At 69.7% G+C, this 111909-nt stretch carries 116 protein-coding genes, 1 tRNA gene and 3 pseudogenes (1 of these 120 only partly in view); 53 read left to right on the top strand and 67 right to left on the bottom strand.

Features of this window, described 5'->3' with window-relative positions; translation table 11 throughout:
- From ACLJQE_RS37315 to ACLJQE_RS37300, 4 genes are all read left to right on the top strand, one after another.
- Window positions 1-202, top strand: partial view of a class I SAM-dependent methyltransferase gene (locus tag ACLJQE_RS37315; protein ID WP_410644292.1) — the 3' end only. Its footprint begins 584 nt before the window's first position; only the last 202 of its 786 coding nucleotides appear in the window; its start codon lies beyond the left edge, outside the window; its stop codon occupies window positions 200-202.
- Window positions 199-1566: a CoA transferase gene (locus tag ACLJQE_RS37310; protein WP_410644291.1), complete on the top strand. Its 1368-nt coding sequence runs from the start codon at window positions 199-201 to the stop codon at window positions 1564-1566. Before ACLJQE_RS37315 ends, ACLJQE_RS37310 begins: the two co-directional genes overlap by 4 nt.
- Window positions 1563-3035 (top strand): class I adenylate-forming enzyme family protein, encoded by a 1473-nt coding sequence (locus ACLJQE_RS37305; protein ID WP_410644290.1) that lies wholly within the window; start codon window positions 1563-1565, stop codon window positions 3033-3035. Before ACLJQE_RS37310 ends, ACLJQE_RS37305 begins: the two co-directional genes overlap by 4 nt.
- Before the next feature lie 627 nt (window positions 3036-3662).
- The gene (locus tag ACLJQE_RS37300; protein ID WP_410644289.1) at window positions 3663-4658 is read left to right on the top strand and encodes a beta-propeller fold lactonase family protein; all 996 of its coding nucleotides are present in this window, start codon (window positions 3663-3665) and stop codon (window positions 4656-4658) included.
- A gap of 156 nt (window positions 4659-4814) precedes the next feature.
- Here the strand turns inward: ACLJQE_RS37300 and ACLJQE_RS37295 are convergent, their stop codons facing one another.
- Window positions 4815-5135 carry a hypothetical protein gene (locus ACLJQE_RS37295; protein WP_410644288.1) on the bottom strand — a complete coding sequence of 107 codons (321 nt, stop codon included), beginning with the start codon at window positions 5133-5135 and terminating at the stop codon, window positions 4815-4817.
- Between the two features lie 189 nt (window positions 5136-5324).
- Between ACLJQE_RS37295 and ACLJQE_RS37290 the strand changes: the two genes are divergently transcribed.
- Window positions 5325-5465, top strand: a complete 141-nt coding sequence (locus tag ACLJQE_RS37290) for a hypothetical protein (RefSeq protein WP_410644287.1) — start codon at window positions 5325-5327, stop codon at window positions 5463-5465.
- Window positions 5466-5632: 167 nt separating this feature from the next.
- Window positions 5633-9370 (top strand): glycoside hydrolase family 2 TIM barrel-domain containing protein, encoded by a 3738-nt coding sequence (locus tag ACLJQE_RS37285; RefSeq protein WP_410644286.1) that lies wholly within the window; start codon window positions 5633-5635, stop codon window positions 9368-9370.
- A gap of 235 nt (window positions 9371-9605) precedes the next feature.
- Here ACLJQE_RS37285 and surE read toward each other — a convergent pair whose 3' ends face one another.
- Window positions 9606-10346: a 5'/3'-nucleotidase SurE gene (surE, locus tag ACLJQE_RS37280; RefSeq protein WP_410644285.1), complete on the bottom strand. Its 741-nt coding sequence runs from the start codon at window positions 10344-10346 to the stop codon at window positions 9606-9608.
- Window positions 10334-11269 carry a PfkB family carbohydrate kinase gene (locus ACLJQE_RS37275; protein ID WP_410644283.1) on the bottom strand — a complete coding sequence of 312 codons (936 nt, stop codon included), beginning with the start codon at window positions 11267-11269 and terminating at the stop codon, window positions 10334-10336. Before ACLJQE_RS37275 ends, surE begins: the two co-directional genes overlap by 13 nt.
- 85 nt (window positions 11270-11354) lie before the next feature.
- Between ACLJQE_RS37275 and ACLJQE_RS37270 the strand changes: the two genes are divergently transcribed.
- Window positions 11355-14456, top strand: a complete 3102-nt coding sequence (locus ACLJQE_RS37270) for an NACHT domain-containing protein (RefSeq protein WP_410644281.1) — start codon at window positions 11355-11357, stop codon at window positions 14454-14456.
- A 255-nt stretch (window positions 14457-14711) separates the two neighbouring features.
- Here ACLJQE_RS37270 and ACLJQE_RS37265 read toward each other — a convergent pair whose 3' ends face one another.
- Window positions 14712-15167 (bottom strand): ricin-type beta-trefoil lectin domain protein, encoded by a 456-nt coding sequence (locus ACLJQE_RS37265; RefSeq protein ID WP_410644280.1) that lies wholly within the window; start codon window positions 15165-15167, stop codon window positions 14712-14714.
- Window positions 15168-15684: 517 nt separating this feature from the next.
- Here ACLJQE_RS37265 and ACLJQE_RS37260 point away from each other — a divergent pair.
- Window positions 15685-15961 (top strand): annotated as a pseudogene (locus tag ACLJQE_RS37260) (hypothetical protein); the annotation flags it as partial.
- A gap of 452 nt (window positions 15962-16413) precedes the next feature.
- On the opposite strand, the gene ACLJQE_RS37255 reads toward ACLJQE_RS37260, so the two are convergent.
- Complete coding sequence (locus tag ACLJQE_RS37255) at window positions 16414-16794, bottom strand: hypothetical protein (RefSeq protein WP_410644279.1); 381 nt, start codon at window positions 16792-16794, stop codon at window positions 16414-16416.
- An 82-nt stretch (window positions 16795-16876) separates the two neighbouring features.
- Here ACLJQE_RS37255 and ACLJQE_RS37250 point away from each other — a divergent pair, with 82 nt between their 5' ends.
- Both ACLJQE_RS37250 and ACLJQE_RS37245 read left to right on the top strand, forming a co-directional pair.
- Complete coding sequence (locus ACLJQE_RS37250) at window positions 16877-17371, top strand: hypothetical protein (protein ID WP_410644278.1); 495 nt, start codon at window positions 16877-16879, stop codon at window positions 17369-17371.
- Between the two features lie 79 nt (window positions 17372-17450).
- Entirely contained in the window at window positions 17451-17948 is a 498-nt protein-coding gene (locus ACLJQE_RS37245; RefSeq protein WP_410644277.1) for a hypothetical protein, read from the top strand.
- 228 nt (window positions 17949-18176) lie between these two features.
- On the opposite strand, the gene ACLJQE_RS37240 is transcribed toward ACLJQE_RS37245, so the two are convergent.
- From ACLJQE_RS37240 to ACLJQE_RS37230, 3 genes are all read right to left on the bottom strand, one after another.
- Window positions 18177-18803: a hypothetical protein gene (locus ACLJQE_RS37240; RefSeq protein WP_410644276.1), complete on the bottom strand. Its 627-nt coding sequence runs from the start codon at window positions 18801-18803 to the stop codon at window positions 18177-18179.
- 5 nt (window positions 18804-18808) lie between these two features.
- Complete coding sequence (locus tag ACLJQE_RS37235; protein ID WP_410644275.1) at window positions 18809-19345, bottom strand: hypothetical protein; 537 nt, start codon at window positions 19343-19345, stop codon at window positions 18809-18811.
- A gap of 371 nt (window positions 19346-19716) precedes the next feature.
- The gene (locus ACLJQE_RS37230) at window positions 19717-19869 is read right to left on the bottom strand and encodes a hypothetical protein (RefSeq protein WP_410644274.1); all 153 of its coding nucleotides are present in this window, start codon (window positions 19867-19869) and stop codon (window positions 19717-19719) included.
- 247 nt (window positions 19870-20116) lie between these two features.
- On the opposite strand from ACLJQE_RS37230, the gene ACLJQE_RS37225 reads away from it, so the two are divergent.
- The 8 genes from ACLJQE_RS37225 (at window position 20117) to ACLJQE_RS37190 (ending at window position 26217) form a co-directional block, all read left to right on the top strand.
- Window positions 20117-20491: a CHAT domain-containing protein gene (locus ACLJQE_RS37225; RefSeq protein WP_410644390.1), complete on the top strand. Its 375-nt coding sequence runs from the start codon at window positions 20117-20119 to the stop codon at window positions 20489-20491.
- A gap of 374 nt (window positions 20492-20865) precedes the next feature.
- Entirely contained in the window at window positions 20866-21045 is a 180-nt protein-coding gene (locus ACLJQE_RS37220; RefSeq protein ID WP_410644273.1) for a hypothetical protein, read from the top strand.
- A gap of 1308 nt (window positions 21046-22353) precedes the next feature.
- Window positions 22354-22653, top strand: a complete 300-nt coding sequence (locus ACLJQE_RS37215) for a hypothetical protein (protein ID WP_410644272.1) — start codon at window positions 22354-22356, stop codon at window positions 22651-22653.
- A gap of 101 nt (window positions 22654-22754) precedes the next feature.
- Window positions 22755-23084 (top strand): hypothetical protein, encoded by a 330-nt coding sequence (locus ACLJQE_RS37210; protein ID WP_410644271.1) that lies wholly within the window; start codon window positions 22755-22757, stop codon window positions 23082-23084.
- 200 nt (window positions 23085-23284) lie between these two features.
- On the top strand, window positions 23285-23518 hold the full coding sequence (locus ACLJQE_RS37205) for a phosphopantetheine-binding protein (RefSeq protein ID WP_410644270.1): 234 nt from the start codon (window positions 23285-23287) through the stop codon (window positions 23516-23518).
- Complete coding sequence (locus ACLJQE_RS37200) at window positions 23515-24762, top strand: beta-ketoacyl-[acyl-carrier-protein] synthase family protein (protein WP_410644269.1); 1248 nt, start codon at window positions 23515-23517, stop codon at window positions 24760-24762. Before ACLJQE_RS37205 ends, ACLJQE_RS37200 begins: the two co-directional genes overlap by 4 nt.
- Before the next feature lie 34 nt (window positions 24763-24796).
- Entirely contained in the window at window positions 24797-25729 is a 933-nt protein-coding gene (locus ACLJQE_RS37195) for an alpha/beta fold hydrolase (protein ID WP_410644268.1), read from the top strand.
- An 89-nt stretch (window positions 25730-25818) separates the two neighbouring features.
- Window positions 25819-26217 carry a hypothetical protein gene (locus ACLJQE_RS37190; protein WP_410644267.1) on the top strand — a complete coding sequence of 133 codons (399 nt, stop codon included), beginning with the start codon at window positions 25819-25821 and terminating at the stop codon, window positions 26215-26217.
- Between the two features lie 69 nt (window positions 26218-26286).
- On the opposite strand, the pseudogene ACLJQE_RS37185 reads toward ACLJQE_RS37190, so the two are convergent.
- The 4 genes and pseudogenes from ACLJQE_RS37185 to ACLJQE_RS37170 form a co-directional block, all read right to left on the bottom strand.
- Window positions 26287-27297: pseudogene (locus tag ACLJQE_RS37185) on the bottom strand (IS256 family transposase); the annotation flags it as partial.
- Entirely contained in the window at window positions 27248-27688 is a 441-nt protein-coding gene (locus ACLJQE_RS37180) for an ATP-binding protein (protein ID WP_410644266.1), read from the bottom strand. The gene ACLJQE_RS37180 and the pseudogene ACLJQE_RS37185, both read right to left, overlap by 50 nt.
- 301 nt (window positions 27689-27989) lie before the next feature.
- Window positions 27990-29207: a cytochrome P450 gene (locus ACLJQE_RS37175; protein WP_410644264.1), complete on the bottom strand. Its 1218-nt coding sequence runs from the start codon at window positions 29205-29207 to the stop codon at window positions 27990-27992.
- Window positions 29208-29314: 107 nt separating this feature from the next.
- Entirely contained in the window at window positions 29315-30739 is a 1425-nt protein-coding gene (locus tag ACLJQE_RS37170) for an MFS transporter (protein ID WP_410644263.1), read from the bottom strand.
- Between the two features lie 209 nt (window positions 30740-30948).
- On the opposite strand from ACLJQE_RS37170, the gene ACLJQE_RS37165 reads away from it, so the two are divergent.
- On the top strand, window positions 30949-31197 hold the full coding sequence (locus ACLJQE_RS37165; RefSeq protein ID WP_410644389.1) for an STAS domain-containing protein: 249 nt from the start codon (window positions 30949-30951) through the stop codon (window positions 31195-31197).
- A gap of 60 nt (window positions 31198-31257) precedes the next feature.
- Complete coding sequence (locus ACLJQE_RS37160) at window positions 31258-31632, top strand: ATP-binding protein (RefSeq protein WP_410644262.1); 375 nt, start codon at window positions 31258-31260, stop codon at window positions 31630-31632.
- Between the two features lie 25 nt (window positions 31633-31657).
- Here the strand turns inward: ACLJQE_RS37160 and ACLJQE_RS37155 are convergent, their stop codons facing one another.
- Window positions 31658-32104, bottom strand: a complete 447-nt coding sequence (locus ACLJQE_RS37155) for a sigma-70 family RNA polymerase sigma factor (RefSeq protein ID WP_410644261.1) — start codon at window positions 32102-32104, stop codon at window positions 31658-31660.
- A 64-nt stretch (window positions 32105-32168) separates the two neighbouring features.
- Complete coding sequence (locus ACLJQE_RS37150) at window positions 32169-32843, bottom strand: DUF4190 domain-containing protein (protein WP_410644260.1); 675 nt, start codon at window positions 32841-32843, stop codon at window positions 32169-32171.
- A gap of 520 nt (window positions 32844-33363) precedes the next feature.
- On the opposite strand from ACLJQE_RS37150, the gene ACLJQE_RS37145 reads away from it, so the two are divergent.
- Both ACLJQE_RS37145 and ACLJQE_RS37140 read left to right on the top strand, forming a co-directional pair.
- Window positions 33364-33915, top strand: a complete 552-nt coding sequence (locus ACLJQE_RS37145; protein ID WP_410644259.1) for a hypothetical protein — start codon at window positions 33364-33366, stop codon at window positions 33913-33915.
- A 767-nt stretch (window positions 33916-34682) separates the two neighbouring features.
- The gene (locus ACLJQE_RS37140; protein ID WP_410644257.1) at window positions 34683-35531 is read left to right on the top strand and encodes a recombinase family protein; all 849 of its coding nucleotides are present in this window, start codon (window positions 34683-34685) and stop codon (window positions 35529-35531) included.
- A 504-nt stretch (window positions 35532-36035) separates the two neighbouring features.
- Here ACLJQE_RS37140 and ACLJQE_RS37135 read toward each other — a convergent pair.
- The 5 genes from ACLJQE_RS37135 to ACLJQE_RS37115 are packed head-to-tail and all read right to left on the bottom strand — an operon-like array spanning window position 36036 to window position 40370.
- The gene (locus ACLJQE_RS37135; protein WP_410644255.1) at window positions 36036-36788 is read right to left on the bottom strand and encodes a hypothetical protein; all 753 of its coding nucleotides are present in this window, start codon (window positions 36786-36788) and stop codon (window positions 36036-36038) included.
- Between the two features lie 13 nt (window positions 36789-36801).
- Complete coding sequence (locus ACLJQE_RS37130; protein ID WP_410644254.1) at window positions 36802-37797, bottom strand: TIR domain-containing protein; 996 nt, start codon at window positions 37795-37797, stop codon at window positions 36802-36804.
- Between the two features lie 6 nt (window positions 37798-37803).
- On the bottom strand, window positions 37804-39048 hold the full coding sequence (locus ACLJQE_RS37125) for an FAD-dependent oxidoreductase (RefSeq protein WP_410644253.1): 1245 nt from the start codon (window positions 39046-39048) through the stop codon (window positions 37804-37806).
- Window positions 38969-39373 carry a signal peptidase I gene (locus ACLJQE_RS37120; RefSeq protein ID WP_410644251.1) on the bottom strand — a complete coding sequence of 135 codons (405 nt, stop codon included), beginning with the start codon at window positions 39371-39373 and terminating at the stop codon, window positions 38969-38971. The genes ACLJQE_RS37125 and ACLJQE_RS37120 overlap by 80 nt, the downstream gene beginning before the upstream one ends.
- 4 nt (window positions 39374-39377) lie before the next feature.
- Entirely contained in the window at window positions 39378-40370 is a 993-nt protein-coding gene (locus ACLJQE_RS37115; RefSeq protein ID WP_410644250.1) for a toll/interleukin-1 receptor domain-containing protein, read from the bottom strand.
- A gap of 625 nt (window positions 40371-40995) precedes the next feature.
- Between ACLJQE_RS37115 and ACLJQE_RS37110 the strand changes: the two genes are divergently transcribed.
- Genes ACLJQE_RS37110 through ACLJQE_RS37095 form a run of 4 tightly spaced genes read left to right on the top strand, consistent with a single transcriptional unit; the run spans window position 40996 to window position 43450 of the window.
- Complete coding sequence (locus ACLJQE_RS37110; protein ID WP_410644249.1) at window positions 40996-41376, top strand: TIR domain-containing protein; 381 nt, start codon at window positions 40996-40998, stop codon at window positions 41374-41376.
- 3 nt (window positions 41377-41379) lie between these two features.
- Window positions 41380-42330 (top strand): caspase domain-containing protein, encoded by a 951-nt coding sequence (locus ACLJQE_RS37105; RefSeq protein ID WP_410644248.1) that lies wholly within the window; start codon window positions 41380-41382, stop codon window positions 42328-42330.
- Window positions 42327-42803 (top strand): hypothetical protein, encoded by a 477-nt coding sequence (locus ACLJQE_RS37100; RefSeq protein ID WP_410644247.1) that lies wholly within the window; start codon window positions 42327-42329, stop codon window positions 42801-42803. The genes ACLJQE_RS37105 and ACLJQE_RS37100 overlap by 4 nt, the downstream gene beginning before the upstream one ends.
- Entirely contained in the window at window positions 42800-43450 is a 651-nt protein-coding gene (locus tag ACLJQE_RS37095) for a DUF6338 family protein (protein WP_410644246.1), read from the top strand. Before ACLJQE_RS37100 ends, ACLJQE_RS37095 begins: the two co-directional genes overlap by 4 nt.
- A gap of 440 nt (window positions 43451-43890) precedes the next feature.
- Here ACLJQE_RS37095 and ACLJQE_RS37090 read toward each other — a convergent pair whose 3' ends face one another.
- From ACLJQE_RS37090 to ACLJQE_RS37080, 3 genes are all read right to left on the bottom strand, one after another.
- Window positions 43891-44190: a hypothetical protein gene (locus tag ACLJQE_RS37090; protein WP_410644245.1), complete on the bottom strand. Its 300-nt coding sequence runs from the start codon at window positions 44188-44190 to the stop codon at window positions 43891-43893.
- Entirely contained in the window at window positions 44187-45014 is an 828-nt protein-coding gene (locus tag ACLJQE_RS37085) for a Scr1 family TA system antitoxin-like transcriptional regulator (protein ID WP_410644244.1), read from the bottom strand. The genes ACLJQE_RS37090 and ACLJQE_RS37085 overlap by 4 nt, the downstream gene beginning before the upstream one ends.
- Window positions 45015-45100: 86 nt before the next feature.
- Window positions 45101-45442, bottom strand: coding sequence for a MarR family transcriptional regulator (locus ACLJQE_RS37080; protein ID WP_410644243.1), 342 nt, complete (start codon window positions 45440-45442; stop codon window positions 45101-45103).
- A gap of 418 nt (window positions 45443-45860) precedes the next feature.
- Between ACLJQE_RS37080 and ACLJQE_RS37075 the strand changes: the two genes are divergently transcribed.
- On the top strand, window positions 45861-47342 hold the full coding sequence (locus ACLJQE_RS37075) for a helix-turn-helix transcriptional regulator (protein ID WP_410644242.1): 1482 nt from the start codon (window positions 45861-45863) through the stop codon (window positions 47340-47342).
- Here the strand turns inward: ACLJQE_RS37075 and ACLJQE_RS37070 are convergent.
- The 6 genes from ACLJQE_RS37070 to ACLJQE_RS37045 form a co-directional block, all read right to left on the bottom strand.
- Window positions 47331-47696, bottom strand: a complete 366-nt coding sequence (locus ACLJQE_RS37070) for a signal peptidase I (RefSeq protein ID WP_242547350.1) — start codon at window positions 47694-47696, stop codon at window positions 47331-47333. The genes ACLJQE_RS37075 and ACLJQE_RS37070 overlap by 12 nt on opposite strands.
- Window positions 47678-48607 (bottom strand): hypothetical protein, encoded by a 930-nt coding sequence (locus tag ACLJQE_RS37065; RefSeq protein WP_410644241.1) that lies wholly within the window; start codon window positions 48605-48607, stop codon window positions 47678-47680. Before ACLJQE_RS37065 ends, ACLJQE_RS37070 begins: the two co-directional genes overlap by 19 nt.
- Before the next feature lie 89 nt (window positions 48608-48696).
- Complete coding sequence (locus tag ACLJQE_RS37060) at window positions 48697-49086, bottom strand: hypothetical protein (RefSeq protein ID WP_410644240.1); 390 nt, start codon at window positions 49084-49086, stop codon at window positions 48697-48699.
- Window positions 49087-49234: 148 nt separating this feature from the next.
- Complete coding sequence (gene istB, locus ACLJQE_RS37055; RefSeq protein ID WP_410644239.1) at window positions 49235-50053, bottom strand: IS21-like element helper ATPase IstB; 819 nt, start codon at window positions 50051-50053, stop codon at window positions 49235-49237.
- Complete coding sequence (gene istA / locus ACLJQE_RS37050) at window positions 50050-51315, bottom strand: IS21 family transposase (RefSeq protein ID WP_410644238.1); 1266 nt, start codon at window positions 51313-51315, stop codon at window positions 50050-50052. The genes istB and istA overlap by 4 nt, the downstream gene beginning before the upstream one ends.
- A gap of 290 nt (window positions 51316-51605) precedes the next feature.
- The gene (locus ACLJQE_RS37045) at window positions 51606-51986 is read right to left on the bottom strand and encodes a helix-turn-helix domain-containing protein (RefSeq protein WP_020640049.1); all 381 of its coding nucleotides are present in this window, start codon (window positions 51984-51986) and stop codon (window positions 51606-51608) included.
- Window positions 51987-52142: 156 nt separating this feature from the next.
- Here ACLJQE_RS37045 and ACLJQE_RS37040 point away from each other — a divergent pair, with 156 nt between their 5' ends.
- The 6 genes and pseudogenes from ACLJQE_RS37040 (at window position 52143) to ACLJQE_RS37015 (ending at window position 57704) form a co-directional block, all read left to right on the top strand.
- On the top strand, window positions 52143-52331 hold the full coding sequence (locus tag ACLJQE_RS37040; RefSeq protein ID WP_084093921.1) for a helix-turn-helix domain-containing protein: 189 nt from the start codon (window positions 52143-52145) through the stop codon (window positions 52329-52331).
- Window positions 52328-52663, top strand: a complete 336-nt coding sequence (locus ACLJQE_RS37035) for a WhiB family transcriptional regulator (RefSeq protein ID WP_410644237.1) — start codon at window positions 52328-52330, stop codon at window positions 52661-52663. The genes ACLJQE_RS37040 and ACLJQE_RS37035 overlap by 4 nt, the downstream gene beginning before the upstream one ends.
- On the top strand, window positions 52660-52989 hold the full coding sequence (locus tag ACLJQE_RS37030) for a hypothetical protein (protein WP_410644236.1): 330 nt from the start codon (window positions 52660-52662) through the stop codon (window positions 52987-52989). Before ACLJQE_RS37035 ends, ACLJQE_RS37030 begins: the two co-directional genes overlap by 4 nt.
- Window positions 52986-53679, top strand: a pseudogene (locus ACLJQE_RS37025) (hypothetical protein). The gene ACLJQE_RS37030 and the pseudogene ACLJQE_RS37025 overlap by 4 nt, the downstream one beginning before the upstream one ends.
- Entirely contained in the window at window positions 53672-55795 is a 2124-nt protein-coding gene (locus ACLJQE_RS37020; protein ID WP_410644235.1) for a cell division protein FtsK, read from the top strand. Before ACLJQE_RS37025 ends, ACLJQE_RS37020 begins: the two are co-directional and overlap by 8 nt.
- Before the next feature lie 154 nt (window positions 55796-55949).
- Complete coding sequence (locus tag ACLJQE_RS37015) at window positions 55950-57704, top strand: recombinase family protein (protein ID WP_410644234.1); 1755 nt, start codon at window positions 55950-55952, stop codon at window positions 57702-57704.
- Here the strand turns inward: ACLJQE_RS37015 and ACLJQE_RS37010 are convergent.
- Window positions 57686-57769: transfer RNA gene (locus ACLJQE_RS37010), tRNA-Leu, on the bottom strand. The two genes, ACLJQE_RS37015 and ACLJQE_RS37010, sit on opposite strands and share 19 nt — an antisense overlap.
- Before the next feature lie 323 nt (window positions 57770-58092).
- Here ACLJQE_RS37010 and ACLJQE_RS37005 point away from each other — a divergent pair.
- On the top strand, window positions 58093-58863 hold the full coding sequence (locus ACLJQE_RS37005) for a cellulose binding domain-containing protein (protein WP_410644233.1): 771 nt from the start codon (window positions 58093-58095) through the stop codon (window positions 58861-58863).
- On the opposite strand, the gene ACLJQE_RS37000 is transcribed toward ACLJQE_RS37005, so the two are convergent.
- A complete protein-coding gene (locus ACLJQE_RS37000; RefSeq protein WP_410644232.1) occupies window positions 58860-59750 on the bottom strand; it encodes a LysR family transcriptional regulator in 891 nt (296 codons plus the stop codon). The genes ACLJQE_RS37005 and ACLJQE_RS37000 overlap by 4 nt on opposite strands.
- A gap of 94 nt (window positions 59751-59844) precedes the next feature.
- Here ACLJQE_RS37000 and mdlC point away from each other — a divergent pair, with 94 nt between their 5' ends.
- The 4 genes from mdlC to ACLJQE_RS36980 are packed head-to-tail and all read left to right on the top strand — an operon-like array spanning window position 59845 to window position 64261.
- A complete protein-coding gene (gene mdlC, locus ACLJQE_RS36995; RefSeq protein ID WP_410644231.1) occupies window positions 59845-61413 on the top strand; it encodes a benzoylformate decarboxylase in 1569 nt (522 codons plus the stop codon).
- Between the two features lie 2 nt (window positions 61414-61415).
- Window positions 61416-62843, top strand: coding sequence for a benzaldehyde dehydrogenase (locus ACLJQE_RS36990; protein ID WP_410644230.1), 1428 nt, complete (start codon window positions 61416-61418; stop codon window positions 62841-62843).
- 11 nt (window positions 62844-62854) lie between these two features.
- Window positions 62855-64060 (top strand): MFS transporter, encoded by a 1206-nt coding sequence (locus ACLJQE_RS36985; RefSeq protein ID WP_410644229.1) that lies wholly within the window; start codon window positions 62855-62857, stop codon window positions 64058-64060.
- Between the two features lie 30 nt (window positions 64061-64090).
- Window positions 64091-64261, top strand: a complete 171-nt coding sequence (locus tag ACLJQE_RS36980; protein WP_410644228.1) for a hypothetical protein — start codon at window positions 64091-64093, stop codon at window positions 64259-64261.
- Window positions 64262-64468: 207 nt separating this feature from the next.
- Here ACLJQE_RS36980 and ACLJQE_RS36975 read toward each other — a convergent pair whose 3' ends face one another.
- The 3 genes from ACLJQE_RS36975 to ACLJQE_RS36965 all read right to left on the bottom strand — a co-directional run bounded on the left by ACLJQE_RS36975 (window position 64469) and on the right by ACLJQE_RS36965 (window position 65595).
- The gene (locus tag ACLJQE_RS36975; RefSeq protein WP_410644227.1) at window positions 64469-64642 is read right to left on the bottom strand and encodes a hypothetical protein; all 174 of its coding nucleotides are present in this window, start codon (window positions 64640-64642) and stop codon (window positions 64469-64471) included.
- Window positions 64643-64671: 29 nt separating this feature from the next.
- A complete protein-coding gene (locus ACLJQE_RS36970; RefSeq protein WP_410644226.1) occupies window positions 64672-64908 on the bottom strand; it encodes a DUF6480 family protein in 237 nt (78 codons plus the stop codon).
- 78 nt (window positions 64909-64986) lie between these two features.
- Window positions 64987-65595 (bottom strand): HSP18 transcriptional regulator, encoded by a 609-nt coding sequence (locus ACLJQE_RS36965; protein WP_410644225.1) that lies wholly within the window; start codon window positions 65593-65595, stop codon window positions 64987-64989.
- A gap of 106 nt (window positions 65596-65701) precedes the next feature.
- Here ACLJQE_RS36965 and ACLJQE_RS36960 point away from each other — a divergent pair, with 106 nt between their 5' ends.
- The 3 genes from ACLJQE_RS36960 to ACLJQE_RS36950 all read left to right on the top strand — a co-directional run bounded on the left by ACLJQE_RS36960 (window position 65702) and on the right by ACLJQE_RS36950 (window position 66983).
- The gene (locus tag ACLJQE_RS36960) at window positions 65702-66133 is read left to right on the top strand and encodes an Hsp20/alpha crystallin family protein (RefSeq protein ID WP_410644224.1); all 432 of its coding nucleotides are present in this window, start codon (window positions 65702-65704) and stop codon (window positions 66131-66133) included.
- Window positions 66134-66205: 72 nt separating this feature from the next.
- Window positions 66206-66466, top strand: a complete 261-nt coding sequence (locus ACLJQE_RS36955) for a hypothetical protein (RefSeq protein WP_410644223.1) — start codon at window positions 66206-66208, stop codon at window positions 66464-66466.
- Between the two features lie 370 nt (window positions 66467-66836).
- Complete coding sequence (locus ACLJQE_RS36950) at window positions 66837-66983, top strand: hypothetical protein (protein WP_410644222.1); 147 nt, start codon at window positions 66837-66839, stop codon at window positions 66981-66983.
- A gap of 1 nt (window position 66984) precedes the next feature.
- On the opposite strand, the gene ACLJQE_RS36945 is transcribed toward ACLJQE_RS36950, so the two are convergent.
- Window positions 66985-67443, bottom strand: a complete 459-nt coding sequence (locus ACLJQE_RS36945; RefSeq protein WP_410644221.1) for a nitroreductase family deazaflavin-dependent oxidoreductase — start codon at window positions 67441-67443, stop codon at window positions 66985-66987.
- Window positions 67444-67780: 337 nt separating this feature from the next.
- Window positions 67781-68134, bottom strand: coding sequence for an ArsR/SmtB family transcription factor (locus tag ACLJQE_RS36940; RefSeq protein WP_410644219.1), 354 nt, complete (start codon window positions 68132-68134; stop codon window positions 67781-67783).
- A gap of 55 nt (window positions 68135-68189) precedes the next feature.
- Here ACLJQE_RS36940 and ACLJQE_RS36935 point away from each other — a divergent pair, with 55 nt between their 5' ends.
- On the top strand, window positions 68190-69176 hold the full coding sequence (locus tag ACLJQE_RS36935; protein ID WP_410644218.1) for a cation diffusion facilitator family transporter: 987 nt from the start codon (window positions 68190-68192) through the stop codon (window positions 69174-69176).
- Here the strand turns inward: ACLJQE_RS36935 and ACLJQE_RS36930 are convergent, their stop codons facing one another.
- Together ACLJQE_RS36930 and ACLJQE_RS36925 are read right to left on the bottom strand one after the other, a co-directional pair.
- The gene (locus ACLJQE_RS36930) at window positions 69177-70382 is read right to left on the bottom strand and encodes an MFS transporter (protein WP_410644217.1); all 1206 of its coding nucleotides are present in this window, start codon (window positions 70380-70382) and stop codon (window positions 69177-69179) included.
- Window positions 70379-71155 (bottom strand): DeoR/GlpR family DNA-binding transcription regulator, encoded by a 777-nt coding sequence (locus ACLJQE_RS36925; RefSeq protein WP_410644216.1) that lies wholly within the window; start codon window positions 71153-71155, stop codon window positions 70379-70381. Before ACLJQE_RS36925 ends, ACLJQE_RS36930 begins: the two co-directional genes overlap by 4 nt.
- 123 nt (window positions 71156-71278) lie before the next feature.
- Between ACLJQE_RS36925 and ACLJQE_RS36920 the strand changes: the two genes are divergently transcribed.
- A complete protein-coding gene (locus tag ACLJQE_RS36920; protein WP_410644215.1) occupies window positions 71279-71866 on the top strand; it encodes a TetR/AcrR family transcriptional regulator in 588 nt (195 codons plus the stop codon).
- Between the two features lie 148 nt (window positions 71867-72014).
- Here ACLJQE_RS36920 and ACLJQE_RS36915 read toward each other — a convergent pair whose 3' ends face one another.
- Together ACLJQE_RS36915 and ACLJQE_RS36910 are read right to left on the bottom strand one after the other, a co-directional pair.
- Complete coding sequence (locus tag ACLJQE_RS36915; protein ID WP_410644214.1) at window positions 72015-73115, bottom strand: Gfo/Idh/MocA family protein; 1101 nt, start codon at window positions 73113-73115, stop codon at window positions 72015-72017.
- The gene (locus ACLJQE_RS36910; RefSeq protein WP_410644213.1) at window positions 73112-73849 is read right to left on the bottom strand and encodes a sugar phosphate isomerase/epimerase family protein; all 738 of its coding nucleotides are present in this window, start codon (window positions 73847-73849) and stop codon (window positions 73112-73114) included. Before ACLJQE_RS36910 ends, ACLJQE_RS36915 begins: the two co-directional genes overlap by 4 nt.
- 215 nt (window positions 73850-74064) lie before the next feature.
- On the opposite strand from ACLJQE_RS36910, the gene ACLJQE_RS36905 reads away from it, so the two are divergent.
- Window positions 74065-74259, top strand: coding sequence for a hypothetical protein (locus ACLJQE_RS36905; protein ID WP_410644212.1), 195 nt, complete (start codon window positions 74065-74067; stop codon window positions 74257-74259).
- 40 nt (window positions 74260-74299) lie between these two features.
- On the opposite strand, the gene ACLJQE_RS36900 is transcribed toward ACLJQE_RS36905, so the two are convergent.
- The 9 genes from ACLJQE_RS36900 to ACLJQE_RS36860 form a co-directional block, all read right to left on the bottom strand.
- Window positions 74300-74650 carry a CU044_2847 family protein gene (locus ACLJQE_RS36900; protein WP_410644211.1) on the bottom strand — a complete coding sequence of 117 codons (351 nt, stop codon included), beginning with the start codon at window positions 74648-74650 and terminating at the stop codon, window positions 74300-74302.
- A 32-nt stretch (window positions 74651-74682) separates the two neighbouring features.
- Complete coding sequence (locus ACLJQE_RS36895) at window positions 74683-75972, bottom strand: ABC transporter substrate-binding protein (RefSeq protein ID WP_410644388.1); 1290 nt, start codon at window positions 75970-75972, stop codon at window positions 74683-74685.
- Window positions 75972-77096, bottom strand: a complete 1125-nt coding sequence (locus ACLJQE_RS36890) for a hypothetical protein (RefSeq protein WP_410644210.1) — start codon at window positions 77094-77096, stop codon at window positions 75972-75974. Before ACLJQE_RS36890 ends, ACLJQE_RS36895 begins: the two co-directional genes overlap by 1 nt.
- On the bottom strand, window positions 77093-78523 hold the full coding sequence (locus tag ACLJQE_RS36885; RefSeq protein ID WP_410644209.1) for a VWA domain-containing protein: 1431 nt from the start codon (window positions 78521-78523) through the stop codon (window positions 77093-77095). The genes ACLJQE_RS36890 and ACLJQE_RS36885 overlap by 4 nt, the downstream gene beginning before the upstream one ends.
- A gap of 4 nt (window positions 78524-78527) precedes the next feature.
- Window positions 78528-80729 (bottom strand): tetratricopeptide repeat protein, encoded by a 2202-nt coding sequence (locus ACLJQE_RS36880; protein WP_410644208.1) that lies wholly within the window; start codon window positions 80727-80729, stop codon window positions 78528-78530.
- Window positions 80726-82195, bottom strand: a complete 1470-nt coding sequence (locus ACLJQE_RS36875) for a trypsin-like peptidase domain-containing protein (RefSeq protein WP_410644207.1) — start codon at window positions 82193-82195, stop codon at window positions 80726-80728. The genes ACLJQE_RS36880 and ACLJQE_RS36875 overlap by 4 nt, the downstream gene beginning before the upstream one ends.
- A 225-nt stretch (window positions 82196-82420) precedes the next feature.
- Window positions 82421-83392 carry an ABC transporter permease gene (locus ACLJQE_RS36870; protein WP_410644206.1) on the bottom strand — a complete coding sequence of 324 codons (972 nt, stop codon included), beginning with the start codon at window positions 83390-83392 and terminating at the stop codon, window positions 82421-82423.
- Window positions 83389-84273, bottom strand: a complete 885-nt coding sequence (locus tag ACLJQE_RS36865) for an ABC transporter ATP-binding protein (protein ID WP_410644205.1) — start codon at window positions 84271-84273, stop codon at window positions 83389-83391. The genes ACLJQE_RS36870 and ACLJQE_RS36865 overlap by 4 nt, the downstream gene beginning before the upstream one ends.
- Before the next feature lie 10 nt (window positions 84274-84283).
- Complete coding sequence (locus ACLJQE_RS36860; RefSeq protein WP_410644203.1) at window positions 84284-84679, bottom strand: GntR family transcriptional regulator; 396 nt, start codon at window positions 84677-84679, stop codon at window positions 84284-84286.
- Window positions 84680-84788: 109 nt separating this feature from the next.
- Here ACLJQE_RS36860 and ACLJQE_RS36855 point away from each other — a divergent pair, with 109 nt between their 5' ends.
- The 4 genes from ACLJQE_RS36855 (at window position 84789) to ACLJQE_RS36840 (ending at window position 89122) form a co-directional block, all read left to right on the top strand.
- The gene (locus tag ACLJQE_RS36855; protein WP_410644202.1) at window positions 84789-85562 is read left to right on the top strand and encodes a cyclase family protein; all 774 of its coding nucleotides are present in this window, start codon (window positions 84789-84791) and stop codon (window positions 85560-85562) included.
- Window positions 85559-87178 carry a thiamine pyrophosphate-binding protein gene (locus ACLJQE_RS36850; RefSeq protein ID WP_410644201.1) on the top strand — a complete coding sequence of 540 codons (1620 nt, stop codon included), beginning with the start codon at window positions 85559-85561 and terminating at the stop codon, window positions 87176-87178. Before ACLJQE_RS36855 ends, ACLJQE_RS36850 begins: the two co-directional genes overlap by 4 nt.
- 91 nt (window positions 87179-87269) lie before the next feature.
- Window positions 87270-88253: a hypothetical protein gene (locus ACLJQE_RS36845; RefSeq protein ID WP_410644199.1), complete on the top strand. Its 984-nt coding sequence runs from the start codon at window positions 87270-87272 to the stop codon at window positions 88251-88253.
- Window positions 88254-88408: 155 nt separating this feature from the next.
- Window positions 88409-89122 (top strand): FadR/GntR family transcriptional regulator, encoded by a 714-nt coding sequence (locus ACLJQE_RS36840; protein ID WP_410644198.1) that lies wholly within the window; start codon window positions 88409-88411, stop codon window positions 89120-89122.
- A 46-nt stretch (window positions 89123-89168) separates the two neighbouring features.
- On the opposite strand, the gene ACLJQE_RS36835 is transcribed toward ACLJQE_RS36840, so the two are convergent.
- The 6 genes from ACLJQE_RS36835 to ACLJQE_RS36810 form a co-directional block, all read right to left on the bottom strand.
- A complete protein-coding gene (locus ACLJQE_RS36835; RefSeq protein WP_410644197.1) occupies window positions 89169-91421 on the bottom strand; it encodes an alpha-L-fucosidase in 2253 nt (750 codons plus the stop codon).
- Between the two features lie 25 nt (window positions 91422-91446).
- Window positions 91447-91806 (bottom strand): aldo/keto reductase, encoded by a 360-nt coding sequence (locus ACLJQE_RS36830; protein WP_410644196.1) that lies wholly within the window; start codon window positions 91804-91806, stop codon window positions 91447-91449.
- A 109-nt stretch (window positions 91807-91915) separates the two neighbouring features.
- Window positions 91916-92935 (bottom strand): ABC transporter permease, encoded by a 1020-nt coding sequence (locus tag ACLJQE_RS36825; protein WP_410644195.1) that lies wholly within the window; start codon window positions 92933-92935, stop codon window positions 91916-91918.
- On the bottom strand, window positions 92928-94427 hold the full coding sequence (locus ACLJQE_RS36820) for a sugar ABC transporter ATP-binding protein (protein ID WP_410644194.1): 1500 nt from the start codon (window positions 94425-94427) through the stop codon (window positions 92928-92930). The genes ACLJQE_RS36825 and ACLJQE_RS36820 overlap by 8 nt, the downstream gene beginning before the upstream one ends.
- 23 nt (window positions 94428-94450) lie before the next feature.
- Window positions 94451-95515, bottom strand: coding sequence for a sugar ABC transporter substrate-binding protein (locus ACLJQE_RS36815; protein ID WP_410644193.1), 1065 nt, complete (start codon window positions 95513-95515; stop codon window positions 94451-94453).
- A 95-nt stretch (window positions 95516-95610) separates the two neighbouring features.
- The gene (locus ACLJQE_RS36810) at window positions 95611-96933 is read right to left on the bottom strand and encodes an enolase C-terminal domain-like protein (RefSeq protein WP_410644191.1); all 1323 of its coding nucleotides are present in this window, start codon (window positions 96931-96933) and stop codon (window positions 95611-95613) included.
- 181 nt (window positions 96934-97114) lie between these two features.
- On the opposite strand from ACLJQE_RS36810, the gene ACLJQE_RS36805 reads away from it, so the two are divergent.
- A complete protein-coding gene (locus ACLJQE_RS36805; RefSeq protein ID WP_410644190.1) occupies window positions 97115-97963 on the top strand; it encodes an amidohydrolase family protein in 849 nt (282 codons plus the stop codon).
- A gap of 146 nt (window positions 97964-98109) precedes the next feature.
- Here the strand turns inward: ACLJQE_RS36805 and ACLJQE_RS36800 are convergent, their stop codons facing one another.
- Entirely contained in the window at window positions 98110-99081 is a 972-nt protein-coding gene (locus ACLJQE_RS36800) for a helix-turn-helix transcriptional regulator (RefSeq protein ID WP_410644387.1), read from the bottom strand.
- 113 nt (window positions 99082-99194) lie between these two features.
- Between ACLJQE_RS36800 and ACLJQE_RS36795 the strand changes: the two genes are divergently transcribed.
- Window positions 99195-99656 (top strand): VOC family protein, encoded by a 462-nt coding sequence (locus ACLJQE_RS36795; protein WP_410644189.1) that lies wholly within the window; start codon window positions 99195-99197, stop codon window positions 99654-99656.
- 9 nt (window positions 99657-99665) lie between these two features.
- Here ACLJQE_RS36795 and ACLJQE_RS36790 read toward each other — a convergent pair whose 3' ends face one another.
- The 8 genes from ACLJQE_RS36790 to ACLJQE_RS36755 all read right to left on the bottom strand — a co-directional run bounded on the left by ACLJQE_RS36790 (window position 99666) and on the right by ACLJQE_RS36755 (window position 107019).
- The gene (locus ACLJQE_RS36790) at window positions 99666-100607 is read right to left on the bottom strand and encodes a GlxA family transcriptional regulator (protein ID WP_410644188.1); all 942 of its coding nucleotides are present in this window, start codon (window positions 100605-100607) and stop codon (window positions 99666-99668) included.
- A gap of 65 nt (window positions 100608-100672) precedes the next feature.
- Entirely contained in the window at window positions 100673-100831 is a 159-nt protein-coding gene (locus tag ACLJQE_RS36785; protein ID WP_410644187.1) for a hypothetical protein, read from the bottom strand.
- Between the two features lie 62 nt (window positions 100832-100893).
- Window positions 100894-101280 (bottom strand): hypothetical protein, encoded by a 387-nt coding sequence (locus tag ACLJQE_RS36780; RefSeq protein ID WP_410644186.1) that lies wholly within the window; start codon window positions 101278-101280, stop codon window positions 100894-100896.
- 145 nt (window positions 101281-101425) lie between these two features.
- A complete protein-coding gene (locus ACLJQE_RS36775) occupies window positions 101426-102118 on the bottom strand; it encodes a glycoside hydrolase family 12 protein (RefSeq protein WP_410644185.1) in 693 nt (230 codons plus the stop codon).
- 167 nt (window positions 102119-102285) lie between these two features.
- Window positions 102286-104004 (bottom strand): amylo-alpha-1,6-glucosidase, encoded by a 1719-nt coding sequence (locus ACLJQE_RS36770; protein ID WP_410644184.1) that lies wholly within the window; start codon window positions 104002-104004, stop codon window positions 102286-102288.
- A 26-nt stretch (window positions 104005-104030) separates the two neighbouring features.
- Window positions 104031-104840: a carbohydrate ABC transporter permease gene (locus ACLJQE_RS36765; RefSeq protein WP_410644183.1), complete on the bottom strand. Its 810-nt coding sequence runs from the start codon at window positions 104838-104840 to the stop codon at window positions 104031-104033.
- Window positions 104837-105781: a carbohydrate ABC transporter permease gene (locus ACLJQE_RS36760; protein ID WP_410644182.1), complete on the bottom strand. Its 945-nt coding sequence runs from the start codon at window positions 105779-105781 to the stop codon at window positions 104837-104839. The genes ACLJQE_RS36765 and ACLJQE_RS36760 overlap by 4 nt, the downstream gene beginning before the upstream one ends.
- Window positions 105782-105789: 8 nt before the next feature.
- Window positions 105790-107019 carry an extracellular solute-binding protein gene (locus ACLJQE_RS36755; protein ID WP_410644180.1) on the bottom strand — a complete coding sequence of 410 codons (1230 nt, stop codon included), beginning with the start codon at window positions 107017-107019 and terminating at the stop codon, window positions 105790-105792.
- A gap of 165 nt (window positions 107020-107184) precedes the next feature.
- On the opposite strand from ACLJQE_RS36755, the gene ACLJQE_RS36750 reads away from it, so the two are divergent.
- Entirely contained in the window at window positions 107185-108201 is a 1017-nt protein-coding gene (locus ACLJQE_RS36750) for a LacI family DNA-binding transcriptional regulator (protein ID WP_410644179.1), read from the top strand.
- Window positions 108202-108282: 81 nt separating this feature from the next.
- Here the strand turns inward: ACLJQE_RS36750 and ACLJQE_RS36745 are convergent, their stop codons facing one another.
- The 3 genes from ACLJQE_RS36745 to ACLJQE_RS36735 all read right to left on the bottom strand — a co-directional run bounded on the left by ACLJQE_RS36745 (window position 108283) and on the right by ACLJQE_RS36735 (window position 110319).
- Complete coding sequence (locus ACLJQE_RS36745; protein WP_410644178.1) at window positions 108283-109521, bottom strand: GDSL-type esterase/lipase family protein; 1239 nt, start codon at window positions 109519-109521, stop codon at window positions 108283-108285.
- 139 nt (window positions 109522-109660) lie between these two features.
- Window positions 109661-109873 (bottom strand): hypothetical protein, encoded by a 213-nt coding sequence (locus tag ACLJQE_RS36740; RefSeq protein ID WP_410644177.1) that lies wholly within the window; start codon window positions 109871-109873, stop codon window positions 109661-109663.
- A 53-nt stretch (window positions 109874-109926) separates the two neighbouring features.
- Window positions 109927-110319, bottom strand: a complete 393-nt coding sequence (locus tag ACLJQE_RS36735) for a winged helix-turn-helix transcriptional regulator (RefSeq protein ID WP_410644386.1) — start codon at window positions 110317-110319, stop codon at window positions 109927-109929.
- Window positions 110320-110462: 143 nt separating this feature from the next.
- Here ACLJQE_RS36735 and ACLJQE_RS36730 point away from each other — a divergent pair, with 143 nt between their 5' ends.
- A complete protein-coding gene (locus ACLJQE_RS36730) occupies window positions 110463-111329 on the top strand; it encodes an SDR family oxidoreductase (RefSeq protein ID WP_410644176.1) in 867 nt (288 codons plus the stop codon).
- 48 nt (window positions 111330-111377) lie between these two features.
- On the opposite strand, the gene ACLJQE_RS36725 is transcribed toward ACLJQE_RS36730, so the two are convergent.
- On the bottom strand, window positions 111378-111599 hold the full coding sequence (locus ACLJQE_RS36725; protein ID WP_410644175.1) for a hypothetical protein: 222 nt from the start codon (window positions 111597-111599) through the stop codon (window positions 111378-111380).
- A gap of 184 nt (window positions 111600-111783) precedes the next feature.
- On the opposite strand from ACLJQE_RS36725, the gene ACLJQE_RS36720 reads away from it, so the two are divergent.
- Window positions 111784-111909, top strand: a 126-nt coding sequence (locus ACLJQE_RS36720) for a manganese catalase family protein (protein WP_410644385.1), incomplete at its 3' end; no start/stop codon positions are given.

The raw sequence follows: 111909 nt of genomic DNA, 5'->3' as shown, positions 1-111909 counted from the left end.
GGCACCGGTGGTGCAACAGTGGAACGCGGACTCCCCCGGACTGCACCTGCTGGTCCACCACACCCATCACCTCCGCGACAAGCTGCTCGCCGTGGGCGCCACCGACGCCGGCCTGCAGACCGCCCGCGCCGCGATGACACACCCCGCGTTCCGCGCCACTTCCTGCGTCTTCTACACCGTCCAGGGCAAGCGCCCCACATGACCGCCATCGCCGCACCGAGCTGGAGCGGACCCGTCGACCTCCCGCTGCGCGGAGAACCCGACGTGCAGGCGGCGTGCGGGCTGATGCACGTCCACGGCCGCCGGCTCGGTCATCCCGCGCCGCTCGGGATGGACTACGCCCGCGCCGTCGCCGCCGAACTGGCCGCGATCGGGGTGCTCGCCGTCGAACTGCGGCGCACCCGCGGCGTACCGCTCGCCGGGCACACCACGTCCGTCGCGCAGGCCGCGCTGCTCGCGGTCTCGCAGTACCTGGCGGCCGCGACCGCCGACGAGCCCGACGAGTGGCATCCCGGCGCGGGGCCGCCGTTCCGGTCGTCCGAAGGCGTGGTGTTCGAGGTGGAGGCGCTGGATCCCTTTCCGTGGCAAGGATTCTGGGCCGAACTGGGTGTCCCGGCCCGGGCCGTGGAACGGGGCTGGCGCCCCTTCCTGCACCGCTTCGCCACCGCCACCTGCCCGCTGCCGCCCGAGTTCGCCGCTTCCGCGGCCCGCTTCCCGCTCGCTGTCCTGGAGACCACCGCTCGACGGGTGGGCATGACCATGGTCGTCCGGTCGGAGCGGGTGCTGGACAGCCTGCCCGCCTACCGGATCTCCCCGCGCGGGAACGCCCGGCACGAGGTCCTCGCGGTCGGGGAGCTGCCGCTGTCCGGGATCGTCGTGCTGGAATCGTGCCGGCGCGTGCAGGGACCGCTGGCCGGGCACCTGCTGGGGATGCTCGGGGCGACCGTTGTGCGCATCGAACCGCCCGGCGGCGACCCGCTGCGCTGGGTCCCGCCGATGGCCGGGGACACCTCCGCCCGGTTCCTCGCCCTCAACCGGGGCAAGGCGGTGGTCGAGATCGACCTGCGCACCGGCCGGGACGAGGTGCTCGACCTCGCCGCGGCGGCGGACGTGTTCGTGCACAACTGGGCGCCGGGCAAAGCCGCGCACTGGCGGCTGCGAGCCGAGGACTTCCCGGACGGCCTGGTGTACGCGCACGCCTCCGGGTGGGGCGACGAGTTCGGTCCCGAGCCGCCGCTGGGCACCGACTTCGTCGTCCAGGCCCACGCGGGCGTGCCCGCCTCGCCCATGACCATCGTGGACGTGTTCGGCGGCGTCGTCGCCGCCCACGCCGTGGTGGACGCGCTGCTGCGCCGCGAACGGACCCGGCGCGGACAGACCGTGGCGTCGTCGCTGCTGTCCGCGGCATCCCGGCTCAACGCTCTCACCCGGCACCGTGACACGTCCCCGCCGACCGTGCCGGTGTGCATCGACCTCGCCGCACTGGGACGCGACCCGCGGTTCGCGCGAGCCCTCACCCGGGAGCAGTGCGTGCTGCCGGTCTCGCCCTGGGCGTTCTTCCGATGACGTGGGTCTCCCGCAGCGGGGTGGTGATCGCCGACCGGGTGCCGGCGGCGGCGCGGCGCGCCTGGGTCCACGCCGGCCACTGCCCCGGCCGGGACCTGCACTCGCTGCTGCGCGACCAGGTCCGCCGCCATCCCGACCGGGTCGCCGTCGTCGACGACGGCGGAAGGCTCACCTACGGCGAGCTGGACGAGCAGGTGCGGGGGCTGGCGGGCGCGCTGGCGGCCCAGCCCGGCGACATCGTCGGCGTCCGCGTGCCCAACGGCCGCGACGCGGTGGTCGCCGAGCTTGCTGTCGCCGCGTGCGGCGCCGTCGCCCTGCCGTTCACGGGTGGGCGGGCCGACGCACTGAACCTGCTCGGCCGGGCCCGCGCCGCGTCGCTGATCACCGACGACGACCTGCCGTGGCCGACCGTGTCGCCCCACACCCGGGGCGAAGGGTGGAAACCGGTCACCGTGGACCCGGAGTCCCCGGCGAGACTGCTGGTTTCGTCGGGTTCGGAAGCCGAGCCGAAGCTCGTCGCCTATTCCCACAACGCTTTCGCCGGCGGTCGCGGCAACTACCTGCGTGCCGTGCACGGCGATACCCCGGTGTGGCGGGACCTCGTGCTCGTGCCGCTGTCCTCGGCCTACGGGTCGTTCGGGGCCACCATCACCCTGTGCCGCTTCGGCGGGACACTGCTGCTGCGCCCGCGGTTCGACGCCCTGGACGCACTGCGAGCCATCGCCGAGCACCGGCCCACTCACGTGTTCGGCGTGCCGACCATGCTGCGTCGCCTCGCCGAGCACGCAGCGGACTTCGACACCTCGTCGCTGCGGGCCGTCGTGTCCAGCGGTGACGTGCTGCCGGCGGACACCCTGCGGCGGTGCCGCGAGGTGTTCGGCGTCGACGTGGTCAACGTCTACGGCTCCTCCGACGGAGTCAACTGCCACACCACCACACCCGAGCACGGGGTGGGCCGCCCCGACCCGGCCGTGACCGACATCCGGATCGTAGGCGGCGAGATCTGCGCATTGGGGCCCATGACCCCGCTCGACCACCTCGGCGGCGGACCACCCCGGCTCCCCGGCGGCTGGGTCCGCACCGGCGACCGGGGAAGCTTCGACGCCGACGGCACCCTGCACGTCCTGCGGCGCATCAAACGCGTCGTCATCCGCGGCGGCTACACCATCAGCCCCGCCGAAATCGAGTCCGCACTGACCGGCCACCCCGCCATCGCCGACGCGGCGTGCGTACCCGTGCCCGACCGCGACCTCGGGGAACGGCTGTGTGCGTGCGTCACCGTCCGCGCCGGCCACCCGGTCCCCGACCTCGCCGCGCTGACCACGTTCCTGCGCACCGACCGCGGCATCGCCCGGCCCAAGCTCCCCGAGCGCCTGCTCATCCTGGCCCGGCTCCCCCTGACCCACACCGGAAAGGTCTGCCTGCGCACGCTCGCCGACCTCGCCATCTCACACCACGGCGAACGGTGACCACTCTCGACCCGCAGGCCGGGCCCGGAGACCAAGCCCTGTCGACCTCGCCAAGCCCGTCGGCCGACGGCGAACTCCTGCGTCCGCATACACGGCAAAGGCGCCCTCGCCGCCGGCGAGACTGGCGAACGTGTGGACGGTGCCCCAGAAATCCTGAAACGCTCACTCTCATCCGGCCGTTCGCGTCGTCGCCACTGGAGCCGCGGTCGGCGGGCGAGGCCGTCGATCGGCGCGATCTTCGCCATCGACCGGCCCGACGGCACTCGTCTCCCGCTGTCGGTCCACCGGCTGGGGCTCCCCTTCGTCCGGCGGCATAGCTTCACCCCATGCAGGAAATCGGCGGAAATCGCGGCGTGCACCGTTTCCCCGACGTCGGTGACACACGGACGGGTTGAAAAGGTTTATTCAGGCCAGCAAGGCGTTCCGCTGCCTTGTTCACTCGTCAAGGCGATCATGATCTTGTTCCGGTGGCAGCTTCGCCCGACCGTCGGATAGCGTGATCACGGCCGGGAAACGGCGCGCCACAAGCGCTTCGCCGACCGGCTTCCCCGAGGGCGTCCGATCAAGAGATCCGAAGAGCCTTCATTCTCGAACAAGGCGCGGTTTCCTGCTGAACCGGAGAAAATCATGTCATTCGGCCATGACGCGGCGACGGTTCCGCACCGGCGGCGGCCGGGCACCGGGCGAGCCGGTGGAGTGCTGGCGGCCCTGCTGCTCGTCTTCGCTTCCGCCTGTCCGGACGCGCACGCCTACCCCGCGCGGGTGCAGGTGTTCGTGGCGAACAGCGGTTCCGACACCGTCACCGTGTACGACACCCGGATGCAGGAGGTGGTCGCCACCGTCCGCGTGGGCCGGTCGCCGGTGGGCGTGGGCGCGGCACCCGGCGGGGACCGCGTCTACGTCACCAACGAGCTCTCCGACACCGTTTCGGTGATCGACGCCCGCACGTATTCCACCCTGGCCACGGTTCCGGTGGGCCTGCACCCGTTCGGCGTCACGGTCGCCGGCTCGCACGCCTACGTGACGAACTTCGGGGCCGACACCGTATCCGTGATCGACACCGCGACGAACACCGTGGTACGGCAGATCCCGGTCGGCCGGTTCCCGCACAGCCCGGCCGCCAGCCCGGACGGGCGCCGGGTGTACGTGACCAACAACGGCTCGGCCTCCGTGTCGGTCATCGATGCCGGGTCGGACCAGGTCGTGGCCACGCTGCCGGTGGGTCGCTTCCCGGCCGGGATCGCGACCAGCCCGGCGGGCGACCGCGTCTACATCGCGGCGACCGGCGCGAACAGCGTCAACGCCATCAGCGCCTCCGGTCCGTCATTGATGACGACGCAGCCGGTCGGGGAGGTGCCGATGGGGGTCGCGGTGACCCCGCGCGGGCAGGTCTACGTCGCCAACGCCGGCTCCGACACGGTGTCCCTGCTGGGCCGCAACCCCCCGGTGACGATCCCGGTCCAGGACGAGCCCGAAGGCGTCGCGGCAGCCCCCGACAGCAGCTATGTCTTCGTCACGAACTCGGCTTCGGGGTCGATGTCGGTGATCGACATCGCGACGAACGCGGTCGTGGCGACCGTGCCGGTCGGCAGCGAACCGGAGGGCCTCGCCGTGACGTCGTGACCCCGGCGCCGGCCTCGGGCCCTACGGGCGGCCGGACGGTGACTCGAGCGGCGTCAGCACCGACAGGATCGTGCAGGCCGCCGCCAAACCGCGGCTTCGACGAGGCCGGGGAGGCTGCGTTCAGCTGAGATCTGCATCGCGAACCCCGCCCCTGGTTCATCGCCGCGGCGAACAGCGTGTTCGGGGCTGCGGACCGCCCGGGTCCCAAGCCGGGGAGTGCTCGCCGAGGCGCCGGTTCTGCCACACTCCGACGGTCCAGGTCGCGATCAGGCTCGCCATCGCCTCGACCGTGAACGTCGCATCGGCCTCGGTCGGGCGCAGCTGACGGAGGAAGTGGCGCACGACCTGGAGATCGTGCTGCACAACCAGTGACCGGCCGTCTTCGAACCGATTCGACGGCCTGCTCGGTTGCAGCGTAAATTTCACGTCCCGCGCCGTCTCGCCGTCGGGGAGTGGCTGCCGGATCGGCTCGGTCACGCTCGCCGATATCGAGACGGCACAAGGGATCCACGGCGATCCCGGGCTGCGGCGACGTCCGGCGGATGATCACCTGCCGCCGTCGGGCGCAAGACGTCGTTGACCTCCCGGTGACCGGGTTCGTACCATCCTGGCGAACCCATCGAGCGAATCGGATCGACGCCGACTGCTCCCGTGGAGAGGGCACCGATGTCCAGCTCACCGCACCAGGTTCCGAGGTGCCAGGCGAACCGGCCGCTCGCCCTGCTCGTCGTCCGGACGTACGTGATGTACCTGCACATCGACAACACGAACTACTCCGATCAGCGGGTCGGGGTTCCCGACCGTTGAAGAGCCCGTGCCCCAGCCGGATGTCGCGCGATCGGCCACCTCGCACCGACGACCCCGGTGCCGCTGGTGGTGCCCGCGTTGGGCGATGTCGAAGCACAGCCCGGACTGACCGGCAGCTGCGGACCTGACACCGCCATCACAGTTCCACGCACTCACGGGAGACGATGATGATCGACCCGCAGGACCAAGGACGATCCATCCGCCGGCGCACGGTTCTCGGCGGGGGGCTCGCCGCTCTGGGGGGCGTGGCTCTGCCGGGCGGGATCGCGTCGGGCGCGCCCGGCGCGGCACCCGAAGTCGCGGCGGCGTGGGTGGACCCGCCCAACGGTTACCCCGAGTGGAACAACAACATCGGGATCTTCGAGGTCAACTCGGAGCCGCCGCACGCGACCTCCGTGCCGTACGCCGACCTCCAGCAAGCGCTGGACGCCGACCGCACCACGTCGCCGTACCGGCTCGACCTCACCGGGACGTGGCGGTTCAAGCACGTCGCCAAGCCCGCCGACCGTGACCTGAACTTCCACCGCACCGACGTCGACGACACCGCCTGGCCGACCATCCCGGTGCCCGCCAACTGGCAGCAGCACGGCTACGACTTCCCGATCTACACCAACATCACCTACCCCTGGTGGGGCGCCAACGGGCAGAACGAGAACGCCCAGCCGCCGTTCGCGCCGACGCGGTTCAACCCGGTCGGCCAGTACCGCCGGCGGTTCGACCTCCCGGCTGCCTGGCAGGGGCGGCGGGTCCACCTGCACTTCGAGGGCGTCAAGTCCGGGTTCTACCTGTGGGTCAACGGAACGAAGGTCGGGTACCGCGAGGGCTCGTACACGCCGGCCGAGTTCGACGTCACCGACCACGTCCGGGCCGGCTCCAACCTGGTCGCGGTCGAGGTCTACCGGTTCCCGGACGGGGACTGGATGGAGGACCAGGACATGATCCGGCTGTCCGGGATCTTCCGGCCGGTCTTCCTGTACTCGATGCCCGCGGTGCACCTGCGCGACTTCACGCTCACCACCCCGTTGCGGGACAACTACACCAACGCCGACCTGGCGGTGAAGGTCGCGGTGCGCAACCGCGGCGCGCAGCAGTCGGGGACGTACTCGGTGGAGGTCCAGCTCTACGACGCCAACCGGCAGGCCGTCTGGCCGTCGCCCCTGCGGGTACCGGTGAACGTGGGCGCGGTGCCGGTCGGGCAGGACGCGACGGCGCAGGGTTCCCAGGCCGTCCAGCGCCCGAAGCTCTGGTCGGCCGAGCACCCGAACCTCTACACCGCCGTGCTGCAACTGCGCGACCCGTCCGGCGCGGTCACCCAGACCGCGTCGGCACGGGTCGGCTTCCGCGAGTTCACGCTCTCGGGCGGCCTGATGCGGATCAACGGTCAGCCCGTGTCGTTGCGCGGCACCAACCGGCACGAGACGAACCCCGACCGCGGGCAGGCGTTGACCCGCGATGACATGGTCGCCGACATGAAGCTGATGAAGCGGCTCAACATCAACGCCGTCCGGACCTCGCACTACCCCAACAACGCGGTGTGGTACGACCTCGCCGACGAGTACGGCATCTACGTCATGGACGAGGCCAACCTGGAGACCCACGGCGTGCTGAACAACTACCCCGCCTCCAACCCCGCCTGGACCGCGGCCGTCGTGGACCGGGCCGTCCAGATGGTGCACCGCGACAAGAACCACCCGTCGGTCGTCATCTGGTCGCTCGGCAACGAGGCGGGCGGCGGCAGCAACTTCGTGACGATGCGCAACGCTATCCGCTCGGCCGACCCGACCCGGATCATCCAGTACGAGGGCGACAACCGGCGCGAGGTCAGCGACATCCGGTCCCGGATGTACGAGAGCCCGTCCACGGTCGAGGGCCGCGCCAGGGACACCTCCGACACCCGCCCGTACGTGATGATCGAGTACTCGCACTCGATGGGCAACTCCACCGGCAACTTCAAGGAGTACTGGGACATCGTCCGGCGCTATCCGGTCCTGCAAGGCGGGTACATCTGGGACTTCGTCGACCAGGGCCTGCGCCGGCCGATCCCGTCGGGCGGCGGCGGGACCTACCTCGCGTACGGCGGCGACTGGGGCGACAACCCCAACGACGCCAACGGCTGTGCCGACGGCATCGTCACCGCGGACCGGCGGCCGGCCGGCAAGGCGGCCGAGGTCAAGCGGGTCTACCAGGCGATCACCGTCTCGGCGGGCGCGGACGTCACCAGCGGGGTCGTCAAGATCACCAACGAGAACCTGTTCACCAACGTCAACGAGTTCACCGGCCGGTGGGCGCTGGTCGCCGACGGCACAGCCGTCCAAAGTGGAGCGCTCACCGCCGCGCAGCTCGACATCGCGCCGTTGACGAGCAAGACCGTGCAGCTGCCCGTGCAGCGGCCGACCGCCCCGGCGCCGGGGGAGGAGCACTTCCTCGAACTGTCGTTCACCCTTACGACCACCACGGCCTGGGCCGACGCGGGGTACGAGGTGGCGCGGCAACAGCTCCCGGTGAACTTCTCCAGCCCGCCCGTCGTGCCGACGCCGGTGGCGGACGTGCCGGCGTTGACGGTCACCGAGGCCAGTGACCGCGTCACCGTCGCGGGCACGGACTTCACCGTCGTCTTCGCCAAGGCGACCGGCACGATCAGCTCGTTCGACGCGATGGGCGTGCGGCTGGTCAACTCCGGCCCGGTGCCGAACTTCTGGCGCGCGCCCACGGACAACGACCGGGGCAACGGCCAGCCCAGCCGCAACGGCACCTGGCGGCGTGCCGGCCTGGACCGGACCGTGACCGGGTTCTCCGTCAGCAAGCCGTCGGACCGCGCCGTCCGGATCGCGGTCACCGGCACCCTGCCGACCAGCACCACGTCGACGTACACCACGACGTACACGGTGTACGGCAACGGGGAGATCAAGGTGGACAACACCCTGCACCCCGGGGCGACCAGCCTGCCGTACATCCCGGAGGTGGGCACGATCCTGTTCCTGCCCGCGGACCTGGAGCAGATGCGCTACTACGGCCGTGGGCCGGAGGAGAACCACTGGGACCGCAACAACGGGTCCGACGTCGGTGTGTACTCCTCGACCGTCTCGGGGCAGTGGACCGGTTACGTCCGGCCGCAGGAGAACGGCAACAAGACCGACGTGCGGTGGGTGGCGTTGGTCAACGGCAGCGGCCGTGGCCTGCTCGCGTTCGGCGAACCGCTGCTGGAGGTGAACGCGTCGCACTTCACCCCGGAGGACCTGTCGACCGGTGCCCGGCACGACTACCAGTTGACGCGGCGGCCGGACGTCGTGCTGCGGCTCAACCACCGCCAGATGGGCGTCGGCGGCAACGACAGCTGGGGCGCGCACACTCTGGACCAGTACAAGCTGTTCGCCAACCGGGACTACTCCTACACCTACCGGCTGCGGCCCCTGCCGAATGTCGGCCAGGCCCTGGCGCTGTCCCGGCGACCGGTGGAGACGGCGGGCGGCGGCAGCGGTCCGCAGACCGGCGTGTACTACCGGCTGGTGGCCCAGCACAGCGGCAAGGCCGCGGACATCAACGGCGCGTCCACCGCGGCCGGCGCGCTGCTGATCCAGTGGTCGGTGTCCAGCGGGCTCAACCAGCAGTTCGACTTCGTCGACTCGGGTGGCGGCTACTACCGGATTCGGGCGCGGCACAGCGGCCTGGTGTTGCAGGTCGCGAGTTCGAGCACCGGCGCCGACATCAGCCAGCAACCCGATTCCAACGCCGCGAGCCAGCAGTGGCGCGTGGCGGACCAGGGCGGCGGCACGGTGAGCCTGGTCAACCGCCAGAGCGGCCTGGCGATGGACGTGTTCACCGCGTCGACCGCCGACGGCGGCCGCATCTCGCAGTGGACCCCGGGTGGCGGTGCCAACCAGCGCTTCGCCCTCCAGCGCGTGTGAGCCGGTAGTCCGGGTGCGGACCGACCTGGTGCAGGTACCGAGGTACCTGCGCCGGCCCTCCTGGACGGCGACCGCTACATCCGTACCACCGTCAGTGTCATCCCCACCGTCGACAATCCCAGCCTGCTCCACTGGCTCCGCCGCGAAGCAATTGCTACCCGCTGAGCCGGTTCACAACCTCGCCCCGCCCCGTTGGCACTGCGGACTTGACCGTCCACGCCGACATCAGGACGAGTCACAGCACCAGGTCGGCGTCTTCGGTCACCGACCGCAGCGCGGTCACCGTCGGGTGGCCTTCGGCCAGCAACTGGGCGTCGCTGCCCGGTGGCAGGTCGCCTTCGGCCACCACGGCCGTGAGGTTGAACGCGCCGTCGCCGTCGTTTTGGATGTGACTGCGCACCGAGCCGAACTCGGCGAGACCGGCCCGCTTCACTGCGCCCACCTCGGCGCGATCCGGGACGTTCAGGTTCAGGACCGTGCCGGCCGGCAACTCGGCGAGCCGATCGAGCAGGGTGTCGGCGACCGCCACCGCGGTGTCCCAATGGGGTTCCGAACGCGGATCCAGTCCCACGTCGAGGGACACGGCCAGCGCACGGGCACCGTTGAGCGACGCCGTCAGCGCCGCACCGACGGTGCCCGAATGCAGGACCGCGTGGCCGACGTTCGCTCCGTGGTTCACCCCGGACAGCACGACGTCCGGTGGCTCGCCGAACGCTCCCTGCGCCGCGGCGAGCGCGATCAGGCCGGGGTGGGCGGCGACGGCGTGCGCGGGCACCTCCGGCAGGCCGGGCAGATCCCGCCGCTCGACCGCGACCCGGCCGCCGTCACCGACGGCGGACAGGCCCGCGCTGGTACCGCTGGCCTCCGCCGCCGGTGCGGCGACCACCACCGTCCAGCCGTGCGCGACGGCGCCCCGCGCCAGCGCCAGCAGGCCCGGCGACCCGATCCCGTCGTCATTGGTGATCAGTGTTCGCATCCGCCGTCCTCCCAGCTCTTCAGACGCACCCGCCCGGCGAGTTCGCGTACCGCGTCGCCGCTGCCCGACCCGAGGCCGTGCCGGGTCACGTTGACCGCTCCCGCCGCGGCCCCGAGCTTCAGCGCGTCCTCCAGCGACTCGCCCTGCGCCAGCGCCACCGCCAGGCCGGCCGTCATGGAGTCACCGCCACCACGACTGTCGACCGCCGTCAGATCAGGCGACTCCACCAGCCACAGCTCGTCCTCGACGAGAGCCAGCGTCTCCGCGGCTGCCCGCGACACCACAACGGCACGGGCTCCGAACGACGCCACCTTGCGGCACCCGGCGGCCAGATCGGGCAACCCGTCCGACTCCGCGAGCCCGTCGGCCACCATTTCCTCGTGGCTGATCTTGACCACCTCCGGACCGCCCGCCAACGCCCGCTCAAGCCGCTCCCCGGACAGGTCCACCACAACCCGGCCGCCTTGGGCACCGAGGTCGCGGGTGAGCCGCTCGTACACCGAATGGGGTACCGGGACGTCGTCCTCGGCCGGGCCACTGAGGACGGTGACATCCGCGCGGAGCGCCGCCACGAGGGTCAGCTCGTAGAGGTCGTCCAGCTCGTGCCGGGACAACGCGTCCGCCGGCATCCGCACCACCTCGTCACGATGCCCCTGCCGCCGGTCGTGCACGTAGGCGCCGTTGCGCGCGGCGACCTCGCGGGCCTCGACGCCGACCCCGATCAGATGCCGCAGCACCTGTCCGGTTTCACCACCGAGCGCGCAGCACAACACCGCCTGCGCGCCCAGCGAGTCGATCATCCGCGACTGCCACACCCCTTGCCCGCCCGCGTGCACGTGGATGTCGGGCACGCCATCCAGCTCTTCCACCGTCACCGTCAACTGCGGAGACGGCGCGAACACGGCCACTCGTCCTTCGGTCATAGAGACCTTCTACCCGTTTTGCCCGGTTCCAAGACCCGCTCGGCCTGCCCAGGTTCGATACACTGATCTCGTCGGTCAGGTCATCTTGGGGGGTGTCACCGTCGATCCGCTGTCGTCGGCCTTGATCGGCGCTCTCGGGGCCACCTTTTCCGCACTCCACCAGTGGGCTGTCGAACGCGGCGCCGACCGGCTCGGCGAACAACGCAAGCTTCGTGCCCTGGGCGACCCGAAACGCCAGCTGCTGGCCGCCGAAGAGGACCTGGCCGACCTGCGGCGGGTCGAGTTCGCCGCGCTGCCTGACGGCGACTGGCAGTCCGCGCTCGACGCGGTGGCCTCCGCTCTCGTCGCGGCCGACGTCGGCGGCCTCGTCCGCGCGGATCCCGCCGTGCTCACCGACGAGACCCGGCTGAAGGTGCGGGCCACCTCCGCCGGCAGGCGGGCGCTCTCTTCCGCGGCCCTCGGACCCGACGGGATCGAGGCGTTCGACCGGCTGCTGACCGAATGCTGCCGGCGGATCGCGCGACGCGCCCGCGCCGTCGACGAGGTGATGCACGCTGTTCAGGCCACGATGGCCGGTGAGATCACGCAACTGCGGCGTCAGGTGTCGAACCTCGCTGAGCAGCCCGACCTCCGGGCCCGTACCGCCGCGGACGCGTTCGCGCGGCACTACCAGTCCTACCTGGCCGGCTCCTACGCGACGTTCGAGCTGTTCCAGGTCGGCGCCGGCCGCGCGCCCGCCCGGCACTCGTTCACCGAGTTCTACTCCGTGCCCTCGGTGGCCCGCCGTTCGCCCTCCCCCACCGACCCCGCCCTGACCGGCACCGGCACCGACGCGGCACACGCACTGGCCACCGACCGGCACGTCCTGCTCGTCGGCGGTGCCGGCGCCGGGAAGACGACGCTCCTGCAGTGGCTGGCGCACACGGCCGCGACCACCGCCCTCGGCACGGGGACCGAGACGGACGACCCGTGGCGCGGCGTCGTCCCGTTCTTCGTCCTGCTACGGCAGTTCGCCGACCGGGAACTGCCGGAACCCGAAGACCTGGTCCGGGTCAGCGCACCCACGCTGGCCGGGGAGAAGCCCGCGGGCTGGGTGAGCGGGCTGTTGCGGTCCGGCCGGGCGATGGTGCTCGTCGACGGGGTGGACGAGGTGCTGCGGCCACGCCGGGAGGAGGTCCGCCGCTGGCTGGAAGGCCTGCTGCGGGGCTACCCCGAAGCCCGTTACGTCATCACCACCCGCCCCTCCGCCGTCGACGAGGACTGGCCGTCGGCCGGTGCTCCCCTCCCACGGTACGAACTGCTCCCGCTGAGCGGCCGGGGCATGCGCGAACTCGTCGCGCACTGGTACGCCGCGGCGCGGGCACTGGAGACCGACGAACTGCAGCGAAACTGGCTGGCCGGCTGCGAAGAACGGCTCGGCGAAGCACTGGCCGCCCGGCCGGACGTGCGGGGCCTGGTGTCGAGCCCGCTGCTCTGCTCGCTGCTGTGCGCGCTCTACCGCCGGGAGAACATGTACCTGCCGCAAAGCCGCAAAGACCTCCTGGACAAGGCGCTTCAGCTGCTGCTGGGCGAATGGGACACCCGCCGCGGCGTCCAGGTCGAAGACGAACTGCGGATGTCGGACAAGGAGAAGATCATCCTCCTCGAGCGGTTCGCCGCCCCGATGGTCCGCAACGCCGAACTGCTGGTGCACCGCGACGACGCCACGAAACGCTTCGGCCGCGCGATGTCCGGCCTGCGGTCCCAAGGTGTCGACCCCGAACTGGTGCTGCGGCACCTGCTGGAACGCAGCGGCGTGCTGCGGGAGAACCCAGGCGACCACCGGATCGCGTTCGTGCACCGGACTTTCCGCGACTTTTTGGCCGCCGGCGAGTTCGTCAAAGCCGGCGAGATCGGCTACGTCGTCGAGCACGCCCACGACGACGCGCTCAACGAGGTCGTGTTCATGGTCGCGGCCCAGGCACGGGCCGGCGAAGCCGGCGACCTGCTCGCCCGCCTGCTGGACCGCGCGGGCCGGCGTGGCACCCGCCGCGACCGCGAGGTCGCCGACCGGCTGATCCTGCTGGCGGCCGCGGCGCTGGGCCACGTCGACGTCATCGAACCCGAACAAGTCCGCACCGACGTCCTCGCGGCCGTGCGCGGCCTGATCCCCCCGGCCGGCTTCGACGAAGCCGAAATGCTCGCCAAGGCCGGCACGTTCGTGATCGACCTGCTGCCGGGCCCCGGGCAGATCGACGAGCTGGCCACCCGCACGGGCGAGCGCCCCGACCGGATCGCGGCGCACGTCATCCGCACGCTCGCCCTGATCGGCGGCGAGGAGTCATGGGAGAAGATCCGGCTGTTCAGCGGCACCCACCGCCGGTCGGTCATCAACGAGCTGCTGCGCGCGTGGCGGTACAACGACTACTCCGAAGAGTACGCGGCCACGTCGCTCGCCGACGTCGAGTTCGGCGACTACCTGCTGGAAGTACACCGCTGGGACGTCCTGCGGCGGCTGCACCACCTCCGCAGCCTGAAGGCAATCCAGCTGGTCGGCGACGTGCCCCTCGACGACCGCGCGCGCGGCATCCACCCGCTCCCCCGCCTGCCCGCGCTGCGCCACCTGGAACTCAAGTCCAACGACGTCGTGGGCCACCTCGACAGCCTCGTCGACTGCACGGGCCTGCAGTCGCTGTGGATCTCCGGATTCAGCAGCGCGATCACCGACCTCTCGGCACTGACCCGGATGCACGTCACGGACCTGCGGCTGCACGCCGGTTCCCTCGAAGCGATCACCGCCCTCGACACACTCGGGGGGACCCTCCTGCCCCGGCTGTCCCTGCGGCACCGGAAGCTCGCGCAGGGCTTGGACGTGCTCCCGGCAGGCCTCCGCGTCGGCGAACTGGAACTGGCGGTGCGCGCCGACCAGCGCAACCTGCGCGGCATCACCCGCCTGGCTGAAGTCGAAGCCATCACAACGGCCGGCATCCCCAGCGTCGAGGAGGTCGGCGAGCTGGCCGAGCTCCCTACCCTGCGCCGCCTGACCCTCACCACGACCGAGCCGATCGGGGACCTGGTCCGCCTACGACGCCTCGGCGCGATGCGGATCGAGCTGCGCGGCATCCCGAAAACCCAGGAGCAAGCGGCGCGCGACGCACTCCCCGAAGCCGACCTCGTCCTTCGCACCGACGACTCCCTGGAACCCTGAACCAAGCAGTATCTCTTGTCTGCACGATCACGATCCCGCGCGAGGGACCCTCACCATGCCCCCGCCACGGCCTCAACCGACCCTTCCGCACACCAGCCCTGACCGCACGACAACTCCGCTGCGACCGGATCCTCGACGAAGCCCACCACGGCATGACACCCAGTGTCGCGGCGTCCGGCACGGGGCATCAGGCACGCGACGCGTACCCGATGCCCACGACACCGTGCGGAACAGGGCTCCGATGCCCCGAGCGGGTCAGATGTTGAGGTACCAGCGCTGGTTGATGCGGTTCCAGTCGCAGGTGTGCAGGGTCAGCTGGTCGTCGTGGCCCTCGTAGGTCGCGCAGTTGCCGGTTTCTTCGTTTCGGAGCTGCTTCTGGTTGTGTTCGCCGCGGATGCTCCACCGCTGTCCCGGGTCGTCGCCGTTGCAGTCCGCGCCGATGACCCGGCCATGGTGGGCAGTAGCGCACAGGTCTGTTCCCGTGTTCTGGATGGTGCGGTTCCCCCAGAAAATCCAATGCTGGTTCTCGCTGCCGTGGAAGTCCCCAGTGATGGTGGGCTCGCCATCCCACCACGTCTGCTGCCACACCCGCTCCGTGCCGTTCGCAGTCTCGATCACGTAATCGGCCGGGTCTGCGGCGGCTGCCGGCGCGGTCAGCGCTCCGGCAGCGGTGGCGGCGAACAAGGCGGTCAACGCGGTACGCACCAACATGGTCTTCCCCTATTCATTCTGATATCGGCGCACCCAGTACAGCCCTGCCGGGCCCGCGCGAGTCCACGATGAACACCATCGAGAAGACGAACCACCCACCCTCCGGGCGAACGCCGACGGCTACCACTCCCAGTAACCCGCCTGGCCGTCCACTCCCGCGGGCCTCATCGGCACCACGACCGTCGCGGTCGAGCCGCGAGGTCTGCGCACGGCCGAGTGACCCGCTGCGCTGGACCAGCGCGATACTGCAGAAGCGCGATCGCGCGGGAGGACCGGCCGGTCCGGGCTCCCGCACGATCGCGCTCGCTACCGCGAGAGGCTGATGTCGCGGTAAGCCCACGTCGTGCCGGCGCCGTCCGGGGCCTGCAGGACGATGGTAACCCTGTTGGCACCGCCCACCACGTCGGCGGGACCGGAACGTGGATCGGCCAGTCTCCGTCACAGCGCGGAGTTGAACTCGCGTTGCCACCGGGGATGGGCAGCGCCGCGTAGGACTGTCCGAAGACATATCGGCCACATCCCGGCGGACTTCCTGAAGATCCAGGGTTTCGTGACGCTGCTGGACTCCGTGTTCGTCGGTCGCCTCGACGACGACGACGCCCAGGCGGACGCTCTCCGCCTGTTGAAGGTCCTGATGGCGTGGGGTATGAGCAGGTCGTCGCGGCACCGGGTCGTCGTCCTGGAGCCCAGCGCAGCGCGGCTGGAACGCGACGTCGAGCCCAGGCAGTTCATCTTCGGCGGCGGCGCGGGCAGGATCGAGCGCATCCGCGTGCCGGTGACGAGCCACCCGCATCCGCCGTACTGCCGGCGTCCGCTCCTCGGTGCAGAAGAGCCTCGGCTCGTGATCCGCGTCCGCGATCGTCGCGGAGCTGTGACGTCGTCGAGGTCCGGGGCAACAACACCCGAACCCGCCCCGCGTCCGCCTGGATCGATATCACTGTCCGTTGAACGGACGCACTCTCCGGCGCGCTCGGCCGGGCAGGGGCAGGGCGGCGGCCAGGTGAGCCGTAAGACGGCGGACCTCGGCGAGGATGGGTGAAATGAGGTCGGCACCAGGGCTTTTGGCAGGAGTGTGATGCACGGCCGGTACCCGCAGTTCGCGGCCTGCTGCGTTCACGCACGTAATTCATGCACAGTTCGTTTTCAACACGAATTTGAGGGCATTTATCACGATTCGACGTTCGCGCGCCGGTATTGATAACAGGGAACGGCACGAAGGCGACGTATGGGGTACGAAGAAAAAGGTTCAACGCTTGACTGCGGCTGAGACGACGAGCGCATCGAACAGCTCCGAGAAACCGATACGAGCCCGCAGTACTCGATCCCCAGGATGGCGCCATGACGCCGGAAATCCAGCCCTGAAGGGCATGCACATGCGTACCTTCCACCAAACCGGCGTCATTGCCCTGATGGCCATCACGTTTTCCGCCACTGGCGTAGCGGTGGCCACCGGGTTCGACGTGGTCGTGGTGACCGCGACGGTCGATGGCACGGCCGGCACCTGGGAACCCGGCCGATCCGCCACGCCGGCACCGACACCGACGATCGAAGCAACGACGCCGTCTGCCACACCGTCGGCGGAGCCGGTCATCCCTGCCACGACAGCCACGCCGACGAGCACGCTCACCGAGGTGACGGTCAGTCCCAGCGAACCGGCACCGACGACCCAACCCTGAGTACCGAGTCCAGTCAATCCGAGGAGAAGTTCCATGCGTATCAACAACAAGGCCAAGTCCGTCCTCGTCGTCGCCACTGTCGGCGCATTGGTGGGAGTCGGTGGTTTCGCAGTCGCCTCGTTCGTCCAGGACAGCACCACAGGCGGGGTGTCCGGTTCCGCCGAAGCGATGACCCCCGCCACCGTGACCGGTGCGCAGACCGGCACGCTGCTGCCCGGCGAGAAGGCTTACGTCACCTTGACCCTGTCCAACCCGAACGCCAACGTGAAGATCAAGCTGGTGTCCGTGACCCCCGGTGACGTCGTGATCGACACCGTCGGGAACGTCGCCGACAAGCCCTACTGCCAAGGTCAGCTCGAACTGTCCGTGGCCGGCGCGGACCCGCTGCTGCCAACGCTGGCCGTCAGCGAGGCCAACTTCCCGTACAAGCTGACCGACGCCGTGAAAATGAAGGACGACACGGACATCCGTTGCCAGGCCATGACCTTCCACACGACCTGGACCGCCCAGTTCCAGGCCGTCCGCTAGAGGCGACCGGCGACAACCACGAGGCCGGCGACCATGTGGTTGTCGCACACCATCGGTAGATTTTAGAATGGAGAAACCCATGCGCAGTAAGGGGAAGGACAATCGACTGCCGCTCATCCACGCCGCCGTAGGTGCCGTAGTGGCCGTCAGCGTCTTCTCGATCGCCGCGGTCGTCCAGTACAACATCGCGAACGGCGCGGCAGGCTCGCCCGAGTCCGTCATCCACGCCACGGTTCCCGGCACCCAAATCGGCGTTCTGCTGCCGGGTGAAACCGCGTACGTCACCCTCACCCTGACGAACCCGCACGCCAACATGAAGGCCGAAGTACAGCCCATCTCCGCCGGCGACGTCGTCATCGACACCCTCGCGAACCCCGCCGACAAGCCTTACTGCCACGACCAGATCGAACTGTCCACCGTCGGCGCGGGCCCCCACCTGCCCACCCTCGCGAAGCACGAGGCCAACCACCCGTACAAAATGATTGACGCCGTGAAGCTCAAAGCCGACACCGACGTACGCTGCCAGGGCATGACCTACCACACCACATGGTTCGTCCACTTCAAGGCCGTCCGCTGAACGTGGTGTTGTTGCCGGGTCTGTCCGCTGCTCGGCACGCCGCCATACCAGATTTGCCCCAGGAAGAAGGTCGACGCCGTGCGTTTGGTGATCAGCGACCGTGGCCGCGGCGGTCCGCCGGAGCCGGACGGCCACGGGCTGGTCGGCAGCGGCAACACCTTCGGCGTGCCGGTGATGTTGCCGCTGCCTTCCAGTGCTATTGGCACTTCACGCCAATGCTGCCGTTCGTCAGAGGCAGACGCCAATGCCGCCGGCCGCGCCATTGGCGCCGTTGACACCGTTGATGCCGTTGACGAGGGCGATGACGTCCGTGCCGCCACCGCCGGTGACGGTCCCGGAGTTACCGGCACCGCCGGCACCCAAAGTGCCGCCGGAGCCGCCGGGGCCACCCACACCGGGGAGGCAGCCGTTGCCGCCGTTTCCGCCTGCGCCGCCGTTACCACCCTTGCCACCGGTCACGGTGAGGGTGTCGTCGCCGAGCCCGCCGTTGACGGTCCCGTTGTTACCGACACCGCCTGCGCCGCCCGCACCACCGGCTCCTCCGGCGCCACCGGGCTGACCGAGGCCGTTGCCGTTGCCGCCCTTGCCGCCAGTCCCGGCGTTGCCACCGGCCCCGCCGGTGACTTTGATCGTGTCAACGCCGCCACCGCCGGTGACGGTGCCGGAGCTACCGAGACCCCCGGCACCGCCGACGCCGCCTTTACCGCCTGTGCCGCCGCCGTGCCCCGCGCCGGAGTTCCCGCCGTTACCGCCTGCGGCACCGAGGCCGCCCAGGACGGTGATGTTGTTCGTGTCGGCATCGCCGGTGATGCTCCCGGAGCTACCGATCCCACCGACGGCACCTGCACCACCCACGCCGCCTACGCCACCCGTACCGGCGGAGGGGCCACTGTTGCCGCCGTTACCGCCGGTTTGCCAAGGCCACCGGCGCCGCCGGTGACGGTGATGGTGTCATTACCGGCACCGCCGTGGATGGCTCCCGCGCTGGCGATACCGCCGGCGCCGCCGGCGCCCCCGACACCACCTGCGCCACCTGCGCCACCGAGGACTCCGCTGCCGCCTCCTCCGCCGAGACCGCCCGCGCCGCCTGCGCCACCGATGACGGTGATGCCGTCCACGCCGTCACCGCCGTCGATGATCCCGGCGGTGGTGACGCCGATACCGCCGACGCCACCGGCCGCGCCGGCGAAACCGGCCGGGTGTGTGCTGGTGCCGTTGGCGCCGGCACCGCCCGCGGTACCGGTGGAACCTGCGGTGCCGGTAACGCGAATGGTGTCGTTGCCACCGACGGCGAGGACGCTGCCGGCAACGGGGGCGCCGGTGATGGTGATGGTGATGCTGTCGTTGAAAGCGGTGCCGGTGAGAGTTTGACCGCTGGGAATGCCGGCGGTGCACACGATGTTGTCCCCGGACCCGTTGGGGGTTCGGGTGCACCCGACCGGATCAGCGTTGGCTGTGCCAGGGGCCAGCAAAGTCACCCCTGTCGCGAGACCCAAACCGGTCAGGCCCCGACAGACCCGTCCGGCCGTGGTGATACGTGCTGTCGGCCTCATGATCAATCTCCACTCGTGGGGTGGATCCGAACTGTTGCCACGGTTCCGAGTGGGTTGATGACCGGGGTCCGGGACCACTACCCGGGCCACAGCGTTCACCCCCTCAGTCCGGTTGGCAAGACGATGGGTGGCCAGTCACCCCCATGCGAGCGGGTTTCCTTGAATGGAGTGAATACGGGGTTGGGCTGCCCAGACTTCGGTTGACACCGGGGCCTTCATCGTCGCTCGAGGAACTTGGCGGCGGGAGGTTGAACATGGCGCGCATCCAGCCTGAAGAACAAGTGCGAATCGTCGAGTACGGTCATCACCACGGCCTGCCGTACACATTCGCCGGCACCTGGAGTCGCCGCGAGGACGCTCAACGCCACGCCGACTCCTTAGCAGCTGACGCGCACCGTGCCGGCCGACGCGAACGATACGAAGTCGTATCAGCTGTCGACAGGACAGTATCTGGCGTGACCGAGCTGACCGATCTGTCGTCGGGTCGGCAGGCCTACCTGCTGCGGCGCTGCCGCAACGGGTACGGCGCCACCCGTGAGGACGTCGTCCTGATGATTCGGGCCTCCGCTCGGTGCCCATGCCCGGTACCCACGGCCGAACCAGGCCAGGCGCACCCTGCCCTGGCGCTGCCACGGCACGCACGGCGTCACCCTGCTCGACTCGTCGCTACGCCTCGGCGCAGCCGGTCTGTCCATCCTCGACATCGCCGCCCGGCATTCACTCGCCCACGTCGACATGCTGTTCCTCGCTTCCTGCGAGACGGGGCGCCGCCTCGACGCCCACCACGAGCGCGAGGCGCTGTCGTTCTCCAACGCCGCCCTTGTCTCGGGTTGCAGGCACGTGGTTGCGCCCATCCTGCCGGTCGACGACCTGCTATCCGCGGTCGTCGTGGCCGACTTCTGCCAGCGCCTGCCCGAGACCGACGCGCTGACCGCCTACCAACAGACCGTGGCCGCATTGTGGGGCGTCCGGCGAGCCGAGCTGGCCTAACGCGTCCACGCGATGTGGACCCGCCTGTCCACATCGCCGGTGGCCGATCAGCTGCCGTGGCCGAAGCGGGTCGCCGCCCGGGTGTTCGACGAGGCCGTAGCGCGCGCGTTGGCACCGGCGGCCCGGTTGCCCGTGTTCTGTGTGTCCAGCAGGCGTGTCTGACCATGTCGCGCGGAGAGGCCCCTGCACGGGGGGCCGGAGGCGGGGCAACTGATCCTCCGGGCTCAAGAGCCGGGCGCCCCGGCCTCCCTCGCACATGCCGTGGAGGTGCTCGAGGAAGCTCTCGCGGCGACGGCACGTGACGACCACGAGCGCAGGTCTGCCCACCTCGCCAACCTGGCGCCGCCCACCAGGTTCGATTCCAGCTCACGGGCGTGCCCGATGACCTTCGGCGGGCAATCAACCTGAGCAGACAGGCGGTCGCCGAGTGCCCGGCCGGCAATCCCGCGAAACCGATGATGCTGGCGCATCTGGCCGAATCGCTGGGCGTACGGTCCGACGACGACGGGGCGCCGGGCACCACCGGCGGTACCGAGGTTTGGATCGGGCCCTGACGCTCGATTCCTCGACCAGGAGCCGAAGCATCCAGCCGAGCCGAGCGCGACGCCGCCGGACTCCGACCGCGCGGCGGTCGACCGGGTGGCCGACTACCTGGCCGACGCCCCGCGGTTGGCCCTCCCGCCGGAGGGATACGGGCGAATCGTCATCGAGCCGCTGGGCATCGTCGCCGAGGTCGCTGAGATCCTCCGGCCGAAGCAGACCACACCAAAGGTGGCACAACGGCCGGTACTGCCCTGCGACACGGACGCCGACTCCGACTTCCCCGCATGGGACACGTTGGTCGGCCGACATGCGTCACACTCCGCGAGGCGTCGTCGCACACGCCAGCCGACCGACGGGGCATCTCCTCGTTCACAGCCCTCGACCATCGCGGAGTACGACAAGGCTCTACGCCGCGACCGCGACAGTCCCGCAGCTCAACCGAGCACCAAAACCCCAAGAAGACCCACCGGCTGAAACCAAGATACTCACGAGGCCTTTGCTGCACGTCGTCTCGGCCACGGTGGATGAGGCAGGGCATACGGGTGGGCTGGAGCAGGACCGGCCCGCGGGACGTACCTGTCCGGGCCCTCCGGCGTTCGGCGTTCGGCGTTCGGCGACAGTCATGCCCGAACTCTGCGCCCGCACGCCCTGGTTGCTGAAGGGGCCTCGGTCCACGGGGAGCGGGTCTCCCGGTCCTTTTGTGCGTCAGGTGACTCGTCGACGCCACCACCGGCCGAGGAGAGCGCAGAGCCTCCCCTCGGCCGGGGTGGCTGTGCCCGGGCGTCGAGCGTTCAGAAACCGGCCCGGAAACACCGCTGTGACTCCGGCAACGCGGTAGAATCGAGCGGACAGCGCCGGAGCGCCCAGTCCCTGCCCTCGCGACGATCGACCGCCAACGACGACCGCATCTGTCCACCGGCCGCGCTCGTCATCACAGCGGCGAGAATCAGCAGCGGTCGGCAGAGTCAGGAGCCCGATCGTGAGGCGCATAACACTCGATCTTCGTCGTCTCCGCCGCCCACCTGCGAAACCCCCTCCGCCGGAACCCCCGATACGCCGATACCGACCACTGACCGTAGCCTTCGTCGAGCTACTAGACGGGCTGCAGGACAACGGAGCGGCGATCCAGCGGTTTTCGCTCGAGCATCTACCAGGTCCTGCTCGCGGTGAACGCGGTGCCCAAGATCGCCATCGCCCCGATCCTGCTGGTGTGGTTCGGTTTCGGCCAGGGCCGAAGGATAAAGTCCACGCCGCACGAGCTCGTCGAGCTGCTCCGCTCGTGAGGTTCCTCTCGTCGTCAGGAGTTCTTCAGGCTGCGGTTGCTCCACGCCTTGCCGCAGATCTTCGTCGGGCTCAAGGTGGCGATCTGGCTCGCGGTCATCGGCGCGGTGATCGCGGAGTTCGTCGGCGCCGACGCGGGGCTCGGTTTCGTCATCGTACCTCGAGCGGAAGCTGCTGCCGTGGGCCGAAGAGCACCGATGATCCCGGTTTTGACCTGGCCGGGTGGTCCGGCCGATCGTAGACTCCTGCCTGATCGGAAGCCGGGGAAGCCTTGGTGCCACGACCGGGTTAACGACACCGCGCTCGGCGGCCCGCGAGGCTCACACGATGGGTTCTGAAGTGGTGGGCCGGACCGGTACCCCAGTATTTTCTGCTCGCGCGCGGCGGAACACCGTCGCAGTCGCCCTGTCAAGCTTTCCGGATCCAAGGAGTCTCCCGCATGCTGAAGAAGTTCTTCGTCGTGACCAGTGCGCTCGGTGCCAGTGCATTCTTGGCCGGTGGCGTCGCCGCCGCCGACACCTGGGACGGTTACGGGTACGAAGGCGGTTCCGACTCCACCAGTCAGTTCAGCCTGGTCAACCTCGAAAACACCGACGCGCTGCACGACGTCGGCGGCACGGTCGGGCTCTGCGAGAACGACGTCAACGTCCTGCTCGTTCAGGTGCCGCTCCACGACGTCGCGAACGGCGTCGGCGTGGGCAACGGCGAGTCGCCGGACAGCTGCGCGGGCACTGGCGTGTCCGACGGCGGCACCGGCACCGGCAACTGAGCGACGCGCGTCGAGCCCACCCGGCGGAGCGGCTTCGGCCAGCGATTTCAGCCCGACCAGGCATTCACTCCATCGAGCTAAGTAGCGCCCATTTGTCACGCGGGCGGATATAACTATCGGTCGCGGGGTAACTGCCGATGTGCCGTGTCGCGACCGCAGCAATGTGGTTCGCGCGAATGTGAATGGGAGTCCAGAGCAGCGTGACCGCTGAAAAAGAAATCGCCACCCTCCTGACCCGGAACTTCGGCGTGGAACCGGTCGACGTCCGGCCCGAGGCCTCGCTGCGTGAGCTCGGCATGGATTCTCTCGCCCTGGAAGAATTGCGCGTGCTGCTCGAGGAACGCCTGCGCATCGACCTCGAAGACATCCAGCTGACCACCCGTGAAACCGTGGGGCAGCTGACCACGGTGGTCGACGAGAAGACCGCGGCGTGACGGCACGCTCCCGCAGCAGGCTCACCGCGGCGGTGACCGGCCTGGGGCTGGTCACCGCCGCGGGCATCGGAGCCGATGCCGCGTGGCACGGGGTGACCCGGTCCGGTGCTGTGCGGGGCGTCCGGCACCGCGCCGAACTGCACGGGCTGTCGTGCGACTTCATGTACACCATCGACGACCTCGACGCGGAAAGCCGGCTGGGGGTGCCGGCCATGCGGATGATGGACCGGTTTTCCCAGCTCGCGGTGATCGCGGCCCGAGAAGCGGTGGCGGACGCGGGGCTCGACACCGCCGTGTGGGACACCGACCGGGTCGCGGTGGTCATCGGCTCGGCCCACGGCGGGCTTCCGTTCTACGACGAGCAGAGCACCGTCCTCGCGGCAAAGGGAGCGCGCCGGGTTTCGCCGAAACTGGCGCCGATGACCACGGTGAACAGCGCAGCCAGCAGCGTCTGCATGGACCTCGGCGCCCGGGGACCGAGCCTGAGCGTCTCGACGGCTTGTTCCTCGGGCACGGTCGCGATCGGCACCGCTCTGCAGCTGCTGCGCTCCGGGGCGTGCGACATCGCCATCGCCGGCGGCGCCGAATCGGTGTGTTCCCGGCTGCTGATCTCCAGTGCCTGCCAGATGCGGGCGGTGTCCACGCGCCGCGACGATCCGTCGACGGCGTGCCGCCCGTTCGACGCCGACCGCGACGGGTTCGTCGTCGGCGAGGGCGCCGGCCTCGTCGTCCTCGAGCGAGCCGAGCACGCGGCGGCGCGGGGCGCGCGGGTCCGGGCCGGCATCGCGGGCTACGGCGCCTCCAGCGACGCCTACGCGGCGGTGGCGCCGGATCCCGAAGGCGCCGGAATCGAGCGGGCGCTGCGTACGGCCCTGGCGGACGCGGACGTGGCGCCGGCCGACGTCGGCCACGTCAACGCCCACGGAACCTCCACCGTGATGAACGACCTCATCGAAGCCAGGATGCTGCACCGGGTTCTCGGCGAAGTTCCCCTGGTGACCTCGACCAAGGCCATGACCGGGCACGCGCTCGGCGCGGCCGGCGGGATCGAGGCCGCGTTGACCGTCCTGGCGCTGGAAAAGCAGCTGGTGCCGCCCACCGGCAACTTCCGAACCCGCGACATCCGGATCCCGATCGACGTCGTCGCCAAGGAAGCGCGGCCCGCGGCGTTCGAGTGCGCTGTGAAGACGTCGATGGGCTTCGGTGGCCACAACGCCGCGTTGGTCCTCACGAAGAGCAACTGATCCCCCGGCGGTTGCTGGAAGCAGAAAGCAGAGCATGTACGAGGAAGTTGTCCGTGCGCTGGCGGTCGACGGGACGCGGTTCAGCTACCGGCTGCTGCGGCAGCCCGCTCCGCGGACCGAGCCGGTGGTCGTGCTCGGCGGCGGGTTCCAGGGCAGTTACGGCTGGCCCCACATGGAGGACCGGATCACGCCGCTGACGGACCTGGTGACCGCGGATCTGCCCGGGATGGGGACTTCGGACCCGCTGCCGGCGGGGTCGGAGACCACGTTCATGGGCCAGGCGATCGACCGGATCATCGACGACCTCGTCGTACCGCGGGTCAACCTGTTCGGTTATTCCTACGGCGCGGAACTCGCTTTCGGTTGCGCTCAGCGCAACCCGGACCGGATCGCGCGGCTGGTCCTCGGCGGCGTGGTCTCGCACACCAGTCCCGCGCAGCAGGCCTCGTTGCGCGAAGCGGCCGATCACCTCGCCGTCGGCGACGCCGAAGCGTTCGCCACGGTGGCCGCGCGGATGCAATTGTGCCTCGACCCCAGCCGCCACATCCCCCGGCGGTCCCTGGTGTACCGGTACGTCAAGCGGTCGATGCTGCACGTCGCCGGACACGTGCCCAACGTGATGGAGTACCTGCGCCGGTCCCTGATCAGCGGTCCGGCCTTCGACGGCGGCCTGTCCGGGGTGCCGGCGCTGGTGTTCACCGGCGAGCACGACTCGATCACCTCCCCGGACCGGCAGCGGGAGTTCGCGGCCACGATCGCGGGCAGCCGGTTCGTCAGCATCAGGGATTCCGATCATTGGGTGGTCCTGGAGCGCGCGGCCGACGTCGCGGACCTGGCCGTCCGCTTCTTCACCGACCAGCCGGTGGAACCGGCGTCCTATGTGGCCGACCACGGGGCGAGGACGGGCTCCGGGCACGGCAGCGAACACGACACCGATCCGGCCCGCCGCGTCGGCCCGGGAAACTAGGGGGCAGCTCCCGGGCCGACTCATGCACTACCGGCCACAGCCGGGCTCGGCAGCCAGGGATACACGGCCCGGTCCGCCAGGGCCTTCCGGTGGAGGAGTACGAGGCCGTCGTCCGCTACGCCGTCACCGCCCACCTCCCGGCCGACGCCGCCGAAGCCGACGTCCGACGAGTCCGGGACACCGCCCGCGGCCGCGCGCACGCCCTCGCCGCGAGCTTCGCTGCCTACACCGAGCACAATCACTTCCACCGAGTCCGCCTGCACCACCCAGCTCAAGCCCTCGGAACCCGGCGCCTCGACCGCGGCGACCTGCTGTCCGTGCCAGAGCTGGCCGCGCTCGCCCACCTACCGGTCGACGCCGAGATTCCCGGCATCGAGCGCGCCGGCGCCAAAGCCGTCGCGCCGCCACCGGGCATCGCCGTCCCTGGCCCCGAAGTCAAACGCACCTACTACCGCCAGCACGGCGCACCGCCCCTCTGCGGCCAGTAGCGAACATCCCTCACCCTGGGGGTCCGTCGGGTCTGTCAAGAAGTTGGTGTAACTGATCTTGCTGGGCTCTTACTTCCCGGTTGTGTGCAGGCGTCCGGGGAAGGCGAGTTCGAAGGCGTTGAGGGGTGCTTTCCAGCGGGCGACCCATCGTTTGCGTCCGGTGCCGGTGGGGTCGAGGCTCATCAGGGCCAGGTAGACGCACTTGAGCGCGGCGGCCTCGGTGGGGAAGTGGCCACGGGCCTTGACCGCCCGCCGGATCCGCGCGTTGATCGACTCGATCGCGTTCGTGGCGCATACCGTGCGGATTTCGTTGTCGAACTGCAGGAACGGTACGAACTCCGCCCACGCGTTCTCCCACAGCTTGATAATCGCCGGGTAGCGTTGCTCCCACTTCTCGCCGAACGCGGCCAGCGCGGCGGACTCCGACGGGGCGGTGTAGATCGGCTTGAGGTCCTTGGCGATCGTCGCCCAGTCCCGCTTGGAGGCGTAGCGGAAACTGTTGTGCAGCAGGTGTACCACGCAGGTCTGGGTGACCGCCTGCGGTCACACAGTTTCGGTGGCCTCGGGCAGGCTCTTGAGCCCGTCGCAGACCACGATGCACACGTCGGCCGCGCCACGGTTCTTGATCTCTGAGAGGACCCGGAGCCAGTACTTGGCTCCCTCGACGTCGCCGTGCTCGCCGGCCCACAGGCCGAGGATGTCGCGGGTGCCCTCCACGGTGACGCCGAGCGCGACGTAGATCGGCCGGTTCGCGACGTTGCCCTCGCGGATCTTGACGTTCACGCAGTCGATGAACACCACCGGATACACCGCGTCGAGCGGCCGGTTCTGCCATTCCGCCATGCCGTCCATCACGCGGTCGGTGATGATGGTGATGGTCTGCTTGGACACCTGGGCGTCACACACCTCGGCCAAGTGCGCGGCGATCTCCCCATGGGTGAGTCCTCTGGCGGACAACGAGATCACCAAATCACCCAGCCCGGTCAGCCGGCGCTGGCCCTTGCGCACCAGCTGCGGAGTGAACGTGCCCTCACGATCCCGCGGAGTCGCGATCTCGACCGGGCCGGGTTCGGTCAGCACCGCCAACAGGCCGCCCTCGCCGGTCAGCTGCAGGCCCTCCGCCCGCGCCCGCTCGCCAGCTGCGCAACCAGCTGATCATCCACCACATCCGGGCTCGACGGTTGAATCGCCTGGTTACAGGGCGTATACAGAGATTGTGGCGGGGGAAAGCGGGGCGGGTGCACTGCCGGAGGTCACGGCGTGCCCCGGACTCGTGACGGGCGGCGGCCAGGGTCATGGACCCGACGACGCCCGCGGGATAGGCATGGGCGACGACGTTGCTCATCGCCTCGTACACGGTGAGCCGTAGATCCTCGACCAGGTCGGCGGCCAGCCCGCAGCCGGCGGCCCACGCAGCGACGATGTCACGCAGCGTCGTCGCCTGTCTCGCCTCCGCCTCCGCCTCCTGCATCAACCCAGCGTGGTTGTCAGGTTCCGATGCCACCGTGGCCTCAGGGCGAGCACGGCCTCGTCCTGAGGGAGGTGACCCGTGCGGTCACCGACGGCACCCTCGCGCCGACCGACCTGACCGCCTGACCAGGCTCAAATCCAGCCTCCGTAGTCCCACAGCGTGGATTCCGGCGGTTTGGTCGGAGGACGACGATGCCGTCTCGTCGCGTTGGTCGAACACCTTTGGCGAGCTGAGCACGCATTGCCCAGAGCTGACGCAGGCTTCTTGGTCGGCGGTGATCCTCGTCCACTTTCCTTCCGTTTCACCAGGTGACGGGTAGCTCTCGCACTGTGTAGAAGACCGCGTTCTCGTTGAATGCCAGCTCTTCCAGTGGTGTGGCCAGCGCCAGGGTCGGTATGCGCCGGTAGAGGGTGCTGTAGACGACCTGCAGCTCTACGCGGGCCAGTGGGGCGCCCAGGCAAAGGTGCCTGCCGTAGCCGAAGGCGACATGGTGGCGGGCCTTGCGGCGGACATCGACCGAATCGGGGTCTGGGAAGGCTGAGGAGTCCCGGTTGGCGGTGCTCTTCACTGCGATGATGCCCTCGCCGGCGCGGATGAGCTGGCCGCCGATCTCCAGGTCCTCCCGTGCGACACGGCGAGCTTCGGTGTGGGTGATGGACAGGTAGCGGAGGAGTTCCTCCACCGCGTTGGCCACCAGCGCGGGGTCGTCGCTGTCTCGGACCGCGCGGAGCTGGTCCGGGTGCGCCAGGAGCGTGACCGTGCCCAGGGTGATCATGCTGGCGGTGGTGTCATGTCCGGCTACCAGGAGGAGCTGGCCCAGCACGGCGATCTCGCGTGGAGTCATCGCGCCGGTCCGGAACTGTTCGACGGCCAGCGTGCTGAGCAGGTCCTCGCCGGGTTTGGTGTTCTTCTTGACCACCAGCTCTTCCAGGTAGGCGTTCAGTTCCTCGCTGGCGGCCATGGCCTGTTCGGGATCGGGTTCGTCCATGACGAGTGTGCGGGCCACCCCTTGGAAGAAGTCGCGGTCGGCGTAGGGCACGCCGAGCAGTTCGCAGATCACCTGCGAGGGAACCGGCAACGCGAAGGCCTCCACCAGGTCCACCGGTTTCGGGCCGGCGAGCATTTCGTCGATGAGGTTGTCGACGATCTGTTGGATTCGGGGTCGCAAGGTCTCCATTTTCTTGATCGTGAACTCTGAGGTCAGTAACCGTCGCTGAGTGGTGTGTTCCGGCGGGTCCATCTGCATCAGCGTCGTCATCCTCGTATCGCGTGCCTTGCTCACCGCGTTGGTGTGTGGAAAACCGGGTTGCGTGGGATCGACGCTGATCCGTGGATCGGCCAGCAGCGCGCGCAGGTCCTCGTAGCGGGTGACCAGCCATGGCGTGCTGCCATCCCACAACCTCACCGGCGAAACTGGCGCCTGTTCGGCTCGCCGGGTCAACTCTGGCGCCGGGTCGAATGGGCAACCCGCCGCGCGAGCCATCGGAAATTGCGACATCGCTGTCCTGTCGTCGGTCATGGAACCTCCTCGTGTCGAACGTTCATTTCTTGTCTGTGTTGGTCACGAGCCGCGAGTCTGAGGGGCATTCGGCAAGTGCACCGACGACGCGTTCTCGGCGGAGCCGGTCACGGGTGACCGTTGGCGGTGAGCTCGACGTCGGCCTCGTTCGGGCGTCGCGTGTGGTGGCTGGCCAGCCGTGCGGTGAAGATCCCGAAGGCGGAGATGATGGCGAACCCGATCAGGAGGTAGCGCGCGGAGGTGACCATCGACGGTGCGCCCAGGTTGACCAGAAGACCGGCGACTGCTGCGCCGAAGGCGGTGGCCATCGTCAATACGGTCGCGATCGCGGCGGCGGCTTGCTGCCCCTCTTCGGGGTCGGTGGTGCTGGACATGGCGGCGACCGACAGATGCGGCATGGCGATGCCGATTCCCGCGCCACCGAGGAGAAGCACGGGCAGCCAGGCGATGATGACAAGCGGTGATGCGTTCTGGTGTTGCAACAGAGCGAGCACGGCGAACCCAGCGGCCAGGACGGCTGGGCCTGCGATGCGAAGCCGCCGGATGGTCCGCTCCTGGCGTGCTGAGGAGCTGACGATCTGGCTTGCCGCCCAGCCGAATGACAGCGCCGCGGCGAAGAATCCTGCCGCCACGGGAGGCAGCCCACCCAAGTGCTGGCTGAACAACGGCAGGAACGTCTCCACCGCGACACCTGACGCGAGGAACATGATGGTCAGATAGACCCACCGCAACGCCGAGCCGGGCCGGTACGTCGACCTCGGGAGGACCCGTACCTTCGCCCGCTTCTCCGTCACCAGGAACGCCGTCACCAAGGCGAGGCCCAGGGCGATGAACGCTGCCATTGCTGCCGTGTTCGGGAGAATCCCGGCGACGCTCACCGCACCCACGGCTCCAACGACCAACGCCAACGAGACGGCCGGCACCGGGATCGCTCGCCCATCCCGTTCGCTTCGTGGGAGTGCTCGGGGTACGACCGTTGCCATCACGACCGCGGCAGCAGCCAGCACGACGAACGCCAGCCGCCACGACCCGAACTGTGCGAACAGTCCACCAAGAGCCGGGCCCACGAAGTTACCGACACCGAACATCGCGGAGATCAAGGCGCTCCCGCGTGCCCACAGGTGGGGCGGCAGCGCCGAATGGATCACGGCAAACCCCAGGCCGGTCAACAAACCAGCGCCCAACCCCTGCACCCCACGACCGACGAGGAGCACGGACATCGCCGGACTCACCGCACAGACCACCGAACCTGCGGCGAAGACACCGAACCCGATCAGGTAGGAGCCGACATTGCCGTGCCGGGAAAGCGTCCGGCTCACGAACATCGTCGCGACCACCTGGGCGACCAGGAACGCCGTCATGTTCCACGCGTACAGCAGCTCGCCGCCGATATCGCTGACCGCCGTCGGCAACAGACTCGCGGCCACGTAGATGTTGACCGCTCCGACGAGTACACCGCCTGCCAACACGACGGCGGTACTCAGATGAGCACCAAGCTCCCGCCACGAGCCGACACCCTGACCGTTGTCCACGCGCTTTCTCCTCACTACCGAGTGTTCTGCGCGCATCATGCCGGGGCGGGAACCCCCGGTAATCGGACAAAACGGACGTGAGTTACCTCACATTTTCGGGCTGAGTTTGGCAACTTCTCCCCAAAGGCCGCAGACGCGGCAGTCGTCATGATCACCATCACCGCCCAACATTTGGACACACTGCTGGCGATCGACACGCGAGCAGTCCAATCCACCAGGCGCTCGCCCGGCGTCCCCGAGTCCTCGTGATCGGCCTGACCGCGGTGACGTTCCTCGACTCGACCGGGCTGTCCGTGCTGCTCCAAGCCCATGCCGCCGGAGGCCAGGACACCACCGTGAGGGTCGCCACAACCGGCGAAGGCCTGGCTCAACGCGCGATCGCCCTGACCGGGCTGGACCAGCTGCCGCCCGTGTTCACCGGCTGCGCGGCCGCACTCGCCGCGGACCGCCCGCGATGACCTGCACTGCCGGCAATCTGCCGACGGCACCTCCACCGCACGGGATCTGCAGCATCAAGCGTGTCTGCCGAGCCGGCTCAGCTGGCGCCGCTTCGCGACCAGCTCGCCGTGTGGGCCGCCGGCACTGGCCTGTCCGCGGGACGTGTCCAGGACCTGTTGCTGGGCGTGCACGAGGCGATGGCCAACGTCGTCGTCCACGCCTATGCCGACCGCGGCGGCACCTTCGGCCTGCATGGCCGCCGGACCGGCGACTCGGTGACCGTCACCGTCAGCGATCACGGTCACTGGAATCCGGTTGCGCGTTCCAGCTTGTGGGGCGGACGAGGCCTGCCGCTGATCCACGCCTTGGCTGACCGAGCCACGATCGAGACAAGCGCCGCCGGCACCACCACCGTCACCATGACGTGGACATGCGAGAGCCTGCGACCGCGTTAACGGCCGATGGCGCCGGGTGGGTGGGTCAGTCGGTGGTGATGTGCTGGCGGAGCTGTTCGAGGGTCCTGGCCAGCAGCCGGGAAATCTGCATCTGGGACACCCCGATCCGTTCGGCGATCTGGCTTTGGGAGAGGTCGTCGAAGAACCGCATCCTGATGATGGCCCGCTCGCGGGGCGGCACCTTGGCCATCGCGGCCTGCAGCGCGATGCGGTTGTCGAAACTGGCGAACCCGGAGTCGTCGACGACGAGCCGGTCGGCGATCGTGGCCGTGCCTTCGGCGCCGCGGGCGGGGGCGTCGATCGAGGTCGCCCGGTAGGCCTGTGCGGCGAGCAGCCCCTCGCGGACGAGTTCGACGTCCATGTCCAGGTGGGTGGCGAGTTCGCTCGGAGTGGGCGCGCGCCCGAGGTCGTGGGCCAGGGTGTCGCCGGCCTGCCCGAGCTTCAGCTCCCCGCTGTGATGTATGTCGGTCATCATCTGCTCGACGAATTCCTGTGCCGAGCGCTGGTCGACCGCACAGCGGCGTGCAACTCGAGGTTCAGGGCTGGTAGGTGCAGATGGCGCCGATGCTGTTGTGCTGTTCGACGACAACCTTGCCGTCGACAGTGATCTTGCAAGTGTTGTCCTTGCTGCCCATCTTGAACTCGACCGGGGTGGCACTGACCGAAGTGAACACGAGGTCGTCCATCGTCAGGGTCTGGCTCCAGGTCTTGCCCTTCTCCAGGACCTCCTGAGAGTTCGCGGTGAACCCGCTGCCCCACTGCAGATTGGACTTCGCAGCCGTCGTGACCTCCAAGACGACGGTGTGCTTGGCCGCCGCGGCCGCGGTCGGGGCTGCCGCGGCGGGCTGGGACCCGGCGTCCGCGACGGCAGCAGGCGCGGCCTCCGTCGGCAGGCCGTTCGCGGCGTCGTTGACCGCCTTGCCGAAGGCCGCCGTCCAGAGCACGCAGATGACCAGCCCGATCGCCGACAGCACGACGGCAGCAATGGCCAGTCCCTTGTTGCTCGCCTGGCCCCGGTTGGCCCGCAACGTCCCGACGATGCCGAAGATCAGCCCGAGAATCACCAGCGGCCATGCGATGACACCGATGATCGGGATGAACGCGAAGATCAGACCGACCAGGCCAAGCACGAACCCGGCGGTGCCGAGGCCGTTCTTGTACTGGTTCGAAACCGGCATCGACGGCGACGGCGGCATGGGGGCGTAAGACACGGGGCTGCCTCTTTCAGTCCAGCGGCGACGCAACCGAACGCGTCACGCTCTGCGCCATCCGTCGCCTCCCGGGCCGCGTGTGTAACAGGACCCGAAGGCCGCTTCAGGTCACGGAACGGACTCAAGGGACGCCATTCACGATCATTTCCGCTGGTGGCCCCGGTAAGCGACTGACTCACCACCGTTACCTAGCGTAAGAAATTGAAACTTCAAGTTCACTCGTTCGGAGCAAGTGGAGACATGGAACGACGTCACCCAGAGCTGAGTTGCGACATGAGCGCTGGCCGACTGGCGGCGAGCCTGCGAGACGACGACCTACCCTCACCTCCTGGGCTGCGGAAAACGCGGGGCGCTGAGAGCGCCGTGGGCTATCCGCCGCGCCCGTCTGAAGCAGGCCGTCAAAGAGATCCATGCATGGGGCTGACGACAGTCCAGCCGCTTGACTGGTCCGCTTGTAACAGTGCGTCACCGTCGCGCGATCAGTACCCCGCGACCGATCAACTCGACGAAGGACGAACCAATGAAGAAGGCGGCAGTGACGGTAACGATCGCGGTTGCTGCTGTCGTACTCACTTCGTGCGAGGAGCGGGAAGTCGACGCAAAGGTCAAGGCCGCAGGGTTGACCGTCAGTGAATATCCGTACGCGCACCTGTTCGTAAAGGCTGCCTGCGATACCTTTCCCTCCCTGAGCAAGGCGACGGATGGCGGCGTGGATCCGAGTGAATGGCTCGACGGAAACGCGACCAGTGACGCCAACGGCGCACGCGTCTACCAAATCGGGATTCCCATCCTCTGCCCCACGTTCACCAAGGACATCGACGCGGCCCTCACGGGCCTCGCGACGAAGTCGAACGGCACCTACGAAGTCGGTCGAGGCCCCGGAAAGATCGCACCTGGCAAGTGGAAAGCAGCCCGGACCGCCAGCGACTGCTACTGGGAACGCACCAGCGCGGCAGGCGACATCATCGACAATAAGTTCGCGACCCATGCGACCACCTTGATCGTCACTGTCGGACGAGGCGACGGCAGCGTCACATTCCAAGGCTGCCCCAAGATGCAGTTCGTCAAGTAATCGGCCCCAGTCTTGCAGCTGTGGAGCGCGTCGGCCAGTGGACGCCGGCAAATTCGAGACCGGGCTCAGTGATCACCTCGCGACGAAATCGGCCCGTCGGCATCCCTCGATGACGACTGGCTCTGCACCGGCGACGTCGTAGTCATCTTCCCACGGCAGCTTTCAGACTGAGGACCGCAGCCTGGACCCGTCAGAGCTCATAAGTGGATCTCCTGCATCGAGCCGCATAGGGCGTTATACAGGCCTAGATCACGCGTTGACTGCGCTGATCGGATGAACCGCTCAGAACGCGCCGTCATGACCCCACGGCAGCGACATCCGTCCAGCGTGACACCACCCCACCCGCCCTCGCCTCACGTAGCCGCACCACCTGCCGGCACGGCCGACCTGCTGGCGCAGTGGATGAACGGCAAGAAGCCGACAACCACCACTGCCCGCCCCGACCACGGCAGTGGCTTGCGGTTCGCGTTCTACGGCCGTACGTCGACCACCCGTCATCAAGATCGCGTGTCGCCCCAGGGCTGGCAGCGCGATATGGCCGATGAGTTGGTCGGGGGCCACGGCCAGGTCGTCGCCGCCTACTTCGACGCCGGCACCTCACGCCGCGTCCCATGGCGCCAGCGACCGCAGGCTGCCCGGCTCATAACCGAGACCTCAAGCCCAGAATCCGTGATCGATGCGATCGTGGTCGGCGAATACGAACGTGCCTTCACCGGCACCCAGTTCACGACCCTCTACACCTGGTGCACCCGGCACGGCGTCCAGCTGTGGCTGCCCGAGACAGGAGGCCCGTCGATCTCGGCAACCGCGATCACCGGGCACTGCTGTCGCTGCTGGCGACCCAATCACAGCGCGAGGCACTCCGAGCCCGGCACCGGGTCTTGGCGGCAATGCATAACCAGGCCACTCAGCAAGGCCGCTACCTCGGCGGACGACCACCCTACGGCTATCAGCTCGTCGACGCCGGCCCGCACCCCAACCCCGCCGACGCCCGCTGGGGCCGACGGCTCCAGCGCCTCGCCCCCGATCCTCGAACCGCGCCACACGTCGCCTGGATGTTCCGGCAACGTCTGGCCGGGCACAGCGTCGCCAGTATCGCCCGGCACCTGAACGAGCGTGGTGTCCCCTGCCCGTCCAGCGTCGACCCGGACCGCAACCGCCACCGGACCCGCGGGGCCTGGACCCTGCGCACCGTCGCCGTGATCCTGGCGAACCCGCGCTACACCGGCCGCCAGATCTGGAATCGCCGAGCCAGCGGCACCGACAGCCCAGCCGCAACGCCTGCGCTGTCGGCGAAGGCCGCCCATCCAGCGCTCATCACGGAGCAGGATTTCGTCGCCGCGCAGCAGATCCGGGCGGCCCGACCAGCCCACGACGGCAGGACTCGCCGGTTCGCTTTGGCCGGTTTGATCCGCTGCCGTGTCTGTGACCGGCGGCTGGATTCGCACTGGAACCACGGGCGTCCGGCCTATCGCTGCCGCCACGGCTACACCAGTACCCAGTGCACGGGCCAGCCCCGGCCGAGGACGCTGTACATCCGCGAGGACCATCTCGTCGAGGAGATCAGCATCCGGCTCGGAGATGAAGGCCACGACGGCCACGCCACCGGAGCTTGATCGGCCACGACACAGACGTGTGGCAGCGGCACTGCGCGACTCAGGAAAGATCATCGTCTACGACAGCGTCGGATGGCGACTAGAGGAGATCGATTCGAGCTGAGCTACGATCGCCCCAGCTTCAAGATCGCGTTTCGCGATCCGTGGGGTAATACTGTGTCCGAGGACGATCTTGCTCGATAGAAACAACCCTTAGTCTCTAAGAAATCTTCAATCGAGCGACTTGCGAATCAGAGAAGACGGCTTGTCGCAGCCGCGACCCCGACCGGCCGACGCAATCCCACCAGCTAATCACAACGTCTTGCCTTGTCAGTCAAGCTAGAGTTCGAGACGGTTCAGCTTACGGGAACACGGTCACCAGACGAGCTCAACCGAGGATCGCGCAGCAGTCAGTCGGAAATCTCTTCCAGGCGCGGCCACGGGAAGCGACGCACGAAACCACTGTTACTCGATAACCTCCGTAAGAAGAAGGTACCAGCCGCCTCGCACACATGAACCGCTATTCTATCTAAACAAGGCTATCACGTTGAGCACCACTGCGGGCCCCATTACCCTTCGATCTCTTTCGAAAGCAGAATTTGTACCCGTTTTACGTGACATAGCACGACGCTGCTGACGTGACATATGCCCTTCCCCTGGCAGCTCTATAATATTATAGAACTCACCTTTACGAATCATTTGTGATACCCTACCGAAGACAGTCAGGTTTCCATTCAGGTCAGCAAAGCGTTCTGCGATAATATCCTTCCGCAAAGGAAGAACGAGCAGGTCAGTCAGCCCCTGAACTTGCATGGTAACGTTTATGCGATTACCAATAGCCTCACTTGCTTCGCTCACCGCCTCCATATTCTTGAGATCCTCCTCCTTTACAGCCGTGACGCCAAGCGAATTTAGCCTTCGCCCCAATTCAAGAAACTCCTTACTTATGGTCATGGCCGCAACGGATTGCGCTATAACAATTTTACCTGAAAGTTGACAGAACACCCCTTCTGCCAACCTTGACGGTTCACGCAGATCGGTAATCAGCACTTCATCCGGATCATCTGAAACGTACTGCACCAACCGAGCAAATCTCGACGGACCTGTTTGCTCCAATTTACGTCGGCGACGATCGGAATAATTCGACGAGTCATCATATGCGTCCGCCGCGTAAGGATTAGGCCCACCGCTAATCTCAGTCTCTCGATCTTCAGAGTTATAGACACCATCTTCCACAGAGGAGAGAAAGCTGCTTACGGTGTCGGACTCCAGATACACGAAGTCGCGGAATCTACTCACTCTCAGCCTCAATTCTAGTTTCTACCCTTGCGGACAAACCATTGTACTTACCGACCATACTTGCCGAGACTTGAATAGCCCGCCCAACATCGCCGCGCGACAACCAGTCAGTACCAGAATTATCTACATTCAGGCCTGCGACATGAAGCCGCCCCGCGAATGTGTGGCGACTAGGAGCACTTCCATCAAATCGCACTACAAGCCGTCCTGAAATGTCACTAAAGGGCTTGACTAGACCCATTTCAACAAAAACTGTGCGTTCGCGTCCAATGGCGTCCGCTATGCCAGCCTCATATATTACGTTTGGTCGTGGTTGTCCTCTAAATTCACGTTCATCAGGACCATCGTCTTCCCGTATCAAATCACTCCGCAGTGCGACTACGTCATCAGGGGTTAGAAGCACCACGGCTACGGCTGCCATACGAAGGCCGGCTTCGACTACATCTCCCACATAAGGATTCGGCAGGCCCACTCTTACTACAGCATGTTCCCATTCGATAATGCGCAAAGACAATGAACGCAAGAAATCCTTTACGGCGTTCGACGCTTCCGAGTCACGTCCGTAAATTAGAAATACCGAATCCGCATTTTCGGAAGACTCTACAATCTGTCCACCCGAAGAGGAAGCCGCGGACGGCGCGACCAAAAAAGTGCCTTCTCCAGGCGGGCCGGTAATAAACTGATCTGTCACGTCCACGCCCCGGGCCGCGGCTCGCCACTCAATCGATACCCCACTGATAACCGCAACGTTTGAACTGCGGCTCTCTCGCTTCGCCTCCACGATAAGCTCAGCAGATGGCCGGTCCGATTTTGAAATACGGACACGTTCGATTTGATCCGGCTTGTAATGCCGTCCATTGAGCATGACGCCAGCAGTAGATCTGTAGCCGGCAAGGAAGTTTTTTTCGAGATCGTCGAGCGTCAAATCGAGCTTAACCTCGTCACGGCGATTATCACTTACAGTGACGCGAATATGGTAGTAGTCCACGCTTACCTACTCTACAGGAGAATCCCATGGCCGGAAGAATCTACCCCTGTGATCATCAAAACAGTTGAGCACCTTTTGCACTAGTAAGTCACATGCGTGAGGTGCAGCAGTCAATTTGCCGGGCAAAATGCAAAAAACGCGACCACCAAACTCCAGCACCTCCGCATCGAGTGATCTTCTCGTTTCATCGCGGAATATGTCGACCTTTATACAAGCAAAGCTGGAATAGCTCTCAAGCTCGCCCACCTTAGATGGTAAGCAACGCGCTGCCGCCTCAAGAACACTGCACGCTCTACTCCGATCCACAGTCGCGTTAAGGTCTACTACAGGGTAGCTGTCCTCATTCAGCCCTATAACTCCCGTTTCGCCGTGATTTATTATAGTACACTCATTTGGGTCCAACCAGAAGAAGTTCTGACTAAAAAGACTTCTTCCATACAATATGTGGCTTTTCCAGAATCGGACGTTTACGGTAAAATCAAGGCCGCCAAGGAGGTCTCCAGTCCAGGGACCCGCCGCCACCACAGTGACGGATGGTTCGACTTCCATCTCTACGCCATTCACGACCAACCTGGAAGCCTCGCCGTTTTTTAGACGAACGTCGCAATCAAGAATTGTGCGCACCTGCAGGCGGTTGCACTCCGCAGATAAAAAACGAAACAAGATTCGAGAGTCGATTGCCGCATCTCGAACCAAATAAGCTCGGTAAATCAAGGTATGATCGAGAAGCGGTAGCCTGCTTCGGAAATCCGAAACGCTCACTCTTTTAAATGGAATAGAGAACTCCAGCCAACGATCTTCTGCCTCGGCCGCTCTGTTCTCTTCACGCACAAGCGCAATCGCCGGCTCACTTCCTACCGCTTCCGGGATCAGCGTTTTTATCTGCAAAAACCCTAGCGCACATCCTTTAGCTACGCCGTGGGCGCGCCGCCTGTCGGGGATTGAGTTGGCATGGTACGTTCCAGCATGCAGCCATCCTTCATTTCTTGTCGAAGAAGCCGGCGCAAGCCTTGGCCCTTTTTCGGCCAATAGAACGTCGAATCCAAGTCGAGCCAGCTTGACGGCGGCCATAAGCCCCGAGATACCTGCGCCCACTACGAGTATGTCTGGCCTTAAAACGTCCACGAGACCTCTCACTGGGCTCCAGCCAACGAAGATGCATTTATCGATCTTATAGATCCGATGGCCAACGCACGGTAATGACGACCGAATCCTCCAAAGCTTCCCAATTATGCGCCACCGAGGGTCCATAAACGACATAGTCGCCTTGACGTGTCAGAACTATTTTATCTGGTTCTTCGCCGGGAAACTCGAACGAGAATTTGCCTGAAACAAGAATCGCTAAGCTGGTACTGCCCGATCCCGGACTCAACTGTACTCTACGATCTCCCGAACTGTGACTGCTCCACTTCACTTCAACCTTCCGGGTTTTACGTAACCCGGCAGCACACTCCAGAAAGGATCCGACGAACCAACCCCGAACCGGGGAATCAATGAAGAAATCGGCATTCCCTGTCGAAATACGTTCGCCATCAAAAGGAAAGGTGTCCGCAATCAAGTCAGCGGCCTGCGTCATAACTTCACACCCCAGTCCCTTCGATTCTCTTAAGGGTGAAGATCGGATCCCTCTCCGAAACTATTCTTTCGTACACTTTCTTAAGTGATTTGAGTAAGCTCGCTTCAACATCTTCTCCTTCTCCTAAGATCAGCGCCCGTCGGTCGTCAAAACCCAGACTTGCTCCCACCTCAAGAATCCCACACTCGCCATCGGCTCCCCGAAATGCGGTAAACGCAAACAGCGGAGAGTTTGGCAGAGTGTAGAGTTCGAAAGAACCCTCAGATTCACGTTCGATCGGCTCCATAAGCCGGAACTTCTCCACAGATGCCCGCAGATCCAAAAACGAATAGTCGCTTGGGATCATCCAAGACGGCGGGTCAAGATTCTCGTCCACTAGCGCCATTCGCACACGGAGGCTTTTTCGAGAGCAAGCGTTCCTTATTCCTTGGAACTCGCGCGACCAACCTTCAAGACTACGACCCACCACCAACAGTTCGGATCCCTCGACAGCCAAGGACAAAATGTTACTGACGGTGTACTTCTGGGAGAGTTGTACGCGTCCTGACACAAGGTTGCGCAGTCCAAATCGCCGCAGTGTGCCTATGTTTGCGGTGTTATCTGAAATCTCTTGAGTAATCCGAGAAGCGAGGCGGTCCCACTGACGGCTTAGTGGGTCAACAAAGTCGAGCCGATCTACAGCATCAAGCCCCGCGGGCAATACCAAACCCGGTTCGTAAACCACGGGTATCACAGGGACCCCCTCACCCATGGCATAAGCCCACTCGAATGTGACCTCATGAGATATCACCGAGCGACTGGTCAAAACTACGATCAGTATAAATGAGCTATCCAAAGCCTTTCGAACCTTGGACCTCCAATAGTCCCCTGTTTGAATTTCAGCAGTGTCCATAAAACATGAAATATTTCGTTCACTTAGACGATCTTTCAATGCACGGGCTATATCCTCGTCAGACCGCGCGTAGCTAACAAAAACTTGTTTTCCTTCGTCGGCCATCACAGCCTCGCCGACCATGAATAGCGCTCACATCTCATTCCACTTCACTCCGCCCTCAAACTGTCGAATTGACGTTGGCCAATCCTTCTTGAGCTTACAAGTCGACCGAGTGATCTTCCCGGTTACAGAGTCATGTAAAACGTTACCAACATGATACCAACGAAGGTCAGGCATTGCCAGGCCGCAGTTCATGATCAGCCCCCTCTAAGTTGAGACGGCCGTGTTGAAATTTCGTTACGATCGACAGGCTGCTTGGCGCCGGAGGCTCCGCGCACAAGTGCCTCACAAGCAGGTACTTGGGACGTGAGGGCGCACGCGTGCCCTCAACAACCAACTGCGCCGGCGGTCAGTCCTCGACTAGACGGTTCGCTGAGCTGGGATTACTTCCCCAAGTTGCGAGACCTGTCGATGATCGGAGGCTGTCGGATGCCCGCGCCAGAGTGCGACTGAACAGCGCAAACTCGCGTTCGCTCTGGTCGCATTCCACGGCTTCACGCCTCAGCGAGGTGACGAAATCACACCGACCGAGCGAGGGTCCGCAAGTTTGTTGGTGTCCTAAGGTACCGTATCTCGCCATTGGAGTGGCGCGGGACGCGTCGAGGGGAATGCACGAGAGGGGTTCGCGATGGCGGATCAGAAGACGGTGTTCATCGCCTTCGCCAAGGAGGACGAGGCAAGCCGGAACCTGTTCAACGGGCAGCGGCTGCTGGTGCGCTCGCCCTACGAGTACACAGACATGTCGGTGAAAGAACCCTACAAGAGCGAGTGGAAGACCAAGGTCCGAACCCGAATCCTCCGCTCGGACGGGGTGATCGCGCTAATCAGCTCAAGCACGCCGAAGGCTGACGGGCAGCTTTGGGAAATTCGGTGCGCGCGTGAGGAGGGCAAGCCGCTGCTAGGCATCTGGCTTGAAAAGGACTACCGGGTCAAGCCGACGGAGATGGGATCCGCGCGGTGCACCGCGTGGACGTGGGACAGCGTCGCCGCGTTCATCGACGGGCTGTAGACCGTGCGGCGCGCTCTGTTGGTCGGGATCGACCACTACGATCACCAGCGGCTGCTGGCCGGTTGCGTCAACGACGCGACGGCGCTGCAGCCGCTGCTGGCCCGCAACGAAGACTCCACCAAGAACCTCGACTGCCGGCTGCTGACCGGGACGGTGACCCGCAACGACCTGATGAGCGGCGTGCGGGAACTGTTATCCGGTGGCGCGGACTTCGCGCTGCTGTACTTCGCCGGCCACGGCACCCCCGTCGACGGCGACGTCGCCCTGGTCACCAGCGACGGCCAGGGTGAGACGCCCGGGGTCCTGTTCGCCGAGGTGCTGACGATCGCCCGGAAGTCGCAGGTCAAAGAGATCGTAGTGATCCTGGACTGCTGCTTCTCCGGCGGAGCCGGAACCGTCGCCGCCTTAACCGAGGCGGCAGTGCTGCGCAGCGGGATGTCCATCCTGACCGCCAGCCGCGGTGACCAGTATTCCGCCGAGGCCGGCGGGCGCGGCCTATTCTCCACCCACCTCGAGGGCGCACTCGACGGCGGCGCCGCGGACGTGCTGGGCCACGTCACCGTCGCAGGCCTCTACGCCTACGTCTCGGAATGCTTCGGCGCCTGGGACCAGCGCCCCACGTTCAAGGCCAACGTCGACCGACTACACGACCTACGACAGTGCGCCCCCTCGGTGCCCCTGCCCACGCTGCACAACCTGCTGGAGTGGTTCCCCGACCCGGGGCACCACTACCAGCTGGACCCCAGCTACGAGCCGGACAAGTCGCAGTCCGGACTGGACCCGCACCCCGACCACGAGGAGATCTTCGACCAGTTGCAGAAATGCCGGGCGAACAAGCTGGTCGAGCCGGTGGATCATCAACACATGTACTTCGCGGCGATGGACAGTGGCAGCTGTCGACTGACCCCACTCGGGCAGCACTACTGGCAGATGGCCAAACGAGGCACCCTATGACGACGATCGGGATCAGCGGACACCAGAACCTGCCCGACATCGCCCGACGCCACGCCGAACGCGACATCCGCACGCTGCTCGCGCAGCAAAACGGGCCGGTGACCGGGTTGTCCAGTCTCGCCGCCGGCGCGGACCACCTGTTCGCCGGGCTGCTGCTCGCGGCCGGGCACCGGTTGCACGCGGTGATCCCGTGCCGCGGCTACGCCGACACCTTTAACCCCGCCGACCTCACGGTCTACCAGAAACTGCGGGGCGCGGCCGCCGAAGTCACCGAGCTGGCCTTCGCCGAGCCCAGCGAGGCGGCCTTCGACGCCGCCGGCAAGTACGTGGTCGAGCACTGCAACCTCCTGGTCGCAGTATGGGACGGGCAGCCCGCCCACGGCCTCGGCGGCACCGGCGACGCAGTCGCCCACGCCCGCGAACTTGGCCGCGACGTGCTGATCTCCTGGCCCGAAGGGGTACGGCGGACGTGATCGCCACCTTCCAGGGACTGCTGGTGGCCGTGCTGGCGCTGCTGCCCGGCGCCGCCTACACCTTCGCGCTGGAACGAGTCACCACCGGCTACGGCGTTAGCTTCTCCGATCGCCTCGTGCGATTCCTGGCTGCCTCCGCCGTAATGCACGCGATCCTGGCCGCCGGCGAGTACTGGGTCTACCGCTACCTGATCGCCGAGCACCGGCTGGTCAACGGCACCGCCAACCTCTGGCTGCTGCAGGGCCTGGCCGTTGGCTACGTGCTTACACCCATCTTGGTGGGCAGCGTCGTAGGCCGGGGTCACAAGAAGCACAAGAAGTGGGCGATCCTGCTGGTCGGAGCCGCCCCCGAGCCCCGGGCGTGGGACTACCTGTGGCGCCACACCGCCCGGGCGATCGTCCGAATCAAGATGAAGTCCGGCGGCTGGTTGGCCGGCTATTACGGCCTTACCGCCGACGGCCGCCGCTCCTACGCTTCTGGCCATCCCGAGGAAGGTGATCTCTACCTCGCCGCTGGCCTGACCATCGAACCCGATAACGGAAACCTCGTTCTGGACGAGAACAACCAGACCGTCCCGCTACCTGACGCCCGCGGGCTGCTGGTGCGCTGGACCGAGATCGAGTACATCGACATCAAGGAGTTCTGATGAGTGACCAACCCACCCGCCAAGGAGAGATCCACCGCACCGTGGCTTCCCCCGGAATCGAAAGCGGAACCGAAAACCGCGGCGGCTACCCTGCGCCCAACACCCCGTTCGAAATGCCCACGATGACGCCGAATACCGCTCCCCCGGGCGAAGCAGACGCCCAACCGCAGCCCACGACCACGGCGGCGAATGACGATTAACCGCGAGCCAGGTGCCGGACCTGCAGCCGACGATCCGTCGGAAACGATCAATCCGTTTCCGACCGGAAGTCCGCGCGGATAGGTTCCGTATTGAGGCGAGCGCGGCGGACACGTTGGCGACATGTACAGCCGCGTATGCGGCTGGGCGCCAACATCTGCTAGACCATCAAAGTCTCGCCTGGCTTGCAATCCGTCACGCCGTCACACTGGCTGTGACGGCTCAAAATGAGGATCTACCTGCTAATACTTCGCTGAGGAAGGCTGCGACAGGTCCGCGGCGGCGCCCGTCACGTCCGTCCCAAGCCTACGGGGGATCCCTAGCTCACGCCGATAGATGGCGTCGCAGCGTTCGCACTGCCGGGGAATCCCGCGCCGTCGCCGCTCGTCGTCGGACAGCCGGAACATCGCAGGTCCCGAAGCTTCGCAGAGCATCGTGATGATTTGCCCGGGTGCGGGAAGCTTCGTCAGACGGATCCGATGCCACTCACCGTTGATCACCGGCTGGATCATGAGTGGGTCGATGTAGATCACCGCAGTCATCCCGCCGCCCGAATCAGCGCAGATGCGCTCAACGCGGACGTGCTCGCCGACTCGTCGAATGCGCGCCGCAGTAGGGTCCTTGCCGTGTCGTGGTAGCGGCTCAGCAACTTGCGGTCGGTCAGGTAGGTGTTGCAGTGGTGATGCCTGAGCACCACCACGATCGGATCGGAGCGATCTTCGAAGAGCGTGAAGGCGCCGATCGACTTCAGCGCGGTCTCCGTTGGCGGCACGATTCGGACAGTTACGTGCTGGAGCTGCGCCGCCGCGCGAATGTGCTCGATCTGCTCGTTACGCAGGTCGTCCATGCCGTGTAGTGCCTGGTCACCGACAAGGAACAGGTAGCGCCGGTCCCCTCGATCCAGTGCCTGCTGGCGGACTTGGCGGCTCAGCTGCTCCATGTCCCTGCGGTCGTCCTCTACCACGGCCTTGTCGAGCACCCGTTCGGCATACGCCCGTGTCTGGAGTAGCTCGGGGATGCCCGACGGCGCCCACTCCACGACGCGGCTGGAGAGCTGTTCGTACGTCCACAGCAGGTGCCCTAGCTGCGCGTCAGACGAGTCGATCAGGTTCGCGTCGCCGGCGTGTGTGGCGAGCGCCATCACCCGGTCGTACTCAGCCGACTCGACCCGGAGATATCCGAGGATCCAGGCCACGGCCGTCGCGGGCGCGACTCTGACGCCCAGCTCCCACGCCGAGAGAGTCGCGGGGCGAACACCGATCTTGCCGGCCAGCCTCCGCAAGCCGATTCGGCGGCGCTCGCGGGCTTCTCGCAAACTGCTGCTGACAGCAACAGTCGCGGGCGAACATATGACCGGCTTGGGCATCTTCAGATCCTTGCTGAGGGCTGTTCGCAGCAGGTGCGTGCACGTGAGCTGCGGTTTAGAACGGTCTGGTTAGCGATGGCCAGCTGTCACGGCGGGCTTTCGCCGGGGAGTGCAGTTCGGACTTCCGCGACCAGGGCGCCAGCTGTTGCCGCGACCGTCTTCAGGGCGCCGATGTGTTCCAGCAGCCGCTTCAAGCCCAAAGGGGTCAGTCGGAGTTCGCGGGGTTCGGCACGGCATTGGAGGTAGCCGGCCGCGCGCAAGAACTCGATGTGCAGGTCGAGGTCGGGCGTGGGAAGCTCCAAAGCCTGCTGAACTGCGAGTTGCGAACGCCAGCTGGTGTCGGCCAGCAGGCAGGCAATGAACAGGCGTACCGGCTGCAGCAACAGCGCGTCGAGGTCCGTACGCGAAGAGGGCGAGACCGGCGTCATCGTCGCCTCACCGCGACGCGCGCGGAGGCGTTCACGAGTTCACGACACGTCGGACATGAACGGTCGGCCGGTGCCAGGCAGGACTGAATCAGCACTTCGTGGCCGCAGAGAGAGTGGTACCGGCCTTGTTGGAGGCGGATGCCGCGCAGGAACTCACCGTCCGTGACCGCGTGCGTCAGGCCGTCGAGCACGCACCGGTACCAGCTGATGTAGAGAGCTGAGTGCAGCGACCTGCAGCTAGTGCCTGTCACGTCCCCTCCCTTCGACCTCGCGACTGATGAAATCAGTCAAACGGGAGTCAGATTCGACGACCAGAGCAGCGATGCGGCAGTTGTGTGGCGTGTACGTCGCACTAGCCCGTCTGAGCTGCAGTTACTGCTGCTACATTGATCTGGTCAAGCAGGATTGGAGGTCGGTCATGCCCATAGGGCGACGTCGCGATGGGCTGATCTCAGCTCGTAAGGTCGCCGGCTTCACCCAAGAGGGTCTGGCGGACGTGCTGCACGTCGACCGTTCGACCGTTGCTCGCTGGGAGGCGGGCGACTACGTGCCACTCCCCTACCTCTGGCCGAAGCTGGCGAGCGTCCTCGGCCGTTCACGAGAGGAATTGCAGGCCCTGGTCGGCCCGAGCGCTGTCACGCGAGAGTTCAGCCCGGACGACTCGTTCGAGCCGGTGTTCACGTGGCTCGATCGGCACGCCGGGTGGCCGCTGGGGCGAGCCCGTGAACAGGTACACGCGAGCGCAGCTACGTCAACTCGGGACCGGCCGAATCCGCCGCGAAGCGTCATCGCGGAGGCCCTGGCTGGCTACTACGCGCCGCCGACCAGCGATCACCGGCCATACGCCGCACGCTGCAGTCGAGTGGAGGTGACCACCAGCGTCCTTACGCGGCCAGCGTGGCTGGATCTTGCCTGTTCGCTGTCGCCCGCGGGCGACCAGACCGCCTTCGAGGGTGGCGGCACGCCGCCACCGGCGGTGGTCGACGAGCGAGCTGCGGTGCAGCGTCTCGCGGACGCAACAGCGTCCGGCATCCGGATCGCCGACGTTCCCCTGTACCGGCTGCTCGAGGTCGACCCGCAGCCCGGAGCACTGCGAGCGAAGGTCGGGATTGCGTCGTTCGTCGAGTACGCACTTGGCCTCGACCTGCTGGAACGTGAATTGATCGAGTACTTGGCGAGTGGCCGTACCGCGCGTCCGGGACACATGCCGCTCCGCGACCGCCAGCTGCCCGACGTGTCCGCGGTGCTCGACCTGCCCGGCCGCCTCTGCGCGGGTGGCGTCCTGGCATTGACTGCGATCGCACGGCCGGCGGACCCGTTCCGCGGTGATGCCGACTTCGTGCTGCTGGTTCAGAAGAGGTCCGCGCAGGTCGTGAACACGGCCAACCGCCTCTCGGTGATCCCGAAGAGCTTCCATGGGCCGCTCGCGGACCTGCGAGCGGACGCCCGGATCGGCGTCACCCTGCGTCGAGAGCTTGAGGAGGAGCTGTTCGGCAGGACGGACGTCGACCGGTCCGCCGGAGATCTCAGGGTCGCCGATCCCATGCACCCGACCAGGCTGTCCGCTCCGATGCGGTGGCTGACCGAGCAGTCCGGCCGGCTGCGGATGGAGTGCACCGGGTTCGGGCTCAACCTGGTCAGCGGGAACTACGAGTTCGCCAGCCTGGTCGTGGTCGAGGATGAGAACTTCTGGCCGCGGTTCGGGGGCCGCGTTGAGGCGAACTGGGAGGCTGCTGGCCTCCAGCAGTATTCGACGCTCGACGGCGACTTGGTCACCGAGCTGATCGGTGACGAAAACTGGAGCAACGAAGGACTGTTCGCGTTTCTCCAGGGGTTACGTCGGCTCGCCGAGATTGGCGGTGATCGGGTGAAGATTCCCGCCGTCGAATTAGGTTGCTGAGGGCCAGCGGACTGTCAACACCACCGAATCCGCCAGCGCTTCCCAAGAATGGTCAATGCCCGGTCCCCACATCACGTAGTCGCCCTGGCGCGTCATAATCTTGCCGCCGCCGGTGACCTCTACTCGGAACTCGCCGGAGACCAGCATCACCAGCGTGGTTCGCTGGTCGTCGGACGTCCACTCGGGACGCTTGTCGCCCGCAGGGTGGTTGGCCCACTTTACTTCGACGTCCTTGGATGCTCGGACACCCTGCGACGGGTCGATGAAGTGGCCGACCAACCAGCCGCGAGTGTCGGCCGCGTCCTCGTTGGCGTTGCCGGCGGTCCAACCGTCGCTCACTGGCCTATCTCCCATTCGATCGCGGGCAGTTTCACGCGCTCTCCGCCGATTTCCGCAAGGCGTCGAAGCCCTTGCGTCATGGCGAACAGTCCTTCGTTGCTCCACGCTACATCACCCAACAACTCAGTGACGAGTTCCGCGTCAGTAGTCGAATACTGACGAAGAGTCGCGGATTCCCAGTTTGCTTCGACCACTCCGCCGTAGCGTGTCCAGAATTCTTCGTCGTCGATGACGATCAGACTAGCGAACTCGTAGTTTCCGCTCACGAGGTTCAGGCCGAACCCGGTGCACTCCATCCGTAGGCGACCGGGCTCGGCGAGGAGCCAGCGCATCGGCTCCGTGAGCCTGGTCGGGTGCATCGGGTCCGCGGTCAGTGTGTCGGCGACCGTGTTGTCGGCGTCTGGCCGGCCGAACAGCTCCTCTTCCATCTCTCGTCGCAGGGTGGCACCGATCTGGGTTTCTCGTCGGACGTCGGTGAGTGGCTGGTGGAAGCCCTTCGGGATGACGGCGAGTCGGCGCGTGGCGTTGAGTACGTGGCCGGAGCGTTCCTGGACCAAGAGCACGTAGTCCGCTTCGCCGCGGTACGAGTCGGCCGGCCGAGCGATGGCCGTCAAGGCGAGGGCTCCACCTGCGCAGAGTCGGCCGCCGACGTCCAGGACGGCGCCGACGTCCGGGAGGTAGCGATCACGAAGGGGCAGCGACGTCGTGTCGCCGGCCGCGAGCGCGTCGAGCAGCTCGCCTTCGAGCAGGTCCATCGTCAGGGCGTAGTGGACGAAGTGGTCCACGCCGAATGTGCCGCCGAGGTGGCGTTCACGGATGTCCGTGCTCAGCAGCCGATAGAGCGGCGCGTTCATGAGCCGCGTGTTCATGGCCACCGTCTCGGCCAGCCGGTTGACCGCTGCACTCGTCGCGTGCTCGTCGAGCACTTCTCGCGGGTCTGGCCGGGCGCTCGCGATCGTGAGCCCGTCGCGCGGCGGACGTAGCTCGCACGCCAGATCGAGCCAATCAGCGCAGGTCAGGATGCTGGTGTTACGGCCTGCTTCCCGCAGCTTCCGGCATACAAGCCGTGGTCACCGTGACGTCGACCGTAGTACTCGGCGAGTGCGTCGGTCACGGCGCGCTGATCGACCCACGCGCGGCGAGTGGCCCGGGCGTACGCCTCCTGCGCGTCGACGCGCGCGGCCTGCTCGGCGACGGCGCGGCGTGCGGCGCCAGGGCTCCGGTAGGCGTGCTGGTCGAGCCATTCGAGGGCCGCGCCGATGTGGGGGTCAGCGGCCAGTCGTCGATCGGCCTCCTTCGTGTCCGGCCTGGTGTGGACGGCCGGCCCGTCGCCGGACAGCTCGGCGAAGCGGGCTCGCTCGGCGTCCGACGTTCGCTCATACGCGGTGTCGAGGACCTGTTGCATCTCTGACTGCGGGCGAAGGTCCGGCTTCTGGTGCCAGGACGCGACCGTACGTGCGCCGATTCCGAGTTTCTCGGCGAATTGTCAACGCTTCGGGAACTTTGACCCGGGGTGGTCTCTGGAAAATTGACCCCCTGCGCGGTGTTGTTGTCTAGTTCTGGTCGGTGTTTTGCTGCTGGTCGCGGAGCAGGTTGCGGCGTTGGCGGGTCCGGTAGGAGTCGCCGGTGAGGGTGAGGACCTCGGCGTGGTGGACCAGACGGTCGATCATGGCCGCGGCGACAACGTCGTCGGAGAAGGTCTCTCCCCAGCGCCCGAACGGCAAGTTCGAGGTCACCATCACCGAGCCCTGCTCGTAGCGGGAGGCGATGAGCTGGAAGAACAGATTCGCCGCGTCCTGGTCAAACGGGATGTAGCCGACTTCGTCGATGATGATCAGCTTGTAGCGGCGGATCTTCTTGAGCTCGGCCTCGAGCCGGTTGCCGTGGTGGGCGGCGGTGAGCCGGGCGATCCAGTTGCTGGCGGTGTCGAACAGCACCGAGTAGCCGGCCTGGGTGGCTTTGACCCCGAGCCCGATCGCGAGGTGGGTTTTGCCGATGCCGGGCGGGCCAAGCAGGATCACGTTCTCGGCCTTGGCGACGAACATGCCGGTCGACAGGTGCGCCAAGACATCGCGGCGCAGCGAGGGCAGGTGGTCGAGGTTGAAGTCCTCCAAGGTCTTGACCGCCGGGAAGTGGGCGGTGCGGATCCGCATCACGGTGCCCTTGGACTCGCGGTCGGCGACCTGACGCTGCAGCAGCGCGGCGAGATATTCCTCGTGCGACCAGTTCTCCTCCCGGGCTTGACCGGCCAGTTGTTCCCAGAACGCCCCAATCGTCGGGGTCTTCAGCGCCCGGGTGAGGTAGGCGATCTGAGACGGCAGCCCATCCTTCGTCCCTGCTGCCGACGGTTTGGGCTTGGCGGTAGTGCTCACGTGTTGCTCGCTTTCGTTGGTGGTGCAGTGAAATCGACGCCGAACAGCGCGTCGTAGTCCGGCAGCGCCCGCATCGCGACGACGTGTCCGTCGGCGTGACGACGGGTCTCGCCGGAGGCCTCGCGGCGCAGGCGTTCGGCCGCGACGTTCTTCCGCAGCAAGGCTGCAGCCTGCCGGTGGGCCGGGTCGGTGACCACGACCTGCTTGGCCCAGCAGCGGTCATGCCGGGCGACGACCTGCCCGTCGCAGAACACCTTCACCTCGCCCGGCGAAGCGGTGACGTCAACGAACCGGCCGATCATCCGCGGGTCGACGGAGTAGTCGACGGTGTCGACCCGCACGTAGTAGTCCCGGCCGAGCCGGACCCGGCTGTTCAGCCCGATCGGCGGAGCAACCGGCGGCAGCGGCAGCATCGCCTGGTAGTCGGTCTCCAGCAGCTCCACCGGGCGGCCCTGGATCGACCGGACGGTCCGGTTGTTCGCCTGGGCCAGCCACTCGTCGAGCTGGGCGTTGAAGTCCGCCGGGCTGGTGAAGACCCGGCCGGGCAGGAATGAGGTCTCCAGGAACTGATTGTTCCGCTCGACCATGCCCTTGAACTCCGGGTCCCGCGGCGGGGCGAGCACGATCTTCGTGGCCAGGGTGCCGGCGAACGCCGCGGCCGGGACGCTGACCCGACCGGTCCCGCCGATCGCGGACTCCCGGTCCCAGACCAGCCGCTTCGTGACCCGGCCGATCCCGTTGACCAGCTGCCACATCCCCGACAGGATGTCGCCGGCCTGCCGCGACGGGATCATCGTCGCGGCCAGGAACCGCGAGAAACACAGCGTCATCACCAGCACCGGCAGCACCCTTTCCTGGCCCGCGGCGACCGGGATCCGTGGCTCGGGGAACCACAGGTCGCACTGAGCGATCTGGCCGGGCTCGTAGACCACCCGGTCGACCGGGTCGATCCCGGCATACTCCGGGCGCAACGCGGCCAGCTTCTTCTTCAACGGCGACATCGAGTGCGGCCACCCGATCTTCTGCGCGATCACCGGTCCCGGCATCCGCGGCCACTCCGCAAGCAGCGCCCGGATCTGCGGCTCGAACGCATCCGCCACCGACCCCCGCGAAGCCCGCTCATACTTCGGCGGGCCCTCGGACCTCAACGCCGCCCGGACCGTGTTCCGCGAGATCCCCAGCCGCCGGACGATCTCCTTGATCGGCACGCCCTCAGCCCGATGCAACCGGCGGATCTCCGCCCAGTCCTCCACGTTCAGCACCCTCCTACCTCAGAGGGGGTCAACTTTCGGAAGACTCCTGGGGGTCAGTTTTCACGAAGCGACGACACGAATTTCTCATTGCTCAGCCGCAACGCGGATTGCAGCGCTGACGCTGACCGTCCGGTCCAGCCGCCCACTCCGCTCATTGCCGCCCCAAAGCGCTCTTGTGCAGCGGATATGCAGTGGTTGCGCACTGCTTCTGCACTGGTTGTGCATGGGATCGGACGTCGTTTCGGCCTTGAATTCTAGGTATGGAAATCACCTGGTTCACCAGCCCGAATCGCCCTCTGCTAACGCTTCGGCTTCACGTGCTCGACCACCGTCGCGAGGCTCGTTTGGACGTCCTCCAGCCGGTCGGTGATCTCGGCCAGGCGCTGTTCGAGCGCGTCCAGGCGGGACCACAGCTCGTGGCCGTCGTCGGCTGGCTCGTCCGGGTGCGGCGGTGTGCGGTTTTGCAGCACGGCCAACAGGTGCTGCGGGTGCCAGCCCAGCGTCGTCGACAGCGCTTCGAGCGTGCGCGCGCTCCGGCGGCGCTCGACCGTGTGGTGCTGGAGCTCGCGCACGATCGCCTGCGACACGTGCGATCGCTCGGCCAGCTCGCGTTGTCGCCAGCCGAGTTCGTTCACGCGCATGTTGATGGCCTTGGCGACTGCCGCCCAGTCCTCCGTCACGTATTCCTCCGCGCTCCGCCTCAGCGCCGAGATTAGCGGTTCTTTAAGCCTTCACCACGTCGCTTAGCACTTCGTCGGCGGCGCGTCGGACAAACGCACCCTTCGAAGAGCTGAAATCAACAACATAGTCTTGAAATCATCAGATTGGTCTTTCTCATGAACTCGCACATCACCTTTCACACCATTCGAGAAGCGGCCTGGCTGCTCGGCGTGTCCCGCGCTGCGGTCAGCCGCGCGATCCGGACGCGCGAGCTGCGCGCCACCCGGTGCCGTTCCGGGCTCCGTGTGTCGTCGACCGAGCTGGCCCGTCTGCTCGGGTCGCGTCAGGCCGGAGGTGCCGCATGAGCGCCGACGACCTGCAGTTGATCGGGATCGCCTGGCGGCTGGACCGGCTGCGCTGGGTTCCGAACGAGGTCCTGACCGACCTCGTGACCAGCGAGGGAGTCTGCATGTGGCCTCCGCCGGACGACGGGCCACCCGACGCGAGCAGTGACGGAGAGCTGGCCGCGCGGCTGTGCGGCGGGTGCCCTGTCAAGGACGAGTGCCTGGAACTGGAGTTGCGGACAGCCGGCCTCGACACGGTCGGCGTCTGGGGCGGGATGACCGACGACGATCGGCGCGCACTGCACCCCGTCTGGCTGCGGCGTGGCGAACGGACCGATCGGGGTGCTCGATGAACGGACTCACCGTGACGCCCACGCAGATCCTCGCCGGTATCGGCGTACTGCTCGTGCTGTTCTGGGTCTGGCGGGCCGGTTCCCGCCGGGCCAAGGCCGCTGCGGAAGCTGCTCGGAGCGGGGCGCGGTTCGTGTCGCTGGCCGGGCGGGTGCTGTTCAACGCCGGCCTGATCATCGCTGTTCAGTGGGTCGTGATCACCCATCCGGGTAGCCCGTGGCTGCTGTTCGCGGTGCTCGGGCTACCAGCGCTGTTCGCGTCCTACGCGCTGACCCGGGCCATGACAGTGACCACCGTCGACACATCGAAGCGGGGTGGTCGGCGATGAACCGGGCGCAACGACTCGCGCAGGGACGCGGCCGAAGCCGCGGAGGTGCGCGCCTACCAGACCGATCCGGACGTCGTCGCGCTGCGGATCGAGCGCGTGCGGCGGCAGGTCGACTGGATGTGCTGGTCCGGGATCGTCCTCGGGCTGGCGTTCACGATGACCAACGTCCAGGGCTTCGCCTCTGCTGGCACGCGGCCGGGGTCGCTGCCGTGGCTGGCCGCGTGGGTGCTGGACCCGACCGTCTCCCTCGTTCTTCTGGCGATCTTGCGGGCCGAGCAGGTGACCGCGCGGTACCAGGTTCGGACGGGTGTTTGGGTGCGGCGGGCGAAGTGGTTCACGCTCGCGGCCACGTACGTCATGAACACCTGGACGTCGTTCGCCGCCGGGGAGGCTGCGGCGATCGTGCTGCACTCGGTGCCGCCGCTGGTCGTGTTCGTCGCCGTCGAGGCGATCACCGACCTGCGGGACAAGCTCACCGATGCCGTGCTGGTCGCGGCTGAACGGCGGCCCGTTCAGCAGGAAACCGGCGGGCGACGGGTGCTGTTCGCCGATTACCTCGCTATCGCTCGGGAGAGCTGGACACCGGACGTCGAGATCACACCGGCCTGGGTGCGGCGGGCTACCGGCTGCTCGCGAGGTCTGTCGCCCCGGCTGGCCCGGGCCCTTCGGTCGGAGGTGGGCAATGGCTGACGCGTTGCCGGTCAAGGCCGATCCCGTGTTCGACGGCGAGTTGGTCGACGACACCTTGCCTCAGCCGCGTCGGCGGGAGCCGAAGACCAACCGCTTCGTTCGGTGGTGGCGGCACTCGCCGCGGGTGCCGTTGTGGCTGAAGAGCAAGCCGCAGGCCGTCCAAGCGGGCAAAGACGCCGTCGCCGGGCTGGTGAAGTCGCCGTGGCGGTACATCGGCGCGGTTGTTCGCGGGCTGGTCGTCGGGGTGCGGTGGTGGCGTGGGTGGGTCACCGTCCGGGACTACCGAACGGCGGCCGAAGAGTCGGAAAAGCTGGCCGACAAGTTCACGGAGATCCGGGCGCTCACGCTGTTCCGCTGGAAGGTGACCGGCGCCGTCTTGGTCGCCGCCCCCGTGGCAGTGGCCATCGTTGACCTCGTTTACGGCACCGATCCTCTGTGGATTGGCGGGGCCGCTGCCTCCGTGGCGCTCGCGATTCTCGGGCACAAGAAGGACGGCAGTCCCGGCCGCAAGCCGGCGCTCGCCGGGCCGCGGACGCTGACCTGGACGATGGACCCGCAGGTCCTGGTGGACGCGTTCCGGGACGCGAAGCTGATCGGCAAGGACGAGGCGTTGCGGCTGGTCGAACGAGCGACGCGTATCGGCGACGGCTGGGCGGTCACCGTAGACCTTCCGGCTACCCGCAAGGCGGCCGACGTTGTGAAGAACCGGGATGCACTCGCGTCGGCGCTTGCCGTCGATGAGGTCCAGCTGATCGTCGAACGGGTGCGCGGGAACGGTGGGCACGCCGGGCGGGTGTCGATGTGGGTGGCTGATGAGGATCCGTATGCCTCGCCGCCGTTGCGGACTCCGCTGCTCGGCGTGGCGCAGTGGGATGCGTGGCGGCCGATCCCGTTTGGGCGGGATGCGCGGGACCGACGGATTGACCTTCCGCTGGTGTGGACGTCCCTGCTGGTCGGTGCCATCCCCAGGCAGGGCAAGACCTTCGCCACGCGTCTCGCGGCGGCCGGACTCATCCTCGACGCCTGGGTGCGGCTGTACGTGGCCGACTTCAAGGCAGGGAAGGACTGGGACGCGGCCGGCCTGGTGGCGCACCGGTTCATGTCCGGCGACGAATCCGAACACGTTCTGGCGCTTGTGGACTGGCTGATTGAGCTGGTCGGCGAAGTTCAGACGCGGTTCCGGCGGATGCGCGACCTGGACGACCTCACGTGTCCGGAATCGAAGGTCACGCCGGAGATGTCCCGCGACAAGGCGCTGAACATGCCGATCACCGCGATCTTCATCGATGAGGTTCAGGTTCCTCTGGAGAACCGCACGCCCGTTGACGTGCAAGGGAAGAAGCTCGCTGCTGGCGAGTACGTCGGTGAGCTGTTGACGTGGCTGGCGAAGAAGGGGCCGGCTGCCGGAATTGTGCTCGTGCTCGCCACCCAGCGGCCGGACTCGAAGACGATCCCGTCCGGGCTGCGGGCAGTTCTGGGCTCGCGGTTCGCCCTGAGAGTCATGGACTGGCGCGACTCGAACATCGTGCTTGGCGAGCAGATGAACACACGTGGGTTCGACTCCAGTCGACTGCTGCCCTCGCACAAGGGCGTGGGCATTCTGCGACCGGACGGCGACACGTCAGCCGGCACCGATGTCCTGGCCATGACGGTTCGGACGTACTACATGCCGAACGAGGACTGGCGGACCATCTGTGAGCAGGGCCGGACGCTGCGCGAGGCGGCCGGGACACTCACCGGGCACGCGGCCGGGCAGGACACCATGCCGGTGCTTGACCACGCGGCCGCCGTCAAGGCAATCGGTGCAGGTCACGCGACTGAGTCGCCCGGCGAGCTGCCCGAGGTGCTCGCGTCGCTCGTCGAGTGCCTGAGGGACGATCTCGAACCGGACGGCAGAGACTTCGTACCGACGGCCGAGTTGCTGGACGTCCTGAAGGTCGACTCGCGGACGTTCGCGCAGCAGATGTCCGAGGTGGGGTGCCGGCCGACGCGAGACCGTGTGACCGGCGAGGACGGCGAGACGCGACAGGTTCGCGGATATCGGACGGCTGAAATCAGGAGCGCGATCAGCCGGGCAGCCACTGGCGCCAGTATGGCGGACGAGGACGACCGGTGATGAGCGTCGACCGTTCCGAACGTCCGCAGATTCGGGTTATCCTACCTGCGGGATTTCCTGAGCTGACACCTGCCGTCGCGCGCGCATTGCTGGCCGTTTCTGATCGAGGTGACCGAGGTGCCGGCGCTGGACGCGCCAGCAGAGGAGGTGAACCGTGGCAGCTGAAATCATCAGCGACCCGTGGACGACTCTGGATGACATCCTGGGTCTGGAGATCGCCGACGTGGCGGACGACGGGGTCGGGGCGTTAGCGGCCTACGGTCGGTGCTCGACCGAGGACAACCAGGACCCGGAGACCTCCCGTGGTTGGCAGTTCGGGAACGCGCGGAAGTTCGTTGAGCCGCTCGGCGGGCAGATCGTGGCGGAGTTCTTCGACATCGGGCAGTCACGGTCCGTCCCGTGGGAACGGCGAACCGAGGGCGCGCGGCTGCTCGCCGAGTTGAAGAATCCGCGCCGCGGGTGGGACGCGATCGTGGTCGGCGAAGGCACGCGGTGTTGGTTCGGCAACCAGTTCTCGCTTATCGCACCGAAGTTCGCGGCGTACGGCGTGGATCTGTGGGTGCCGGAACTGGGCGGGAAGTACGACGCGCGGAACCCGTCGCACAAGATGCTGATGAGCGTGCTCGGCGGGATGAGCGAGTCTGAGCGGCAACACGTTCAGGCGCGCGTCCGGGCGGCAATGGACGCGCAGGTGATCAACGAAGGGCGTCACCAGGGCGGCCGGGCCCCCTACGGCTACGTTGTCGTCGACAGCGGTCCGCATCCGAACCCGCGGAAAGCTGCGGAAGGGTTCAAGCTGCGGGTGCTGGCGATCGACGAGACGACGGCGGACGTGGTGCGGCGAATCTTCGCCGAGTACCTGGATGGCAACGGCGATCGAGCGATCGCCAATCTGCTCAATCGTGATGGCATTCCATGCCCGTCAGCGCACCGGCGGGACCAGAACCGGCACCGGCTCGCGGACGGCTGGCAAGGCAGCTCAGTGCGGGCGATCCTCGATAACCCGCGATACACCGGCTACGCCATCTTCGGACGATGGACGAAACACGAGACGTTGCTTGACCCGGAAGACGTTGCGGCGGGCCATGTGGTGCGGTTCAAGCGCGCGACGCCGGACCGGATTGTGCGGTCACGCGAGCAGGCTCATCCGGCGATCGTCTCCGTGGAAACGTTCACTCAGGCGCAGCTTTTGCGCCGGTCGAAGTCGACAGGCGGGTTGAAGACGGCACGCAAGGCCGAGCGAGGCGCCCGAAACACCGCACGGTCATATCTGCTGCGCGGACTGATCCGATGCGGAGTCTGCGGCCGGAAGATGCAAGGAGCCACGATCCGGAAAGGCGCCTATTACCGCTGTACCTCACGAACTATGGCGCCGGGCTCGCTGAAGCTGGAAGACCACCCGAAGACGGTCAACCTGCGCGAAGGCGTGGTCGTCGAGGCGATCAACGGATGGCTTCACGAGCTGTTCCACCCGGACAACCGCGACCGGACGGCGGCTGCGCTGCTCGGGTCGGACGGCAGTCAGGCCGGCGGGGGTCCACTGGAGGCGGCGCGAAACCGGTTGGCGGACGCGGAGGCGCGGCTTCAGCGGTATCAGGCAGCGATCGCGGCCGGCGTCGAGCCCGAAGCACTCGTCGACCCGATCAACCAGGCACAGGCGGAACGAGCCGCCGCGAAAGCGCAGATCGAGAGCGTTCCGGCCGACTCGACGGTGACCCGCGCGGAGATCTACGCGAGGATTGATGGGCTCGGCGATGTCTGCGGAACGCTGGCCGACGCCACGACGGCGGGCACGAGCCGCCTGTACCGGGCCTTGAACCTGGAGCTACGCTACGAACCAAAAGAGCTGGCCGTCTATGCGACGACCAGCCCGGGTGTAGATAGTGCGTGTGTCCGAGGGGGGACTTGAACCCCCACGCCCGTTAAGGGCACTAGCACCTCAAGCTAGCGCGTCTGCCATTCCGCCACTCGGACCTGCTGAACAAACAATATACGCCCACCCCGGCGCCTCCTTCAGGGGGGTCTGGATCCGCCGCTCGACAGCCTCTGGCAAGATCGAGAAGTTTCGCCCGGTCTGCATCGATCCAGGTGGGCCGACCTCGGCTGGGCCGTCGTGCGATCTTTTGGCCTTGTGGGCGTGGATCCCGTCACCCAGCAGCGAAACGCCGCCTCGCCTATACGGTTTACAAGACCGTCTTCGCTTCCTAGGATTCGCCGGGCAAGCCAGCGCGTTCGAGCGCCCTCGCGGACCTGGAGGTTGCGGTATGGCGCGCGCCGGACGGCCGGATGATGACGAGATGTCCGTTGATGAGCTGCTTCGGGAAACCGGGGCCATGCCGCGGTCGCTGGGGGCCTACGTTCCCCTCACGCGGGCTCGGGAGGACGATACCGGTGCCGGGTACCGGGAACGGCTCGAGCAGCGGGCGCGGGAGGCCGCCGCCGGGCAGCAGCGGGCCGGGCAGCGGATTCGGTGGGTCTCCGCTCTCTGCGGGGGCGTTGTCGTCGTCGGGAGCCTTGTCATCATTGCCGTCACCTCGGAAAGTTCGCCCGGGCGGCAGGCCGGCCTGGCGGCCGATCCGCTTGCTCCCGCCACCACTCCGCGGACCGTCGCCACCAGCGCCGCGCCGAGATCCGCTCCGGTGCCCACCGTGCTCCGGCAGACCTCGACCTCCGCGACGCCCGAAACGACCGCGCCGAAGACCACGGCCACCAGCCAGACGCAGGCTCCCGCGCCGCCCGCGCCCGTGGCCTCGTGCTCCGTCCGCTACGCCGTCACCGACCAGTGGAACAACGGGTTCACCGGCGGGGTCAAGGTCACCAACACCGGCAACCAGACGCTCTCGCCGTGGACCGCCACCTGGAACTTCACCGCCGGGCAGCGGGTCACCCACAGCTGGAACGGCGACTACGCCCAGAGCGGTTCGCGGGTCGTCATGAAAGCGGTTTCCTACAACCTGACCCTCGCCCCCGGCGCGACCGTCGACATCGGCTTCAACGCCTCCTTCGACCGCGTCAACCCGGCTCCCGTCGGGTTCACCCTCAACGGTGCGCGCTGCCGGACGAACTAACCGAGCACCTCGCGCATGAACTCGACCAGCCAGTGCTGGGCCGGGCTGCGGGCGTGCGTGTGCCGCGCGTACACCGACACCTGGGCCGGCTCGACCTCGAGCGGCAGCTCGAACAGCCGGACCCGGTGCTCGGCCGCGAACACCTCCGCCACCAGCCGGGGCACCATCGCCACCAGCTCGCCGTCCTGCACCAGGTACGGCAGCGCCGCGAACCGGGTCACCTCGAGCACCACGCGGTCCAGCAGGCCGCACGCCTCCAGCGCCCGGCGGGGGCCGTCGTGGCCGGTCGGGCCGAACACCGTCACGTGCCGCTCCGCCGCCAGCCGGCCGAACGTGACACCCGAAGCCAGCCGCGGGTGGTCCAGCGCCACCATGCCCAGGTAGCCCTCGGAAAACAGCGGGATCCGGGCGACGCGCTGGGAACTGATCAGCGGGGACGCGATGAACGCGTCGATCTCGCCGCGGCCGAGCTGGTCGGCCGCGCGGTCGACGTCCAGCGGCCGGACGGTCAGCGTCACGCCGGGAGCACGCGACGGCAGCGCCGCCACCAGACGCGGCAGCAGTGAGATCTCCCCCAGGTCGGACAGGCACAGCGTGAACGCCGCCCGGGCCGTCGACGGCGAGAACGACTTCGCCCCGCTCACCGCCGTCTCGATCTCCGACAGCGCGTGGTGCAGGGGTTCGTAGAGCGCGCGGGCGGTCGTCGTGGGCACCAGGCCGCCGCCGGTGCGGCGGAACAGCTCGTCGGCGAACCGGCGCCGCAGCTTCTGCAGGCTGTAGCTGATCGTCGGCTGGGTGACGTGCAGGGACTCGGCCGTGGCCGTCACGCTGCGGGTCTCGTAGAGCAGCACGAACGTGCGCACCAGGTTCAGGTCGAAGTCCGGCATATCGATCCCATCGATGAAGCAACCAGCCAACATTTATTGGAACACAGCCGCGCAGCTCCATAGGGTCGGGCCAACTTCGAGGAGGCCCGCCCCTATGCCCACCGCCCGCCGGCTCGCCCACGAGTTCCTGGACCGCCGTGGCCTGACGACCCTCTTCGGCAACCCCGGTTCCAACGAGCTGCCGTTCCTCGCCGGGCTGCCGGAGCACTTCCGCTACGTCCTCGGCCTGCACGAAGGCGCCGTCGTCGGGATGGCCGACGGCTACGCCCAGGCGACCGGCCGCCCGGTGCTGGTCAACCTGCACGCCGCCGCCGGCTCCGGCAACGCGATGGGCGCGCTCACGAACGCCGTCTACTCGCGCTCGCCCCTGGTGCTCACCGCCGGCCAGCAGGTCCGGACGGCGATCGGGCTGGAAGCGATGCTCGCCAACGTCGACGCGACGCAGCTGATGCGGCCCCTGGTCGGCTGGGCCGGCGAGCCGAGCTGCGCCGCGGACGTCCCGCGGTCGCTCGCGCAGGCGGTGTTCGAAGCCGAGCTGCAGCGGCGCCCGAGCTACCTCTCGGTGCCCTACGACGACTGGGCCGCCGAGCTGGGCGAAAGCGCGACGCTGGACCGCGAGGTCCAGCGAGGCCTGGCGCCGAGTGAAGCCCAGCTCGACGCCCTCGCCGCGAGCGTCGCCGCGGCGAAGAACCCGGCGCTGGTGCTGGGCGGCGACATCGACGCCACCGGGCTCTTCGGCCGGGCCGTCGCCCTCGCCGAGCACCTCGGCCTGCCGACCTGGGTGGCGCCGTCGCCGCACCGGCTGCCCTTCCCCAACCGGCACCCGCTCTTCCGCGGCGTGCTGCCCGCCGGCATCGCGCCGGTGTCGGCCGCGCTGACCGGACACGACCTGGTGCTGGTGCTCGGCGCGCCGGTCTTCCGCTACCACCAGCACGTGCCCGGTGCGTACCTGCCCGCGGGCACGCGGCTGATCCAGGTGACCGACGACGTCGGCGCCGCGGCCCGCGCGCCGATGGGCGAGGCCCTGGTCGCCGATCCCGCGCCGGTGATCGAAGCGCTGCTGGCCAAGGTGCCGGGCCGAAAAGCAAGCGCGGGCTACGCGGTGAACCCGGCCCCCAAGACCGGCGGGGAAGCCCTGCACCCGGAGCAGGTGTTCGCCGCGCTGCGCGACACCCAGGCCGGCGGCACCCGCTACGTCGTCGAGTCGACGTCGACGAATGCGGCCTGGTGGCGGCAGATGGACCTGCGCCGCGAGGGCTCCTACTTCTTCCCGGCCGCCGGCGGGCTCGGCTTCGGCCTGCCCGCCGCGGTCGGCGTCGCGATGGGCAGCCCGGACCGCCCGGTCGTCGGCGTGATCGGCGACGGCTCGGCCAACTACGGCATCACGGCGTTGTGGACCGCCGCGCACTACCGCGTGCCGGTCACCTTCGTGATCCTGCGCAACGGCGTCTACGGCGCCCTGCGGTGGTTCGGCGAGCTGCTCGGGACGCCGAACGTGCCCGGCACGGAGATCCCCGGCCTGGACTTCACCGCCATCGCCGCGGGGTACGGCGTCGAAGCCACCGCTGTCACCGGCGAAGAGGACTTGCGCGCCCAGCTCAAGACGACCCCGGACGGCCCGCGGCTGATCCAGGTCGACACCGAACCGACCACACCGGAGTGATCATGACCTTGCTCGATGACGCCTTCGTCCGCGGAAGCGGCGGCACCCACGCGGTCGTCGAACCGGCCACTGGGGACGTCCTGGGCCGCGTGGGCATCGCGACGCCGTCCGACGTCGCGGAAGCCGCCGCCACCGCCGCGAAGGCCCAGCGTGACTGGGCCCGGCGCAAGCCGGCCGAACGCGCCGCGGTGCTCCGCCGCGCCGGCGACCTGTGGGAGAAGCACGCCGCCGAGGTGCAGGACTGGATCGTCCGCGAGGCCGGTTCGACGCGGCCCAAGGCCGGGATCGAGACCGAGCTGGCGGCCGGGATCTGCTTCGAGGCCGCGGCCCTGCCCACCCACCCGCTCGGCGAGGTGCTGAGCACCGGCGAACCCCGCTGGTCGCTGGCCCGGCGGGTGCCCGCGGGGGTGGTTTCGGTGATCTCGCCGTTCAACTTCCCGCTGATCCTGGCCATCCGTTCGGTCGCGCCGGCGCTCGCGCTCGGCAACGCCGTGCTGCTCAAGCCCGACCTGCGGACCGCGGTGTCCGGCGGCGTGAGCATCCTGCGCGTCTTCGAGGAGGCCGGGCTGCCCGCCGGCCTGCTGCACCTGCTGCCCGGGGACGCCGCCGTCGGCGCCGCGGTGGTCGACGCGCCCGAAGTGTCGATCGTGTCGTTCACCGGCTCGACCGCGGCCGGGCGGAAGGTCGGCGAAGCCGCCGCCCGCTCGCTCAAGCGCGTGCACCTGGAACTCGGCGGCAACAACGCGCTCGTCGTGCTGCCGGGCGCCGACGTCGCCAAGGCGGCCTCCGCCGGCGCGTTCGGATCGTTCCTCCACCAGGGCCAGATCTGCATGACCACCGGCCGCCACCTCGTCCACGAGTCCCAAGTGGACGAATACGTCGCAGCCCTCGCGGAGAAGGCGCGACGGCTTCCCGTGGGCAACCCCGCCCAGAGCGACGTCGCGCTCGGCCCGATCATCGACGACCGGCAGCTCGCGCACGTCACCGACGTCGTCGACCGGAGCGTCGCGGCCGGCGCGAAGGTACTGGCGGGCGGGAAACCCGACGCGCCGTACTACCCACCGACCGTCCTCTTCGGACTCGACGACGCGAGCCCGGCTTGGCGCGAGGAGATCTTCGGCCCGGTCGCGCCGGTGCGCGCCTACCGCGACCTCGACGAGGCCGCGCGGCTGGTCAACGACTCCGAGTACGGCCTGTCGGTCGGCATCCTCGGCGACGTCGGCACCGCGATGACGCTGGCCGAGGAGGTCCGCTCGGGCAAGGTGCACATCAACGAGCAGACCGTCGGCGACGAGCCGACCGCGCCGTTCGGCGGCGTCGGCGACTCCGGCAACGGCTCCCGCTTCGGCGGGGCGAAGGCCAACATCGAGGCCTTCACCGAGACCCAGTGGCTGACCGTCCGCGCGGACATCGCGGGCTACCCCTTCTGAGGAGCACGACCATGACGACGTCTCCCGCCCGCGGCGCGTGGACGGCGGTCCTCTGCTGGCTGACCGTCCTGCTCGAGGGCTACGACCTGGTCGCGCTCGGCGCCACCATCCCGACCCTGCTCAAGAGCGGCCACCTCGGCTTCACCGCGGCCGGCGCGACCGCGGTCGCCACGGTGTCGCTGATCGGCGTGGCCGTCGGCGCCGCCTGCCTCGGCCCGCTCACCGACCGGTTCGGCCGCCGCGTGCTGCTGATCGGCTCGGTCCTGCTGTTTTCGCTGTTCACCCTGCTGACGCCGCTCGCGCCGAACGTCGCGACGTTCGGGGTGTTCCGGTTCGTCGCCGGGCTCGGCCTCGGCGCGTGCATGCCGGTGGCGCTCACGGTGATGTCGGAGAACCTGCCCGCCCGGCGGCGCGCCAGCGCGAGCACGTTCACCATGACCGGCTACCACGTCGGCGCGGTGCTGACGTCGGTCCTCGCGCTCTACGCCAAGGAAGACTGGCACCTGCTGTTCTACGGCGGCGGGATCGCCGGCCTGCTGGCCGTGCCGCTGATGTGGTGGAAACTGCCGGAATCGGCGGCCTACCTCGCGGCGAAGGAGACAGCCGAGCGCGTGCGCCTGCGCGACCTGCTGGGCCCCCGGTTCCGGCGGATCAGCATTGCCGTGTGGGCCGGTTCGTTCATGGGGCTGCTGCTGGTCTACGGCCTCAACACCTGGCTGCCGCAGCTGATGCGGACGGCGGGCTACCCGATCTCGACGTCGATCACGCTGCTGCTGGTGCTCAACGTCGGCGCGGTGCTCGGGCTGGTCCTGGCGGGCACGATCGCCGACCGGTTCGGCATCCGCCCGATCGCCCGGATCTGGTTCGGCGCCGGAGCGGTCCTGCTGGCGGCGCTGAGCCTGAAGATCGGCAACGCACTCGTGCTCAACGCGGTCGTGCTGCTGACCGGCGTGTTCGTGTTCTCCGCGCAGGTGCTGATCTACGGCTACGTCGCGCACGCGTTCCCGGCACAGGCCCGCGGCACCGCGCTCGGGCTGACGTCGGCGGTCGGGCGGCTGGGCTCGATCCTCGGCCCGTTCGTCACCGGGGCGCTCGTCACCGCCGGGGTCGCCTATCCGTGGGGCTTCTACTTCTTCGCCGTCGTGGCCGCGCTGGGGCTGGGTGCGGTGCTGCTGCTGCGGGGCGAGGAGCGGTTGGTCCCCGTGCCCGCCGGGTAGCCGCGAAGGACCGGCACCCGAGGAGGAACGATGTCACAACCCCACGACGAGACCGGCGAAATGGACTCGAGCGGGAACCCGGTCGGCGAGCCACCCCGCGACGAGCCCGCCGGGTCCGCCGGGCCGCTGGAAGACGAAGACGCGAAGGCGCGGCCGGGTCACCCGGCCGCGCAGGACCACTTCCGCGGCGGCGACCAGTAGCGCCCCAAGGCCACATTGGGTGCGTTCAACGCACCGAAGGCCACATTGGGTGCGTCCAACGCACCGAAGGCCACATTGGGTGCGTCCAACGCACCGAAGGCCACATTGGGTGCGTCCAACGCACCGAAGGCCACATTGGGGCGCATTCGTCGGTGGGCGACCTACCCAACGGGCCTCGATCATCGAACGGCTTGCGACGTGCGGCGGCTAGACCGTGTCCTCGGGCTTGCGGCGGCCCAGCGTCGCTTCCGGGTGCTCGGTGCGGCGGTCGGAGTCGCGCAGCACCTCGCGGGCCTGGGCCTCGGGGTCCGCGCTGTCGACGGCCTGCTCTTCGGGCAGCAGCTCGGCCCGGGTTTCCGTCCGGTCAGGGGTGTTGTCCATGCTCTGCGGGTACCCGCAGAGCGACGGTCTCAGACACCCCGCAGCCAGCCGAAGGCGAGCGCGAAGATCAGCCCGGCGACCATCAGCACCAGCACGCCGGTGAGGATCAGCCACAGCACCGGCGTCGCCTTCGACGGCATCGGCTGCGGGTGCGACAACCCCGACGTCTGGGCGGAGTCGGGTGGCGTGCTGCCCGGGGGCACGCCACCCCCGGCTTCCAGGTCCGGGGTCCGGCGGGGGTCCGGATCCGGGGGCGTGGCGGTCATGGCGGCACCGTCCTTCCGTCGCTCCCGCGGCGGGTGCCCGGCACACGGCCGGGCAAACCGCCGTCGAGGACGCCGGACTCAGTCCTTCGAGCGGCGGTTGCCGGCGGCGTCGCGGCGCAACCGGTCGGTCTGGGCCGAGATCTCGCCGAGCTGCTCGGCCAGGCCGGCGTGCGCGCCGGTCAGGTGCGGCCGGGCGGCGGCCAGCGGCGGGAGCAGCGTGGCCGGATCGTCGTCGCCGAGTGCCGCGCCGAGGCGGTCCGCGCTCTCCTGCGCGGCGGGGCCGAGCCCGTCGAGCGCGCTGACCCGGCCGGCGAGCTGGCGCAGGATCGCGGAGTTGCGCCGGGCCCAGTCGGCGACGGCGCGGTCACCCGCCCGCCGGTCGCGTTCCGCGTCGACGCGTGCCTCGCCGGTCTTCTCCCCGGTGTGCGAGGGTTGCAGCCGCAGGTAGCGCCGTTCCGCGGCCTGTCGACTGGCGACACCCAGCGCGGGGGCGAGCGCGACCCAGCTGGCGCCGGCCGCCCTGGCCGCCGTGATCAGCTCCGGTTCCCAGCTCGCGAGCTCCTCCCGCAGCAGCCGGAGGCCGGACAACGCCGCCAGGACCTGGTCCTGCGCCCCCGCCCCGGCCCGGGCGGCGGCGACCACCTCCTGGATCCGGCGCAGCGCGCCGGTGGGATCGGTTCCGTCCATCACGTCATCCTTTCGACGACTCTCATCTTGTCATCGTTTTGACGACATGCTAGAACAGACCCGCGTGTTGACACCAGAGCTGTCAAGTCCCAGGAGGTGGATCCCGATGTTGATGCGCACCGATCCGTTCCGCGACCTCGACCGGTTCGCCCAGCAGGTCTTCGGCGCCGGCACCTGGTCGAAGCCGGCCGCGATGCAGATGGACGCCTACCGCGCCGGCGACGAGTTCGTGGTCTGCTTCGACCTGCCCGGCGTCGATCCCGGCGCCGTCGAACTGGACGTCGAGCGCAACGTCCTCACGGTCAAGGCCGAACGACGGCCGCTGCCGACCGGTGACGACGTCCGGATGCACGTCTCCGAACGGCGGCTCGGCGTGTTCTCCCGCCAGCTGTTCCTCGGCGACACCCTGGACACCGAGCACATCACCGCGCACTACGACGCCGGGGTGCTGACCGTCCGCATCCCGATCGTGGAAAAGGCGAAGCCGCGGCGCATCGAGGTCGGCGGCGGCGCCGACCAGAAGCAGCTCAACGCCTGACTCCCGATCGGGGCGGGGCGGGGCCGGGCACGCACCCGGCCCCGCCACCACCGCGCCGAGGAGGGGTTTGCGGTGACCGGAACCGGCACGACGCACGGGGTCATCCCCTTGCTGGAGGAACTGCTCGCCCGGATCGCGGCCGACGTGCCGGGTGCCCTCGGCGCGGCGGTGTCCGTGCACCACCGCGGCGGCCCGCTGCACGCGGCCGCCACCCACGGCCTGTCCGCGGCCTTCGTCCCGGCGCAGCTGCACCGGTTCGGCGGCCCGGTCCCCACCGCCGGGCGGACCGGCGAGCCGGTGGTGACCGCGGACGTCTACGCCGACGACCGCTGACCGTCCCTGACGCTGAGTGGCCTGCTGGACCACCACCCCGCCCTCGCCGCGGACTGGCCGCGGCTGCGCGGGGTCGCGGCCCTGCCCGCGGTGTGGGACGCCGGAGGAACGCTGGTCCTGTCGGTGTCGGTCGACCGGCCCGCCACCGAAGAGACGCTGAACGTGCTGCGGCGTCACGAGCGGCTCGCCGCGATGGCGCTGGTCGTCGCCGAGGCGGCCCGGCCGGACCGGACCGGGCAGATGCTGGACCTCCTGCAGTCGCGAGCCGTGCTGGAGGAGGCCAAGGGCATCGTCATCGCCCTGCGCCGCTGCGACCCCGGCGAAGCGTGGCACACGCTGCGGGGGGGCGAGCCAGGAGTTCAACGTCAAGGTGCGCGAACTCGCCGTCGCGCTGGTGGAACTGCTCGCCGGCGCACCGGCACCCCAGCCGGACGGCGAGCGCACGATCCACCCGGGTCCGGCCGCCCGCCACGCGGCCCGGCAAGTGCTGCGGGCGCTGGAGAAGACCGGCCACTGACTCAGGATCGCCCGACGGATCGCTCGACGCGGAAGACCGCGATGCGGTCCGCGGCCGCGGCGACGGCTTCCGGCGTCGCCCCCTCCGCCAGCCCGGTCGTCACGAACCGCTTCCCCACGCTCGGCGGGCTCGTCTCGACCAGCCGGCGCAGGACCGGCCGCCGCTCCTCCACCGGCAGCTCGGCCAGCCGCACGGCCGAGGAGCGACGGCCGCGGGTGAGCGTCACCGCGCCCGCGGCCCGCACGTTCGCCACCCAGGCCGCCTTCGGATAGGCCTGGACGATGTAGTGGTGCCCCTCGATGGGGTTGACCGCGATGGGGAACGTGCGGGGCACACCGGTGCGCCGTCCGGGCACGGTGAGCAGCTGCATCGGGCCGAAGGCGACACCGAGCCGCTGCAGGCCGACGACGATCTTGTTGCCGGTGTTGACCATCCGGCGGTAGCTCTGCGCTGTTGTCATGCCGCGACAGTACACGATTTCATATGAGAATCATATGATCTGACTCTCGTAGCTAATCGCGTTCGGGACCGGGCTTCGGCTCCGGCGGCAGCGGATCGGGCACGGGAACGCCGGGCTCGGGGAACGGCCGGTCCGGCCCGGGCTCGGGCGCGACCGGATCGGGCCGGAGTGGTTCGGGGGGCAATGGGGGTGCGGTCGACATCGGTCTACCTCCGCCACGCTGCGCCGCCCGCGATTCGGGCGGCGATCGTCTGAGGGCTACCCGGTGCGGCGGGTCGCGGAAACCCCGCCGGGACGACGCCGCCGGGCGGACTGGGAGCCGGAGCCGGTCAGCGGGTCACGGGTGGTGGGCGTGGTCGCCCGAGGGGAGGTCGCGGTCCACGTGGTCCGCGTGGTGCAGGGCCTGGGCCAGCAGGCCACGCACGTGGTTGTCCGCCGCCGAGTAGAACACGAACGTTCCTTCGCGGCGGCCCTTCACCAAGCCCGCCAGCCGCAGCTTGGCCAGGTGCTGGCTGACCGCCGTCGGGGCGGCGCCGGCCAGTTCGGCGAGGCAGGCCACCGAGGATTCGCCCTGCAGCAGGGCCCACAGCACCTTGATGCGGGTCGGGTCGGCCAGCAGGCGGAACGACTCCGCGGCCAGGTGGACCTGCTCTTCGGTGGGCATGTCGAACTCCGGCAGCGACGTGTGCATGGCGGTAACCCTACTACTTGCGTATCTGCATGTCTGCGCAGGTAGACTGCCCTCCATGACGGGACACGGGCACGGACACGGGCACCGCCACTCGCGGTGGCGGCCGCACAGCCACGACAGCGCCGACCGCGTCGATCACGCCCTGGAAACCAGCCGGCGCGGGATCCGCGCGCTCGTGTGGTCGTTCGCCCTGCTGTCGCTGACCGCCGTGGCGCAGCTGGTGCTCGTGCTGGTCACCGGCTCGGTCGCGCTGCTCGGCGACACCATCCACAACTTCGCCGACGCGCTGACCGCCGTCCCGCTCGCGGTCGCCTTCCTGCTCGGCCGCCGGGCCGCGACCCGCCGCTACACCTACGGTCTCGGCCGCGCCGAAAACCTGGCCGGCGTGGTCGTCGTGCTCGTCGTCGCGGCTTCCGCGGCGATCGCCGGCTACGAATCGGTGGCGCGGCTGCTCGACCCGCGGCCGGTTTCGCACCCGTGGGTGGTCGCGCTGGCCGGCGTGATCGGCTTCGCCGGCAACGAACTCGTGGCGCGGTACCGGATCAAGGTCGGCCGCGAGATCGGCTCGGCCGCGCTGGTCGCCGACGGGCTGCACGCCCGCACGGACGGCTTCACGTCGCTGGCGGTCGTCGCCGGCGCGGCGGGTGTCGCGTTCGGTTTCCCCGCCGCGGATCCGATCGTCGGGCTCGTGATCACCGTCGCGATCCTGTTCGTCCTGCGCGACGCGGCCAGGGAAGTCTTCCGGCGGCTGCTGGACGCCGTCGACCCGGCGTCGGTCGAGCTGGCCGAACGGACCGCCCTGGCCGTCGACGGGGTGCTCGGCGCCCGGGACCTCAGGATGCGCTGGATCGGGCACCACCTGCGGGCGGAGCTGGCGGTGACGGTGGCGGCGGACCTGACCGTCGAGGCCGCCCACACGCTGGCCCACGAGGTGGAACACCGGCTGCTGCACACGATCCCGCGCCTGACCGCGGTGGTGATCCACACCGAACCGGCCACCGGGGCGGACCGGGCGCACGACGCCGTCGCCCACCACCGCTGATCAGCCGACGGGCTGCTCCGCCGGTTCCGGCTTCGGGCTCAGCACCCCGGCGAACACCGCCGCGAGCACGCACAGCACCACCGGCACCGCGAACGTCACGTTCAGCGGCATCCACCGCGTCAGCCCGCCGATCAGCGCCGGACCGGCCAGCAGCCCCACGTACCCGAGGCCGACCACCCGCGCCATCAACGCGCCCGACGCCCGCGTGTCCAGGTTGCCAGCCGCTGTGAACAGCTGCGGGACGCCGCCGGAGAGGCCGAGGCCGAACAGGGCCCAGCCCACCAGGGACACCGGCACCCACGGGGCCGCCGCGGCCGTCGTCAGGCCCACCGCCGCCAGGATCGCCCCGTACCGGACGATCGCCGCCGGGCCCGCCCAGGCCGCGACGCGGTCGGTCAGGAAGCGGCCGGTCGTCATCGCCACCGCGAACGCGCCGTACGCCAGCGCCGCCGTCGACGCCGAGGTGCCGAGCACCTTTTCCATGTGCAGCGCGGCCCAGTCGTTCGCGACGCCCTCCGAGAGCATCAGCGCGAGCGCCAGCAGGCCGAGCAGCCAGACCGTGCGGCCCGGGGTCCGGCGGCGCACGACCGGCTCCGGCTCGGCGACGGCCCCGGCGGACGGCACCTCGGAAACCGGCGCATCGGCCGGCTCCATCAGGAACCGGGCCGACACCAGGGAAAGCAGCACGCACACCAGGCCCGTGCCGATGAGCGTCACCCCGGTGGGCACGCCCGCGCCCAGCGTGGCCGCGCCGATGACCGCGGCGATCGCGCCGCCGATCGACCACATCGCGTGGAACGCCGCCATGATCGGGCGCGGGTAGGCCCGCTCGACCACGACCGCGTGGGAGTTCATCCCGACGTCGATCGCGCCGTTGCCGAAGCCGAAGAAGATCAGCGACAGGCCGAGTGCCCACCACGAGTTCGCGAACCCGGGCGTGCACACCGCGAGGCCGAGCAGCACGCCGGCGGCCGGGACGAGCCGCCGGTGCCCGAGCCGGTCGACGAGCGGGCCGGACACCTGCATGCCGGCGAACGCGGCACCGCCGAGCACCAGCAGCAGCGCGCCGAGCGTGCTGTGCGAGATGCCCGTCGCGCGTTCGATGCTCGGGATGTGCACCACCCACATGCCCATCGCGAACCCGTTGAGGCCGAAGAACATGAAGGTCGCGAACCGGGCGGCGCGCGGGCGGGGCAGGACGGTCATCGGCTCTCCCAGGGGACGGCAACGTGCACGAGCACGCCGAGCTCGGCCAGCGCGGCACGCTGATCCCCGGGCGCACCGGGGTCGGTGATCACCACGTCGGCGCGGTCGGCGGGACAAACGCAGGCGAGCGCGGACCGGCCCCACTTCGCGCCGTCGGCGAGCACGATCACCCGCGCCGCGACGGCGAGAGCGGCCTGCTTGACCTCGGCGTCGCCCAGGTCGAAAGCCGTGAAGCCGGAGTCGACGCCGAACGCACAGGGACTCAGCACGGCGACGTCGAAGCGCAGGGCCCGCAGCGACGCCAGCGTCAGCGGGCCGACGAGGGCCTGCTCCCCCGGCCGCGGTTCGCCGCCGGGCAGCAGGAGCCGGACGCCGGGTGCCTCGGCCAGCTCGCGGGCCGCGTGCAGGGACAGCGGCATCACGGTGATCGATCGCCCACGCAGCAGCCGCGCCAGCTCCAGCGCCGTCGTGCCGCTGTCGAGGACGACCGTCTCGCCGTCGCGGATCAGCTCGGCCGCCGCGGCGGCGATGGCCCGCTTCGCCGCGATCGCGGCCGTCTCGCGGACCGCGAACGGGGGTTCGACCCCCGACGGGAACGCCGGCACCGCGCCACCGTGCACCCGGCGCAGCACGCCACGGGACGCCAGCTGGTCGAGGTCGCGGCGGACGGTCATCTCCGACGCGCCGGTCGCCTCGGCCAGCTCGGCGACGCCCACCTGGTCGGCACCGCGCAACCGCTCCACGATCACCCGTTGCCGTTCCGCGCTCTTCACGCCGTGATGCTCGCAAGCCACCCGCGCTCGCACAACCGATTTGTTCGTTCGCTCACGCTTCTTGTGCGAACTACCGTTGCGGCATGATGGGGCCGTGCACGCCGCCGAGACCACCGCGACCCCGTGACCGGGGGCTACCTGAAGGGCCGGATCCGCCGCGAAGACATCATCACGGCGGCGGCCGCGGCGTACGGCGAACTCGGCTACCACGGCTCGTCGCTGCGGGAGATCGCCAAGCGGGTCGGGATTTCGCACGCCGGCCTGCTCTATTACTTCCCCACCAAGGAAGCCCTGCTCGCCGCCGTGCTGGAACGCCGGGACGCCGAGGACTCCGAGCGCGAGCAGCTGACCGTGCCGCCCGGGCTCGCGGTCCTGCGCCACTTCGTCGCGCTCGCCGAGCACAACGTCCGCCACCCCGGGATCGTCGACCTCTACTCGCGGCTCGCCGCCGAAGCGGTCGCCCCGGACCACCCGGCGCACGAGTACTTCGTGCGCCACTACCGGGCCGCGCGCGACGGCGTGCACGAGTCCTTCGAGACCCTCGCGGCCCGCGGCGAGCTGCGGGACGGCGTCGAGCCCGCATTGGCGGCGCTGACGTTCATCGCGCTGATGGACGGCCTGCAAGTGCAGTGGCTGACCGTGCCCGGCGAGGTCGACCTGGTCGGCTCGCTGCGCTTCTACCTGCAGAACCTGCTCACCGTCCCGATCTAAAGGGTTTTCGCGTACGGGTCCCGGCCCGACCCAAGCGCCCCAAGGTGGCCTTGGTTGCGTTCAACGCACCCAAGGTGGCCTTCGGTGCGTTCAACGCACCGAAGGCCACCTTGGGGCGCACCCGTCTGTGGACAACCCCGATCCCGCACTAGAGGGTTTTCGCGTACGGATCCCAGCCCGCCGGCAGCAGCGGCGGGACGTCGACGGTGCTCGCGACCTCCACGCTCTGCCCGCGCGTCATGGATTCGTCGATGGCCAGCATCGCGTCGAGCACGTGGAAGGCCAGCTCGCCCGACGCGCGTTCCGGGACACCGGCCCGGATGGCCCGCGCCAGTTCCAGCGCGCCGGTGCCGCGCGACGCCGGGTGTCCTTGCGGCGCCAGCTCTTCCGGCTCGTCCCGGTCGAGCAGGTGCAGCCGGGTCGGCTCGTCGAACCGGTTGGGGTCCGGCAGCACGGCGGTGCCGAGGGTGCCGGTCAGCTCGGCCAGTGCGGGCCGGCTGAGGGCCGAGTCGAAGCTCAGGACCAGCTGGGCCGGCGCGCGCTCGAACTCGACGAGCGCGATGACCGTGGTCGGCACCGACACCGGGAACTCCGTGCCCGCCCGCGGCCCGGACCCGACGACGCGGGTGTCGCGCCCCCGCCCGCCGGCCCCGGTGACGCGCCGGATCGGGCCGAGCAGGTGCACCAGCGCCGTCAGGTAGTACGGGCCCATGTCGAGCAGCGGCCCGCCACCGGGCTGGAAGTAGAACTCCGGCGCCGGGTGCCACCGCTCCGGGCCCGGCACCTGGAACAGGGCCAACGCGGTCAGCGGGCGGCCGATCCGGCCCGCGTCGACGGCCTGGCGCGCGGTCTGCAACGCAGCGCCGAGCACGGTGTCGGGGGCGCTCGCCACGCGCAGGTTCAGCTCCCGTGCGCGATCGAGGAGCTTGCGGCCGGTCTGGCGGTCCAGCGCGAGGGGCTTCTCCGTCCAGACGTGCTTGCCCGCTTCGAGCGCGGCGAGCCCGACCTCGGCGTGCGCGGCCGGGACGGTCAGGTTGACGACCAGCTCGACGTCCGGGTCGGCCAGCAGTTCGGCCACCGTGCCCGCCCGCGGCACGCCGTACTCGGCCGCACGCGCCGCCGCGCGTGGCGCGTCGAGGTCGGCGACGTGCACCACGCGGACGTCCGGGAAGGCCGTGAGGTTTTCGAGGTAGGTGCCGCTGATGACGCCGGTGCCGATGATCCCGACCCCGACCGGCCCGCCGGTCACCGGTTCGCGCCGGTCAGGAAGGCGTGGCTGGCGGTGATGGCCTCGAAGAGGTCGCCGTCACAGGCGTCGAACTCGACCACGCGCAGCGCGTCCGGTGCGGCGGCCAGCACCTCGGCGACCGGCACCCGGCCCTGGCCGGCCGGGACCTGGCCGGTGGCGTCGGTGGCGAGCCCGCCGTCCTTGACGTGGATCGCCCGCACCCGGTCGCCGAGCCGCCGCAGCAGGGCGGGCGCGTCCTCGCCGCCCGCGGTGGCCCAGTAGGTGTCGACCTCGAGGGCGACGGCCGGGTCGAGCTGCTCGGCGAACACCTCGAGGGCGCTGCGGCCGTGGATCCGGGATTCCAGTTCCCACCAGTGGTTGTGGTAGCCGACGCGGATGCCGTGCCCGGCCGCGAGTTTCGCGGCGGCGTTGAGCGCCTCCGCCGTGGCCGCGATGTCGGCCGCTTCCCGCCACCGCTCGGGCGGCACCAGCGGGTCGATCACCAGACCGATGCCCAGCTCGGCGGCCGCGGCGAAGACGGCGTCCTGATCGGCGCCCAGCAGGCGCGCGTGCGCGGTCGGGGCGGTCAGGCCGTTGGCGGGCAGCCCGGCCCGCAGGGCTTCGGCGTTCTCGACGACGCCGTACGGCTCGACCTGCGTGAAGCCGATCGCGGCGAGCCGCCGCAGGGTGCCGGCGGGATCGGCCGCGAAGGCGTCGCGGACCGAATACAGCTGCACGGAAGGCACGCTCGTCACCGGCTTCTCCACTTCCCCGTGGCGGCCGTCCGCCGCGGCTCCCCAATTTCTACCACCTGGTCAAAATTGTGACCAGGGGATTCCCGGGCGGTCCACCGGACGGCCGTGCGCGGCACCGGGTGCCCCGGCTCACGCCGGACGGGGTTTTGGCAAGCGCCCGATGGGGCAGTAACGCCAAGAGCACGCAGCCAGGGCCGATCCGGGAGGTGCCGGTAGTGGACAGGGCAGGGGACGAAAGGGACACGGGAGCCGCCGTCGGGCGCCCGGGCTCCCGTCGCGACCTGACGGACCTGTCCGAAGCCGCGCGAGACCTCGACCGGCGGATCGAGCAGCACCTCGAACGGCTGCGCCGGGAACGCGCCCAGCGCGCCGCCGACATCCCCGACCAGCGGCTCCGCCCGAGCGGCTGACCGGGTCGCGAGCATTTACCACGGCGGCCGGGCCGACCGGTCACCCTTCCGGTTCCGCCGCCGGTTCTTCGCCGGGCGACGTCCCGTCGCGCAGCCACTTCAGCTTGACCTCGAACTGGCCCTGCAGCCCGGTGCGCGCGATCACCGCACCGGCCTGGGCGTCGAGCTTGACGCCGAACTTGAGCTCGACCTCGTCCGGGCCCAGGTCGCGGAACTGCGCCAGCGCGGCGGACGCGGCCGCGCGGACTTCGCCCAGCGCGTGCTCGAACGTCGTGGTCGCCTTGCGGAGCACGCCCGAGGGCGCCGCGGCGTGTTCCAGTCCCGGCTCGCCCTCGACCTCGACGACCACCGAACCGCCGCCGGCCAGCGGGAACCGCACGAACTCCTGCACCGGATCTCCTTTTCTGGTAAGGGTTTGCCGCCTCAGCACGGCAGGTCGAGCCACTGCTCCTCGCCGATGCTCCGGCGCACCCGCTCCAGCTGCCCGAGGAGGGTGGGCAGCCGCTCGGGGCGGGCCAGGTACTCCAGCACCGCCTGGTAGAACGCGCTGGCCATCGCCGAGGGCATCAGGTCCGACGCGTCGAAGCACAGGGTGGCACCGCCGGCGAGGGTCGTCGCGATCCGCCGCGTCACGTCGCTGCGGTAGACGTCCTGCCCGACGAGGCCCTGGTGCACCGAGAACGTCGTCCCGCCGGACGGCCAGATCCGCTGGCCCTCCGCCCCGGCCAGGTAGACCATGAGCCGGCGCGCGGCCGGGGTGTCGCGGAACATCCCGGCGAGGTCGGCCGAGACCTCGGACGGCCCGGCACCGCCGGCACCGGGGAACGGGAAGAACCGGAAGTCCCGGTCGGGGGCCGGGGGCCCGACCGGGCGCCGGACCGCGGTGTACCCGCCGATCGCGAACGAGCCGAGGTGCTCCAGCACGCACCCGGGCGGATCGGCGAACATCGCGCGGCCGGCGTCGGCGAACGAGGTGAGCAGCGCCGCCGTGCTGCCGCCGCGGACCGCGCCCGGCTCCAGGACCAGCGTGCCCCAGCTCCGCCACGCGTCCGCCACCGCCGGATCGGTCCACGCCAGCCGGCCGGCGGCCCAGTTGCTGTAGACCTCCGGCCCGGCGCGGTGCAGCAGGATGTCCTCCAGCCAGTCCGTGCCGGGGAACCCGGAGTTCGGCGGGGCACCCATGCCGAGGCACCACGGCCGCTGCCCGGCCGCGGCCATCCGCCGGGACACCGCCACCAGTTCGTCCCATGTGGACGGTACCGGGCCGGGGAACGACTTCGGTGTGTACCAGACGATGCTCTTCAGGTCGGCCTTCACCGCGACCGCGTACACGGCGTCGGCGCCGAGCTGCTGCAGCTTCCGCCACTGCGGGCTGTACGCCGCGGTGGTCTCGGTGCCGAGAACGCCGTCCAGGGGCTTGACGTCGCCCGAGCGCACGTAGACCGCGAGTTCCGCGGGGTTCGACAGCACCGCCACGTGGGGCGGGGTGCCTTGCTGCAGGTCCCCGCGCAGCACCTGGTTCTGCGCGCGGGTGCCCTGGTAGCTCACGGCGATCCCGGTCGCCCGGGTGAACCCGTCGAGCACCCGCAGGAACGCCTGCTGCTCGTCGCCGGTCCACGGCCCCAGCACCGTCAGCTCCTCCGTGCCGCTCCCGGCCGAACACCCGGACAGCAGCAGGACGACGGCCATCGCCAAGCCGGCGCATCGCTTCATCACGGCTCTCTCCGGCCTCTCGTCGCACGGAACCGGTATTCGTCGAGGCGGGGTTGCAGGCCGGTCACCGCCAGTACGCCGATGCCGGCGGCCAGTACCGGGATCCCGTAGCCGAGCAGCCCGTTCCAGCCCGGTTCGGTGAGCCCCGGCCCCAGCAGCGCCGCCTCGTCGACCTCCTCCGGTGGCCCGGCCGGAACGGCGGGCGGGACGGTCGTCACGGCGGCGAGCGCGGCCACCGTGTCACCGCAGGCGGCCGCGCCACCCGGACGGCACTGCGCGACCAGCACCTGGGCGAGCGTCCACTGCACCCCGGCGGCGGCGGCCGTGGTGGCGGCGGACCGCGTGTCCACGACCCGCTCCAAGGCGGCACCGCTGTGCCTCGCGTCCGACTGGAGGCCCAGCAGCAGCGCCGTTCCCGTGCCCAGCAGCACGCACGCCGCCGTGGCGGCCAGCAGCGCGGTGTTCACCGTGCGCCGGAACCGCCGGGCGAGGAACCGCTGGGTCCACGCCAGCGTGCCGAGCAGGACCACCAGCGGCAGCGCCCAGAGCAGCGTGATCGCCGGGTCCAGCCAGTTGGCGCCGAGCTGGTCGTCGAGCGCGGTCCGCTGGGCGGCTTCGAGGGTGTCGAGCCGCGCGAGGATGCCGTTCTCCGGTGCGGTCAGCAGGTCCGACGCCGACAAAAGGTTGCTCGCGGCGAGCGGGCCGCCTCCGTTCTGCCGGAAGTGGGCGTCGGCCTGGCCGATGAAGCCGTTGTAGGCCGGCAGCAGCCCTTCGATCAGCCGGAGCGTCCGGCTGCCCGCATCCCCGGCCGCGTTGTGCTCGGCGACCCGGGCGAGCTGCTGGCTGGCCAAGGCGATTTCGTCCTCGTACTGCTCGCTGGGGCCGGTCAGCGTCGCCTGGCCGCCCTGGAACGCGGCCACCGCGGCGCCGTGCGCGGCCACGATCGCCCCCTTGGCCAGCGACACTTCGAGCACCGCGGGCGCGGTCCGCTCGCGCACCTCGGCGATGCTGGCCCGCACGCCGAGGAAGGTCACCAGGGCCGTGCCCAGCACCAGCACACTGCCGGCCACCAGGCCCAGCCGCAGCCACCACAGGGTCTGCCGGGTCGTGCTGGTCGCGGTCACGAAGCCGCTCCGGCCTCGAACGGTTCACCACAGCGCCCGCACCGCTTCGCCGACGGCCGCGCCTTGTGTCCACAGTGGATACACTGGCGCGGCGCGCCGACGGCTTCGGGCGCGACGGCGACGGCGGCGGCGGGTTCCGCCGAACCGGTGTAGGTGGAGATGGTCGAACCGAGCACCAGGGAAAAGCCGTCGCGCGGGCGCACGCCGTCCTTGATCGCGACCGTGCCGTCGTCGCGCACGTCGACCAGCCGGCCCAGGCGCTTGAGGATCTCCGCGTTGCCCAGCTCGGTCGCCAGGCGGACCGCGGTGCCCCATTCGCGTGCCGCCGCCACCCGGTCGTCGCGCTCGAAGGCGTCCCAGCCCGCCCGGACCGCGCGGCCCAGCTCGGCCTGCCCGCTGACGCGGGCGACGTCGTCGTCCGGCACGCTGGAGAGCGCCAGGTCGTCGGTCAGGTAGCCGACGACGGCCCGCGGTTCGCCGACCGCCTCGCCGGCACCGGCGAAGAGGGCGACGGTGCCCAGCAAGCGGTCCTCGTACCGCGTCAGCTCGGCCGTCTCGACGTCGAGGCAGAGGTGGTACTCGCGCAGTTCGTCGCCCCACGCCCCGGTGGGCAGCTCGAACACCCGGCCTTCGGGCTGCCCCTGCGCGGTCAGGTCGACCTCGGTCGGGAAGACCTGCTTGACGAACCGCAGCCTGGTGTAGGGCATCGTGGTCAGCCGCAGCCGCAGGTCCGGTACCGTCCGGCCCATCGCCCGCTCGACCAGGCGCCGGAAGTCGCCCGCGAGTTCGGCGTCCTCCAGGACGGCGTCCGCGCTGCCGCGCAGGACGGACGCGATGCGCTGCAGGTCCCGCGGTTCCCAGTCGTCACCGATGCCCCGGGCGTCACAGGCGAACCGGCCGCGGCTGCGCTCGAGCGCGGCTTCCAGCGCACCCGTGCGGTCGGACTCGTTCTTGCCGTCGGTGAGCAGCACGGCGTGCCGGATGGCGGCCGGGGTCTTCCCGAACAGGTCACCGGCCAGGTCCAGCCACGTGCTCATCGCCGTGCCGCCCCCGGCGATCAGCGCCGACGCCGCGGCCTTCGCCTCGTGGCGGGTCCGCTCGCCGGCCACCGCCAGCGGCGGCTCGGACGGGTACACGAGCCGGGCGCGCCCGGTGCATTCGACCACCCCGAACAGCACGCCGTCCCGCAGCGACCCGATGGCCGCCCGGCAGGCGTGCCGCGCGGCCTCGATCTTCGTCGGCGGCCAGTCCATCGAGCTGGAGCAGTCCACCAGCAGCAGTTCGGCGGTCGGCGGCGGCCCGGCCGCGGGCACACCGGCATCGCCCACCCGCACGGTGAGGACGACGTCCATCCGGTCGTCGGCGGGCGCCAGGTACTTGTTCTGGCTCAGCTGAAGGGTGAACGACGGGCGGTCCCGCTCGGGCATCCGATCACCTTCTCGTCTTCGGCCGGACGGAGTTGGCGAGATCGACCAGCACGCCGTGGGCATTCCGGTCCGGCGCCCGCTCCGCAAGGCGGCGCAAGGACACCTCCAGCAGCGATCGCAGGCCGCGCTCGGTGACGGGCTCGCCGAGCAGCGCGCCGCCGTCCCAGGCTTGGCCGCCGTCGAGCCCGGGCAGGCCGGCCAGTGCGGCCTCGCGGACCAGTGCCTCCAAGCGGTCCTGGGCCTCGCGGTCGAGGTAGAGCTCGGGCAGGCGCCGCGCCGCGTCGGCGAAGCCGGCGCGGTCCGGTGGCCCGGACGGCAGGCGGCCGGCCCGGATGCGCACGGCCGCGATCCGCGCGGCGTCGTAGTGGCGGGAGATCGGCGGCACGGCGTCGAGCAGGGCGACCGCGGTGTCGCGGCCGTGGGTCCGCAGGGAGCAGCGGGCCAGGCCGAAGGCGGCGCTGACCTGGCCGTGGTCGCGGTGCCACACCGAGCGGTAGCAGCGCTCGGCCCGCTCGGTCTGCCCGCGCAGCTCGGCGCAGAACCCGAGCGCCAGCTTCGGCGCGATCTCGCCGGGCCAGCTGCGGTGCACCCGGTCGAACGCGGCCGCCGCCTGTTCGGCGTCGTCGCGGGCCAGTGCCAGCAACCCGTGGTGCCACGCCGCCCGCCAGTCGCGGGCGGCCTCGGCCCCGAGCTGCTCTTCGGCGTTCGCCAGTGCCGCGGCCGCGGCGTCCGAGTCGCCCAGCGCGACCAGCGCCCGCGTGCGGGCGAACGCGATCTCCACCGAGCGCTCGCCGAACATCGCGAGCTTGTCCAGCCAGCGGTGCGGCCCGGACGCGCCCGCGGCGGCGATGAACCCGGCCGCGGCGTCCTCGGGGGCGACCCGCGGGATCGGCAGCCGTCCTGCACCCTCGGCGGCACCGGGCAGGCCGAGGTCCAGCGGGCCGTCGGCACGTCCGCCGGCGACCCAGTGGTCCAGGCCGGGCACCGCGCCGAGGCCGTCGTCGAGCAGTTCCGCGGTGTCCTCGAACAGCGCCGACGGCACCGGCCGCGGCCGTTCGTCGCGCAGCGAAAGGATTTCCCGGCGCACCCCGTCGAGCTGTTCGGCCATTTCGGCCGCGGTGGCGAACCGCCGCTCGAACGGCGCGACGGCCCGTTCGAGCACCCGGTGCAGCGAGTCCAGGCCGCCGGCGACGCGGTCCGGGTCGGCGTCTTCGGCCGCGGCTTCGAGCAGCACCTGCAGCGTCCGGCCCACCGTGTGCAGGTCCGAGCGCACGGTCAGGCCGTGCCGGGCCAGCTCGTGCGCCGGTGCCTGGAAGCCTTCGGTGCCGACGCTCGGCCCGGTCGGGTCGCCGAGCGGGCGGGCCGCGCCGAGGTCGATGACCGTGACCCGCTTGTCGCCGTGGATCACGTTCTCCGGCTTCATGTCGCAGTAGAGCAGGCCTTCGCCGTGGAGGTAGTCCAGTGCGCCGAGGATCGCCCGGCCGTAGACGATCACGTGCTCCACCCGCGGCGGCGGCCCCTGCTGCAGGAGGTCCCGCAGCGACCGGCCGCCGACGTACTCCATCACCAGGTAGGTGTCCGGTTCGCCGTCGCCGCCGGGCGACACGTGCTCGACGAAATCGCTGATGCGCACGATGTTCGGGTGGTTGAGCCGGACCAGCACATCGCGTTCGACCCGCGCCATCGCCCGCAGCACGGCGTTGCCGCTGTTGATCACGCCCTTGAGGGCGACGTGCTGCCCGGAGAGCGCGGTGTCGGCGGCCAGGTACACCCAGCCGAGCCCGCCCCGGGCGAAGCAGCCGAGGACGTCGTAGCGGTCGCCGACTCGCTCGCCGCGTTTCAGCTTGGGCAGGAAGGAGAAGCGGTCGCCGCAGTTTTCGCAGAACCCCTCGGCGAACGCCGGTTCGCCGGCGTAGGCGCGGCCGACGGGTTCCCCGCAGTGGCCGCAGAACCGGTGCTGCTCGGGGTAGTCCGGGTCGGCGAGGACGAGCTTCTCCGGGTCCGGCACCTCGACCGCGGGCAGTGACCGGAAGTCCGCCTCGCCGCTCCAGAGCTCGACGCTGCGCCCGAGTTCACCACTGCGCCGGGTGCTCTCCGGAGCGGGCGCGGACGTGGACGGCGGCTCGGCGGGCACCCGGCGGCGGCCGCACACCTCGCAGAACCCGATCGGCCCGACCGGACGGCCGTGGCACCACGCCGTCGTCACGCGCCCTCCAGCCGGCGGCGGACCGCCCGCACGTACCGCTCGACCAGCCCGGCCGCGGCCTCCGGTTCGTCCGGCCGCGTGGCCAGCGCCGCCATGGCCGGCCGGTACAGCTCCGCCAGTTCCTCGTCCTCCATCAGGCCCGCGTCGGTCGCCTTGGCGTTGTAGCCGCGCAGCCGCCCGTGCAACTCGTCGTGCCGGGCGGCCAGCGCGTCGAGTTCGGCGGACAACCGGACCAGCTCCCACCGGGCCGCTTCCGCGACCCGTTCGGTGGCCGCCAGTGCCCGCCGCACCCGGCCCGGTTCGATCCGCTCACCCGCCGAGCGCAGCGCGGCCAGCCGCAGGCGCAGATCCGCGGAGCTGCCGGGCACCACCGCCCGCGAGCCGAGCCGGGCGACCTGTTCGCGGGCGCGGTCTTCCTCGTGCTCCACCATGTCGACCAGCAGCGCCAGCCGGTCCAGGCGCCGCGCGTTGCGCTCGTTCTCCCAGCGCCGGGCCAGGTGCACGCCGGGTGAGTCGGGCCCGGTGAACTGGACCAGCACGGTGGCTCCCTTGTCCACCAGCGGCCGCACCACCGCGGTGAGCACTTCCTCCGGTGCCCGCGCGTCTTCGACGCCGGTCACCGCCACCGCGACGTCCTCGGGGTGCGTCTGCAGCACGGTGAGCACCTCTCCGGTGCTGATCCCGGCGCTGACGTGCTCGGCCACCTCGACGGTGGTCTTGCCGGCCGCGTCCACGATCGCGACGAGCCGCTCGCCGGGGACCCGGTCCGGCCGGGATCCCCGGCGCTCGCGGCGCACCTGCGTCAGGAACCCGTCCCGCACGGCCGAGTCGCGGTCCCCGATGACGACGATCAGCGGGCCCGCCGACGGCCGCGGCGGCTCGCCCACCCACCGGGCGACGTCCGGCACGTGCCGGACGAGCACCTCGACCGGGATCAGGTAGGCGAGCCCCGCGCGTTCGTCGGTGTACTCGGTGACCACCATGCCGAGCACCGCACCGGTCGCCTTGTCGATCACGCCCGCGCCGCTGAACCCACGGCGGACGCGCTCGCCGGGCAGCGGCGAGTTGAGCTGGATCCACTCGCCGGCGGCGCCGGCCGGGCCGGCCAGCTCGGCGTTGTTGACCCAGACGCCGTAGCGGTGCGGAGCCGGGAAGCCGTAGGTGTGGACCACCCGGTCGCGCACCGCGCCGAGCCGCACCAACGGGGCGCCCGGCACGTGGGGGAAAGCTTCGGCGAGGTCCAGCAGGGCGATGTCGCCCCGGCCGTCGTCCGACGGCGGCACCCAACAGCCCGGCCGCACGGTGGCGAGCGTCTCCGGCATCCCGCCGAGGCCGACGAACCGGACCAGCACGTGCGCTCCCGAAAGCGCTTCCTCCCCCGCGGCCTGCACCACGTGCGCGCAGGTGAGCACCGTGGATTCGCCCAGCAGCATCCCGGCGCCCAGTGCCCGGCCCGACGAGTTCACCAAACACACTCGCCACGGTTCCGGGTCCCCCGCGCGCCCCTCGGCAGAACCGTTGTGCTCCCTCACCGGGTGCGACCTTACGACCCGGCACCGACACTCCGGGGCCGGTTCGCCCGCTTACCCCCGCAGATCACCCGATCGGCCGCGGAACTCCGCGTGGCCGTGGGGAAATCACGGGTTCACGGCGGTCTCCGGTGGGCGGTGCCCGATCCCGGACGGCACCGGTCAGGCGATCGTCCGCAGCCGGCGGAGGGCGAAGAACACCAGCGCCGCCGCGAGGACCACGAAGATGCCCGTCTCGATGCCCTGGAAGAGCCAGAACCGGTCCCCCGGCTGGTACTGCAGCCAGTTGACCGCGCCGGGGCCGGCCTCGCTGCCGGTGCAGCCGCCGGGCGGGCACGGGCCGATCTGGGCGTTCGGCAGCACCAGCTCCCCGGCCGCGTTGCGGACACCGACGTCCAGCACCCAGTTCCCCGACGCCGGATTCGGCGTCTGCCCGCCGGCCGGGGCGAACGTGAGGCTCTGCGCGGGCAGGTACCGCGGCCGGGCGAGGACTTCGATCGCGACGCGGACCACCGCGAACCCGGCCAGGGCGATCGCCATGGCGGGCAGGACCTTCCGCCAGTACGTCCCGGCGAAGACGCCCAGCGCCAGCGCGAACAGCGTGTACGCGATCGGGACGATCCCCTGCACGTCGAACGAGAGGTAGCTCAGCCGGCCGGTGCTCGCGCTCACCAGCGGCCGGAACCACCACGACACCCCCAGCGCGTACCCGACGGACAGCACAACGGTCATCGCTCCGACCAGGCCGAACTTGGCCACCGCCCACTGGAGGCGGCTCACCCCCTGCGTCCACACCAGACGGTGGGTGCCCTGCTCGATCTCGCGGGCGACCAGCGGCGCGCCGAAGAACACGCCGACCAGCACCGGCAGGACCACGAACAGCACGGCGATGGAGACCATGCCGCTGAACTCCTGCTGGAACTGGTGGCCGAGGCTTCCGCACCGCGAAACCGCCTCGGTCTGCGTGATCAGCGACGCGCTGCCGAGCGTGGACCGGCAGGCGCCCAGGCCGAGGCGGTCGTACTTCGCGTGCATCGCCAGGCCCGTGGGCACCATCAGCGCGCCGAGCGCGGCCAGCGCGGCCAGGGTGAACAGCGCCTGCTTGCGGTGCTGGCGCCAGATCAGCCAGATCATGCCGGCACCTCCCACGCGGACGCCGGGACGCGGGTCCCGGCTTCGGCGAGGTGCGCCAGCACCACGTCTTCCAGGGTCACTTCGTGCTCCGTCCACAGTGGATCGATCGGGCCGTCGCCGCGGCGGACCAGCAGCGTCGACTGGCGTTCGGTGTGGCTGGCGCGGACCACCTCCGCCACCCCGGCGATGGATTCGCTGCCGGCCCGCGGGCCGGTGAGCGTGCGGTGGCCGGCGAGCAGCTCGTCGACCGGGCCGGCCAGCCGGACCTGGGACCGCTGCAGGACGATCAGGTGGTCGCAGCTGCGTTCGAGGTCGGCGAGCAGGTGCGAGGACAGCAGCACAGTCGTCTCGCTCTCGGCCACCGCACCCATCAGCGTCTGCATGAACTCGCGGCGCGCCAGCGGGTCGAGGCTCGCGATGGGTTCGTCGAGCAGCAGCAGCCGCGGCCGTTTGGCCAGCGCGAGGGCCAGTGCCACCTGGGCGCGTTGCCCGCCGGACAGCTTCCCCACCGGCTTGTCCGGCGGGATGCCGAGCATGGCCAGCCGGTCGCGGGCCAGCGCGGTGTCCCAGCGGCGGCGGTTGATCTTGCCGCCCATGGTGACCAGCTCCGCCGCGGTGAAGTCGCGGTAGAGCGGGGTGTCCTGCGCGACAAACCCGATGTCCGGCAACGCGGACCGCGGCTCCCGTCCGAAGACGCGCACCTCGCCCGCGTCGGGTTTCAGCAGGCCGACGGCCAGGTGCAGCAGCGTCGTCTTCCCCGCGCCGTTGGGGCCGACCAGCGCGGCGATCCGCCCGGCAGGCACCTCCAGCGCGCAGTCGCGCAACGCCCAGGTGCGGCCGTAGCGCTTGCCCAGCGCCCTGGCTTCCACCGCCAGCTCCATTCCGGTCTCCCTACGGCAGGTCGTGCGGCACCCGGGTGCCGCGGATCGTGGTTTCGATGAGGGCGGCGATGTCGTCGGGCGACATCCCCGCGGTTTCGGCGCGCTCCAGCCAGGCCACCAGCTCCTCGCGCAGCTGCGCCTGGTGGCCGAGCGAGGGCCCGGCCAGGCTGCCGGTGACGAACGTGCCCACCCCCGGGCGGCCTTCGGCCAGCCCCTCGAGCACCAGTTCGCGGTAGGCCTTGAGCACGGTGTTCGGGTTGATCGCCAGCGCCTCGGCCACGTCCCGCACCTTCGGCAGCTGGTCGCCGGGCCGCAGCAGGCCGACGCGCAGCGCCTGCTTCACCTGGACGACGAGCTGCATGTACGTGGCGACCCGGGAACGGCCGTCGAGCACGAACTCGATCACCTGCCCACCCTCCTATTGTCCTACGACATTAAGACAACACCTCCCGGCGCACCGCTGTCAAGGAATAGGGTCTGGCTCGGACACCGCACCCCGGCACCAGGAGGCAGGCATGTCGTTGCTGGACGAACTCGGCAAGGCGATCGCGGGCGGCGCGGTCGAGATCGTCGACCTCACCGCTCCCTTGAGTTCGAGCACGCCGGTCCTGCGGCTGCCGGAGCCGTTCGCCAACACCATCCCGTTCCGGCTGGAGGAGATCAGCCGCTACGACGAGCGCGGCCCGCGGTGGTACTGGAACGACATCCACACCGGGGAGCACACCGGCACCCACCTGGACGTCCCGGTGCACTGGGTGTCCGGAAAGGACGGTCACGACGTCTCGCGGGTGCCGCTGAAGACCCTGGTGGCACCCGCGGTCGTGCTCGACTTCTCGGCGCGGGCCGCCGAGGACCCGGACTTCCTGCTCTCGATCGACGACGTCCGCGCCTGGACGGCCGAGCACGGGCCGCTGCCCGACGGCGGCTGGCTGCTCTACCGCACCGGCTGGGACGCGCGCAGCGGCGACCAGGAGGAGTTCCTCAACGCCGACGAAACCGGCTCGCACACCCCCGGCGTCTCGGCCGAGTGCGCGCGGTGGCTCGCCGAGGAAACGCCGATCACCGGGCTCGGCGTCGAGACGGTCGGCACCGACGCCGGGCAGGCGCCCGGGCTCGAGCCGATGTTCCCGTGCCACGAGCTGCTGCTGGGTGCCGGGAAGCACGGGCTCACGCAGCTGCGGAACCTGGCGACGCTGCCGCCGTCCGGAGTGCTGCTGGTCGTCTCGCCCCTGCCGATCGTCGGCGGCTCGGGCAGCCCGGCCCGCGTGCTGGCCCTGGTGGAGCGGTGAACGTCGCCGAACTCGTCGGCCGGACCCTGGCCGGCCTCGGCGCCGGCCCGGCGTTCGGCGTGGTGGGCAGCGGCAACTTCGAGGTGACCAACGCGCTGCGGGCGGGCGGCGTCCGGTTCGTCGCCGCCCGCCACGAGGGCGGCGCGGCGAGCATGGCCGACGCCTGCGCCCGGATCAGCGGGCGGGTCTCGGTGCTGTCGCTGCACCAGGGCTGCGGGCTGACCAACGCCGTCACCGGGATCACCGAGGCGGCCAAGAGCCGGACGCCGATGCTGGTGCTCACCGCCGACTCCGCGGCCGCGTCGGTGCTGTCGAACTTCCGGATCGACCAGGACGGCCTGGCCGCGGCCGTCGGTGCGGTGCCCGAACGCGTGCACTCGGCCGCGAGCGCGGTGGCCGACACCGTGCGGGCGTTCCGGACCGCGCGCCAGCAGCGCCGGACGGTGGTGCTGAACCTGCCGCTCGACGTCCAGGCCCAGCCGGCGCCGCCCCTGCCCGCACTGCCGGAGGTCCCCGGCCCCGCTCCGGTGCGCCCGGACGCGGCTTCGGTGACCGCGTTGGCGGACCTGCTGGCGGCGGCCGAGCGGCCGGTGTTCGTGGCCGGCCGCGGCGCCCGCGGCAGCCGGGATGCCCTGCGGGAGCTGGCTTCGCGGTGTGGCGCGCTGCTGGCGACGTCCGCCGTCGCGCACGGGTTGTTCCACGACGACCCGTTCGCGCTGGGCATCTCGGGCGGCTTCGCGTCCCCGGCGGCGGCCGAGCTGATCGTGGGCGCCGACCTGGTCGTCGGCTGGGGCTGCGCGCTGAACACGTGGACGACCCGCCACGGCAAGCTGCTCAGCCCGCACGCGAAGCTGGTCCAGGTCGACGTCGAGCAGGCCGCGCTCGGCGCGCACCGCCCGATCGACCTGGGCATCGTCGGCGACGTCGCGTGCACTGCCGTCGACGTGCTCGCGCTGACGCGGGAGAACCCGGGTTACCGCACCGGCGAGGTCGCGGCCCGGATCGCGGCCGGGCGCTGGAACGACGTCGAGCACGAAGACTCCTCCGGCGGCGGCCGGATCGACCCGCGGACGCTGAGCAGGCTCCTGGACGAGCTGCTGCCCGCCGAGCGGATCGTCTCGATCGACTCGGGCAACTTCATGGGCTACCCGAGCGCGTACCTGTCGGTGCCCGACGAACAGGGGTTCTGCTTCACGCAGGCGTTCCAGAGCATCGGCCTCGGCCTCGGCACGGCGATCGGGGCGGCGCTGGCCCGCCCGGACCGCCTGCCGGTCCTCGGCACCGGCGACGGCGGGTTCCACATGGCACTGTCCGAACTGGACACCGCGGTCCGCTTGGGCCTGCCGCTGGTGGTGATCGTCTACCACGACGCGGCCTACGGCGCGGAGGTCCACCACTTCGGCGACGCCGACCTGACCACGGTCCGCTTCCCCGACTCCGACCTGGCCGCGATCGCGCGCGGCTTCGGCTGCACGGGCGTCACGGTGCGCTCGGCGGAGGATCTGACGGCGGTGCGCGAGTGGCTCACGGGCCCGCGCACGGCACCGCTGGTGATCGACGCCAAGATCGCCGACGACGGCGGATCGTGGTGGCTGGCGGAGGCGTTCCGCCACTGACCCGGCCTTGACAACGGTCCCGGCCGCCCGGGATGCTGGCCGAGTTGTCTTACAGTCGTAGGACAGTGGGGGAACTATCCGAGGAGCTCTCGTGCGACTCTTCCTGGCCGCGCTCGCGGCCGCCGTGCTGCTCGCCCCGCCGGCGGACGCGGGCCAGCAGCGTCCCGAGCCGGCGGCGGCGGTGCTCGCCGCGTTCGACGACCACGCGATCGTGGCGAAGTCCAGCCCGGACGTGGGGACGTTCGTGTTCGACCTGATCCGCGACCCGCGGTTCCCGGCCCGGGTGAACGACATCGCGGTGAAGTGCGGCAACGCGCGGCTCCAGCCGTTGCTGGACGCCTACACCACCGGGGCCGAGGTTCCGGACATCAGCAGGGTGTGGCGGGAAACGACGCAGCCGAGCTGCGGGTTCTCGACGTTCTACGAGCAGCTGTTCGCCCTCGTGCGCCAGGTCAACACGACCCTGCCCGCTTCGCGCAAGATCCGCGTGCTGGCCACCGATCCCCCGGTCGACTGGAGCCGCGTCCACACACCGGCGGACCTGGAACCGTTCCTGGACCGGGACACCTCGATCGCCGCGGTGGTGAAGTCACAGGTGCTGCAGCGGAACCGCAAGGCGTTGCTGCTGTTCGGCCTGGGCCACCTGACACACGACGGCGGCAGCGGCGCGGTGGCCCGGCTGGAACGCGAGTACCCCGGGGCGGCGTACGTCATCGCGGACCACCGGGGATTCACCACGGACAACGCGCGCCTCGAGCAGCGGCTGGGCTCGTGGCCGGCCTTGGTGCCGATGAAGGGTTCCTGGCTGGGCTCGCTGGAGACGACGTACTTCCCAGTCAACCGCGACTACCCGCCGGGCACGCGTGGCTATCCGGGCGTGGATGCGTACCTCTACGAGGGCCCGGCGGATCTGCTGCTGCGCGAGCCGTTGTCGGCCCGGGCGGTCCTGGACACGGCGTACCTGGCCGAGCTCCGCCGCCGAGCCGCGGCGATCGACGCACCGCCGGACTCCATCGAGTGGCCGGAGACGTTCTTCGAGCGGGAACGTCGGTCGGGCGTCCTGCTTCGCGGCTGAGCCGGCCGGTTCCGACCGACCACGACTCAGAGCCCAAGACATCACATGTCTTACCTTTGATTCAGTCGAATTGGCCACGATCCGGGGACGCGGGCGCCTCCTTCGCGGACATACATCATATGACCGCTAAAGTGACGACGAGCACGAGGAGGGCCATGGCGAGGTCGTTGACCGACGAAGCGATCGACCGGATCCGGGAGTTCGTCCGGTCCGGCCGGTTCCCGGCGGGCTCCAAGCTGCCCGCCGAACACGAACTGGCCACCGAGCTGGGGATTTCCCGCAGCCCCACCCGGGAAGCCGTGAAGGCGCTCGAGCTGGCCAGGGTACTCGAAGTCCGCCGCGGCGACGGCACGTACGTCACCAGCCTCGCGCCGAGCCTGCTCCTGGAAGGCCTCGGCAACGCGGTGGCGCTCATGCAGGGCGGCAGCGTCCTCGAACTCACCGAGGTGCGCCGGCTCCTCGAACCGGCGGCGACCGGCCTGGCCGCCACCCGCATCACCGACGCGCAGCTCCGGGCGGTCGGCGAGCTGCTCGACGCGATGCACGAGGCGGTCGAGGACGTCGAACGCCTCACCGTGCTCGACGCCGCCTTCCACCGGGCGGTCGTCACCGCGACGGGCAACGAAACCCTCACCGCGCTGCTGGACGGGATCTCCTCGCGGACCCTGCGCGCGCGGATCTGGCGCGGCACCGTCGAACGCGGCGCGACCCACGTGACGCTGGCGCAGCACAAGGCCATCTACGACGCGCTCGCCGACCGCGACCCGGCGGTGGCCACCGCGGCCGCGCTGATGCACGTCGACACGTCCGAACGCTGGCTGCGCGCGCACCTGGCCGACGGCCGGGAGCTCGACGGCGGAGCGCCGTGACCGGAGACCGGTCACGGCGCCCGGAAATCCGCCAGGCAGAGACATCTCAACCGACGGAGAGCACCCAGCGGAGGTTGGGGCTGCCGTCGTCGGACCACACCTTGAGCGGGGAGCCCGAAGGCACGCTCCCGCCGCCGTCGAGGACCAGCCCACCGGCCCGGTTCGCGATCACGAAGACGCCGCCACCGGTGTCGGTGATCGACCACTGCTGGCTCGCGGCGCCGGTGTAGGCCGACTGCACCGGATTGCCGCCCGCCGTCGTCGCTCCGGCCCCGTCGATCACCAGGCCGTTGGTGCGATTGGTCAGCTTGACGAATCCGGCGTCGGTGTCCTCGATGCCGAACTGGAGGTTCGTGCTGTCATCCGGCGTCCAGACCTTCAACTTGCTGCCCGCCGCGACCGCTCCCCCGCCGTCGACGGCCAGTCCGCTGGTGACGTTGACGATGCGGAACCACCGGGCCGGGTCGAACGTCACGCGCATCGAAACAATCGCGGACGCCCGCACGTCCGGCGTGGCCACGAGGAACTTGCCCGGGGGGCCGGTGAAGTCGTCGGCCGGGTAGCCGAGGGCCTGGTAGCCATCCCCGGGCCAGATCGCGGAAACGAGTTTCGGCAGCACGGCCTTCAGCTGCGCCGCCGTATAGCTGCCGACGCCCAGCGCCGCGCTCGCACCGCCGTAGTTGCGATCCGCGTACACCTTCGCGCCGGTCGCCGGTCCGACGACCGGGATCTTGCCCGCGAACGTCAGCTTCAGCACGTAGGCGGGTGATTCGTACGGCTTCGCCGCCGGCAGGGTGACGTGCAGAGCACCGGCGTCCTGGGTGTATTTCAGCGCGCCGGGAGCACCGAGCAGTTCGACGCGCCGCAGGCTGCTCAGGTCGATCCGCTTGCCGGACAACGTGGTGAGGTCCGCCGTGGCCCCGGGCCAGGCCAGCACGGTCGCGTAGAGCACGCGGCCTGCCTTGTCGCGCGTGAACCGGAAGTCCTTGGCCGTGCCCACCTTCGGCGCGACGAACGAGCCGCCGCCCATCTTGGTCGGGCCTTCGCCGTAGACGTCCCAGACGCGCGTCGAATAGATCGACTCGCCGACACGCCCGAGGTAGGTGCCGAAGTCGGCGAGCACGGCCCGCTGCTCGGCCGGGATCGTGCCCTCCAGCGTCGGGGAGATGTTGAGCAGCATGTTGCCGCCCTTGCTGACCCGGTCGATCAGCGCGTGGATCATCTGCGTGCTGGAGTAGTAGCCGATGCCCCGGGTGTAGCTCCAGCTGCTGCTGCTGATCGCGTCGTCGGTGAGCCAGTACGGGGTGACGATGTCGGCCGGGCCGCCGCGTTCGTAGTCGGCGACCTCGCCGTTCGTGTTGAACCCGTGGTCGAAGTGCTTGAACGTCGAGACGACGTCCTTGCCCCACTTCTGCGCCTGGTTGTAGTAGCAGGCCAGGAATTCGAGGCGCTGCTGCTCCCCCACCGCGCACGGGCCGCTGTTGATGCAGTAGCCGGGCGAGTTCAGCGAGAAGTCCTGCCAGAGGATGTCGGGCTTCGCGCGGTCGATCACCTCCTTGAGCTTGGCCAGCCACAGCGCGTCCTCCTCGGCGCGCGGTAGCTGGCCGTACAGCTTGCGCAGGCTCGGGGTGGTCTGCGGCGGGGCGAAGTCGTAGAAGCCGTTGTAGTTGAACGCGTGGTGCATCGCGACCAGCAGCTTGAGGCCCTGGCCGCGGATGGCCTTGCCGAACAGGTCCAGCAGGTTCAGCCGCGGCCCGCGGGCCACCGAGTTCCACTCGTTGACCTTGCTGTCCCACATCGAGAACCCGTCGTGGTGCTCGGCGACCGGGCCGGCGAACTTCGCCCCGGACGCCTTGACGACCCGCGCCCATTCCTCCGGGTCGAACTGCCCGCCCCGGGAGACCAGCTTCGGCGCGAACTGCACGTGGTTCCCGGCCGCATCGGTGCCGCCGTCGATGAACCGGTCGTAGCCCCACACCGCAGGGTCGCCGTAGGTCGCCTTGTGGTGCTTGTTCTCGCCGCTGTCCGGGATGTACATGTTGCGGCCGTACCACTCGCTGCCGAACTCCGGAGTGGTGAAGGCGCCCCAGTGCCAGTAGATGCCGAACTTCGCGTCCTGGAACCACTCCGGCGCGGGCGGGTGCCGGTCGACCGACGGCCAGGTGGGCTCGTAGCACTCGCGCGGCGCGGCGGCCGCCGGGCCGGCCAGCGCGGGCGGCACGGCTGCTGCGGCGAGCCCGGCGGCCGCAAGGGCGCCGAACTGCCGCCGGGAGAACGGATTTTGGGCAGGGGGCGTCATTGCACTCCTCTGGGGTGATGGGGAGCTAACCGGAAACCAATCGATGCAACAGATCCGGCGGTACCTCACGTCGGAAGGCACGGAGGTTCGCCTGTACCTGGCCGGCGCTCGTGGCGCCGACCAGGACGGAGGTGACGGCGGGGTGCGCAGCGGCGAACGCGAACGCACACGCGGCCAGGTCGTACCCCGCCGAAGCGGCGATCTCCCGCATGCGCTGCGCGCGGGCCAGCAGGTCCGCCGGCGCCGGAACCAGGCACCCGGGCGGGGACCGATGAGCAGGCCGGAGTTGAACACCCCCGCCCAGCACGACGTCGACGTCGAGCCGCTCGACGAACCGGGCGGGCATCTCCCACTGGTTCATCCCGACGCCGATCGCGGAGACCACGCCTTCGTCGCGCAGCCGGCACAACGCCGGCCGCGCCAGTGCCCGGCCTCGTCGTCGATCTCCCCGAAGACGTTGCCCAAGCCCGCGGTGCCCACGCCGAGATCCGCCCTCAGGTCTGCCGCTTGCCGCTGGTGATGCGGGACATCACCAGCGCGATGAGGATGATCGCGCCGTTGAGCGCGCCGATCCACTGGGCAGGCACGCCGGCCAGGGTCAGCACGTTCTGGATCATGTACAGCAGCAGGATGCCGGTGAACGCGCCGAACAGCGTGCCGCGGCCGCCGTTCAGGCTCACCCCGCCGATCACGGCGGCGGCGAACACCGTGAAGATGTAGCCGTTGCCCTGCGCCGCGGCCACCGAGGCGAGCCGCCCGGAAAGCAGCAGCCCGCCGAGCGCGGCCAGCAGGCCGGCCCCGATCAGCACGATCCACACGATGCGATCGGTCCGGATGCCCGCGGCCTTCGCCGCGTCCTCGTTGCCACCGATCGCATACAGGCTGCGGCCGAACCGGGTGTAGCCGAGCAGGACGATCCCGCCGGCGAACAGCAGCACGCAGATCCAGATGGAGGCGGGGATCCCGGCCCAGAGCGTGGTGCCGAGGTAGAGCAGCGAATCGGGCAGGCCGAAGAAGGTCTGGCCGCCGGAGATCCCGGTGAGCAGGCCGCGCAGCACGATCAGCATGCCGAGGGTGACCACGAACCCGCTCAGCCCGAACCGGACGATCAGCAGGGCGTTGAGCGCCCCCACCACCACGCCGACCAGGAGCACCACCGGCACGGCGGTCCACGACGGCAGCAGCCCGAGCGAATGGCCGCCGCCGATCGTCAGCCAGGCCGCCACGCCCGGCGCCAGCCCGAACGTCGACTCCAGCGAGAGGTCCATCTTGCCCACGACCAGGACCATCGTCTGGGCGAGCACCAGCAGGGCGATCTCCGACATCGTCTGCAGGATGTTGATCACGTTGTCGTACTGGAGGAACACCGGGTTCACCAGCTGGCCGACGACGGCGATCGCGATGATCCCGGGCACCAGCGCGAAGTCGCGCAGCCGGGCCAGCGCGATCCGCCGGGGTGCGGCGGGAGATCCGGTCCGCGGCGGGAGGCCCACCGCGGCGGGGCTTTCAGGCATCGAGGTCGACTCCTTCCATGGCGGCCACGACCTCGCGGTCCTGCCAGCCTGCGGGCAATTCGGTGGCGACGTGGCCGTGGACCACGACCAGCAGCCGGTCGCACAGGCGCAGGTCGTCCAGCTCGTCCGAGGCGATCAGCACCGCGGTGCCCGCCGCGGCGGCCTCCGCGACCTTGCCCAGGAGGAACTCCTTCGACCGCACGTCGACCCCGGCGGTGGGGGTGATCAGCACGAGCAGGCGCGGCTCGCCGGCCAGTGCCCTGGCCATGACGACCTTCTGCTGGTTGCCGCCGGACAGCGCCGACACCGGCAGGGCGGGACCGGGGGTCTTCACCGCCAGCCGCGTGATCAGCCGGCCGGCGAGCCGGTCGCGCAGGCCGGACCGGACGAAGATGCCGGGGCCGAGCCGGTCCATGACGCTCATCGTGGTGTTGTCCGCAATGGACATCTCTGGCACGAAACCCTGGCGGTGGCGGTCTTCCGGGACGAACCCGACGCCCGCGGCCAGCGCCGACGGGACGTCGCCGGGCCGGGGCCGCCGGTCCTCGACGGAGACCGTGCCGGTGGTGGGTCTGCGCAGCCCGGCCAGCGCCTCGGCGAGCTCGGTCTTGCCGCTGCCGCCCGACCCGGCCAGCCCGACGATCTCCCCCGGTGCGACGTCGAACGACACGTCCTCGAAGTACGGGGCGAGGCACAGGTCCTCCACCCGGAGCACGGGTTCGGCACCGTGCCGGGCCGACGACGTCCGCTCCTGCACCGCGACGGCGTTTTCGCCGGTCATCGCCGCCACGAGCTCGGCCTTCGGCAGCTCGGCGACCGGCGCGGTGAGGACGTGCCGGGCGTCCCGGTACACCGTCACCGCGTCGCAGATTTCGTACACCTCCTGCAGGTGGTGGCTGATGAACAGGAAGGTGACGCCCTGCCGCTGCAGTTCGGCGATGTGCCCGAACAGCCGGGTGATGGCGGCCCCGTCGAGCTGCGCGGTCGGCTCGTCGAGGATGACGAACCGGGCGCCGAACGACAGCGCCCGCGCGATCTCGACGAACTGCCGCTGCTCGACGCTCAGCTCGCGGGCCGGCCGGTGCACGTCGACGTCCACCGACCAGCGTTCGAGCAGGGCGGCGGCCGACCGGCGCAGCGCCGCCCAGCGGACGAACCCGCCGCGGGTCTCCTGCCGGTTGAGGAACAGGTTCTCCGCCACCGACAGCTCGGGGATGATCGTCGACCGCTGGTACACGCAGGCCACCCGGGCCCGCCAGGCGTCCCGGTCGGACGGCGCCGGGGCCGGTTCCCCGTTCAGCCGCACGGTTCCGGCGTCCGGCTGGGTCAGTCCGGTGAGGACGGACACCAGCGTCGACTTGCCGGCCCCGTTGCGGCCGACCAGCGCGTGCGTTTGTCCGGGCAGGACGGTCAGGTCGGCGTGGTCCAGTGCGACCGTGGCGCCGTAGCGCTTGACCACGCCGCGGGCCTCGACGACCGGGACGGTGCTCATGTTCGCTCCCTCTCCGCGGCGCGTCAGCTCTTGCTGTTGCCCCACAGGGACTGGTCGTCGACCTTGACGCTGCGCACCGGCCCGAAGGTCCCGCCGTCCGCGGTGACCAGCGGCGCGGCCAGCTGGTCCTCCATCAGGCCGTCGCGGACCTGGATGATGGTGCTGTCGTGGTCGGTCCGGCCCGGCACCGGCGTCTTCCCGGCGATCGCGTCCTTGACGTACTGCAGGGCGTACTTGGCGAACAGGTCCGCCGGCTGCGAAACGGTCGCGTCCATTTCCCCCGCCCGGATCTTGGCGAGTTCCTCGGGGATGCCGTCGTTGGAGACGATGAACACGTGCTTCGGATCGCTCGCCGGGACCGACAGGCCGCGCTGCTTGAGCAGCTGCAGCGTGCCGGACAGCGCGAAGCTGGACTGCATGTAGACGCCCTTGATGTCCGGGTTCGCGGTCAGCCGGGTCTGCAGCTTCTGGGCGGCCGTGCCGGCGTCCCAGTTGGTGGCCTCGCCGAACACCGTGATGCCCGGGAAGTCCTTCTTCATGCAGTCGTTGAACGCCTCGGTGCGGTCCCGGCCGTTGATCGACGCGAGGTCGCCCTGCAGCATGACGACCTTGCCGTTGCCGCCGAGCTTGGCCCCGAGGAAGCGGCAGGCCTTCTCGCCGTAGGCGCGGTTGTCGGCCCGGACGACCATGTAGACGTTGCCCTGGTCGGGCCGGGTGTCGACGGACACGACCGGGATCTTCTTGCCCGCCAGCTGCTGCAGCGTCGGGATGATCGCCGCGGTGTCCTGCGGCGCCATCACCACGCCCTTGACGCCCTGGCTGATCATCGTCTGCACGTTGGCCGTCAGCGTGGCCACGTCGTTCTGCGAGTTCGTGGTCTTGAGGTCGAGGCCGAGCTCCCCGGCGAACTGGGGCACGTACTTGATGTAGGCGTTCCAGAAGTCGGTGTCCGAGCGCGGGTAGTCGACCCCCACGACGGTGCCCCCCGAAGCGCCGGTCGAGCCGCCGCCACTGCATCCGGCCAGTGCGGCCGCGGTCAGGACGCCGGCGGTGACGACCGCGGTGACGCGCAGGTGCTGGAACTTCATGACCTCTCCTCGTTGCCGGGTTTCGGGCGGAGCCGCAGGCCGGACGTACCGCCGTCCACGGCGAGATCGGTGCCGGTGGCGGCGCCGGAAGCCGGTCACGCGACCACCACCGCGTCCCGCTGCCAGACCGGGCCGTCGGGGAACCGGTACCGCGCCACGGATTCCGGGTGCAGCCGCGCGCCGAGTCCCGGCTCGAGCGGGGCCAGGTAGCGGCCCCGTTCGATCCGGACCGGGTCGACGAAGTGCTCGTGCAGGTGGTCGACGTACTCGATGACCCGGTCCTGCCTGCTGCCGCTCACCGCGACGAAGTCGAACATCGCCAGGTGCTGCACCATCTCGCACAGCCCGACCCCGCCGGCGTGCGGGCACACCGGGACGCCGAACTTCGCGGCCAGCAACAGGATCGCGATGTTCTCGGTGACCCCGGCGACCCGGCTCGCGTCGAGCTGGAGCACGTCGATCGCCTCCGCCTGCAGCAGCTGCTTGAACATCACCGCGTTGTGGGTGTGCTCGCCGGTGGCCACCTTGATCGGGGCGACCGCCCGGCGGATCGCCGCGTGGCCGAGCACGTCGTCGGGCGAGGTCGGCTCCTCGATCCAGTACGGGTCGAACTCCGCCAGCGGGCGCAGCCATTCGATGGCCTGGCCGACACCCCACGCCTGGTTGGCGTCGATGGCGATCCGGACGTCCGGCCCGACGACGTCGCGCGCCAGCCGCAGCCGGCGGACGTCGTCGTCGAGGTCGGCGCCGACCTTGAGCTTGATCTGGGTGAACCCGTCCCGGACCGCCTCCGCCGCGAGCGTCGCCAGCTTCTCCGGCGAGTACCCGAGCCAGCCGGGAGTCGTGGTGTAGGCGGGAAAACCGGTTTCCAGGAGTTCGGACTGCCGCGCCGCGCGGCCCGGTTCGGCGCGGCGGAGGATGTCCAGTGCTTCGTCGCGGGTCAGTGCGTCCCGCAGGTACCGGAAGTCGACCAGGCCGACCAGCTCCTCCGGCGGCAGCTCGGCCAGCAGCCGCCAGACCGGCTTGCCTTCGCGGCGGGCCCGCAGGTCCCACGCCGCGTTGACGATCGCGGCCGCGGCCATGTGGATCGCGCCCTTGTCCGGGCCCAGCCACCGGAGCTGGCTGTCCCCGGTCAGCCGCCGGGAAAACCCGCCGAGGTCGGCCAGCGCGTCGGCCACCGGCATCCCGGCGACCAGCGGCACGAGCGCCCGGACGGCGGCGACCTCGACGTCGTTGCCGCGGCCCACGGTGAAGGCGAGCCCGTAGCCCTCGTCGCCGGCACTCGTGCGGATGGTCACGTACGCCGCCGAGTAGTCGGGTTCCGGGTTCATCGCGTCGGATCCGTCCAAGCTCAGCGAAGTCGGGAAGCGCACGTCCACGGCATCGATGGCGCTGATCACTTCGGCCAACGGAGCCACCTCTCATCGGCACAGACAACATATGTATGGCTACGCGCAGCCCCGGGGATTGTCCAGCGTTCGTCCGTAACGCGGCAATAACTTGGACTTTCCGTAATCGACGACTACTCGCCGTGCTTTTACGTATGACGGCTACGTGAGACTTTGAATCAGACATCATATGTCTGCTACGGTTCCGCGCGTGACCGGACGGCGCGTCGACGCGCACCACCACCTGTGGCAGACCTCCGTCCGCCGCCACGCTTGGCTGGACGGCGACGGCACCGCGGCGATCCGCCGCGACTACACCGCGGCCGACCTCCGCGCGACCGCCACGGGGATCGACGCGACGGTGCTCGTCCAGGTCCTGCCGGACCTCGACGAGTCGGTGGAGTTCCTCGCGATCGCGGCCGCCGAGCCGCTGATCGCCGGCGTGGTCGGCTGGATCGACCTCACCGGCTCGCCGTCGCGGGACATCGAACGGCTGCGGTCGTCCCCGGGCGGCGAACTCCTGGCCGGCATCCGGCACCTCGTCCAGGCCGAGCCCGACCCGCACTGGCTGGCCCGCGAAGACGTCCTGGCGGGGCTCGCCGCGGTGCGGGACGCCGGGCTTGTGTACGACCTGCTCGTGCTCCCCCACCAGCTCCCGGCGGCCACGGCGGCGGTCCGGGCGCTGCCGGAGCTGACCTTCGTGCTCGACCACCTCGCGAAACCGCCGGTCGCCACCGGGCAGCTCGAGCCCTGGGCGACCGGGCTGGCCACCCTGGCCCGGGAACCCAACGTCGTCGCGAAGCTTTCCGGTCTCGTCACCGAAGCCGACCGGCAGCGCTGGACGCCCGCCGACCTGCGGCCGTACGCGGAAACCGCGCTGGCGGCGTTCGGTCCCGACCGGCTGATGCTCGGCTCCGACTGGCCGGTGTGCCTGCTCGCGGGAACGTACGCGGACGTCATGGACGCCGCGGACAGCCTCCTCGAAGACCTGACCCCGGCCGAACGCGACGCCGTCCGCGGCGGGACCGCGACCCGCGTCTACGAGCTCGCGGCGCGGTGACCGCCCGGACTCCCCGAGGACAAGTGACCCGGGCGACCGGTGCCCAGGTCCGGGCCACGGCCGCGGAAGGCCCCGGCGCCCTCGCCGCCGGCCGCGCGACGGTGCTCGAGTTCATCGCCACGCCGGCGCTCACCGCAACCTGACCTTCACCCGCCGCGGTCCGCCGCACGCGTGGCCCGACCGGCCAGCTCGGCGAACGCCAACCGCAACTCCGGCGGGCCCACCACGTCGATCTCACACCCGAACCGCAGCAGACCGGCGGCGAGGGCCGGCCAGGACCACGACCCGGTTCGCAACCGGGTCTTCCCGGGAGCGGCTTCCTCGACGACGCCGTCGCCGACGAACGGCGCCACCTCGGCGACCGGCAGGTCGAGGACCACTTCGCCCCGGCACGGCCAGACGTCGGCGGTCTCGGAGCCCTTGAACCGGGCGGCGAGGAACGTGGCGACATCACCACCCGGGACCTCCCGCGGGGTGAACCGCGGTCCGTTCGGGATGCGCAGCCGCATCCGGTCGACGCGGTAGGTCCGCCAGTCCTCCCGGGCGGCGTCCCACCCCACCAGGTACCACCGTCCGGTCCGGACGACGAGGTGGTGCGGCCGGACCCGGCGCGGCGGGCGAGGCTCGGCCGACTCGTAGTCGAACCGGATCTCCTCGGTGGCCCGGATCGCCGCACTCAGCGCGAGCAGGATGTCCGGGGCGACCTGGACCGCGGGCTCCCCCGCCGCGGCGATCTCCAGCGCGTCGACGCGGTGCCGCAGCCGCGGCGGCAGCACCTGGCGGACGGTGGCCAGTGCCCGGACGGCGGCCTCCTCGATGCCCGCCCCGGTCCCGGCGGCGATCCGCAGCGCGACCGCGAGCGCGACCGCCTGCTCTTCGTCGAACAACAGCGGCGGCAGCCGGCTACCGGCTTCGAGCCGGTAGCCGCCGTCGGGCCCCTTGACCGCCCGCACGGGGTAGCCGAGCTCCCGGAGCCGGTCGACGTCACGGCGCACGGTCCGTTCGCTCACGCCCAGCCGGCCGGCGAGCAGCGAGCCCGGCCAGTCCCGGCGGGCCTGCAGCAGGGACAGCAAGGAGAGCAGGCGACCCGAGGTCGCCGTCGAGGACGCGGCCGGCACGGAACTCATGCTGCCACGAGAAGCGGACGTTCTCTGACCGCTACTGCTGCGAGCGTGGGTCTCGCCGCCGGAGCCCTCCGGCGGCGCAACGCCTCGAGAAAGACCGGAACCCCATGTCGCTCAACGCTGTCGCCCACCTCAACTTCACCGGCCAGGCCCGCGAAGCGCTCGAGTTCTACCGATCGGTCTTCGGCGGCCGGGCCACGATCGTCACCTACGGCGACTTCGGGATGCCCGCCGGGCTCCCCGACGCGGGCAAGGTGGTGTTCGGCCAGGTCACCGCGGACAACGGCTTCAGCGTCATGGCCTACGACGTCCCCGGCGCCGACGCCCCGGCCACCGCCGCACCGAGCACCCGCCGCGAACACGGCGCCACAATCACGAAAGAGCCGTTCTTCCTGTCCGTCCGGGGGCAGACCGCCGACGAGGTCTCCCCGGTGTGGCAGGGCCTCGCCGAAGGCGCGACCGTCATCGAAGAGTTCGGCCCGGCCCCGTGGGCCCCGGCGTTCGGCATGCTGACCGACCGCTTCGGCGTCACCTGGATCCTCGACGTCGCCGCCGCGCACCAGGGCTGACCGGAAGCTTCACCGCGGCCGGAACGTCCTGCGGTAGGCGCTCGGGCTGACCCGCACGGTCTGGGCGAACTGGACGCGGAAGTTGCTCGGCGACGGGAAGCCGACCTGGCCGGCGATGCGGTCGATCGTGTGGTCGGTGAGCTCCAGCAGCTCCTGCGCGTGCCGGATGCGCACCCCGGTCAGCCACTGGATCGGGCTCTGCCCGGTCTCGGCGTGGAAGTGCCGGGTCAGCGTCCGGGTGCTCATGCCCGCCGCGTCGGCGATGTCGGCCAGCGCGAGCGGGCGGTGGGCGTTCTCCTCGATCCACGCGAGTGCCTTTTCCAGCGTCGCGGTCTGGTAGGTCGGGCGGTTGCGCAGGATGTACTGCCCCTGCCCGCCCGTGCGTTGCAGGGGGGCGACCGCGAGCCGCGCGGCGTCGGCGGCGACCGCAGCACCGTAGTCGCGCTCCACGATGTGCAGGCACAGGTCCAGCCCCGCCGACGCGCCCGCGGACGTCAGGATCTGCCCGTTGTCGACGTAGAGCGCGTCCGGGTCGACCTGCACCGCCGGGTACCGGCGGGCCAGCTCGTCGGTGGCGAGCCAGTGCGTGGTCGCACGCTGCCCGTCGAGCAGGCCGGCCTCGGCGAGGGTGAACGCCCCGACGCAGATCGAGGCGACCCGCGTTCCGCGCGCCACCGCGGCCCGCAGGAACTCGGCCACGCCGTCCGGGGCCGGCCGGTCCGGGTCGTTCCGGCCCGGGACGACGACGAGGTCGGCGTGCTCGATCTCGTCGAGCCCGACCTCGACGTTGAGGCGCACCGGCCCGGCGCCGACCACGGGTTCGGGACCGGCGACGACGACCCGGTAACCCCCGCGGCCGTCCGGCAGCCGCACTCGCCCGAGCGTCTCGATCGGGGTGGCCAGATCGAAGGCGATCACATCGTCGAGCGCCAGCACGGCAACCGTGTACATGCCGCAAAACTACCCCGGCGCCCGGGTGGCGTGATCCAGTCGTTCGGCTACGGTCCGGCCGGTCCCTACCGCTCCGCGAGTCGCCGGCGAACCGTGCGTTCCAGGATGCCGAGGGTCGCCTTGAGGGCGGACTCGGGGACCACCGGGGAGGTGAGCCGCCGCTTCCGCTCCTCGCCGATCTCCGACCTCGACGTCCTCCGCGCCAGCGTGGCGTCGGGCCGCATCGCGACTCCGGCCGGACCGGCCGGATGTTCGACCTGATCGTCGCCGCGTTGCGCGTGGACCGTTAGCCGCGCGGCTTCGTGGTCACGAGGGAAACGACGGCCAGCACGGTGTTGAGGGCGGAGATCGCGACGGTGAACTTCGCCGCCTTGCCCTGGAGTTCGCCGCGCGCACCGGCGTAGGCGGCGGCCGCGGTGTCCGTCGCGTGGATCAGGACCGCCTGCCGCAGCATTCGGCGGGCCGCCGGATCGCCCGCCTTGAGCAGCAGCAGGTCGGTGCCGAGGACCAGGGTGCGGATGCCGAACATGCGCGCGGGGTAGCCGAACCGCCGGTCCTCGCCGGGGGCGCTGCCCAGGCTCGCCGCCATCCGCGCCGGCGCGAACAGGCCGACCGCGCCGTTGAAGATCCGCACGCAGGCGAGTGCCTTTCGCGCGACGTTGGCTGATTCCACCGGTCCACCTTGTCGTCGGGGGCTCGAGGTGTTCAGCCCGCCTCGCGAAGGTATCAGCCGGGTTGCTCCCCCGCTCCTCGCCGGTGATTGTTCACACCGGCGAGGAGCGGGGGAAGGTGCCTTCTGTCCGGTTTGCGGGCGACCGTCAGGATGCGGAAACGGAATAGCTGTTGGAGGTGAAGTTCAGGCCGCCCGACGACGAGGTGATTTCGAAGCCGAACTGGACCTCGCCGAGGGTCACGTCGCCGAACCAGCCGCGGGCCTTGATCCAGTTCATGACGGCGAGGACGTCGACGGTGCCGGCGTTCGTGTTCGAGGTGCGCAGGAACGAGAACACCGCGTTCGAGCCGTTCGATCCCTTGTAGACGTCCCACGTGTGGCCGCCGACGCTGGCCGTGGTCTGCTTGGTACCCAGCGGGCCGACCGCGCCCTGCTTGTTCACCCACAACATGATTTCGTAGGCGTTGTTGTTCGCCCAGATGTCATAGGCCGTTTCGTAGGCGCCGCTGCCCGGGCGGCTCACGTTGAAGCTGCTGGAAACCTGCCGGAGCGAACTGAGCGTCCGGCCGATGTTCTTCGCCGAGTGCGGGTACGACTTGATCCCCCCGGTGTTCGGGTGGTTTGCCCACACCCCCCAGTTGCCGTAGGAGTTCGCCCAGATCGTCTGCGGGCCCGCCCCGCTGCCCCAGACGTCGTTGCGGACGGTGTACCCGCCGTTGGACCAGGTCGCCCACTTGTCCGAAGACGACCAGGTGGCCGCTTCGGCCACCCCGGCAGTGGTTGCCACCATGGCGGCCGCGGTCAGTGAAACCAGCAGGGAACGCACGGCTTTGTGCATCGGTTCGCCCTTTCCCGGTAATCGAACGGGGGACGTTGCCGACTATTGCAGGCAGGTTGTGCGCGGTCAAGATTCTGTGCGTGATTTGCCGACGCGGGACCGGCGGAAACAATGGCATCGATGATTTCAATACGGCGCGGTCGTCGATGTGGTCGAATACCGGTGCATTACCCTTCCGAAAGCGCTTCCTGCGCCCGTCGCCGCTCGGCGTCGCCGGCCAGCAGGAGGTAGGCCGCGGCCGTCCACGTGTACGCGCGGTCGCGCAGCCCGTCTCCGGTCAGCGCGTCGAAGTTCTCGGCGAATCCGGACTTTTCGCACACCGCACGGAACCGGGCGCTGACCCGGTCGGCGAGTTCCGTCGCGCCGGCGCGGCGGAGGCCGTCTTCGATCAGCACGGTGACGGGGGCCCAGACCGGCCCGCGCCAGTAGCCGTCGGACTCGTAGAACTCCGACGACGGCCGCTCGGTGGCCAGCCCGATGTCGGTCAGGTGGGCCTCCAGCCCGGCCACGACCTGGTCGCGGACGTCCGGGGGCAGGTGCTCGCCGAGCACGATCGGCATCAGCTCCAGGAGGCTCGCCCCGGCGTGCACCGCCCCGGTCGTGGCCGAGCGGCTGACGAACTTCGTGCCGTCCCACAGCTCGTCCAGCAGCGCCGCCAGCATGCGCTCCGCCTCGGCGTCCCACCGCCCGGCCGCGCCCGCGTCCCCCTGCGCGGCGGCCAGCCCGGCCAGTTCCTTCAGCTGCAGCACCAGGAACGCGGCGAGGTCGGGGGTCTGCACGAGCCGCCGCTGCGCGAACGGCGTCGCGTTGTCCCAGCCGCTGTCGTTGCCGTGTTCGTAGTGGGCGAACGGCCCGCCGGGCACGCGGCGGTGCTCGAGCCAGAACGTCGTCCACGCCGCCAGCTGCCGGTAGGCGAGCCCGGTTTCCGGCAGGCCACTCCCAAGGCGGCCGCGCAGGCGGCTCAGCGCCCACCCGTGGATCGGCGGTTTGACGAAGTTGCGCAGCACCTCGGCGTGGGTGATCGAGTCCGGCAGCGCCCCCCGGTCGTCCTGGTGGTCGAAGACGACCTGGAACTGGTGCCAGGCCAGCTCGGGCCGTCCCCCGGCCAGCGCGAGCGCGTTGAAGCAGTGGTCCCAGCTCCACACCTTGTCCATCCAGTGCTTCGACATCAGCACGGCCGGACGGCCGACGAACCCGGCGGGCGCCACGATGGCCGACCAGAGCACGTAACAGGCGAGCTCGGCCGCCGGCGTGCGTTCCCCGCGCCACGGCGCCACTGAATCAGCGAAAGCTGCGAAGTCGGTGCGGGCGGCGGCGACGACGTCGTCGAACGCCGAGACCGCCCGGTGGGGCTCGCGGGCGCCGGGGAGTTCTTCGATCGCCACCTCCCAGCTGCCGCCGCTCACGACGACCGCCCGCTCGGCCGTGCCGAGCGCTTCGGCGCCGACGTGCCGCACCTGTCCGGAAAGGACGGTGACGCGGTAGCGGTGACCGGTTTCGTAGGAGGTGAAGACGGCGGAACCGTCGACCGGGTCGGCGAAGAAGTAGCTGCCGGTGAACGGGGTCAGCGTGGGCTCCGCCGCGCGGATCCGCAGGTCGAGCCCGCGCCCGGCGATCCGGAGCGTGTCCGGCGCCGCGAACGCCGCGGTGATCAGCCGGTCGCCGGCGCCCCAGGTGAGCGCGGACGGCGTGGCGGCGGCCGGAACCGCCGCCCGCTCCCCGCCGTGTTCGGGGACCAGCGCCAGGACGGCGTGCATGCCGTGGCGGTGGGACACCAGGTGCAGGTCGTCGGCGTAGGTGGCCTGGGCCACCACCGGGGAGACGTCGAACCACGATCCCGGGTAGCTGAAGGGGATTTCCCGCAGCGAAAATTCGCCCGTGGGCACAGAAGCCGTCCTTTCCGAGAGGGGGCTCAATCCTTGACGGCGCCCGCGGTGACGCCGGCGGCGACGAACCGCTGCGCCAGCACGAGGAGCACGGCGGCCGGCACCGAGGCCACCACCGCCGTCGCCATGATGGAGTTCCACTCCTGGTTGTTGTTGCCGATGTAGCGGTAGATGCCCAGGGTCAGGGGCTGCATCGAGCCGCCGCCGTCGAGCGTCGCCGCGAAGACGAAGTCCGACCAGGCCCACAGGAACGAGAACAGTCCCGCGGTCACCACCCCGTTGCGGCTCGCGGGCAGCACCACCGACCAGAACGCGCGCACCGGGCCCGCGCCGTCGATCGTGGCCGCCTGGACGAGCTCGTCGGGCACCGAAGCCATGAACGAGGTGAGGATGAGCACGGCGAACGGCACCGCGATCGTCGAATCGGCGAGGACCAGGCCCCAGGCCGTGTTCGTGATGCCCAAGGTGACGTAGATGCCGTAGAACCCCAGCGCCATGATGATGCCGGGGATCATCTGGGCGGCGAGCAGCACGAAACCCAGCGCCCGGTGCCCGCGCGGGCGGAGCTTGGCCAGCGCGTACGCCGAAGGCGCGGCCAGTGCCAGGGTCAGCGCCACGGTGCCCAGCGCGACGAAGAGGCTGGTGGCGAAGTACGGCAGCTGCTCGCGCAGGACCCGCTCGTAGCCTTCGAACGTCGGCGCGGCGGGGAACCAGTCGGGCGGCGACTTGCGCATCCGCCCGGCCGGGGTCAGCGACACGTTGACCATCCAGTAGACCGGGAACAGCATCACGGCGGTGAGGACCAGCCCCACCGCGGTGCGCCAGCGGCGGATCACGCTTCCCCCTGCCTGCGCTGCGCGCGGATGTAGAGCAGCCCGGCGGCCAGTGCCAGCAGGATGAGCACGTTGCCCACCGCCGCGCTGGGCCCGAACCGCGGCAGCATGCTGCCGAACCCGAGCTGGTAGGACCAGGTGGCCAGGGTGGTCGACGACCCGCCGGGGCCGCCCTTGGTCATGATCCAGATGACGTCGAACACCTTCAGCGTGTAGACCAGCCCCAGCAGCAGGGTGATCGCCGAAACTCCCCGCAGCAGCGGGAAGGTGACGTGCCGGAACCGCTGCCACGCCCCGGCGCCGTCGAGCGACGCCGCCTCGTACACCTCGGCCGGGATGTTCTGCAGGCCGCTGTGCAGCACGACGAGGTTGAACGGCACGCCGATCCAGATGTTGGCGATGATCACCGAAACCAGGGCCATCGACGGCGACGTCAGCCAGTCGATCCGGCCGGCGCCGAACCAGCCCAGCACGGAGTTGACCACCCCGGACTCGCTGTTGAGCAGCCACGCCCACGTCGATCCCGAGACGATCAGCGGCAGCAGCCACGGCACGAGGAACAGCGCGCGCAGCGTCGGGCCCAAGCGGAAGTGGCGGGCGAAGAACACCGCCATCGCCAGGCCGATGCCGTACTGGAAGAGCAGCGACACGGCGGTGAAGACCACCGTGTTGAGCAGCGCCGTGCGGAACGTCGGATCGGTGAACACTGCCGCGTAGTTGTCGAACCAGACCAGGGGCGCCCCGCCGTTGACGAAGGTGCGGACGGTGTAGTTCCGCAGGCTGAGGTCGATGTTCGTCACCAGCGGATAGCCGTAGCACAGCACGAGGTAGGCGACGAGCGGGGCGAGGAACGCCCACGCGAGCAGCTGCGGCCGGCGGCGGCCCGTCCGGCCGGGCGCCCGCGCGGCCGGACCGACGGTGACCGGTTCACGGATGTCCTGCACGAACTCGCCTACTTCGCCGACGCGGCCGTCGCCTGCGCGGCCGCGAGCGCGGCGTCCGGGGCCTTCGCCCCGGTGAGCGCGGCCTGCACGGCACCCCAGAGCGGTTCGGAGATCCGCGGGTACCGGGTGCCGAGGTTGTCGCCGGTGCGGCCCTTCGCGACCTTGACCGCGTCGACCCACACCTTCAGCTCGGGCTGGGCGGCGACCTGCTTCTCCTGCACGGACGGCACGGCGGAGACGTAGGTCAGCGCGGTGTCGGAGTCGAGCACGTTGGCCGGGCTGGTCAGGCAGGAGGCGATCCGGCCCGCGGTCTTCTCGGCATCCGGGCTGCGTTGGGCCGGCACGGTGACGAACTCGCCGCCGGTCGGCGCCGGGGCCGCTCCCCCGGAGCGCGCCGGGATCGGGAGGACGCCGTAGTCGAAGCCGGCCTTCTTCGCGTTCTGCAGCTGCCAGGTGCCGTTCTCGGCGAAGGCGTACTCGCCCGTCGCGAACTCCTGCCAGCTGGTCGTCTGCGTGTTGCCGACCACCGAGTTCGGGGCGTACCCCTTGTCCAGCCAGGACTTCCACTGCGCGAGCGCCGAGACGGCGCCGGCCGAGGCGAGGTCGGTCAGGTTCGCGCCCGCGCCCCAGAACCACGGCAGGAACTGGAAGCTGCCTTCCTCGGTGCCGATGGCGGAGAACGTGATGCCCTTCTTGCCCGCGGCGTGCACCTTGGCCAGCGCCGCGTCGAGCGTGGCCCAGTCCCGCACGGACGCCGGGTCGACGCCGGCCGCGGTGAGCACGGCCTTGTTGTAGTAGAGGGCGAGCGTGTTCGCGCCGATCGGGACGCCGTACACCTGGCCCTTGACGTCGCCGGCGGCGAGCAGGTTCGGGGCCACCTGGGCGGTGTCGAGGCCGGTGTCCGCAGTGGACTTCAGCACCCCGCCCTCGGCCAGGGTGGAGACGACGGGGTTGTCCACCACGAGGACGTTCGGTGCGGTGTTCTGCTGGGCGGCGAGCAGCACCTTGCTCGTGAGGTCGGTCGTGTCGAAGGCCTGCCGAGCAATCTTGACCCCGGCGTCGGCACCGCACTTGTCGACGACCTTCGCCCACGCGGAGCTCGCGTCGAACTGCGGGTAGGGGTCCCAGACGGTGTAGGTGCCGGTATCCGCGGTGGGGCTCGTCCCGGCGGAGCAGGCGGCCAGCGTCGTCGCGGCGACGGCCACCGACAGCAGCCGGATGAGGGGGTGACGCTTCATGGGAGGTCCTTCCTGTCGGCACCTGCGACGACCTGGAGGCAGTCTCGCCATCGTCGAACCGGTTCGACGATACGGGCGGCGCCACCGTAAACCGCGGAAGCTCTCCTGCGCAATACTGCGTGTACTACGATCGAACCGGTTCTGAGCACCGGGGTCAGGAGTGGCATGAACATCGGGGAGATCGCGCGGCGCGCGGGGGTTTCGCGCAGCACCGTGTCGTACGCGCTGAGCGGCAAACGCCCGGTGTCGGCGGCCACCGTGCAGCGCATCAACGACGTCATCGCCGAACTCGGCTACCGGCCCAACGCCAGCGCCCGCGCACTGGCCGAAGGCCGCACGCGCACGCTGGGCCTGGTGGTGCCGCCGGCCAGCCGCCGGCTGACCGACGTCCAGCTGGGGTTCGTCGGCAGCGTCGTCGACGCGGCCGCCGCCCACGACCTCGACGTCCTGCTCTCCCCCAGCGGCGGCGACCACGACCGCTCGTTCGAACGCATCGTGACCGGACGGCGCGTCGACGGTGTGATCCTGATGGAGATCCTCCTCGAAGACCCGCGGGTCGAGCGGCTGAGCCAGGTGAGCCTGCCGTTCGTGACCATCGGCCACGTCGAGCACCCGGGGGCGTCCTGGTGGGTCGACGTCGACTACGGCGCCCTGATCACCCGCTGCGTGCACCACCTGGCGGACCTCGGCCACGAAGAGGTGGTGCTGATCAACCGTTCGGCCGAGCTCGTCGCGGCGGGCTACGGTCCCGCGCTGCGTTCGGCCACCGGATTCCTCGACGCAGCCGCGGCGCGGGGCCTGACGGCGCGAACGGTCTGCTGCGCGGACGAAGCCGCGGCGGGCCTGGCGTGCTTCGAGGAGATCCGGACGCAGTGGCCGTCGGTGACGGCGGCGGTGACGATCAACGAAGCGGCCCTGCCGGGCGTCCAGCGGGCGCTGCACCGGGCCGGACTCGAAGTCCCGCGCGACTTTTCGCTGACGGGCGTGATCGCGGAGCGCCTGGCGGAGGACTTCCACCCCCCGCTCACCGCGGCGGACGTGCCGGCCGTGGAGCTGGGGCGCTTGGCGGTGGACCTGCTGCTGGCGCAGATCGCGGACGCGGACGCGCCACCGCGGCACGCACTGCTGGAGCCACCGATCTCGCTGCGATCGAGCACGGGCGCCCGGAGACGCCGCAGCTGACGGGAAAGCACCGCTCGCGACCGGCTGACCGGGGCTCCCGCCGAGCCTCGCCCTCGAGGACCCCGGCGGGAACCGCCGCCGTCAGCGGGCGAACACCTTCAGGTCGATCGAATCGCCCAGGACCCGGTCGCCTGCCGCGTTCGGGTGGTAGCAGTCGGAGCGCCAGTCCGCGCGGATCACCGTCGGGTCGGCCGGGTCGCGCAGCACGGCGTCGAAGTCGAGCACGGCGTCGAACGTCCCGGACGTGCGGATCCACGCGTTGACCGCGAGCCGGGCCTGTTCCTTCGGGCTGCCGGCCGCGTTGCACATCGGCAGGATCGTCGCGCCGACGATCCGGCGGCCCGCCGCGTGCACCCGCCCGGCGATGGTGCGCATGGCGTCGATGACCTGCGCGGCCGGGGCGGGTGGTGCGTGGTCGCCGCCGCCGAGGTCGTTCGTCCCCTCCAGGAGCAGGACGTACCGCACGCCGGGCAGGGAGAGCACGTCACGCTCGAGCCGGACCGGCGCGGGCGGGCCGCAGCACTGGCCGGTCGGGTCGTACGGGTTCGGCTGGACGCTCACGGTGTTGCCGCTGATGCCCGCGTTGGCCACCGACAGCCGCCGCGACGGCGGGAGCGTCCCGATGCGCTCGGCGAGCACGTCGGTCCAGCGGGGACCGCCACCGAAGGCGTTGTAGCCGTCGGTGATCGAGTCGCCGAGGGCGACGATCGTGCCGCGGGCGGGCGACACCGCGCTGATCGCGTCGGCCCACCACAGGACCCCGGGCGCGAAGGGGCCGAACGCACTCCCCGACTCGTCGGCGCCGGCGTCACCGGGCCCGGCCGAGGTGAACGACCCCGGCGTGAACGTCTCCGGCGGCGGGAAGGTGTGGTCGTTGATCGGCGAACCCGGCGCATACACGCTCACCGCGACGTGGTCGCCCCGCCGGACCGTCAGCGGCAGCGGGTCGGTCCACGCGCTCGCGCCGGGCGGGATCGTCACGGCGTGCCGGAAGCCGAACGTGGCCCGGCGGTTCGAGCCCGGCACCAGCGCGGGCGAATCCGTCGACGGCTGGCGGCCGACCCACACCGACCGCACGGTCATCGCGGTGCTGCCGAACGGATTGCTCAGCCGGACCCGCAGGCCGGTCCCGGTCGCGGTCACGGTGAGCACGTTGCGGACGGTGACGTCGGGGGCGGTGCCGTGCACGCCTTGGAGCGAGGACTCGGTCAGGGTCACCCAGCCCGGTGGAGCACCGTGCGAAGGGGCGGCCTCCGCCGTCGCCGGGCTCAGCAGCGACGCGGAAAGGGCCAAGACCACAGCGGTTCGGCGGATGCGCATCCAGAGCGTCCTTTCGTCGAGGTGCCGGGGACCAGGCGACGACAACACTTTCCACTGGAGCGCGCCCGGCCGAGCCTAACCCAGGGCTCACGGTGCCGACAAGACCGGCCGAGAAAGCGCTATCACGCGCCCCGCCCGATCAGCCGGGCGGGGGGCGTGGCCGCCGTGCGGGTCGGGTCGCCCACGGTGAGCTGACGAGCCGGCTCACGTCGTCGCTGTAGGCATTGGCGCTGTCGAACGGGTTCGAACCGCCGTTGGCGGCGATGTAGCTGCCGAGTCCGGCTCGGACGGTCCAGGACGCATTGCCCTTCTCCGTGGCCGAGCCGGCGTTGCCGGTGACCGCGGTGTCCACAGTGGAGCCCGTGTGGTGGAGGGGGTTTCAGCGCGACGATGGCCGGCCGGACGTCAGGCGTTCGCGGTCTTCGCCTCGTCGTAACGGGCTTGGGCCGCCAGCACCCCGGGGACACTGGCCTCGAGGACCTCGATCAGCCCCAGCAGCCGCTGCGCCACCGCCTGCCCGGCGGGCGTGAGGCTGTACTCCACGTGCGGCGGGATCGTCGGGCGCGCTTCCCGGTGCACGAAACCGTCGCGCTCGAGCGCCTGCAGTGTCTGCGCGAGCATTTTCTCGCTGACGCCCTGCACCCGGCGGCGCAGGGCGTTGAACCGGAAGACGCCGTCGTTGAGCGCGACGAGCGCCAGCACGCCCCACCGGCCGGTGACGTGCTCCAGCACGGCCCGGGAGGCGCACGCGGCGCTGAACACGTCGGCGATCAGCGCCTCGTGTTCGGCGTCGGTCACGCCGTCCTCTCGTTGTCCGTCCACACCCCGATACTACCCAAAAGTTTGCACGATGGATGTGACGGCACTAACAATAGGTTGGTACTTTCTAAAAGTTAGTACATCCTCCAAGAGACTGGTACTTGAACCTTCAAGGAGTCCTCATGATCGTCGTCACCGGCGCCACCGGCCACCTCGGCAAGCTCGTCGTCGAAGGCCTGCTCGAGAAGCTGCCCGCCGATCAGGTCGTCGCCGCGGTGCGCACCCCGGAGAAGGCCGCCGACCTGGCCGAGCGCGGCGTCGAGGTCCGCCGCGCGGACTACGCCGACCCCGAAAGCCTGGTCACCGCGCTGAAGGGAGCCGACAAGGTGCTGCTGGTTTCGAGCAGCGAGGTCGGCCGGCGAGCCGCGCAGCACCAGGCGGTCATCGAGGCGGCCGAGCAGAACGGAGTCCGCCACCTCGTCTACACCAGCGCACCCCAGGCGACGACGTCGAAGCTCGTGCTGGCCCCGGAGCACAAGGCGACCGAGGAACTGATCGAGGCTTCCGGTCTGGCCGCCACGATCCTGCGCAACAACTGGTACAACGAAAACTACGCCGACACGATCAAGCAGGCCGCGCAGACCGGCAGCTTCGTGGGCAGCGCCGGTGACGGCCGCGTCGCCAGCGCCACCCGTGCCGACTACGCCGCCGCCGCGGTCGCGGTGCTGACCGGCGAAGGCCACGAAGGCCACGAAGGCAAGATCTACGAACTCGCCGGCGACGTCACCTGGACGAACGCGGACCTCGCCGCCGAGATCGGCAAGGCCACCGGCCGCGAGATCACCTACGTCGACCTGCCGGCCGACGAGCACGTCAAGGCACTGACCGGCGCCGGTCTCCCGGAGCAGCTTGCCGGCTTCCTCGTCGCGCTGGACGCCAACATCAAGGACGGCCTGCTCGCCGAGACCACCGGTGACCTCCGCGCCCTCATCGGCCGCGCGAGCACGCCGATCGGCGTGACCGTGGCCGAAATCGCCGACACGCTCTGAGCCGCGCCGCGGCGGGGAGGCCCCTGGGCGGGGGCTTCCCCGCCGGCGTCAGCCGGCCCGGCCGGGCTTGCGCTGCGAAACGCTGTTCTCCCGCAACGGCGGCTGCCACACGCGGGGGCCCGGGGACTCGCCGTCGTCGCCCGGCTGGTCGAGCGGGTCGGTCCCGTTCTGCCAGCGAGCCCAGTGAGCCGCACACATCCTCCGCCAGAGGGCCGGCTCGTCGCACTGGTACCGCCGGCAGGCCGGCACCCGCTCCTGGTGATCGCTCACGTATCGCTCCACTCGCCATCGAACGTTCCGCGTTCAACTACCACAGCGACGGTGGCGTTGTCGATCCTCGTCCCTCCGGAGCGGACGCCTCGAGATCACCGTGGTTAACCCTCCGCTAACCGGGAAAGCCCTCGGAGCCGCCGGTCCCCGGCGGTGCCCACCCCGGACGACGGAGGGATTTCTCGTGTTCCGTCACACGAAGCTGCTGCAGTTCGAAGCCAAGCCCGAAAAGCCCGACCCCGTCTACGCCCACAAACTCCAGGAACTCATCGGCGGCGCCTACGGCGAAATGACCGTCACCATGCAGTAC

The sequence above is a fragment of the Amycolatopsis sp. lyj-346 genome (genome assembly GCF_046548975.1).
Classification (GTDB): domain Bacteria; phylum Actinomycetota; class Actinomycetes; order Mycobacteriales; family Pseudonocardiaceae; genus Amycolatopsis.
Note: the sequence above shows the minus strand (reverse complement) of the source record. Positions and strands in the feature narration are given on the sequence as shown.

Excerpts from the sequence above, each read along its gene's own strand:
- ACLJQE_RS37310 (WP_410644291.1), top strand. The coding sequence starts at position 199 with ATGACCGCCATCGCCGCACCGAGCTGGAGCGGACCCGTCGACCTCCCG.
- ACLJQE_RS37305 (WP_410644290.1), top strand. The coding sequence starts at position 1,563 with ATGACGTGGGTCTCCCGCAGCGGGGTGGTGATCGCCGACCGGGTGCCG.
- ACLJQE_RS37300 (WP_410644289.1), top strand. The coding sequence starts at position 3,663 with ATGTCATTCGGCCATGACGCGGCGACGGTTCCGCACCGGCGGCGGCCG.
- ACLJQE_RS37290 (WP_410644287.1), top strand. The coding sequence starts at position 5,325 with ATGTCCAGCTCACCGCACCAGGTTCCGAGGTGCCAGGCGAACCGGCCG.
- ACLJQE_RS37285 (WP_410644286.1), top strand. The coding sequence starts at position 5,633 with ATGATCGACCCGCAGGACCAAGGACGATCCATCCGCCGGCGCACGGTT.
- surE (WP_410644285.1), bottom strand. The coding sequence starts at position 10,346 with ATGCGAACACTGATCACCAATGACGACGGGATCGGGTCGCCGGGCCTG.
- ACLJQE_RS37275 (WP_410644283.1), bottom strand. The coding sequence starts at position 11,269 with ATGACCGAAGGACGAGTGGCCGTGTTCGCGCCGTCTCCGCAGTTGACG.
- ACLJQE_RS37265 (WP_410644280.1), bottom strand. The coding sequence starts at position 15,167 with ATGTTGGTGCGTACCGCGTTGACCGCCTTGTTCGCCGCCACCGCTGCC.
- ACLJQE_RS37250 (WP_410644278.1), top strand. The coding sequence starts at position 16,877 with ATGCGTATCAACAACAAGGCCAAGTCCGTCCTCGTCGTCGCCACTGTC.
- ACLJQE_RS37245 (WP_410644277.1), top strand. The coding sequence starts at position 17,451 with ATGCGCAGTAAGGGGAAGGACAATCGACTGCCGCTCATCCACGCCGCC.
- ACLJQE_RS37210 (WP_410644271.1), top strand. The coding sequence starts at position 22,755 with ATGCTGAAGAAGTTCTTCGTCGTGACCAGTGCGCTCGGTGCCAGTGCA.
- ACLJQE_RS37195 (WP_410644268.1), top strand. The coding sequence starts at position 24,797 with ATGTACGAGGAAGTTGTCCGTGCGCTGGCGGTCGACGGGACGCGGTTC.
- ACLJQE_RS37180 (WP_410644266.1), bottom strand. The coding sequence starts at position 27,688 with ATGCAGGAGGCGGAGGCGGAGGCGAGACAGGCGACGACGCTGCGTGAC.
- ACLJQE_RS37175 (WP_410644264.1), bottom strand. The coding sequence starts at position 29,207 with ATGACCGACGACAGGACAGCGATGTCGCAATTTCCGATGGCTCGCGCG.
- ACLJQE_RS37155 (WP_410644261.1), bottom strand. The coding sequence starts at position 32,104 with ATGACCGACATACATCACAGCGGGGAGCTGAAGCTCGGGCAGGCCGGC.
- ACLJQE_RS37145 (WP_410644259.1), top strand. The coding sequence starts at position 33,364 with ATGAAGAAGGCGGCAGTGACGGTAACGATCGCGGTTGCTGCTGTCGTA.
- ACLJQE_RS37125 (WP_410644253.1), bottom strand. The coding sequence starts at position 39,048 with ATGGACCCTCGGTGGCGCATAATTGGGAAGCTTTGGAGGATTCGGTCG.
- ACLJQE_RS37120 (WP_410644251.1), bottom strand. The coding sequence starts at position 39,373 with ATGACGCAGGCCGCTGACTTGATTGCGGACACCTTTCCTTTTGATGGC.
- ACLJQE_RS37115 (WP_410644250.1), bottom strand. The coding sequence starts at position 40,370 with ATGGCCGACGAAGGAAAACAAGTTTTTGTTAGCTACGCGCGGTCTGAC.
- ACLJQE_RS37110 (WP_410644249.1), top strand. The coding sequence starts at position 40,996 with ATGGCGGATCAGAAGACGGTGTTCATCGCCTTCGCCAAGGAGGACGAG.
- ACLJQE_RS37100 (WP_410644247.1), top strand. The coding sequence starts at position 42,327 with ATGACGACGATCGGGATCAGCGGACACCAGAACCTGCCCGACATCGCC.
- ACLJQE_RS37090 (WP_410644245.1), bottom strand. The coding sequence starts at position 44,190 with ATGACTGCGGTGATCTACATCGACCCACTCATGATCCAGCCGGTGATC.
- ACLJQE_RS37085 (WP_410644244.1), bottom strand. The coding sequence starts at position 45,014 with ATGCCCAAGCCGGTCATATGTTCGCCCGCGACTGTTGCTGTCAGCAGC.
- ACLJQE_RS37080 (WP_410644243.1), bottom strand. The coding sequence starts at position 45,442 with ATGACGCCGGTCTCGCCCTCTTCGCGTACGGACCTCGACGCGCTGTTG.
- ACLJQE_RS37075 (WP_410644242.1), top strand. The coding sequence starts at position 45,861 with ATGCCCATAGGGCGACGTCGCGATGGGCTGATCTCAGCTCGTAAGGTC.
- ACLJQE_RS37070 (WP_242547350.1), bottom strand. The coding sequence starts at position 47,696 with ATGGGAGATAGGCCAGTGAGCGACGGTTGGACCGCCGGCAACGCCAAC.
- ACLJQE_RS37060 (WP_410644240.1), bottom strand. The coding sequence starts at position 49,086 with ATGCAACAGGTCCTCGACACCGCGTATGAGCGAACGTCGGACGCCGAG.
- ACLJQE_RS37040 (WP_084093921.1), top strand. The coding sequence starts at position 52,143 with ATGAACTCGCACATCACCTTTCACACCATTCGAGAAGCGGCCTGGCTG.
- ACLJQE_RS37035 (WP_410644237.1), top strand. The coding sequence starts at position 52,328 with ATGAGCGCCGACGACCTGCAGTTGATCGGGATCGCCTGGCGGCTGGAC.
- ACLJQE_RS37030 (WP_410644236.1), top strand. The coding sequence starts at position 52,660 with ATGAACGGACTCACCGTGACGCCCACGCAGATCCTCGCCGGTATCGGC.
- ACLJQE_RS37020 (WP_410644235.1), top strand. The coding sequence starts at position 53,672 with ATGGCTGACGCGTTGCCGGTCAAGGCCGATCCCGTGTTCGACGGCGAG.
- ACLJQE_RS37005 (WP_410644233.1), top strand. The coding sequence starts at position 58,093 with ATGTCCGTTGATGAGCTGCTTCGGGAAACCGGGGCCATGCCGCGGTCG.
- ACLJQE_RS37000 (WP_410644232.1), bottom strand. The coding sequence starts at position 59,750 with ATGCCGGACTTCGACCTGAACCTGGTGCGCACGTTCGTGCTGCTCTAC.
- mdlC (WP_410644231.1), top strand. The coding sequence starts at position 59,845 with ATGCCCACCGCCCGCCGGCTCGCCCACGAGTTCCTGGACCGCCGTGGC.
- ACLJQE_RS36990 (WP_410644230.1), top strand. The coding sequence starts at position 61,416 with ATGACCTTGCTCGATGACGCCTTCGTCCGCGGAAGCGGCGGCACCCAC.
- ACLJQE_RS36985 (WP_410644229.1), top strand. The coding sequence starts at position 62,855 with ATGACGACGTCTCCCGCCCGCGGCGCGTGGACGGCGGTCCTCTGCTGG.
- ACLJQE_RS36980 (WP_410644228.1), top strand. The coding sequence starts at position 64,091 with ATGTCACAACCCCACGACGAGACCGGCGAAATGGACTCGAGCGGGAAC.
- ACLJQE_RS36975 (WP_410644227.1), bottom strand. The coding sequence starts at position 64,642 with ATGGACAACACCCCTGACCGGACGGAAACCCGGGCCGAGCTGCTGCCC.
- ACLJQE_RS36970 (WP_410644226.1), bottom strand. The coding sequence starts at position 64,908 with ATGACCGCCACGCCCCCGGATCCGGACCCCCGCCGGACCCCGGACCTG.
- ACLJQE_RS36965 (WP_410644225.1), bottom strand. The coding sequence starts at position 65,595 with ATGGACGGAACCGATCCCACCGGCGCGCTGCGCCGGATCCAGGAGGTG.
- ACLJQE_RS36960 (WP_410644224.1), top strand. The coding sequence starts at position 65,702 with ATGTTGATGCGCACCGATCCGTTCCGCGACCTCGACCGGTTCGCCCAG.
- ACLJQE_RS36945 (WP_410644221.1), bottom strand. The coding sequence starts at position 67,443 with ATGACAACAGCGCAGAGCTACCGCCGGATGGTCAACACCGGCAACAAG.
- ACLJQE_RS36940 (WP_410644219.1), bottom strand. The coding sequence starts at position 68,134 with ATGCACACGTCGCTGCCGGAGTTCGACATGCCCACCGAAGAGCAGGTC.
- ACLJQE_RS36935 (WP_410644218.1), top strand. The coding sequence starts at position 68,190 with ATGACGGGACACGGGCACGGACACGGGCACCGCCACTCGCGGTGGCGG.
- ACLJQE_RS36930 (WP_410644217.1), bottom strand. The coding sequence starts at position 70,382 with ATGACCGTCCTGCCCCGCCCGCGCGCCGCCCGGTTCGCGACCTTCATG.
- ACLJQE_RS36895 (WP_410644388.1), bottom strand. The coding sequence starts at position 75,972 with ATGAAGCGATGCGCCGGCTTGGCGATGGCCGTCGTCCTGCTGCTGTCC.
- ACLJQE_RS36885 (WP_410644209.1), bottom strand. The coding sequence starts at position 78,523 with ATGCCCGAGCGGGACCGCCCGTCGTTCACCCTTCAGCTGAGCCAGAAC.
- ACLJQE_RS36870 (WP_410644206.1), bottom strand. The coding sequence starts at position 83,392 with ATGATCTGGCTGATCTGGCGCCAGCACCGCAAGCAGGCGCTGTTCACC.
- ACLJQE_RS36865 (WP_410644205.1), bottom strand. The coding sequence starts at position 84,273 with ATGGAGCTGGCGGTGGAAGCCAGGGCGCTGGGCAAGCGCTACGGCCGC.
- ACLJQE_RS36855 (WP_410644202.1), top strand. The coding sequence starts at position 84,789 with ATGTCGTTGCTGGACGAACTCGGCAAGGCGATCGCGGGCGGCGCGGTC.
- ACLJQE_RS36840 (WP_410644198.1), top strand. The coding sequence starts at position 88,409 with ATGGCGAGGTCGTTGACCGACGAAGCGATCGACCGGATCCGGGAGTTC.
- ACLJQE_RS36835 (WP_410644197.1), bottom strand. The coding sequence starts at position 91,421 with ATGACGCCCCCTGCCCAAAATCCGTTCTCCCGGCGGCAGTTCGGCGCC.
- ACLJQE_RS36825 (WP_410644195.1), bottom strand. The coding sequence starts at position 92,935 with ATGCCTGAAAGCCCCGCCGCGGTGGGCCTCCCGCCGCGGACCGGATCT.
- ACLJQE_RS36820 (WP_410644194.1), bottom strand. The coding sequence starts at position 94,427 with ATGAGCACCGTCCCGGTCGTCGAGGCCCGCGGCGTGGTCAAGCGCTAC.
- ACLJQE_RS36815 (WP_410644193.1), bottom strand. The coding sequence starts at position 95,515 with ATGAAGTTCCAGCACCTGCGCGTCACCGCGGTCGTCACCGCCGGCGTC.
- ACLJQE_RS36795 (WP_410644189.1), top strand. The coding sequence starts at position 99,195 with ATGTCGCTCAACGCTGTCGCCCACCTCAACTTCACCGGCCAGGCCCGC.
- ACLJQE_RS36790 (WP_410644188.1), bottom strand. The coding sequence starts at position 100,607 with ATGTACACGGTTGCCGTGCTGGCGCTCGACGATGTGATCGCCTTCGAT.
- ACLJQE_RS36785 (WP_410644187.1), bottom strand. The coding sequence starts at position 100,831 with ATGCGGCCCGACGCCACGCTGGCGCGGAGGACGTCGAGGTCGGAGATC.
- ACLJQE_RS36775 (WP_410644185.1), bottom strand. The coding sequence starts at position 102,118 with ATGCACAAAGCCGTGCGTTCCCTGCTGGTTTCACTGACCGCGGCCGCC.
- ACLJQE_RS36755 (WP_410644180.1), bottom strand. The coding sequence starts at position 107,019 with ATGAAGCGTCACCCCCTCATCCGGCTGCTGTCGGTGGCCGTCGCCGCG.
- ACLJQE_RS36750 (WP_410644179.1), top strand. The coding sequence starts at position 107,185 with ATGAACATCGGGGAGATCGCGCGGCGCGCGGGGGTTTCGCGCAGCACC.
- ACLJQE_RS36745 (WP_410644178.1), bottom strand. The coding sequence starts at position 109,521 with ATGCGCATCCGCCGAACCGCTGTGGTCTTGGCCCTTTCCGCGTCGCTG.
- ACLJQE_RS36730 (WP_410644176.1), top strand. The coding sequence starts at position 110,463 with ATGATCGTCGTCACCGGCGCCACCGGCCACCTCGGCAAGCTCGTCGTC.